The 115,343-nt window shown below is 65.8% G+C and carries 87 protein-coding genes, 1 tRNA gene and 1 pseudogene (1 of these 89 only partly in view); 53 read left to right on the plus strand and 36 right to left on the minus strand.

Annotated elements, in window-relative coordinates; genetic code table 11:
• Positions 1–307, minus strand: the 5' end (the start) of a protein-coding gene (gene ccrA, locus ABEA50_RS27085; protein WP_345498995.1) for a crotonyl-CoA carboxylase/reductase. The gene continues 1,067 nt to the left of window position 1, outside the view; 307 of the gene's 1,374 nt are visible here — the first part of the coding sequence; it begins with the start codon at positions 305–307; the stop codon falls past the left edge of the window.
• Positions 308–527: 220 nt separating this feature from the next.
• Here ccrA and ABEA50_RS27090 point away from each other — a divergent pair, with 220 nt between their 5' ends.
• The 12 genes from ABEA50_RS27090 (at position 528) to ABEA50_RS27145 (ending at position 37,140) form a co-directional block, all read left to right on the plus strand.
• A complete protein-coding gene (locus ABEA50_RS27090) occupies positions 528–9,131 on the plus strand; it encodes a type I polyketide synthase (RefSeq protein WP_345498996.1) in 8,604 nt (2,867 codons plus the stop codon).
• Positions 9,128–14,161: a type I polyketide synthase gene (locus ABEA50_RS27095; RefSeq protein ID WP_345498998.1), complete on the plus strand. Its 5,034-nt coding sequence runs from the start codon at positions 9,128–9,130 to the stop codon at positions 14,159–14,161. The genes ABEA50_RS27090 and ABEA50_RS27095 overlap by 4 nt, the downstream gene beginning before the upstream one ends.
• Positions 14,162–14,187: 26 nt before the next feature.
• Positions 14,188–23,994, plus strand: a complete 9,807-nt coding sequence (locus ABEA50_RS27100) for a type I polyketide synthase (RefSeq protein ID WP_345498999.1) — start codon at positions 14,188–14,190, stop codon at positions 23,992–23,994.
• A complete protein-coding gene (locus ABEA50_RS27105; protein ID WP_345499000.1) occupies positions 23,991–24,929 on the plus strand; it encodes an LLM class flavin-dependent oxidoreductase in 939 nt (312 codons plus the stop codon). The genes ABEA50_RS27100 and ABEA50_RS27105 overlap by 4 nt, the downstream gene beginning before the upstream one ends.
• A 176-nt stretch (positions 24,930–25,105) precedes the next feature.
• The gene (locus ABEA50_RS27110) at positions 25,106–25,975 is read left to right on the plus strand and encodes an SDR family NAD(P)-dependent oxidoreductase (protein WP_345499002.1); all 870 of its coding nucleotides are present in this window, start codon (positions 25,106–25,108) and stop codon (positions 25,973–25,975) included.
• 118 nt (positions 25,976–26,093) lie between these two features.
• Complete coding sequence (locus ABEA50_RS27115; protein ID WP_345499004.1) at positions 26,094–27,704, plus strand: ABC transporter substrate-binding protein; 1,611 nt, start codon at positions 26,094–26,096, stop codon at positions 27,702–27,704.
• On the plus strand, positions 27,701–28,702 hold the full coding sequence (locus ABEA50_RS27120; protein WP_345499006.1) for an ABC transporter permease: 1,002 nt from the start codon (positions 27,701–27,703) through the stop codon (positions 28,700–28,702). Before ABEA50_RS27115 ends, ABEA50_RS27120 begins: the two co-directional genes overlap by 4 nt.
• A 4-nt stretch (positions 28,703–28,706) precedes the next feature.
• Complete coding sequence (locus ABEA50_RS27125) at positions 28,707–29,594, plus strand: ABC transporter permease (RefSeq protein WP_345499008.1); 888 nt, start codon at positions 28,707–28,709, stop codon at positions 29,592–29,594.
• On the plus strand, positions 29,591–31,468 hold the full coding sequence (locus ABEA50_RS27130; RefSeq protein ID WP_345499010.1) for an ABC transporter ATP-binding protein: 1,878 nt from the start codon (positions 29,591–29,593) through the stop codon (positions 31,466–31,468). Before ABEA50_RS27125 ends, ABEA50_RS27130 begins: the two co-directional genes overlap by 4 nt.
• Positions 31,469–31,483: 15 nt before the next feature.
• The gene (locus tag ABEA50_RS27135; RefSeq protein ID WP_345499011.1) at positions 31,484–33,448 is read left to right on the plus strand and encodes an FAD/NAD(P)-binding protein; all 1,965 of its coding nucleotides are present in this window, start codon (positions 31,484–31,486) and stop codon (positions 33,446–33,448) included.
• Positions 33,449–33,456: 8 nt separating this feature from the next.
• Positions 33,457–33,867 carry a VOC family protein gene (locus ABEA50_RS27140; RefSeq protein ID WP_345499012.1) on the plus strand — a complete coding sequence of 137 codons (411 nt, stop codon included), beginning with the start codon at positions 33,457–33,459 and terminating at the stop codon, positions 33,865–33,867.
• Positions 33,868–34,215: 348 nt separating this feature from the next.
• Positions 34,216–37,140 (plus strand): helix-turn-helix transcriptional regulator, encoded by a 2,925-nt coding sequence (locus tag ABEA50_RS27145; protein ID WP_345499013.1) that lies wholly within the window; start codon positions 34,216–34,218, stop codon positions 37,138–37,140.
• A 358-nt stretch (positions 37,141–37,498) separates the two neighbouring features.
• Here the strand turns inward: ABEA50_RS27145 and ABEA50_RS27150 are convergent, their stop codons facing one another.
• On the minus strand, positions 37,499–38,962 hold the full coding sequence (locus ABEA50_RS27150; protein ID WP_345499014.1) for an MFS transporter: 1,464 nt from the start codon (positions 38,960–38,962) through the stop codon (positions 37,499–37,501).
• A 134-nt stretch (positions 38,963–39,096) separates the two neighbouring features.
• Here ABEA50_RS27150 and ABEA50_RS27155 point away from each other — a divergent pair, with 134 nt between their 5' ends.
• Together ABEA50_RS27155 and ABEA50_RS27160 are read left to right on the plus strand one after the other, a co-directional pair.
• Positions 39,097–40,008 carry a TetR/AcrR family transcriptional regulator gene (locus ABEA50_RS27155; RefSeq protein WP_345499015.1) on the plus strand — a complete coding sequence of 304 codons (912 nt, stop codon included), beginning with the start codon at positions 39,097–39,099 and terminating at the stop codon, positions 40,006–40,008.
• Between the two features lie 553 nt (positions 40,009–40,561).
• Positions 40,562–41,773 (plus strand): cytochrome P450, encoded by a 1,212-nt coding sequence (locus ABEA50_RS27160; RefSeq protein WP_345499017.1) that lies wholly within the window; start codon positions 40,562–40,564, stop codon positions 41,771–41,773.
• Here the strand turns inward: ABEA50_RS27160 and ABEA50_RS27165 are convergent.
• The gene (locus tag ABEA50_RS27165; protein WP_345499019.1) at positions 41,760–43,271 is read right to left on the minus strand and encodes a CoA transferase; all 1,512 of its coding nucleotides are present in this window, start codon (positions 43,269–43,271) and stop codon (positions 41,760–41,762) included. The two genes, ABEA50_RS27160 and ABEA50_RS27165, sit on opposite strands and share 14 nt — an antisense overlap.
• Before the next feature lie 100 nt (positions 43,272–43,371).
• Between ABEA50_RS27165 and ABEA50_RS27170 the strand changes: the two genes are divergently transcribed.
• Entirely contained in the window at positions 43,372–44,325 is a 954-nt protein-coding gene (locus ABEA50_RS27170; protein WP_345499199.1) for a LysR family transcriptional regulator, read from the plus strand.
• 498 nt (positions 44,326–44,823) lie between these two features.
• Here the strand turns inward: ABEA50_RS27170 and ABEA50_RS27175 are convergent, their stop codons facing one another.
• The 3 genes from ABEA50_RS27175 to ABEA50_RS27185 all read right to left on the minus strand — a co-directional run bounded on the left by ABEA50_RS27175 (position 44,824) and on the right by ABEA50_RS27185 (position 54,523).
• Positions 44,824–50,292, minus strand: coding sequence for an ATP-binding protein (locus tag ABEA50_RS27175; RefSeq protein ID WP_345499020.1), 5,469 nt, complete (start codon positions 50,290–50,292; stop codon positions 44,824–44,826).
• Between the two features lie 725 nt (positions 50,293–51,017).
• The gene (locus ABEA50_RS27180; protein ID WP_345499022.1) at positions 51,018–52,733 is read right to left on the minus strand and encodes an ABC transporter ATP-binding protein; all 1,716 of its coding nucleotides are present in this window, start codon (positions 52,731–52,733) and stop codon (positions 51,018–51,020) included.
• Entirely contained in the window at positions 52,730–54,523 is a 1,794-nt protein-coding gene (locus tag ABEA50_RS27185) for an ABC transporter ATP-binding protein (protein WP_345499023.1), read from the minus strand. The genes ABEA50_RS27180 and ABEA50_RS27185 overlap by 4 nt, the downstream gene beginning before the upstream one ends.
• A 110-nt stretch (positions 54,524–54,633) precedes the next feature.
• Here ABEA50_RS27185 and ABEA50_RS27190 point away from each other — a divergent pair, with 110 nt between their 5' ends.
• Positions 54,634–55,383 (plus strand): TetR/AcrR family transcriptional regulator, encoded by a 750-nt coding sequence (locus ABEA50_RS27190; protein WP_345499025.1) that lies wholly within the window; start codon positions 54,634–54,636, stop codon positions 55,381–55,383.
• A gap of 92 nt (positions 55,384–55,475) precedes the next feature.
• Here the strand turns inward: ABEA50_RS27190 and ABEA50_RS27195 are convergent, their stop codons facing one another.
• Positions 55,476–56,291 carry a DUF3159 domain-containing protein gene (locus ABEA50_RS27195; RefSeq protein WP_345499027.1) on the minus strand — a complete coding sequence of 272 codons (816 nt, stop codon included), beginning with the start codon at positions 56,289–56,291 and terminating at the stop codon, positions 55,476–55,478.
• A 199-nt stretch (positions 56,292–56,490) separates the two neighbouring features.
• On the opposite strand from ABEA50_RS27195, the gene ABEA50_RS27200 reads away from it, so the two are divergent.
• Entirely contained in the window at positions 56,491–56,682 is a 192-nt protein-coding gene (locus tag ABEA50_RS27200) for a DUF4177 domain-containing protein (RefSeq protein WP_345499028.1), read from the plus strand.
• Positions 56,683–56,692: 10 nt separating this feature from the next.
• Here the strand turns inward: ABEA50_RS27200 and ABEA50_RS27205 are convergent, their stop codons facing one another.
• From ABEA50_RS27205 to ABEA50_RS27215, 3 genes are all read right to left on the minus strand, one after another.
• Positions 56,693–58,372 carry an AMP-binding protein gene (locus ABEA50_RS27205; protein WP_345499030.1) on the minus strand — a complete coding sequence of 560 codons (1,680 nt, stop codon included), beginning with the start codon at positions 58,370–58,372 and terminating at the stop codon, positions 56,693–56,695.
• Positions 58,369–58,917 carry a gluconokinase gene (locus ABEA50_RS27210; protein WP_345499031.1) on the minus strand — a complete coding sequence of 183 codons (549 nt, stop codon included), beginning with the start codon at positions 58,915–58,917 and terminating at the stop codon, positions 58,369–58,371. The genes ABEA50_RS27205 and ABEA50_RS27210 overlap by 4 nt, the downstream gene beginning before the upstream one ends.
• Before the next feature lie 326 nt (positions 58,918–59,243).
• Positions 59,244–59,630 (minus strand): SRPBCC family protein, encoded by a 387-nt coding sequence (locus tag ABEA50_RS27215; RefSeq protein ID WP_345499033.1) that lies wholly within the window; start codon positions 59,628–59,630, stop codon positions 59,244–59,246.
• A 241-nt stretch (positions 59,631–59,871) separates the two neighbouring features.
• On the opposite strand from ABEA50_RS27215, the gene ABEA50_RS27220 reads away from it, so the two are divergent.
• Positions 59,872–60,570, plus strand: a complete 699-nt coding sequence (locus ABEA50_RS27220; protein ID WP_345499034.1) for a helix-turn-helix transcriptional regulator — start codon at positions 59,872–59,874, stop codon at positions 60,568–60,570.
• A gap of 60 nt (positions 60,571–60,630) precedes the next feature.
• On the opposite strand, the gene ABEA50_RS27225 is transcribed toward ABEA50_RS27220, so the two are convergent.
• The 5 genes from ABEA50_RS27225 to ABEA50_RS27245 all read right to left on the minus strand — a co-directional run bounded on the left by ABEA50_RS27225 (position 60,631) and on the right by ABEA50_RS27245 (position 64,417).
• Positions 60,631–61,008: a VOC family protein gene (locus ABEA50_RS27225; RefSeq protein ID WP_345499035.1), complete on the minus strand. Its 378-nt coding sequence runs from the start codon at positions 61,006–61,008 to the stop codon at positions 60,631–60,633.
• Between the two features lie 274 nt (positions 61,009–61,282).
• Positions 61,283–62,368, minus strand: a complete 1,086-nt coding sequence (locus tag ABEA50_RS27230; protein ID WP_345499036.1) for an NAD(P)H-dependent amine dehydrogenase family protein — start codon at positions 62,366–62,368, stop codon at positions 61,283–61,285.
• A 308-nt stretch (positions 62,369–62,676) separates the two neighbouring features.
• Entirely contained in the window at positions 62,677–63,060 is a 384-nt protein-coding gene (locus ABEA50_RS27235; protein WP_345499037.1) for a VOC family protein, read from the minus strand.
• A gap of 244 nt (positions 63,061–63,304) precedes the next feature.
• Positions 63,305–64,234, minus strand: coding sequence for a helix-turn-helix domain-containing protein (locus ABEA50_RS27240; protein ID WP_345499039.1), 930 nt, complete (start codon positions 64,232–64,234; stop codon positions 63,305–63,307).
• A 36-nt stretch (positions 64,235–64,270) separates the two neighbouring features.
• Positions 64,271–64,417, minus strand: coding sequence for a hypothetical protein (locus ABEA50_RS27245; protein ID WP_345499040.1), 147 nt, complete (start codon positions 64,415–64,417; stop codon positions 64,271–64,273).
• A gap of 41 nt (positions 64,418–64,458) precedes the next feature.
• Between ABEA50_RS27245 and ABEA50_RS27250 the strand changes: the two genes are divergently transcribed.
• From ABEA50_RS27250 to ABEA50_RS27275, 6 genes and pseudogenes are all read left to right on the plus strand, one after another.
• Complete coding sequence (locus tag ABEA50_RS27250) at positions 64,459–65,664, plus strand: transcriptional regulator (protein ID WP_345499041.1); 1,206 nt, start codon at positions 64,459–64,461, stop codon at positions 65,662–65,664.
• 106 nt (positions 65,665–65,770) lie between these two features.
• Positions 65,771–67,288, plus strand: coding sequence for an aldehyde dehydrogenase (adh, locus tag ABEA50_RS27255; protein ID WP_345499043.1), 1,518 nt, complete (start codon positions 65,771–65,773; stop codon positions 67,286–67,288).
• Positions 67,288–67,680 carry a DUF779 domain-containing protein gene (locus ABEA50_RS27260; protein ID WP_345499044.1) on the plus strand — a complete coding sequence of 131 codons (393 nt, stop codon included), beginning with the start codon at positions 67,288–67,290 and terminating at the stop codon, positions 67,678–67,680. Before adh ends, ABEA50_RS27260 begins: the two co-directional genes overlap by 1 nt.
• 111 nt (positions 67,681–67,791) lie before the next feature.
• Positions 67,792–68,046 carry a type II toxin-antitoxin system Phd/YefM family antitoxin gene (locus ABEA50_RS27265; RefSeq protein WP_345499045.1) on the plus strand — a complete coding sequence of 85 codons (255 nt, stop codon included), beginning with the start codon at positions 67,792–67,794 and terminating at the stop codon, positions 68,044–68,046.
• A complete protein-coding gene (locus ABEA50_RS27270; protein WP_345499046.1) occupies positions 68,039–68,455 on the plus strand; it encodes a PIN domain-containing protein in 417 nt (138 codons plus the stop codon). Before ABEA50_RS27265 ends, ABEA50_RS27270 begins: the two co-directional genes overlap by 8 nt.
• Before the next feature lie 87 nt (positions 68,456–68,542).
• A pseudogene (locus tag ABEA50_RS27275) lies at positions 68,543–68,728 on the plus strand (alpha/beta fold hydrolase); the annotation flags it as partial.
• 73 nt (positions 68,729–68,801) lie between these two features.
• Here the strand turns inward: ABEA50_RS27275 and ABEA50_RS27280 are convergent.
• Entirely contained in the window at positions 68,802–70,010 is a 1,209-nt protein-coding gene (locus ABEA50_RS27280; protein ID WP_345499047.1) for a cytochrome P450, read from the minus strand.
• Between the two features lie 202 nt (positions 70,011–70,212).
• Between ABEA50_RS27280 and ABEA50_RS27285 the strand changes: the two genes are divergently transcribed.
• Complete coding sequence (locus tag ABEA50_RS27285) at positions 70,213–70,761, plus strand: TetR/AcrR family transcriptional regulator (RefSeq protein WP_345499049.1); 549 nt, start codon at positions 70,213–70,215, stop codon at positions 70,759–70,761.
• 81 nt (positions 70,762–70,842) lie between these two features.
• Positions 70,843–72,183: a carotenoid oxygenase family protein gene (locus tag ABEA50_RS27290; protein ID WP_345499050.1), complete on the plus strand. Its 1,341-nt coding sequence runs from the start codon at positions 70,843–70,845 to the stop codon at positions 72,181–72,183.
• A gap of 30 nt (positions 72,184–72,213) precedes the next feature.
• Here the strand turns inward: ABEA50_RS27290 and ABEA50_RS27295 are convergent, their stop codons facing one another.
• The 3 genes from ABEA50_RS27295 to ABEA50_RS27305 form a co-directional block, all read right to left on the minus strand.
• Positions 72,214–72,960, minus strand: coding sequence for a DsbA family protein (locus ABEA50_RS27295; protein ID WP_345499051.1), 747 nt, complete (start codon positions 72,958–72,960; stop codon positions 72,214–72,216).
• A gap of 154 nt (positions 72,961–73,114) precedes the next feature.
• Positions 73,115–73,519, minus strand: a complete 405-nt coding sequence (locus ABEA50_RS27300) for a type II toxin-antitoxin system VapC family toxin (protein WP_345499053.1) — start codon at positions 73,517–73,519, stop codon at positions 73,115–73,117.
• 8 nt (positions 73,520–73,527) lie between these two features.
• Positions 73,528–73,761, minus strand: a complete 234-nt coding sequence (locus ABEA50_RS27305) for a ribbon-helix-helix domain-containing protein (protein WP_345499055.1) — start codon at positions 73,759–73,761, stop codon at positions 73,528–73,530.
• A 125-nt stretch (positions 73,762–73,886) separates the two neighbouring features.
• Between ABEA50_RS27305 and ABEA50_RS27310 the strand changes: the two genes are divergently transcribed.
• Positions 73,887–74,357: a flavodoxin family protein gene (locus ABEA50_RS27310; protein ID WP_345499056.1), complete on the plus strand. Its 471-nt coding sequence runs from the start codon at positions 73,887–73,889 to the stop codon at positions 74,355–74,357.
• Positions 74,358–74,441: 84 nt separating this feature from the next.
• Here ABEA50_RS27310 and ABEA50_RS27315 read toward each other — a convergent pair whose 3' ends face one another.
• The gene (locus ABEA50_RS27315) at positions 74,442–75,098 is read right to left on the minus strand and encodes a peroxiredoxin-like family protein (RefSeq protein WP_345499057.1); all 657 of its coding nucleotides are present in this window, start codon (positions 75,096–75,098) and stop codon (positions 74,442–74,444) included.
• A 106-nt stretch (positions 75,099–75,204) separates the two neighbouring features.
• Between ABEA50_RS27315 and ABEA50_RS27320 the strand changes: the two genes are divergently transcribed.
• Positions 75,205–75,813, plus strand: coding sequence for a TetR/AcrR family transcriptional regulator (locus ABEA50_RS27320; protein WP_345499058.1), 609 nt, complete (start codon positions 75,205–75,207; stop codon positions 75,811–75,813).
• 299 nt (positions 75,814–76,112) lie between these two features.
• Here the strand turns inward: ABEA50_RS27320 and ABEA50_RS27325 are convergent, their stop codons facing one another.
• On the minus strand, positions 76,113–76,412 hold the full coding sequence (locus ABEA50_RS27325; RefSeq protein ID WP_345499060.1) for an MTH1187 family thiamine-binding protein: 300 nt from the start codon (positions 76,410–76,412) through the stop codon (positions 76,113–76,115).
• Between the two features lie 31 nt (positions 76,413–76,443).
• A complete protein-coding gene (locus ABEA50_RS27330) occupies positions 76,444–77,892 on the minus strand; it encodes a tetratricopeptide repeat protein (protein ID WP_345499061.1) in 1,449 nt (482 codons plus the stop codon).
• Between the two features lie 234 nt (positions 77,893–78,126).
• Between ABEA50_RS27330 and ABEA50_RS27335 the strand changes: the two genes are divergently transcribed.
• From ABEA50_RS27335 to ABEA50_RS27350, 4 genes are all read left to right on the plus strand, one after another.
• On the plus strand, positions 78,127–78,390 hold the full coding sequence (locus ABEA50_RS27335) for a hypothetical protein (RefSeq protein WP_345499062.1): 264 nt from the start codon (positions 78,127–78,129) through the stop codon (positions 78,388–78,390).
• Positions 78,391–78,407: 17 nt separating this feature from the next.
• The gene (locus tag ABEA50_RS27340; RefSeq protein WP_345499063.1) at positions 78,408–78,545 is read left to right on the plus strand and encodes a hypothetical protein; all 138 of its coding nucleotides are present in this window, start codon (positions 78,408–78,410) and stop codon (positions 78,543–78,545) included.
• A gap of 71 nt (positions 78,546–78,616) precedes the next feature.
• Positions 78,617–79,042, plus strand: a complete 426-nt coding sequence (locus ABEA50_RS27345; RefSeq protein WP_345499064.1) for a hypothetical protein — start codon at positions 78,617–78,619, stop codon at positions 79,040–79,042.
• A 91-nt stretch (positions 79,043–79,133) separates the two neighbouring features.
• Positions 79,134–79,709: a dihydrofolate reductase family protein gene (locus tag ABEA50_RS27350; protein WP_345499065.1), complete on the plus strand. Its 576-nt coding sequence runs from the start codon at positions 79,134–79,136 to the stop codon at positions 79,707–79,709.
• Between the two features lie 138 nt (positions 79,710–79,847).
• Here the strand turns inward: ABEA50_RS27350 and ABEA50_RS27355 are convergent, their stop codons facing one another.
• Positions 79,848–79,991, minus strand: coding sequence for a PIN domain-containing protein (locus ABEA50_RS27355; RefSeq protein ID WP_345499067.1), 144 nt, complete (start codon positions 79,989–79,991; stop codon positions 79,848–79,850).
• A 174-nt stretch (positions 79,992–80,165) separates the two neighbouring features.
• On the opposite strand from ABEA50_RS27355, the gene ABEA50_RS27360 reads away from it, so the two are divergent.
• From ABEA50_RS27360 to ABEA50_RS27390, 7 genes are all read left to right on the plus strand, one after another.
• Positions 80,166–82,061, plus strand: coding sequence for an alkyl/aryl-sulfatase (locus tag ABEA50_RS27360; RefSeq protein ID WP_345499068.1), 1,896 nt, complete (start codon positions 80,166–80,168; stop codon positions 82,059–82,061).
• A gap of 196 nt (positions 82,062–82,257) precedes the next feature.
• Entirely contained in the window at positions 82,258–82,638 is a 381-nt protein-coding gene (locus tag ABEA50_RS27365) for a YidH family protein (protein WP_345499070.1), read from the plus strand.
• Complete coding sequence (locus tag ABEA50_RS27370; protein WP_345499071.1) at positions 82,635–82,940, plus strand: DUF202 domain-containing protein; 306 nt, start codon at positions 82,635–82,637, stop codon at positions 82,938–82,940. The genes ABEA50_RS27365 and ABEA50_RS27370 overlap by 4 nt, the downstream gene beginning before the upstream one ends.
• Positions 82,941–84,200: 1,260 nt before the next feature.
• Positions 84,201–84,569 carry a hypothetical protein gene (locus tag ABEA50_RS27375; RefSeq protein ID WP_345499072.1) on the plus strand — a complete coding sequence of 123 codons (369 nt, stop codon included), beginning with the start codon at positions 84,201–84,203 and terminating at the stop codon, positions 84,567–84,569.
• Between the two features lie 209 nt (positions 84,570–84,778).
• Complete coding sequence (locus tag ABEA50_RS27380) at positions 84,779–85,174, plus strand: hypothetical protein (protein ID WP_345499074.1); 396 nt, start codon at positions 84,779–84,781, stop codon at positions 85,172–85,174.
• A gap of 52 nt (positions 85,175–85,226) precedes the next feature.
• Positions 85,227–85,889 carry a TetR/AcrR family transcriptional regulator gene (locus ABEA50_RS27385; RefSeq protein WP_345499076.1) on the plus strand — a complete coding sequence of 221 codons (663 nt, stop codon included), beginning with the start codon at positions 85,227–85,229 and terminating at the stop codon, positions 85,887–85,889.
• A gap of 588 nt (positions 85,890–86,477) precedes the next feature.
• Positions 86,478–86,852 (plus strand): DUF4345 domain-containing protein, encoded by a 375-nt coding sequence (locus ABEA50_RS27390; RefSeq protein WP_345499078.1) that lies wholly within the window; start codon positions 86,478–86,480, stop codon positions 86,850–86,852.
• Positions 86,853–86,922: 70 nt separating this feature from the next.
• On the opposite strand, the gene ABEA50_RS27395 is transcribed toward ABEA50_RS27390, so the two are convergent.
• The 4 genes from ABEA50_RS27395 to ABEA50_RS27410 all read right to left on the minus strand — a co-directional run bounded on the left by ABEA50_RS27395 (position 86,923) and on the right by ABEA50_RS27410 (position 90,229).
• Positions 86,923–87,993, minus strand: a complete 1,071-nt coding sequence (locus ABEA50_RS27395) for an IS110 family RNA-guided transposase (RefSeq protein WP_345499080.1) — start codon at positions 87,991–87,993, stop codon at positions 86,923–86,925.
• A 449-nt stretch (positions 87,994–88,442) separates the two neighbouring features.
• Entirely contained in the window at positions 88,443–88,724 is a 282-nt protein-coding gene (locus ABEA50_RS27400) for a type II toxin-antitoxin system RelE family toxin (RefSeq protein ID WP_345499081.1), read from the minus strand.
• On the minus strand, positions 88,721–89,005 hold the full coding sequence (locus ABEA50_RS27405) for a type II toxin-antitoxin system Phd/YefM family antitoxin (RefSeq protein ID WP_345499083.1): 285 nt from the start codon (positions 89,003–89,005) through the stop codon (positions 88,721–88,723). The genes ABEA50_RS27400 and ABEA50_RS27405 overlap by 4 nt, the downstream gene beginning before the upstream one ends.
• 210 nt (positions 89,006–89,215) lie before the next feature.
• A complete protein-coding gene (locus ABEA50_RS27410; RefSeq protein WP_345499085.1) occupies positions 89,216–90,229 on the minus strand; it encodes an NADPH:quinone reductase in 1,014 nt (337 codons plus the stop codon).
• Between the two features lie 376 nt (positions 90,230–90,605).
• Between ABEA50_RS27410 and ABEA50_RS31065 the strand changes: the two genes are divergently transcribed.
• Entirely contained in the window at positions 90,606–91,229 is a 624-nt protein-coding gene (locus tag ABEA50_RS31065) for a TetR/AcrR family transcriptional regulator (RefSeq protein WP_425577728.1), read from the plus strand.
• 167 nt (positions 91,230–91,396) lie between these two features.
• Here the strand turns inward: ABEA50_RS31065 and ABEA50_RS27420 are convergent, their stop codons facing one another.
• A complete protein-coding gene (locus ABEA50_RS27420; protein WP_345499087.1) occupies positions 91,397–92,044 on the minus strand; it encodes a TetR/AcrR family transcriptional regulator in 648 nt (215 codons plus the stop codon).
• 163 nt (positions 92,045–92,207) lie between these two features.
• On the opposite strand from ABEA50_RS27420, the gene ABEA50_RS27425 reads away from it, so the two are divergent.
• A complete protein-coding gene (locus ABEA50_RS27425) occupies positions 92,208–93,797 on the plus strand; it encodes an FAD-dependent monooxygenase (RefSeq protein WP_345499089.1) in 1,590 nt (529 codons plus the stop codon).
• Between the two features lie 44 nt (positions 93,798–93,841).
• Positions 93,842–95,407, plus strand: coding sequence for an ArnT family glycosyltransferase (locus ABEA50_RS27430; RefSeq protein ID WP_345499090.1), 1,566 nt, complete (start codon positions 93,842–93,844; stop codon positions 95,405–95,407).
• Positions 95,408–95,703: 296 nt separating this feature from the next.
• Here ABEA50_RS27430 and ABEA50_RS27435 read toward each other — a convergent pair whose 3' ends face one another.
• Positions 95,704–96,786 carry a cytochrome c oxidase assembly protein gene (locus tag ABEA50_RS27435; RefSeq protein ID WP_345499201.1) on the minus strand — a complete coding sequence of 361 codons (1,083 nt, stop codon included), beginning with the start codon at positions 96,784–96,786 and terminating at the stop codon, positions 95,704–95,706.
• Positions 96,787–96,870: 84 nt separating this feature from the next.
• Here ABEA50_RS27435 and ABEA50_RS27440 point away from each other — a divergent pair, with 84 nt between their 5' ends.
• Positions 96,871–98,682 (plus strand): chloride channel protein, encoded by a 1,812-nt coding sequence (locus ABEA50_RS27440; RefSeq protein ID WP_345499092.1) that lies wholly within the window; start codon positions 96,871–96,873, stop codon positions 98,680–98,682.
• An 11-nt stretch (positions 98,683–98,693) separates the two neighbouring features.
• On the opposite strand, the gene ABEA50_RS27445 is transcribed toward ABEA50_RS27440, so the two are convergent.
• Positions 98,694–99,182: a MarR family winged helix-turn-helix transcriptional regulator gene (locus ABEA50_RS27445; RefSeq protein ID WP_345499094.1), complete on the minus strand. Its 489-nt coding sequence runs from the start codon at positions 99,180–99,182 to the stop codon at positions 98,694–98,696.
• A 573-nt stretch (positions 99,183–99,755) separates the two neighbouring features.
• Between ABEA50_RS27445 and ABEA50_RS27450 the strand changes: the two genes are divergently transcribed.
• Both ABEA50_RS27450 and ABEA50_RS27455 read left to right on the plus strand, forming a co-directional pair.
• A complete protein-coding gene (locus tag ABEA50_RS27450) occupies positions 99,756–99,935 on the plus strand; it encodes a hypothetical protein (protein ID WP_345499096.1) in 180 nt (59 codons plus the stop codon).
• A 263-nt stretch (positions 99,936–100,198) separates the two neighbouring features.
• Positions 100,199–100,537 (plus strand): zinc ribbon domain-containing protein, encoded by a 339-nt coding sequence (locus tag ABEA50_RS27455; RefSeq protein WP_345499097.1) that lies wholly within the window; start codon positions 100,199–100,201, stop codon positions 100,535–100,537.
• Between the two features lie 137 nt (positions 100,538–100,674).
• Here the strand turns inward: ABEA50_RS27455 and ABEA50_RS27460 are convergent, their stop codons facing one another.
• On the minus strand, positions 100,675–100,962 hold the full coding sequence (locus ABEA50_RS27460; RefSeq protein ID WP_345499098.1) for a putative quinol monooxygenase: 288 nt from the start codon (positions 100,960–100,962) through the stop codon (positions 100,675–100,677).
• Positions 100,963–101,437: 475 nt separating this feature from the next.
• On the opposite strand from ABEA50_RS27460, the gene ABEA50_RS27465 reads away from it, so the two are divergent.
• A complete protein-coding gene (locus tag ABEA50_RS27465; protein WP_345499099.1) occupies positions 101,438–101,854 on the plus strand; it encodes a hypothetical protein in 417 nt (138 codons plus the stop codon).
• A gap of 405 nt (positions 101,855–102,259) precedes the next feature.
• Here ABEA50_RS27465 and ABEA50_RS27470 read toward each other — a convergent pair whose 3' ends face one another.
• Together ABEA50_RS27470 and ABEA50_RS27475 are read right to left on the minus strand one after the other, a co-directional pair.
• Positions 102,260–102,397: a hypothetical protein gene (locus ABEA50_RS27470; RefSeq protein ID WP_345499100.1), complete on the minus strand. Its 138-nt coding sequence runs from the start codon at positions 102,395–102,397 to the stop codon at positions 102,260–102,262.
• Positions 102,398–102,404: 7 nt separating this feature from the next.
• Positions 102,405–103,274, minus strand: coding sequence for a tetratricopeptide repeat protein (locus ABEA50_RS27475; RefSeq protein WP_345499101.1), 870 nt, complete (start codon positions 103,272–103,274; stop codon positions 102,405–102,407).
• Positions 103,275–103,782: 508 nt separating this feature from the next.
• Here ABEA50_RS27475 and ABEA50_RS27485 point away from each other — a divergent pair.
• The 7 genes from ABEA50_RS27485 (at position 103,783) to ABEA50_RS27515 (ending at position 111,305) form a co-directional block, all read left to right on the plus strand.
• Positions 103,783–104,046, plus strand: a complete 264-nt coding sequence (locus ABEA50_RS27485) for a hypothetical protein (RefSeq protein ID WP_345499103.1) — start codon at positions 103,783–103,785, stop codon at positions 104,044–104,046.
• Between the two features lie 49 nt (positions 104,047–104,095).
• Positions 104,096–104,506 (plus strand): hypothetical protein, encoded by a 411-nt coding sequence (locus ABEA50_RS27490; protein WP_345499105.1) that lies wholly within the window; start codon positions 104,096–104,098, stop codon positions 104,504–104,506.
• A 118-nt stretch (positions 104,507–104,624) separates the two neighbouring features.
• Complete coding sequence (gene hsdR, locus ABEA50_RS27495) at positions 104,625–107,090, plus strand: EcoAI/FtnUII family type I restriction enzme subunit R (RefSeq protein WP_345499107.1); 2,466 nt, start codon at positions 104,625–104,627, stop codon at positions 107,088–107,090.
• 85 nt (positions 107,091–107,175) lie between these two features.
• Positions 107,176–107,775: a type IV toxin-antitoxin system AbiEi family antitoxin domain-containing protein gene (locus tag ABEA50_RS27500; protein WP_345499109.1), complete on the plus strand. Its 600-nt coding sequence runs from the start codon at positions 107,176–107,178 to the stop codon at positions 107,773–107,775.
• Positions 107,772–108,659 (plus strand): nucleotidyl transferase AbiEii/AbiGii toxin family protein, encoded by an 888-nt coding sequence (locus tag ABEA50_RS27505; RefSeq protein WP_345499110.1) that lies wholly within the window; start codon positions 107,772–107,774, stop codon positions 108,657–108,659. The genes ABEA50_RS27500 and ABEA50_RS27505 overlap by 4 nt, the downstream gene beginning before the upstream one ends.
• Before the next feature lie 28 nt (positions 108,660–108,687).
• Entirely contained in the window at positions 108,688–110,166 is a 1,479-nt protein-coding gene (locus ABEA50_RS27510; RefSeq protein ID WP_345499112.1) for a class I SAM-dependent DNA methyltransferase, read from the plus strand.
• 41 nt (positions 110,167–110,207) lie between these two features.
• A complete protein-coding gene (locus tag ABEA50_RS27515) occupies positions 110,208–111,305 on the plus strand; it encodes a restriction endonuclease subunit S (protein WP_345499114.1) in 1,098 nt (365 codons plus the stop codon).
• 12 nt (positions 111,306–111,317) lie between these two features.
• Here ABEA50_RS27515 and ABEA50_RS27520 read toward each other — a convergent pair whose 3' ends face one another.
• The 3 genes from ABEA50_RS27520 to ABEA50_RS27530 all read right to left on the minus strand — a co-directional run bounded on the left by ABEA50_RS27520 (position 111,318) and on the right by ABEA50_RS27530 (position 114,883).
• The gene (locus tag ABEA50_RS27520; RefSeq protein WP_345499115.1) at positions 111,318–112,988 is read right to left on the minus strand and encodes a DUF262 domain-containing protein; all 1,671 of its coding nucleotides are present in this window, start codon (positions 112,986–112,988) and stop codon (positions 111,318–111,320) included.
• Positions 112,989–113,262: 274 nt separating this feature from the next.
• A tRNA-Arg gene (locus tag ABEA50_RS27525) sits at positions 113,263–113,335 on the minus strand.
• A 75-nt stretch (positions 113,336–113,410) separates the two neighbouring features.
• Positions 113,411–114,883: a flavin-containing monooxygenase gene (locus ABEA50_RS27530; protein WP_345499116.1), complete on the minus strand. Its 1,473-nt coding sequence runs from the start codon at positions 114,881–114,883 to the stop codon at positions 113,411–113,413.
• Positions 114,884–115,343 lie beyond the last annotated feature (460 nt).

Below are 115,343 nucleotides of genomic sequence, written 5' to 3' on the forward strand. Positions count from 1 at the left end.
CGCCGTGGCGGGCGTAGCGGTCGATCATGTCGAAGGTGGAGACTGGTTCGAAGATCGAGGACCATACGGTGTTGAAATTGATCGAGCTTGCCATCACCGCGACCAGTGCTTCGTCGGGGGCCAGCTCGGGCATCGGCACCCGACCCACGTGCACCGACCTGCGCGGATCCTTGTCGGTCTCACCGTCGAAGAGGTGGACGTCTTCCCTGCGCAGGTGTGCGGCCAGATAGTCGTGAGGAACCTCGTGCGACAGCAGCACCTCAGCGGGTGCACCGTCGAGTACCGCTTCGGCCAGATGATCTGTCATGATCGGGTCCCTTCCAACAACGTGGCTCCCGTGCGCGGGTAATCTTCTTCAGCCACAACGCCATTCGTGGAGTCAGGCGTGCGGCGACGGCAGCCTGAACGGCAACGGTATGTCCGGTCGTGTCGGGTTGACAGCCCCTAGTGACCCCCTAATGCACCCGTGGGCGTAGCGGCTCGGGTAGGGGTTTTCGGGATCGGCATTTCCGGCAACGCTGGTCGTTATGTCAGCCGAGCCATACGCCTTCGAGTCGCCTTTCGCGGATTCCGAGCGCGAGGTGGCGGACTCGGCGCACAGTATCGCGATTGTCGGAATGGCGGGTCGATTCCCCGGTGCCGAGGATCTCGCGCAGTTCTGGCGGTTGCTCGCCGAGGGCGGTGCGGCGATCACGCGGACGGATCGTCAGCCCAGGCCCTGCGGATTTCTCCGCGATGTGACCGGGATGGACGCCGGGTTCTTCGCCACCTCCGCGACCGAGGCAGCGGCCATGGACCCGCAGCAGCGGCTGCTGTTGGAGTTGGGCTGGGAGGCGCTGGAGGACAGCAGGATATCGCCGAAAGCGCAGCGTGGCAGGGCTGTCGGGGTGTTCGTCGGTGCGATGCACGGCGACTACGAGGTGCTGTCGAGCGGGTCGGAACCGACTCGCCACACGCTCACTGGAGTCAATCGCGGGATGCTGGCCAACCGGATCTCCCATTTTCTGGGGCTTCGTGGTCCGAGCCTCACCGTCGACGCCGGGCAGGCGTCGTCGTTGGTCGCGGTGCATCTGGCGGTGCAGAGCATTCGGCGAGGCGAGTGCGCGCAGGCGCTGGCGGGTGGCGTCAATCTGCTGCTTGGCGAACACGAGACGCGGGTCGCGGAGAATTTCGGTGCGCTCTCGCCCGACCACCGGTGCTACACCTTCGATGAGCGCGCCAACGGGTACGTCCGTGGTGAAGGCGGCGCGCTGGTCGCGCTGAAACCCCTCGCGGCCGCGCTGGCCGCCGGTGATCGCGTGTACGCGGTGATCGAAGGGTCGTCGGTGAACAACGACGGCGATACCGGCGATTCGCTGACCGCGCCCAGTGTCGACGCGCAGGTCGAGGTCTTGCGGGCTGCGCTCGTCGACGCGGGTTCGCCACCGCAGCTGGTCGACTATGTCGAATTGCACGGCACCGGAACACCGGTCGGCGATCCTATCGAAGCCGCCGCTCTCGGGCGGGTGTACGGCACGGCGCGGGGGCGCCGGGGGGCGCTGCGGGTCGGGTCGGTCAAGACGAATATCGGGCATCTCGAGAGCGCTGCTGGGATCGCGGGATTGGTCAAGGCGGCGTTGGCGTTTCGGCACGCGGAACTGCCGCCGAGTCGGAACTTTCGGACGGCGAATCCGCGAATCCCGTTGGCGGAACTCGGCTTGGAGGTAGTGGGTAACCAGGTGCCCTGGGAGACGACGCCTTCGGTGCTGGCGGGGGTGAGTTCCTTCGGAATGGGAGGTGTGAACTGCCATGTCGTGCTGTCCGGCTCGCCGGAGAGCATGCGGGCCTCGGAATCCGCCGCTTCGGTGGGCGATCCGCGGGCTGTCGCGCCACTCGGGAATGCTCACGCCACGCCGTTCGTATTGTCCGCCGCGAGTCCGGAGGCATTGCGGGCGTTGGCAACTCGCCTGAAGACGGTCCTCGCACCGGACACCGACCTCGGCGCGCTCGCCTACTCGTTGCACGCGACAAGGGCTCGACACGACCACCGGGCCGTCGTCTTCGGCCACGATCGCCAAGATCTCAATAGCGGCCTCACCGCGATCTATTCGAATACCCCTGCATCGCAGGCGATCACGGGCCGTGCAGCACGCTCCGACCGTGGTATCACGGGCAGAATCGCCTTCGTCTTCCCAGGTCAAGGCGCGCAGAAGCCGGGCATGGCGCGAGAGCTGTATCGAACGGTGCCGCGCTTCGCCACGCACCTGGACAAGATCGTCGAGTACTTCACGCCGCACCTGGACGTGGACCTGCTCGACCTGCTGATCGGCGAGCACGAATCCTCGGCATTGCTGGATCAGACGCGATACACCCAGCCCGCGCTGTTCGCGGTGGAGTTCGCCCTCTTCCGGCTGGTCGTCGACCTCGGGGTCGAACCCGACTATCTGATCGGGCACTCGATCGGAGAATTGGTGGCCGCCACCGCATCCGGTGCGCTCGAGCCCGTCGACGCCGCGCGCCTGGTCGCCGAGCGCGGACGGTTGATGCAGTCGGCGGCGGGCGCGGGTGCGATGGTCGCGATCGCGGCCGCCGAGGAACAGGTAACGGCGCACCGAGCGACTACGGGCGCCACGTTCGATATCGCGGCGGTGAATCATTCGGAGGCGACCGTCATCTCCGGCCCCGCCGAGATCGTCGTCGAGGTGGGGGAGCACTTCGCAGCGCAGGGGCACCGAACCTCGAAACTCGCCGTGAGCCACGCGTTCCACTCCGCACAGATGGACGCCGTACTCGACGAGTTCCGAACGGCATTGGTGGGCACTGATATTGGCCCGCTCGCCATTCCCGTGCTGTCCAATCTCACCGGCGAACTGCTGACGGACGCGGAGCTCGCCGATCCCGACTACCTGGGCAAGCAGCTGCGCAATACCGTGCGATTCGGCGCGGGTATCCAGACGCTGCTGGACCGCGACGTGACCACCTTCCTGGAACTCGGGCCGGGTGCCGGACTTTCCAGCATGATCAGGGCGGCCTCGGCCGGCGGGTCGATCGCTACGGTTCCCGCCTTGCGGGACAGCTCCGTAGACGCCGAGGGTTTGGTGCGAGTACTCGGTGAGCTCGAGTGCGCCGGTGTCGGCATCGACTGGACGGGCCTGATCGGCTCGCGGCAACGAATCGACCTGCCTACCTATCCCTTTCAACGCAAGCCGTACTGGCTGGCCGCGGCGAACGACACTGTCATACCCACCGTCCTCACCCCGCCATTCACCGAGCAGGCGTCCGTCTCGACCTCCGCCGCGTTCGACGCGGCCGGTGCGGTGCGCGCGGCACTGGCCGGTGTGCTCGGTCTGACGGCACCCACCCATGACGAATTACGCAGCGATTTCAAGGCATTGGGCATGGACTCGCTGGGGTCGGTGCAGTTCCGCGACGTGCTGGCGGAGGCGTCGGGGCTCACGCTGTCCGCCGCACTGGTCTACGACCATCCCACGCCGCGCGCGGTGACCGCCCATCTCGCCGGTCTGCTGGCGGGTGAACCGCATTCGATCGAACCTGCTGTCGTGGATGCCGTGAATCAGCATGACGCACAGCGGATTACCGGCCGCTCCGAGTACACGGCCCTGTCCGACGACGATGTGGTCATCGTGGCGACGGCGGGCCGTTGGCCAGGTGGCCTCGATACACCCGAGGACTTCTGGGCAGCGCTGGTGGCTGGCAGTGACCACACGGGCGAGTTCCCCCGTGATCGTGACTGGTTCCTCGACCAGGAGCGTGGCGACGGCAAATCCGCTGCACGTCGCGGCGGATTCCTTTACGACGCGGCCGAATTCGACGCCTCGTTCTTCGGCATCGGTCCACGCGAAGCCGAAGCGATGGACCCGCAGCAACGTTTATTGCTCGAATCGACCTGGACCTGCCTGCAACGCGCGGGTCTGGCGCCGAGCTCGTTACGTGGCACCGCCACCGGTGTGTACATCGGGTCGGTGCAGCAGGAGTACGGGCCGAGAATGCACGAGGCCGACGATTCCGCCGCGGGCTACCTGCTCACCGGAACCACCAACAGCGTGATCTCCGGAAGGCTGGCCTACCAATTCGGCTTCGCGGGACCGACGGTGACGATCGATACCGCCTGCTCGTCGTCGCTGGTCGCCCTGCATCTCGCCGTGCGTGCGCTGCGGGCGCGCGAATGTGACCTCGCGGTGGTCGGCGGCGTGTGCGTCATGTCGACTCCCGGCATGTTCACCGAGTTCGACAAGCAGGGTGGTCTCGCCGCCGACGGCCGGTGCAAGCCGTTCGCCGACGAGGCGGACGGCACCGTGTGGGGGGAAGCGGTCGCGACACTGTTGGTCGAGCGCCGCGCCGATGCGATTCGTTCCGGTCATCGGGTGCTCGCCGTGGTTCGTGGAACGGCGATCAATTCCGATGGCGCGAGCAACGGGCTCACCGCGCCGAATGGCTCTGCGCAGCAGCGGGTGATCGCAGCGGCGTTGGCGGACGCGCGGCTCACGCCGGATGCGGTCGACGTGGTCGAGGCGCACGGCACCGGAACCGCGCTCGGCGATCCGATCGAGGCGGAAGCGCTCGGCGCCGTCTACGGTCGTGCGCACACCGCGCGGCAGCCGGTGCTGGTCGGGTCGGCGAAGTCGAATATCGGGCACACGCAGGCGGCGGCGGGTGTGACGGGAGTGATCAAGCTGGTCGAGGCGTTGCGTTCCGGCGTGGTGGCGCCGACGGTGCATGTGGCGACACCGAGTCGGCTGGTCGACTGGGCGGGAGCGCACCTGCACGTTCCCACCGAACCGGTGGACTGGCCGAGCACCGGAGGGCCGAGGATCGCGGCGGTGTCCTCGTTCGGGATCAGTGGCACCAATGCCCACGTCATCCTGCAACAGCCGGGCGAGACCGCCGCGGTGGCCGCTACCTCGGAACTGCCGGTGCCGCTGATTTTTTCGGCGCGCTCCTCGTCTTCGCTGCGTGCGTACGCGTCGGCGTTGCTCGAGGCCGGTGCGCCCGCCGACGACGTGGCGGCCGTGGCGAGCGAATTGCTGCGTGTCGACGAGGGTTTCGCTCACCGTGCGGTGATTCGACCGGTGGCCGAGGAGATTCGCGACGCCTTGACGGCGATCGCGGAGGGTGGTTACCACCCCGGCGCGTTCCTCGCGCAACCGCCCGCGAGCGCCCGCGCTTTCGTGTTCTCCGGGCAGGGCAGTCAACGTATAGGGATGGGCGTGCGCCTCGCGGCGACGGTTCCCGCCTTCGATGCCGAGTTGACCGAAGTGGCCGCGCACCTGGACCCCCACCTTCCGGTGCCGCTGGCCACGGTGCTCGCGGGCGAGGACGGCGATGATCTCCTACACCGCACGCGCTATACCCAGCCCGCGATCTTCGCCTTCGAGGTGGCGCTGGCTCGCTGGCTCGAATCCGTCGGTGTGACACCGGACTTCGTGGCGGGACACTCGATCGGCGAACTGGCCGCAGCGCAGGTGGCCGGGGTACTGGGCCTCGCGGACGCGAGCCGGATGGTCGCGGCGCGCGGCAGGCTGATGGACGAGATCGAAGCCGACGGTGCGATGGCCGCGCTGGAAGCGACCGAAGCGGAGGTCGTCGCGGCTCTCGATTCGGCGACCGGTGTGGATATCGCCGCTGTGAACGGGCCGCGTGCCACCGTGATCTCGGGTGACCGCGGCGCGGTCGAACAGCTCGCCGAGGTGTTTCGCGCCGATGGCCGAAAAGCGCGGCTGCTCAACGTGTCACACGCGTTCCACTCCTCGCACATGGACGCGATCGCCGACGAGTTCCTCCGAGTCGTGCGGACCGTGCGGATCGAGGACCCGAAGATTCCGTTGGTGTCCGGACTGACCGGGCAGATCGTGCGGTCGGCGGCTGAACTCGGTGGTGATTATTGGCTGCGGCACGCACGCCACGCCGTGCGGTTCGCCGACGTCGCACGGACGTTGTCCGAGGCTGGTGTGCGGACCTTCCTCGAGGTCGGTCCTGACGCGGTGTTGCTGCCGATGCTCACGCAGTCGGTGCCGCAGCAGAGCGTGGTGGTGGCGAGCACGACGCGTCGCGCCGATGAGGCGACCTCGGTGGTTCGCGCGCTGGAGACGCTCTACCTCGACGGTGTCGACGTGCGGTGGCGTGCACTGCGCGACACCGAACCCGTCGATGCGGCACCGCTGCCCGGCTACGCCTTCACCCGAACTCGCTACTGGAGCGGGTCTGGAACCCCCGCCGGGCACCCTTTCCTCGGACCGATCGCACGGTCGGCCGAGGCAGGCATTCTGCTCACCGGCGTGGTATCGCTCGATGTCGCACCGTGGCTGGCCGATCACGTGGTCGGCGGTGCGGCGATCTTCCCCGGCACCGGGTTCCTCGACCTGGCGTTGTACGCGGCGGCGGTCTCGGGTGCCGACGAGGTTGTGGAAATCGATCTGACGGTGCCGATGGTGCTCGACGAATCCGCGCGGATGCTGGCCGTGGAACTGCTCTCCGAAGGAGGCAACTCCACCGCATTCAGCATCCAGTCGCGGACCGCCAGCACCGAATGGGTCACCCACGCGACGGGGCTACTCGGTCGCGGAGACGACCGGAGCACCGAAGACCCCGCCGAGGGCGAACTGCGGGTGCCGCACCACGCACCCGAGGACCTGTATCCGCATCTGGCCACCGACGGCTACAAGTACGGACCTGCCTTCCGCAATCTCCGTCGACTCGCCGACGACGACGCTCGCTTGCTGGCGACGCTCGAACTCGACCGCTCGACAACCGATCTCGGCCATCGCGTCCATCCCGCACTTCTCGACGCGGCACTGCATCCGTTGGTCGCGGCGTTGCTGTCCGATGGTTCGGGGCCGGTGGTGCCTGCCCAGTTCCGGGGTGTCCGGGTACGCGCTCGGCCGACGGGGACAGTGCTCGCCGAGTTGACACGCACGGGTGCCCATCGCGCCGGAATCCGCCTCGCGACCCAGGACGGTCGGGCGCTGGTGGAGGTCGATGCCGTCACCTTCCTGCCGACGGCGCCGCCGAAGAGCGAAAACGATGGGGTGCCTGGCCGGTTGGTCTGGGTTCCTGGCGCGCCGATCGCCGCACGATCGCACGGCGATGTCGCGGTGCTCGGCAGCGTGCGAGGTGGTTCGAGCGCGGACACCTTCGAGACGCTTGCCGCGCTACGCAGTGCCGTCGGCGCTGGCCGGGCGGTCCCCGACGCGGTGCTCACCTCGGTCGGCGGATCCGTTCCCGACGATATCGTGACCGCGACACATCACCTTGTCGCTGAACACATCGCGCTGCTGCAAGAGTGGGTGCACGACGAACTGTTCGCGACTGCCGAACTCGTGCTGATCATCGAAAACGAAAGCACCACAAACGATCTCGACTCCATCGCCGTCCTCACCACCGACGGTGACGACAAGCCTGTCCCGTATGCGCTGCTCCCGAGCCAGGTGCTGGCCGGTCTTGTGCGCAGCGCGCAACACGAATGGCCCGGCCGTCTCCGCCTGATTAACGCCGACGCGGGCGCCGACATGCGCCAGATCGCCTCCGCCCTCGTATCCACCACTGACCCGGAATTGACAGTGCGCGAAGGCAACACGCTGCGCATCACGGTCGAACCGGTGGACACCGGTGAATCCCTTGCGGTGAACGCTCCTCCGGTGCGTACCGGTGAAGGTGAGTCGCCCACCGACAGTGGGCCGACTGCCGAAGACAATGGCGCGTCCAGCATGTCCCTTGCCGAATCGGGCAGTGTCGAACTGGCTGCTAATACCGCTGCTGCGCAGCGGATTCAGGCAACGCGGGAAGCGAGCTTGCCCAATGGTGTTACAGGGGCGGGAGTCATCACGGGAACCGTGCTCGTCACCGGGGCCTCGGGGGCGTTGGCACGCCTCGTCTGCCGTCATCTCGTCGTCGAACACGGAGTGCGGCGACTGTTGTTGGTGAGCCGCGGCAGGATTCCCGCGCGCACGATCGAGGAACTCGGCGAACTGGGTGCCGAAATACGAACAGCGGCGGTTGATGTCGCGGACGCCGAGCAGGTCCGCGCGCTGATCGCGGGCATCGATTCGTCGGCACCGCTGACCGCGGTGTTCCACCTCGCGGGCGTCCTCGACGATGCCGCACTGGTGAATGTGGAGCCCGAGCAGATCACCAGGATCCTGCGGCCGAAGGTCGACGGCGCGTGGAATCTGCACGAGCAGACCAAGGATCTCGACGGGCTCGCGGCATTCGTACTCTTCTCCTCGATGGTCGCCACCACCGGCAATCCGGGGCAGACCGCTTACGGCGCGGCGAATTCGTTTCTAGACGGGCTCGCGCGCACACGTCACCGACACGGCTTGCCCGCCACCGCGATCGGCTGGGGTTTCTGGGAGGCGGCTGAGGGGATGGGTGCCACGCTCACCGGGACGGAACTGGCGCGGTTGCGGCGTTCCGGTGTCGGCGCACTGACTCCCGAACAAGGAATGCGCTACCTGGACGCCGCGCTCGTCGCGGGACAACCGCATGTGCTGGCGACACCGACCTGGCCGACGACGATCCGTGCTTGGTCGAGCCGGGTGCCGAAGTCGACAAAACAGTCGAGTCACCCGTCCCACCGCACGAGTGCGCCCGCCGAACGGACCGAGAACCGTTGGGTCGCAATGTCACCCGCCGAGCGCGCGGATGCCGTCAGCACGCTTGTTCGTGACGCGGTCGCGCAGGCGCTCGGCTACGCCTCCGGTTCCGAAATCGATGCTCGGCGTGGCTTTTTGGACATGGGTGTCGACTCGCTCGCGGCGGTCGAATTGCGCAATCAGTTGTCGAGGGCCACCGGGGTGCGGCTCTCGGCGACCGCGCTGATCGACTACCCGTCGGTCGAACAGTTAGGCGCGCACGTTACCGAACTGCTCGCCGACCAAATCAGCCATGCGGCAACGGATTCCGCGGCGTCTTTCGATCCGGAGGCACTGCTGGCCCAGTTGGCGCAGGCCAATCGGGAACCGTCGATCGATCGGAGTCGGCACGATCCCTTGCTCGCCCAGCTGCGTCAGCTCACCGCGAAGCTGACCCGCGATCCGGCGGCGCCCGAACACGATCTGACACCCGCAACCGACGACGAGATCTTCGACCTGATCGACAACGAGCTCGGGTTGAGCAGAGATGAGGCGCTGTGAGCACACCGAACACCTCGAACGAGGCCAAGCTGCGCGACTACCTGAAGCGCGTCACCGTCGAATTGCAGAGCACCAGAAAGCAATTGGCGGAAGCCGAACAGGCCGCGCTGCGCACCGACGAACCCATCGCGATCGTCAGCATGGCCTGCCGTTACCCCGGCGGTGTTCGCTCCCCGGAGGATCTGTGGGATCTCGTCGCCACCGGAACGGACGCGGTCGGCGAATTTCCCGGTAATCGCGGGTGGGCGTCCGACCTCTACGATCCTGACCAGGACGGGCCGGGCACCTCACTGACCAATCAGGGCGGATTCCTCTACGACGCCGACCAATTCGACGCGCCGTTCTTCAATATCGGCAATCGCGAAGCGGTCGCGACCGACCCGCAGCAGCGGCTGGCCTTGGAGCTGAGCTGGGAACTGTTGGAGCGGGCCAATATCGTGCCCGACAGCCTCCGTGGCAGCAATACCGGTGTGTACACCGGCGTGATGTACTACGACTACGGCACGCAGCTGCCCACCGGGTCGCCGCAAGACGGGTACGTGGTGATCGGCAGCGCGGCGAGTGTCGTGTCCGGTCGGGTGGCCTACCACCTGGGGTTGACCGGGCCCGCCGTCACGGTGGATACGGCGTGCTCGTCCTCGCTTGTGGCGATCGCGCAGGCGTGTGCGGCGCTGCGGCGCGGCGATACCGACCTGGCGATGGCCGGTGGTGTGACGGTGATGTCGACGCCGACCACGTTTATCGACTTCAGTCGCCAGCGCGCACTGTCCCCGGATGGTCGGTGCCGGTCGTTCTCCGCGGCGGCCGATGGTACCGGATGGGCCGAGGGGGCGGGACTGCTGCTGTTGGAACGGGTTTCGGATGCGAAGCGCAAGGGTCACCACATCCACGGGCTGATCCGTTCCTGCGCGCTCAATCAGGACGGTGCCAGCAGTCAGCTGACCGCGCCGAACGGTCCCGCACAGGAGCGGGTGATCGTCGCCGCGCTGGAGCAAGCCGGATTGCGACCCGCCGACATCGACGTGATCGAGGCGCACGGCACCGGAACGGTTCTCGGTGATCCCATCGAAATCGGCGCGCTGGCACGCACATACGGCGCTCGACGAGCGGCGGACGATCCGATCTATGTGGGGTCGTTGAAATCCAATATCGGACACAGCCAGGCGGCCGCCGGTGTCGGCGCGGTGATCAAGATGACGATGGCGATGGCGCACAGCAGGTTGCCGAAATCGCTCTACGCGGACAATCCGACCGAACACATCGACTGGGACGATATTCCGTTGCGGTTGCTCGCCGAAGAACGCGAGTGGTCGGGCGGGCGCCGGCCGCGACGTGCGGGTATCTCCTCGTTCGGCATCAGCGGTACCAACGCACACCTGATTCTGGAGCAGCCGGAGCCCAATGGTGCCGCGAGCGCCGAAAAGCATTCCGGGACAGCGGATGACGTCCGAACGACGGGCGCACCCGCCGTCGGCTCCTCGGCGGCGAACCCGCGAACAGCCGATGCGACGGATACGCGGGCCGAGCCGGCCGGCACCCCGCAACTGTGGGTACTTTCGGCGCGCGGCGACCGTGGCCTCGTGACGCAGGCCGAACGCCTTTCGCACCACCTGCGCCGCGCCGAAGTTCCCGAACCGGCTGCCCTCGCACGAACCCTCGCGTTGGGCAGGGCCGCTCTCGAACACCGCGCGGCGATAGTCGGCGACACGGTAGCGGAGCTGTTGTCCGGCCTGGCCGCACTCGGTACCGACACCGAACACCCGCACACCTACCTCGGTCAGGCGCGCAGGTCGACAGTCACCTTCCTGTTCAGTGGACAGGGCAGCCAGTACCGGGGAATGGGACGTGAACTGCGCGAACGATTCCCGGTGTTCGCCGAGGTGTTCGATCGGATCTGCGTCACGTTCGACGAATTGCTCGGTGCCGCAGCGCGATACCCGCTACGCGAGGTGATCTTCGGTGCGGTCGAATCTCAAACCGACGATGCCGATTCAGGGGAGTCGAATCCACTCGACCAGACGCTTTACACCCAAACCGGCTTGTTCGCGGTGGAAGTCGCACTGGCCGCGCTGCTGCGTTCCTGGGATATCGTGCCGACGCGCGTCATCGGCCACTCGATCGGTGAGATCGCCGCCGCGCATGTCGCGGGGGTGTTGTCGGAGGCCGACGCCTGCCGCCTGGTGGCGGTGCGCGCGCGACTGATGCAGCAGGCCGACGCCCACGGCGCGATGGTGGCCGTCGAGGCGAGTGCCGACGAGGTCCGCGCGGCGATCAGCGCGTCCGGCGCGCAGGTCGACCTCGCCGCGGAGAACGGACCCACATCCGTGGTGGTCTCCGGAACTCCCGAGCGGACCGAAGGGTTGGCCGAACAGTTCCGACAGCAAGGCCGAAGGACCAAGCGGCTCAACACCTCGCACGCCTTCCATTCCGCGCAGATGGACGGTCTGCTCACCGAATTCCGGACGGCCGCCGCCGAACTGACCTACCACCCCGCGACGGTGCCGATCATCACGACGCTCACCGGCGCCACCCTGGAACCGGGTTCGATTCTCGACGCCGACTACTGGACCCGGCAGATCCGTGCGACGGTTCGCTTCCAACCAGCCGTCGAGGCGGCCTACGCCTCGGGCGAGAACGTCTTCCTCGAGGTCGGCCCAGGCGGAACGCTCGCCGCGTTGGCCGCCGATACGATCGGCGCGCGGGTGTCTTCCGCCGATTCGACCAGACCGGAGCCGGTGGTGGTGACGACGCTGCGTGCCGATCGCGGCGCCGACGCCTCGATCCTGGCGGCGGTCGGTCAACTCCATGTGGCGGGTCTGACGCCGAAGTGGACCGAGCTGCAACCGGATTCGCCATTGGTCCGGCTGCCGACCTACGCCTTCCAGCGGGAACGGCACTGGCCGCAGGTCGCGGCGGCCCGTGCCGCGGTCGGGGTGGAAGCCACCGCCGACCGGCAGCTGTGGACGGCTGTGGACAACAATGACACCAGCGCCTTGCGCCGCCTGCTCGGCGAGACCGACGAGTCGGCGAACGTCGACGCGTTGGTCGGTTTGCTGTCGTCCTACCGACAGCGCACACGCACCGCGCAGGAGCGCGACCGGTGGAGCTACACCGTGGAATTCGGTGATATCGCGCCACCTTCGGCGCCGGTGGACCCGGGGACCTGGGTGGTGGCGGATCGCGCCGACAGCGACAATGGTCCGCGCTGGTCGGCCGCGCTACACGCGCTGGGTGCTGGCGTGCGTGAGCTTTTCCTCGACTCCGCCGAAGTCGCCGACCCCCAAGCATTGTCGAACGCCTTGCGTGCCGCATTCACCGGATCGACACCGACGGGGGTTGTTTCGCTGCTCTCGGCGGCACCGCCCGAGGACGGCGATCCCGCCGCGGCGATCGACGCCGTCCTGTCGCCGACGGTTACGCTCGCGCAAGCCATCGACGCGCTCGGCGTCCAAACCCGTTTGTGGACAGTGACTTCAGGTGCCGTACCGGCGGTCGCCACGGACACCGTCGCGAGTCCGACACTGGCAATGGTGTGGGGATTCGGTGCCATCGCCGCGGTAGAGCAGCCGCACATCTGGGCGGGTGTGCTCGACCTCGACACCCCCTCCGAGGTCGCGAACATCGAGACGGCCATTGCGGCGATCACCGATCGACGCGGCTTCGAAACCGAGCTCGCGGTGCGCTCGGGTCGGTTGCTCGCGCGCCGACTCGCTCGTCACCATGCGGCATCGGACGCTGCGGCATGGGTGCCGTCGTCCACCGGGACGATACTGGTCACCGGTGGTCTCGGGGCGTTGGGTCGAGCGTTGGCACGCTGGTTGGTCGACAACGGAGCACGGCATCTGCTGCTCACCGGTCGCCGCGGCATCGACACCGAAGGGACGCAAGAGCTCATCGACGAACTCGCCGAACACGGCGCACATGTGCGCGTCGCACGCTGCGATGTGGCGGACGCGGATCGTCTGCGCACCGTCGTGGACTCGATCGCGGTGACGCACCCGCTTGCGGCGGTCTTCCACACCGCGGCCGTCCTCGACGATGCGTCGATCGCCGCGCTCACACCGGAAAAGTTGCGAAACGCACTGGCAGCCAAGGCTATCGGCGCATACAACCTCCATGCGGCCACGCGATCCCACGAGCTGTCCGCCTTCGTGGTCTTCTCCTCGATAGCGGGTCTGTGCGGGGTGGCCGGGCAGGCCAACTACGCGCCGGGCAACGCCTACCTGGACGCGCTCGCGCACCACCGACACGGACAGGGATTACCCGCGACCGCGATCTCCTGGGGTTTGTGGGCGGGCGAAGGCATCATCGAGGGTGCCGAGGCGCGCAGGTCGGCCGCCAACGGATTTCTTCCGATGGAGCCGGGGCGGGCGCTGGCGGTGCTGCCGTACGCGATCGCCGGTTCCCTCGGTCATCTCGTGGTGGCCGACGTGGACTGGGCGCGGCTGGCGGCGAAGCAGCGCAATGCGATCACCGGCGCGCTGGTCGAACCCGCCTCGCAGGCCACGGAACCCGACGACACCCACGACCAGCTCTGGAACGAACTGTCCGCGCTGCCCGGCGATGTGCGCCACAGCAGGGTGGTCGGCCTCATCCAGGAACACATCGCGGCTGTGCAGGTGATCGAGTCGCCGACGCGCATCGATCCGCAGCGCAGCTTCAGCGAGCAGGGCTTCGATTCGATCACCGCCGTGGAGCTGCGCAATCGGTTGCGTGCGCGGACCGGGGTCACGCTGTCACCCGCGGTGCTTTTCGACTATCCGACCCCGGTGGCGCTGGCCGAGCACGTGTTGTCACAGCGCTATCTGGAGCAGTCCGACGACGAGATATTCACGCAGATCCAACGATTGGGCGAGGCGGTGGCCGCGGTCGACGGCGAATTGGCCGAGCGGGTGCGTGCCGAGCTGACCTCGGTACTGGCCGTACTCGACGGACCCGATGGCGGTCAGGAACCGTTCGCTGGCCTGGACGACGACGCCACCGACGCCGAACTCGCGGAGTTCATCGAGAAGAACCTCGGCATCTCATGACCCCGCACGACCAGTGAGGTAGAGCAATGCAAGACGATCGAATTCGCGACCTGCTCAAGAAGGTCTCGCTGGAGTTGCAGCAGTCACGGCGAGACCTGGCCGCGGTGCGGCAACAACGGCGAGAGCCGATCGCGATCGTCGGGATCGGCTGCCGTTTTCCCGGCGGAGTCGACGGCCCCGACAGCTTCTGGCGGCTGCTCGACGAGGGTCGCGACGCGATCGGTGACTTCCCCGCCGACCGAGGGTGGGACCTGGAGACGTTGTTCGAGTCCGGCCAGGAGGTGGGCACCTCGGCGACCAGGCAGGGCGGATTCCTCGACGACATCGCCGGTTTCGACGCTGGACTGTTCGGCTTGTCACCGCGCGAAGCGCTGGCGTCGGACCCGCAACATCGCGTTCTGCTCGAAACGACGTGGCAGGCCTTCGAACACGCGGGCATCGATCCCGCCGGGTTGCGCGGACACCGGACCGGCGTGTTCATCGGAACCAATGGCAACGACTACCCGACCACGCTCGCCGGGTATCCGCCGGAGCTGGAGGGGTATCTCGCGGTAGGTAATGCGGCCAGCGTCGCCTCGGGGCGGATCGCCTATTCCTTCGGGCTGGAAGGCCCCGCGCTCACCATCGATACCGCCTGCTCGTCGGCGCTGGTCGCGGCGCATCTCGCGGTGCGTTCGCTGCGTGAGCGCGAGTGCGACAGCGCCGTGATCGGCGGCGTCACCCTGATGAGTTCGCCGACCTTGTTCGTGGAGTTCTCCCGACAGCACGGCCTGTCCACCGACGGACGCTGCAAGGCATTCGGTGCGGGTGCCGACGGCACCGGTTGGGCCGAGGGCGTCGGAGTGCTTGTCGCCGAGCGACTCTCGGACGCCGTGGCGAAGGGGCGTCGGGTGCTCGCGGTGATCAGCGGCTCCGCGGTGAACCAGGACGGCGCCTCCAACGGGCTCACCGCACCCAACGGTCCCGCCCAGCAACGCGTGATCGAGGACGCGCTGGCCTCGGCGGGACTGCGGGCCGGTGAGATCGACGCCGTCGAAGCGCACGGCACCGGCACCGTTCTCGGTGACCCGATCGAAGCACACGCCCTGATGGCCACCTACGGCCAACGGCGCGAGGGTGATCCGCTGTGGCTGGGGTCGGTGAAGTCCAATATCGGCCACACCCAAGCCGCCGCGGGCATCGCCGGATTGATCAAGATGGTGCTCGCGCTGGGTAATGAGCTGTTGCCGCGCACACTGCACGCGCAGCACCCGTCGTCGCACATCGATTGGGACAGCGGCAATGTGCGCGTGCTGGATACCGCGCTGGCATGGCCGCGCCGCGAATCCGCACGCCGCGCGGGTATTTCGGCGTTCGGTGTCAGCGGCACCAACGCCCACCTCATCATCGAGGAGTCGCCGCAGGACGACGCCGAGGTCGCCCCGACGAGCGCCCGTCCAGGCGGCAGCGAGGCGACCGCGTGGTTGATTTCCGCCAATTCGCCTGCGGCACTGCGTACTCAGGCCGAACAGCTGAACGCGGCGACCCTCGGCCTTGACCCGGCGGCGATCGACGACGTCACGAAAGCACTTCGTGGTCGCGCGCTGTTGAACTATCGGGCGGTCGTGGTCGCCGACGGTGATACCGGCAGGCTCGGCGGTAGTAGTGACGCGCGTGGAGTTGATGGCGTCGTTACTGTTGGCAGCGCGGCACCCGCCCGCGAGGCAGGCGGCGCCGAAAACCCCGATGGTGCCGACGGTCTCGGCGGCAGTAGCGGCGCGCGCGGAGTCGATGACGTCGTTGTTGTTGGCGGCGCGGTACCCGCTCGCGATGCAGGTGGTACCGACGACTCCGGTGGTGTCGATGGTTTCGGTGGTAGTAGCGGCGCGCGCGGAGTCGATGACGTCGTTGCTGTTGGCAGCGTGGCAACCACCCGTGAGGCAAGCGGCGCCGAAAACTCCGGTGGTGTCGACGTTCCTGCTGGCGCAAGTGATTCGAGGAGTGCGGGAGCACCCGACGATCACGGTGCGGTGGGGCCTGCGCGCGGTGGTGGAAATCTCGGCAACGCCCTCGAGTCGCTGCGCCTCGGGCTGGCCGCCGCGGCCGCCGAGGAGGTCGCCGACAATCTCGTCCTCGGGGTGGCCACCACCGGGCGCAGAACCGTCTTCGTCTTCCCCGGCCAGGGCTCGCAGTGGCCGGGGATGGCCGAGTCGTTGCTAGAGACCAGCCCGGAGTTCGCCACCTACCTGGACGAATGCGAAGCAGCGCTCGCACCTTTCGTGGACTGGTCGCTGCGTGAGGTGCTCACCGGCGCGCCGGGTGCCCCCGACCTCGACCGCGTCGATGTGGTGCAGCCGGTGCTGTGGGCGATGATGGTGTCGCTGGCGAAGCTGTGGATTCATCTCGGGGTGCGGCCCGACGCCGTGATCGGCCACTCGCAAGGCGAGATCGCGGCGGCGCATATCGCGGGGGTGCTGAGCCTTGCGGATTCCGCGCGCGTGGTCGCACTGCGTAGCAAGGCTATTACCGCACTGTCCGGGCGCGGCGCGATGCTGTCGCTCTCGCTCACCGAGAGTGACGCGCGTGCTCGGTTGGCCGGGTGGACCGGCAAGCTCGCGGTCGCCGCGGTCAATGGACCCACCGCGGTACTGGTCTCCGGTGACAGCGCCGCCGTCGACGAGTTCGCCGCAGAACTGGAGCGCGACGGCGTCTGGAATCGGCGGGTGAACGTCGACTACGCCTCGCACTCACACCATGTCGACGCCATCGAAACGACTGTGCGCGAACAGCTTGCGCCGATCATCGCGCGGCCAGCCACCCTCGCGGTCGTCTCCACCGTCACCGGTGCGCCGATCGACACCACGGTGCTGGGCGCCGACTACTGGTACACGAACCTGCGCTCGCCGGTGCTCTTCGATACCGCGCTGCGCCACCTGCTCGCCGAGGGCTACGACACCGCGATCGAGGTCAGCGCACATCCCGTGCTGCGTCACAATATCGACGCGATCGCCGACGACGTCGAGAGCGCCTCGGGCGAGGACAGCGCTTTCGTGTCCACCGGCACCCTGCGCCGCGACCGCTCCGGTCGCCATGAACTGCTGCTCGCTGCCGCTCGGCTGTACGTGCGCGGTATCGAGGTGGAGTGGTCGAAGCTGTTGTCGTCCGGACCCGCGCGGTGGATCGACCTTCCGACCTACGCGTTCGACCGGCAAAGGTTCTGGGGTGCCGACGATTCCGTCGCGGGGATCGCGGACGCCCGCCGCTTGGGTGTGCGACCGGCCGAACATCCGCTGCTCGGTGGCGTGGTGGAGATTTCCGCGTCCGGGGCCACGCTCTTCGTCGGACAGCTGACTTTGGCGGAGCATCCGTGGTTGGCCGATCACCGGGTCGGCGACACGGTGATCGTGCCGGGGGCGGCGTGTGTCGATATCGCGCTGTGGATCGGCGCCGAACTCGGCTGGCCGGTTCTGGCAGAGCTGGTGAACGAGCGTCCGATCGTCGTACCGGCATCCGGCAGGGTGCGGGTGCAGGTCTACTTGGCTCCGGAAGAGGACGGCCGTCGTCGCGTCACGTTCTTCACCGGCGAACAGAGCGGTGACCTCGGTGGCGACTGGCAGCAGTGCGCCAGCGGTGTAGTCGCGGTCGCCGACCCGGTTGCCGCGCCGAGTCTCGACTCCGTGCCGTCGCTGCCGCCGGGCGATCCCACGACGATCTACCGCGAGCTCGGCGAGCTGGGTTTGAACTATGGTCCAGCGTTCCAGGGTTTGCGAGCGGTGAGCGGCACAGACGATGTCATCCGTGCCACCGCGGTACTCGCCGAATCATTCAGCGCCCGTGCGTCGTTCAGTATCCACCCCGCGCTGTTGGACGCCGCGCTGCATGCGATTCCCTACCGTGGCGGCGAACTCGCATTGCCGTTCAGCTGGTCGGGAGTGCGGTTGTGGGCGAGCGACGCGCGTGAGCTGGCGGTCGAGGTGACGCGCATCGGCGAGCACGCTTACCGCGTCGTCGGCGTCGACTCCCGAGGTGGTCCGGTGCTGAGCATCGACTCGGTGACCTTGCGGCCCACCGAGACCGCGCACGTCGGCACCATCGAGGCGCGGCCGTATCGGGTGGGATGGCAACGGTTGCCGATCGCCGAGCACACGGACTCGGTGTCCGCGGTCCTGTGGACCGAAGCCCCGGAGCGGTATTCGGGGTCCAACGAAGTGCCGTTGACAGCCGACCTCTCCGAACTGTCGGGCGAATGCGGTCTCGTACTGCTGAATACTAGCGAATTTGCTTCGAGCGCAACACATTCCAACCTGCCCGATGACGTGCATGCCATCACCGAACGCACCTTGGACCGGTTGCGCACCTGGCTTGCCGACGGTCCCGACACCGCCCTCCTCGTGGTCCTCACTCGAGAAGCACAGGTCGTGGGCGAGGACGATCGCCCCGATCTGCGCTTCGGTGCGATCGCCGGTCTCGTCCGGTCCGCGCAGGCGGAGAATCCAGGACGCTTCGTCCTGCTGGACCACGACGGAACGACCGACCGCGCGGCGATCGCGATGGTTGCGGCAACGATCATCGACGCGGACGAGTCCGAGGCGGCTGTCCGTGCCGGGCAGCTGATTTCGGTGCCACGTCTGGCGCCGAGCTCGGGCGGTGCGCATGAGCTGAGTCCAGCCGATCGCCCTGTGCGCGGCACCGCCGTTGTCATCGGCGGGCTCGGCCTGCTGGGTCGATTGACGGCGCGCAAGCTGGTGGAGCTTGGCGAGGCGTCCTCGGTCGTTCTGGTGTCGCGCCGAGGCACCGCAGACGAACAAGCGGGGCAGGCGCGTGCGGAACTCGAATCCGTCGGTGCCGCTGTGCGGATCGTCGCGTGCGACGCGACCGATCGCGCGCAGCTCGCCGCCGTGCTCGACGCGATACCGGCCGATCAGCCCCTGACCACCGTGGTGCACGCCGCGGGAAGTCTGGCCGACCAGCCGGTGCACGCGTTGACCCCGGAAGCGCTCCACGAGGTGCTGCGCGCGAAAGTGGATATCGCGTGGAATCTGCACGAGTTGACCGTGGATGCCGACCTGCGTTCGTTCCTCCTGTTCTCCTCGGCCGCGGGAACACTCGGCATCGCGGGACAGTCGAACTATGCCTCGGGCAACACCTTCCTGGACGCATTGGCCGGGTTGCGCCGTCGTCAAGGATCGGCGGCGTCCTCGCTGGCGTGGGGTCTGTGGGAAACCACAAGCGCGATGACCGGTCACCTCCGTGCCGCCGACCATCAGCGATTGGCTCGGCAAGGGGTGCGTCCCTTGACCCTCGCCAAAGGCGAAGCGCTGCTGGATTACAGCCTGCGCGCCGGTGCGGTCGATCTGGTTCCGGTCGAGCTGGTCACGACGCCGTGGCAGGAGACCATGTCGCCACTGCTGCGCGGCGCACTGCGCTACCGGCCTCGGCTGCGGCAGGCCGCGACGGGCGGCGAGGTGGACAGCAGGGGACTGCGTGCGCTGTCGGACCGCGATCGCGTCGCGGCCGTGCAGAAGATCGTGCGCGAGCAGGCGGCCGCGGTCCTCGGCTACGACGACATCGCGACGATCGCGGCGACCGGAACCTTCAAAGAACTGGGGATGGATTCGCTCACCGCGGTCGATCTCCGCAACCGGCTCACCCGTGCGGTGGGTGTTCGCCTCGCGGCGACCATCGTCTTCGACCACCCCACACCCGCCGCGCTCGCCGCGAAGATCAGTGTGGAACTCGCGGGCACCGGTGCCGCACAGTCGACGCCACCGCGCGCCGAGCCCAAAGCCGTTGCGGACGAGCCGATCGCGATAGTCGGCATGGGATGCCGATATCCGGGTGGGGTTCGCTCGGCCGAGGATCTGTGGAAGTTGGTGTCCGAGGGCGTCGACGCGATCGGGCCATGGCCCACCGATCGAGGGTGGGACATCGAAGATCCGGAGGACGGCTCATACGTCCGTGCGGGTGGGTTCGTTTCGGGGATGGCGGATTTCGATGCTGGCCTGTTCGGGATGTCGCCGAGGGAGGCGTTGGCGACCGATCCGCAGCAGCGTCAGCTGCTCGAGGTGACCTGGGAGACATTGGAGAACGCCGGTATCGACCCACAGACGTTGCGCGGCAGCAACACCGGCGTTTACACCGGCATCATGTACAACGACTACGCGACCAGGCTGGCGAGCACGCCGGAGGACCTGGAGGCCTATCTGGTGAACGGCAGCGCCGCCAGCGTGGCGTCCGGCCGGGTGGCCTACACGTTCGGCCTGGAGGGTCCCGCGGTGTCGGTGGATACCGCGTGTTCGTCGTCGTTGGTGTCGATGCACTTGGCGGTCTCGGCATTGCGCGGCGGGGAATGCGACCTGGCGCTGGCCGGTGGCGTCACCCTGCTCTCGTCACCGGCGAGCATCGTGGGTGCGGCGCGCATGGGGGCGTTGTCCGCGGATGGTCGGTGTCGTTCGTTTGGTGCGGGTGCGGATGGTACGGGGTGGGCTGAGGGTGTGGGTGTGGTGTTGTTGGAGCGGTTGTCGGATGCGGTGGCTGGGGGTCGTGTGGTGTTGGGGGTGGTGCGGGGTTCTGCGGTGAATCAGGATGGTGGTTCGAATGGTTTGACGGCGCCGAGTGGGGTGGCGCAGCAGCGGGTGATTCGTCGTGCGTTGGGGTCGGGGGGTTTGGGTGTTGGTGATGTGGATGTGGTGGAGGGTCATGGGACGGGGACGTCGTTGGGTGATCCGATCGAGGCGAACGCGCTGTTGGAAACCTACGGGCGCCGCGAGAGCGCGGAACCGCTCTACGTCGGGTCGTTGAAATCGAATATCGGTCACAGTCAGGCTGCCGCCGGTGTCGGTGGTGTGATCAAGATGGTGCAGGCGCTGCGGCACGGTGTGCTGCCCGCGTCATTGCACGCGGATGAGCCGAGTGGGCATGTGGATTGGTCGTCGGGTGGGGTGCGGGTGTTGTCGCGGGCGCGTGCGTGGCCGGAGACGGGTCGTGCTCGGCGGGCTGGGGTTTCGGCGTTCGGTGTGAGCGGAACAAATGCGCACATCATCCTCGAACAAGCACCGAGTGCACCGGCGGATTCGACGGATACTCGGGTAGGAACCCAATCGAAAGCCGAAAGCGACTCCCGTGCCGCCGATCCGATCGGCAAGTCGCCGACCAACGCTGCACCTACCGCGATCCCCGCGACGGATCGTCAGCAGACGACCGCGTGGGTGATCTCGGGGCATACCGAAGCGGCATTGCGGCGGCAGGCGGGAAACCTTGCCGAACACCTGGTGCGCGAACCGCACGCGGAGCCTGCCGCCGTTGCGCGCAGCCTGCTCACCAGTCGCGCTCAGCTGACGCATCGAGCGGTCGTAATCGGCGACACCGTACGGGATTTCGAGACCCGGCTGCGTGCGTTCGGCGGCGGCGAGGACGGGGATACCGTGCATGGTGTGGCCAAACGCGGTGCCGTACTCGGGGTCCTGTTCACCGGTCAGGGAAGTCAACGCGCGGGCATGGGAAGTGAACTTGCGCAGCGGTTTCCGGTGTTCGCGGAGTCGTATGAACGCATACTCACGGTCCTCGACCAGCGTTTGTCCGCGCGTATCTCGGGGGATCGCGCTCTGGATGATCGAGTCACCGGCTCCTTTCTCGAAGCCGTCCGCGCGCAACCCGATGCGGCATCTCCCGCGCGCAGCACCCTCGATCAGACGGTGTTCACCCAACCAGCGCTGTTCGCCTTCGAGGTCGCCCTGTTCGAGTTGCTCGAATCCTGGGGTGTGCGACCGGATTACGTGTGCGGTCACTCGATCGGCGAGATCGCCGCGGCCCACGTGGCCGGAGTGCTGACCCTGGATGCCTCGGTCGAATTGGTCATTCATCGCGCCACCGGGATGCAAGCTCTCCCTCCGGTCGGTGCCATGCTCGCGGCGGAGATCTCCGCCGACGAACTCGACGCGGTGGCACCGACGTGGCGTGCCGAGCTCGACCTCGCCGCCGTGAACAGTCCGGGATCGATCGTCCTCTCCGGCGAGGAGGTCGCGATCGAGCGGTTGTGCGAGGCTATTCGCGCGCAGGGCCGCCGGGTCCGCAAACTCGACGTGAGTCACGCCTTCCACTCCCGCTGCCTCGACCCCATGCTTGCCGAATTCGAGAAGTCCATCGCGGCACTGTCTTTCGAGGCACCACGAATTCCCCTGGTGTCCACGGTGACAGGTAAGCTCGCCGACCGGGAGATTCGTACCCCCGAATACTGGGTGCGCCAAGTGCGCAGCCCGGTGCTGTTCGCCGACACGGTGGGCGAACTCGCCCGACTCGGTGTGACGGACTTCGTGGAACTGGGCCCGGACGCGCACCTGACCCCGCAAGTGGTGGCCACGCTGGCGAATGGGACCAAAACCGGTGCCACGCCGACAGTGACCGCAACCGTGCGCCGGGATCGTGCGGAACCGGAGACGGTCCTCGCCGCTGCGGGCAGGCTGGAAATAGCCGGTGCGCGCATCGACTGGGGACACATCGTCGGAGTCGGCGGCACCCGGACAAAGCTGCCGACCTACTCCTTCGAACGCGACAGGTATTGGCTACCTCCGGGACCCGCATTGCTCGGGAAACGCCAGCGGGGAGCCACCTCCGAGGCGCCCCCATCGAACATCGCCGGTCCTGTCGGAAATACCGGTGCTACCGCAATATTCGGCCAGCCCGAAGTATCCGAGAATGCTCGCGCCGAACCCAAGGATGACGCACACCCTTCGGTACTCACCGCGGAAGTACTGCTCGACACCGTCGTTCGCGCCGTCGCGGAAGTGCTCGGTCTCGCGGGCGGGACTTCTCTCGATCCCACAGCGCAATTCGCCGAACTCGGCATGACATCGATGGCGGCGGTCGAACTCACCGAGAAACTGCGGGTGCGCACCGGTGTCGCCCTTCCGCCGAGCGCCCCGATCGAATTCCCCACGGCGTCCACGCTCGCCGAGCATCTGCTCGCAAGCTCGACTTCGGACCCCGTCGATGCCGCCGCCGCCTCGCTGTCGGGTCTCTATCTCCAGCTCAACCGATCCGGCCGAATCCCAGAAGCCGCCGCCCTGATCATCGCGGCTTCGCACACCAGGCGAAGCTTCGATTCCGCCGAGCATCGCGAGGCGACACCACCTCCGATCCAGCTGGCCACCGGTACCGAGGACCTTCCGTTGGTGGTGTGCTTTCCCGCGCTCACGGCGATGTCGGGACCGCACGAGTTCGCCGGTTTCGCCAAGGCCATCGGCGCGGACTTCCCGGTCTACGCGATGGAGGCGCCCGGCTACCGACCCGACTCCGCGTTACCGAAAGACCTTCGGGCATACCTGGATTCACAGACAGCGGCGGTCGCGGAGCTGGTCGGGGACCGGGACTTCGTGGTGGTCGGGCGATCGCTCGGCGGCAGTGTCGCGCACGCGATCGCGGCCGAGTTGAGCACTCGTCATCGATCTCCGCTCGGCCTGGCCCTGATCGACAGCTATCCGATGGACACCCCCACCCTGCCGGACAGACAATGGTGGATGCCCGCCCTGATCGAGGGCATGCTGCGCAGGATCGACGACCTGCATCTGGACCTGTCGCCGAATCGACTCACCACGATGGGTGCCTACCTGCGAATCACCAACGATCTGGTGCCCGAGCCGATTACGCCGCCCACGCTGCTGGTTCGGGCACTCGACCGCTTACCCGGCATGCCGACCGGCGCCGACGAACCATGGCAGGCCGACTGGCCGTTCGCCGAGCAGCACGTCGATGTGGCCGGTGACCACTATTCGGTACTGGAGGACGGTTCCGCCGCGACCGCCGAGGCGGTCGCGGCCTGGATTCGCACACTGGAAAGGACGGGCCGACCGAGATGACCGCGCAAACCTTCGTCCTGCTGCGCGCGGGCGGGTGGCATCCCGGCTCGGTGGTCGGGGCGAGTCGTTCGCCGCAGCAGTGGGTAGACCGGCTGATCGACGAGGCCGGGACGCTGCACAGCGGCACGCACGCACCGGATTTCGTCGGCATCGACAGCGCCGCGCACGCCCACGACGCCGACGGCGAATGGCGCCTGGTCGCGGTAGACGCGTTGACCACGGCCCGGCGCCTGACCAGCCGCACCGACCTGCGATTCACGGTGGTACCCACGGTGACCGTCGCCGATCTCGACCCCGCGACGGCGTTGGACATCCTCGAACGCGACGGCCAACGGCTGGATCTGCAAGTACGGGTGACCAACCGCTACGTCGGCGCGGGACCGATGGTGGCGCCGACACCACCGTTTCTCGATCTGACCGACCCCGAGGTCCTGCGTGGAATGGACGCCAGATTCACCAAGGCGGCCGACGACCTCCTCGACGTCCGCGCGGTGTGGGCGAAGCAACCCGATCGCCGACACCCCGCGATCTGGGCGCTGGCGCACCTGACGATTCCGTACCGACTGGCCGTGCGCGTGGGCGACTACGTGGCACTCACTCCACTCGATGCCGAACACGCGCAGTCGATCCTGCGCGAAGTACGCGCACTGGAAGCCGAACGCGCACGGCCACTGCGCAAATTCGCCGATGTCACGGTATGCGTGGCCGACACCGCCGACGCGGCGGCCGACCGGATGGCCGACCTCGACCTGCGGGCGGGCCGGCCATTGCGGTCGGACGCTGCGGTTTTCGTCGGCGCCGTCGATGATCTGCTCGCGCAATGCCGCGAGTGGTGCACCGAGGGATTCGACGGGGTGCGGTTTCGACCGTGTGGTAATGCCGACGTCGAAACGCTCGCCGAGGCGGTGCTGCCACGACTGTCCGCCGATCGATGAGGGATCGGCGACCTCGTGAAAGCGTTGCCCCGCGCTGCTTTTCGCCCTCGCGGCCGAACACAGACGGCCGCATCGGGTCAAGGGCACCGCACCCCTATCCGGTGCCCGAAATATCGGTATTCCGAAGCGCTGCTTAGGGGTGACCTGCGGTCGGCGTGATTGCTAGCGTCCAAAACATGACCGACACCGCGGCCTCCGCGCCGAAAACCGTACTGATCACCGGCACCTCCTCCGGCGTCGGCCGCGCAGCAGCGGTCGCGGCCGCGCAGGCCGGATTCACGACCATCGCCACCGTTCGCGACCTCGAACGCACCGAGCAGCTGCGCGAGGCGGCGAAAGACGCGGGTGTGGAACTGGAGATCCGCCGCCTGGACGTCACCGAACCGGACACCATCGAGCAGACCATCTCCGGCGTGCTCGACACCTACGGAAAACTGGACGCGGTGGTGAACAACGCGGGTGTCGGCAGCATCGGCACCCTCGAACTACTTCCGTTGGAACAGATCCGCTACAGCATGGAAGTGAACTTCTTCGGCGTGCTCGCCGTCAGCAAGGCCGCGTTGCCGCACTTGCGGGCCAGCGGTGGCCGACTGATCACCGTCGGCAGCGCCTATGGTTCGGTCGGCCAGCCGTTCAACGAGGCCTACTGCGCGGCCAAGGCCGCAACAGAGATCTACATGGAGGGCCTTGCCGCCGTCGCCGCCGAAGTAGGGGTGCGGGTGTCGGTGATTCAGCCGGGACCGATCGCCTCGTCGTTCGGTGAGAACATGCCCGTCGACCGCGTGGCACTGCGTGCGGCCGCCGAAGCGGGGCAGTACAAGTCGGCCTACGCCAACTACCTCACCTACCTGCCGACCATGGTCGCGAGCGCCATCCAGTCCTCCGAGCAGGTCGCCGAGTCGGTGCTGCACACACTCACCGATCCCGCGCCCGCCTTCCGCATCCAAACCTCGGACTTCGCCAAGGGTTTCGTCGCCGACAAACTCGCGGACGTCGACGGCTCCGCGATCCAAGCGATCACCCGCGAGTGGCTGCGCGCAGGGTGAGGGCAGGGGTGTCAACCCCTACCTTCCGCTGAATATCTCGTCGCCGTTTCTGGGGTAACTGGCCGTCATTATTGTTGTTAGTGTCCGATGTGTGTGCTCGCCCTCGCCGTTGCGGCTATTGGTTCTAACCATTGTTTCCGCATTTTCCCTCGCCGCCTGTGCGGGCAGCACGACATCGGACCATTCGTCCTCGACCCCGGTTCCCGGCGGCACACTGACCTATGGAATCAACGACTCACCGAGTTGTTTCGATATTCACGCCAACTCCAAGGACATCACCGCGGAGATTCAACGCAATGTCTTCGACTCGTTGGTATCCCAGGACGACCAGCATCAATTCCATCCGTGGCTGGCCGAGGGGTGGACCATCGCCGACGACCAGAAAAGCTACACGTTCACCCTTCGCCGGGATGTGGTGTTCACCGACGGAACACCATTCACGGCACATGCGGTGAAGGCGAATTTGGATCATATCGTCGCGCCCGCAACCAAATCGGAGTACGCGGTAAATCTGCTCGGCCCCTACACCGGAACGGATATTATCGACGACTACACCGTGCGCATCAATTTCTCCGCACCGTTCGCCTCGTTCCTGCAAGCCGCGAGTACCACCTATTTGGGGATCTATTCGCCGAGGACATTGGCCGAGAACGCGGACAAATTGTGCGCCGGTGGTTCCGTCGACGTCGGATCCGGTCCTTTCGTGTTCAGCAGCTACACCAAGGGTCAGAGCGCGGTGATGACCCGCAACCCCGCCTACCACTGGGCGCCGGCCAACGCCGCGCACAACGGCCCCGCCTACCTCGACTCCTTGGTGTTCCGGATCCTGCCAGAAGACGCCACCAGGGTCGGTGCGCTCACCAGCGGTCAGATCGATATGGCGCGCGCGATCCCACCCATTCAGGTGCCCACTGTCGAAGCGGCCAAAGGCCTTTCGCTCATGCGGACCGATCAACCGGGACTGACCTACAGCATCTTCCTGAACTCGGCGTCGGCGCCGCTGGACGACCAGCGGGTGCGATCGGCCATCCAGCAGGGCATCGACGTCGCCGAGGACGTCAAGGCCGTCTACTTCGGCCAATACCACCGGTCCTGGGGTCCGCTGTCGCCGACCACGCCGTCCTACGACCCTTCCGTCGCCGAATCGTGGCACTACGACCCCGACAAGGCGGGCAAGTTACTCGACGAAGCGGGCTGGACCGGACGCGACGGCGAGGGCTTCCGCACCAAGAACGGCAAGCGGCTCAGCCTGTTCTGGCCTGGCTTGCCCTCGGCCGGTGTGCGCGACCAACGCGATCTCCTGGAGCAGGTCGCGCAGGCCGATCTCGCGAAAATCGGTGTCGAGGTGACACATCCGCGTTTGACAGCGGGTGACTACAACGCGCGCGTCGCCGACGGCGGCTTCCACTTGTTCTCGGTGAGCTGGGCACGTCCCGAACCGGATCTGTTGCGACTGTTCTTCCACAGCGCGAACATTCCGCCGCACGGACAGAACGTCGCACACCTGCGCGACCCCCAGGTCGACCAGTGGACCGCGACCGGATCGGCGACCACCGACGAGCGCACCCGCGACGACGTCTACGCCCGAACCCAACGCGAGGTGCTGGACAACGGCTCGGTGGTGCCGCTCTATGTGTTGGCCGCGATCGCCGGATTCGATGACGACGTGCACGGCCACGCGTTCGACGCGAGCGGCTGGATGACGTTCTACGACGCGTGGAAGGCATGACCGTGGCAACACCGACACTGTCCGCGCCGAATCTCGCACACGCTGTAAGCGCCGATGTCTTGCGCCGAGCGGCATTTGCTGTAGGCAAACGTCTGTTCGCCGCGGTAGCAGTGGTTTTCGGCGCCGCGACACTGGGATTTCTCGCACTGCAACTACTTCCGGGCGACCCGGTGGACTGGCTACTCGGCCCGAGCATGACGGCTTCGCCGACCCTGCGCGCACAGGTGCGTGCCGACTACGGCTTCGACCGTCCGGTCTTCGAGCAATACCTCTCGTATCTGAATCAACTCCTGCACGGCCACCTCGGCAGTTCCTACCAATTGCAGCAGCCGGTCGCGACGCTGATCCTCGACCAGCTCGCGCCCACCGCCGAACTCGCCGTCGCCGCACTGTTGCTCGCGTTGTTCATCGCCGTCGCTGTCGCGGTCAGCACGGCGGGTCGGCGCCCGCGACTGCGTGCGGGCGCCTCGACCGCGGAACTGGTGATCACCTCCGCGCCGCAGTACTGGGTGGGAATCCTGCTGCTGACCGCTTTTTCGTTCCAGCTCCAGATATTTCCGGTAGCGGGCGCGCAAACACCGGCGGCACTGGTACTCCCGGCGATCACCCTCGCGCTGTCCATCGCGGGTGTGCTCTCGCAGGTGTTGCGCGAAGGGCTGGAAGCGGCGTTGACCCAGCCGTTCATCGTCACCGCGCGCGCGAGGGGCTCGAGCCTGTCGGCGGTCCGGCTGCGGCATGCGTTGCGCCACGCGGGTGCGCCGATGCTCACGCTCACCGGCTGGTTGACCGGCAGCCTGCTCGGCGGGGTCGTCCCGGTGGAATCGGTCTTCGGTCGACCGGGTATCGGCGCGCTCGTCCTCCAGGCGGTGACCAGCAGGGACATGCCGATCGTGATGGGCGTCATCCTGCTGTCGGCGGTGGTGTTCGTGGTCATCTCGACGCTCGTCGACCTGTTGCACCTGGCTCTGGATCCTCGCATCCGCACGAACGGAGACTGACCCGTTGACCGCCCCGAATGTCACCGCGCCGCCGTCGGCACCCGACGTAACGGCCTCGCGCCCAACGGCTTCGCGCCGATTCGTGCTCCGCTGGCCCGGTGTACTGGTCGCCGCGCTCGTGCTCGGCGTGATCGCGCTGATAGCCATCGATCCCGGCCTGTTCACCGACGGCTCGCCGACCGCTACGAATGTGAAACAGGCACTCCAGGCGCCGGGCAGCGCGCACTGGTTCGGCACCGATCAGCTCGGCCGCGACGTATTCACCAGGGTGCTCTATGGCACCAGGCCCGCGCTGTTGCTCGGCTGCATGGCCACCCTGCTCGCGGTCGTCGCGGGCACCCTCGTGGGATTGCTCGCCGCGCTCGGCGGTCGCGTCGCCGACCAGCTGCTCATGCGCGGCGCGGATGTGTTGCTCGCCCTGCCGCCACTGTTGCTCGCCTTGCTTGTCATCGCGGTGCTCGGTGCGGGAACGGTCAATGTCGCTGTCGCGGTGGCCATCGCGTTCCTGCCGCTGTATGCCCGGCTCGTCCGGTCGGAGGCCCTGCTGGTGCGTCGATCCGGCTACGTGGAATCGGCAACCACACTCGGGCTGCCCCGCATCGTTGTGATCGTCCGGCACGTAGTACCGAACGCGCTCGGGCCGCTACTTGTCATGGCGCCCTTGGGATTCGGCACCTCGCTGTTGTATTCCTCGGCGCTGAGCTTCCTCGGTCTCGGTTTACAGCCGCCCACGCCGGAATGGGGGGCGATGCTCGCCGAAGGCAAGGACATTCTCGCCGCGGCATGGTGGGTCGGCGTCTTTCCTGGCGCCGCGGTCACCGTCACCGTGATCGCGGTCAATGTCGTGGGCCGATCCGTGCGCACGCGCTTCACCGGACGGGGTACGGCATGACAACCACGCGAAACGATTCCCGCACTACCGATTCCGCGAAGGACACCGGATCAGGTGCGCACCTGATCGTCGAAGGACTCGACGTCGACTTCGGTACCGGGCCCGACCGCGTCCGCGCGGTCCGCGACGTGTCCTTCGACGTCGGGCCCGGCGAATGCCTGGCCATCATCGGCGAATCCGGTTCGGGCAAGAGCGTCACCGCGCGCACCCTGATGGGCTTGACCGGCGAGCACGCGACGGTCACCGCGCGCCGACTCAGCTTCGACGGCACCGACCTGCGCGACCTCGACGAATCGGGTTGGCGCACGTTGCGCGGTCGACGAATCGCCCTGGTGTTGCAAGACGCCATGGCCGCGCTGGATCCGCTGCGCCGCACGGGCGCGGAGATCGCGGAAACGCTACGGGCACACACTGATACCGGTCGCCGCGCGGTCAACGATGTCGTGGTCTCCTTGCTCGAAGACGTCGGTGTGCCCGAACCACAGCGTCGTGCCAGGCAATACCCGCACGAACTCTCCGGCGGACTGCGCCAGCGCGCGCTCATCGCCTCGGCCATCGCCGCGGGTCCCGACCTGCTGCTGGCCGACGAGCCGACCACCGCACTGGACGCGACCGTGCAAGCGCAGGTGCTCGACCTGTTGCGTACGTTGCGCGCCGATGGCATGTCCATCCTGTTGATCAGCCACGACCTCACCGTGGTGTCCCGGCTCGCGGATCGGGTGGCGGTGATGTTCGGTGGACGCATCGTCGAACGCGGTGGCGCCGAACAGATCCTGCGTCACCCCGAGCACCCCTACACGCGGGCGCTGCTCGCGGCGGTGCCCACCGGTGACAGTCGGGGAAGCAAACTCTCGGTGCCCGCACCAGCACGTCCGGCCGCCACCGAGGACGGTTGCCCCTACGCCGCGCGCTGCCCGCTCTCCGACGACCAGTGCGTGCGAGAACTGCCGCCGCCCACCGGTATCGACGGCCACGAATTCCGCTGCTGGCACCCCACCGAAGCGATCAGCGTACGGCCACGGACCCCGATCGTTGCCGAACCCAGCGCGGTCGGGCGCACGCTCATCGAGGTCGACAGCGTCGACAAGCGCTATCGAGGCCCCGGAGGTACCTGGCACGACGCCGTGCGCGAGGTGTCGTTCTCACTGCGTGCCGGTGAGGTGCTCGGCGTCGTCGGCGAATCGGGCTCGGGCAAGACGACAACGGGACGAATCGTGCTCGGACTCACCCAACCCGATTCCGGCAGTGTCCGTTTCGACGGTCGGCCATGGAGTGGAGTGCGTGAGCGCGCGCGTCGACCGCGGCGCCACCGCATTCAGCCGGTGTACCAGGACGCTCTCGGCTCCTTCGACCCACGTCTCACCGTGGCGGGAATCCTCGACCCCGCCATCGCACGGGCCGGGGTCGCGCGCGGAAAGCCGCGCACGGCACAGGCACTCGAACTGCTCGACCAAGTCGGACTGGCTTCGACTGTGCTGCAACGGCGTCCACGTGAACTCTCGGGCGGGCAACGTCAACGGGTCGGCATCGCGCGCGCCCTGGCGCCTCGGCCGGAAGTGCTGGTGTGCGACGAGCCGGTCTCGGCCCTGGATGTGTCGATCCAGGCCCAGATCATCGACCTGCTCACCGCGCTGCAACACGAACTCGGTGTCGCCATGCTGTTCATCTCCCACGACCTCGGCGTCATCCACCACCTCAGCGACCGCATTCTGGTGATGAAGGACGGCCGAATCGTGGAAGAGGGGGAGGCGACCGCACTGTTCGCCGACCCCCGTGATCCCTACACCAGGGAACTGCTCGCGGCGACCGCCGTGCGACCGGACGAGGCCCCTGTGTCCATTCCCGACGCGCGAGTCGTCTCGCTGCCCGGCTGATCGCGCGGAGTTCGCATGTATCCACCTCCTTCTTCGGCGGCCTCGGCCGACTGCTGTACGCGCCCCTCGGCCGACATCGCCATCGTCGGTGCGGGTCCGAAGGGAATCGGTGTGCTGGAGCGGATCTGCGCGAGCGCGCGGGAACTGCTCGGCGACCGCCGCATCGTCGTCCACCTCATCGACCCGTATCCCCCCGGGGCGGGCCGAGTCTGGCGCCACGATCAGTCGCCGCTGTTGATGATGAACTCCAAGGCCGGTGACGTCACGATGTTCACCGACGATTCCGTACAGTGCGAAGGCCCGCCGCGCCATGGCCCCACCCTCGCCGAATGGGCCGAGCAGGTCCGCTGCGGTGGGCTCGCGGTCGAGCTCGACACTTCCCTCGACGACGAATTGCGGCAGGCCACACCCGCCGGTTTCCACACCCGCCGCTTCCACAGCGCCTACCTGCGCTGGTTCTACCGGTGGTTACTCGACACCCGACCGGACACCGTCGAGGTGGTGGTGCACAGTACCGAAGCCGTCGACCTCACTGAGCTGGCCGATGGCCAGCAACTGATCTGGTTGCGCGACGAGCCGCAGCCGTTGCGGGCCGAGGTGGTGGTGCTCACCGTGGGTCATCTCGACGCCGAAGCCGACGATACCGGTCAGCGGCTGGCGCGATTCGCAGATCGACACGGGCGCAAGTACTTTCCGCCCAGCTACACCGCCGACGCCGACCTGTCCTCGATCGAGCCGGGGGAATCGGTACTGGTCCGTGGATTCGGGCTCGCGTTCATCGATCTGATGGCCCTGCTCACCGAGGGCCGTGGTGGACGCTACGAGACCGACTCGCACGGTGTGCTCACCTATCTGCCCTCGGGTGCCGAACCCGTGCTCGCTGTCGGATCGCGCCGAGGTGTTCCGTATCGACCCAAGCCCACCTACCAATTGATCGGCGCCCCAGCGGTATTGCCGCACTTCTTTCGAGCAGAGGAGATCGACGAACTCGTCGCGCGGCAGGGTCCGATCCACTTCTGGACCGATCTGTGGCCGTTGATCGCGAAGGAACTCGGTTGGGGGTACTACACCGAACTGTTCACCGCACACCCCGACCGTGTGCGGATGGAGTTCGCCGAGTTCAGCGAGCGATACGCCGAACTCGAATGGAACAGTGACGAATTACGCAGATTGGTGCACAAAGCTGTCCCCGGGGAACAAGACCGGTTCGATCCCGTCCAGCTGGAGCGACCGCTGGCCGCCGTCACCGAGGACGACGCGAAAGCGTTGGCGGCGCGGGTGCGCGAACACATCACCACCGTGCTCGCACGAGGTGGTGACCGTGCGTGCAGTGCCGATCTCGGTGCCGTCACCGCGATGCTCTCGGTGTTCCGGCAACTACCGCGCGCGGTCGCCAGCGGAAAGCTCGACCCCGCAGCGCAATTGCACGATGTCGACGGCTGGTGGTTCGGCTTCTTCAGTTATATCGGCAGCGGGCCGCCTCGGGTGCGGTTGGAGGAACTGCTGGCGCTGGAGCGCGCGGGGATCGTCTCGTTCGTCGGGCCGGATATGTGGGCCGAGGCCGACGAGGAGCGCGGGTTGTTCGTCGGCGGCAGCGCGAAGGCACCGGGGACGACCACCGCGACGACGTTGATCGAGGCCCGATTGCCGCAGCCGGACGTCACCCGCACGAACAATCCGATCGTGCGTGCCTTGCACGATCGCGGCGCGCTCGGTGAGGAGGCGCTCACCGACGGCGTGACCACGCGGAGCACCGGCCGCATTCACACCTCCGGCGTCGACGGGCAACTGTTCGACGCCGAGGGTGCGGTCCATCCGCGACGTTTCGCCATGGGCCCGCACACCAGCCTCCGCATCGCGGGAGCGTTCAGCCGGCCGCGCACGAACGCGCTCGGCTTCCGGGAAAACGACAGTGTCGCCAGACAGGTGCTGCGGCTGATCGCCGCCGCTTCGCCGCAGCCTTCCTCCGAGAACACCTAGGGAGACCCATGACTCACCAGATCCGCAAGACCTACGCCCGCGTCTTGACCACCGATCTCGACGGCACCCTGCAAACGCTGCGTGCGCTGGTCGGCGCCGAGGCCGACTTCCGTGTGCACTTCGGTCGGTTCGATCTCGCCTTGATCGGTGAGTTCTGCGTCGTCGCCGGCGCGGAGGAGGCGTTGGCGCGCTATCGCGGCACAGTGGGGCCGGTGATCGTCGCCGATCTCGCCGCCACGTTCTCGTTGGTCGAGGGTACGGGAGCCGAAGTGACCGTGCCGCCGTTCGACGGTCCCGCTGGCCGTGGCTTCCTGGCTCGCCACACCGACGGTGTCGAGTTCGAATACATCGAGTTCTCGTCCGATCTCGCCGAACGACTGCTCGACACCGAGGGGGTCGGCGCGCGAAACGAGGGCTGAGAGTTCAAGCCCCGGGATGAGATCCACGTTCCGGGGCTTCGACAGGAAATTTTCGATCAGCGTGAACGGAATCCATCAAACAGGGATTCCGCTGTGTTCTACCCCTAAAAACGGACAGATGTCTTGTTAGCACCCTGCAAGCGGTCTCGTAGTCGGTTAAGATCACGGGACGGTACTGCTTCGGATTCGACCGTTCGCGCTATTCGTGCTCAGCCCAAATTGGCACGGCCCCAAGCGGAACGGATTCTCGTCTCGGGTCGAATCGAATAGCTTGCCCGAGGCTCCATGCGGGTCTCGTGCGGAACAATGATGTTCTGTGGTCACCTTTGCGCGGTCGCTCCTAGCGAGATGTGGGGGGTATACCCGGTGTTTGTTGAACGTAGATCACAGATCGCCTCGCTCGACAGAATTTTTCAGCAGAGTGTTACGGGCAAGGGGGGAACGTCTCTCATCGTCGGTCCCGTTGCCAGCGGTAAGACCGAACTATTGAAAGTATTCGCCGAGCGGCTATCCGCCGAAGGCGCAACGGTTCTGGAAGCTGTCGGTTCGCCGAGGGAACGCGACCAAGCGTTCGGAATTCTCCAGCAACTATTCGCCGCACTGCCCGATCGCGATGAGCGGACGCGAATTCAACAATTGCTCGCCGACCGTGCGTCCCGATTGATCGAGGCATGCGGCGGCGAAAGCAGCGCCGACTCCGGTGGCGGCGCCCAATTCCTACGCAACCACGCCAACCAAGACCTGTGGACCGAGGTGCAGCGCCTTTCCGATCGCGCACCGGTCGCGATCGTCGTCGACGACCTCCAGCACGCCGACCTCGCCTCGTTGCAATCGCTGCTTTTCTTCAGTGGTCGCCTACGGTCCGCGCGGGTGATCATCGTGGCTACCCAGCTGCATTGCCCGTTGTCGTCCGACCAGGAACGCGCCGTGCTGGTTACCGAGTTGCTGCGCCAGCCTCGATTTCGGCTGGTGCGCACCGGTCCGCTCAGCGCCGACGGCGTGCGCGAAATGCTCGCCGAACACATCGGCGTCGCGGTGGACCAGTCGCGGGCCGAGACCTGGCATCGGATCACCGGCGGTAGCCCGTTCCTACTCAAGGCACTGATCGAGGACAATGAGGTGTCCGGCCGGTCGCAGACCATGGCCACCGACGATCCGGTGGTCGGCGAGGAGTTCGCCAAGGCCGTGCTCGCCTGTTTGCATCGCGCCGGTCGCCGCTTTCTCGCGACCGCACGCTGTGTTGCGGTGCTGTCGGAGTCCGGATCGCTCGGGTTGCTGCCGCAGCTGGTCGGCGAGAGCGAGATCACCACGACCAATATCACCGACGCGATCGCCTCCGCGGGCATTCTCGCCGACCAACAGTTCCGACATCCCGGTGCGCAGCTCGCCGTGCTCAGCGAGCTGTCGTCACCGGAGCGCACTCGACTACACCGCCGTGCGGCGGATCTGTTGCACGACAACGGCGAACCGGCCTGTCGGATCGGCGTCCACCTGGTCGAAGCGGGCCGCGCTGGCGACCCGTGGGCATTGGAGGTGCTGATGAGTTCGGCGCAGGACGCGCTGCACCGCGACGCGCTCGGATTCGCCGCGAAATGTGTGCGCCTCGCCGAAACCATCCCCTCCGGCTCGCGCCAACAGGTCGCGCTCGCCGTGCTGCGCATCCAGGTCGAATTCCGGGGCAACCCGGATAACGCCACCGAGCAGTTGGCCACCGTGCTCGAGGCGGTGCGCGCGGGCCGTCTGGACATCGACCAGATGATCGGCCTGCTGAATCCGCTGCTGCGCCAGGGTCGTGCGGCCGAGGCCGCGCTGATCCTGCAACGGCTCGCGCTCGTGGCCGACGACCTCGACGACCGCTCGGCGGCCGACCTGTCCTCGGTGCGGACCTGGATGCGTTCGACCTGCCCCGGTCTGTTGGTCGAGGCGGGTACGCCCGACGAATTGTCCGGTGGCGCAGAGGTAACCGTCGTCGCGAACCGATCCGTGCGCGGACCGGCCCTGCTGGCCGACGCGATGGAATTCGGGCCGACCGAGCACACCACGCCTACGGCCGAATGGTTGTTGCAGACCACTCCGCTGCACGGCACCTCGCTCGATTCGATCATCGCCGCACTGCTGGCCCTCGTGCACGCCGACAGATCCGACCTCGCCGAACGGTGGTGCGATTCGCTACTGCGCGAGGCGGTTTCGCGAGACGCACGCACCTGGCAAGCCTCGCTCGCCGCCGTGCGCGCCGAAATCGCCCTTCGGCAGGGTGATATGCCGGGTGCACTTCGGATCGGCCTCGCGGCATCGGGGTTGTTGCCGCGTGAGGCGTGGGGTGTGGCGATCGGGGAGGTCACCTCCACGGTGCTCCTCGCGGCTACGGCATTGGGGGACTGGCAGACAGCCGACGGTTGCCTGACCGAGCGGACCGACGCGATGTTCGACACCAGGTACGGCGCGCAATTCCTGTATGCCAGGGGACGCAGGTTGCTCGCCGCGGACCGGTTGCGTGCGGCAATGGACGACCTGCGCACCTGCGGACGGTTGTTGCGGGAATGGGGGATCGATCAGCCGACTTTCCTGCCGTGGCGCGCCGACGCCGTCGCCGTGTTGCTGCGGATGGGAAACCGGCGCCAGGCCGCCGAATTGGCCGCCGAACAGTTGGCCATGACCAGTGCCGAGTTGCCGCGCGCGCGTGGCATCGCGCTGCGCACGGTCGCGGCGACCGAAACGGACTCGAGAGCACGCATGGATCTGCTGCTACGGGCGATCGAATCCTTCGACAACAGTGCTGATCGAGTCGAACTCGCCTATGCCGTAGCCGATCTCGCCGACGTCTATGTCGTGCTCGGGGAACCGCGCAGGGCACGGCAGGCGACCCAACGCGCGACCCGCCTCGCCGAGGAATTGTCGCTGGCACCTCTGCGGCGCCGACTCGACATCGGCTCTCGCCCTGTCGAATCGGTGCCCTTCGCCGCTACCTCCGGTGCGCCCGAACCCGACAACGACGTCCTCAGCGCCGCCGAACGCCGCGTGGTGATGCTCGCCGCGGGCGGTCACACCAACCGAGAAATCGCCGCCGAACTCTTCATCACCGTCAGTACTGTCGAACAGCACCTGACCAGGGTCTACCGAAAGCTACGCGTCAAAGGCCGCGGTGATCTGGCCGCCTACCTCACCAACACCGCACCCCCGCCCCGCTCCGCGGGCACGGCGATCACCACGACCCTCACATCTGTCGAACCCACCGGACTCGGTATCGAACTGGGCCAGCGAGGCGCCGCCTGAGCGGCCCGGGTCAGCGGTGAACCGGCTTCGCGGTGCTTGTCGTTGACGGATCGGTCTGCGTCACCGCGCGACTGTCTGACCAGCGGGATGGACGCGTGATGCTCAACCCCGGCGGCCTCCGGTGCCGAACTGGGCCAGCGAGGCGCCGCCGAGCGGCCTCGGCCAGCAGTGAATCGGCTCCGCGGAGTGCTTTTCGAGGGCGGGCCTCTGGCCCGCGCCGCGCTCACCGCGCGGCCGGGAAACCTGTCTGTGTGCGGCTTATCGCCGACCCGGCAGTCATGGATGTGAGGCTAGCAGGGGAGACACGCAGGCAGCCGCCCCAAAAAATTGGGGCGGCTGTTCTACGTGAGGACTGCGGCTAGGCGGCGACAGCCTCTTTTTTCGGCTCGGTGACCACGAAAACGCTGATCAGCAAGGCCGCTACACCGAAGGCCACGGCGGCGATCACCGCGGTCGACAGACCGTGTGCGAGGACCTCGTGGTTCGAGGCCGCGTTGCCGGTCGACTCCTCGTGGCTGGCGCTGGCGGACTGGTAGATGGTGGTCAGGATGGCGACACCCAGCGAGAGGCCGATCTGTTGGGTGGCCTGGAGCAGGCCGGAGGCGGCGCCCATTTCGCGTGGGGCCAGCCCGCCGAGCACGGTCAGGTTCAGTGCGACGAACGCCAGGCTGAGGCCAGCACCGAGCAGGATGAACGGGCCGAGCACGCCGGTGAAGTAGTTGCTCGACTCGTTGGTGGTGGTCAGCCAGATGGCCTCCAGCAGCATCAGCACCACACCGGCGAGCAGCACCGGCTTGCGGCCGTACTTGGCGATCAGCTTCGGTGCGGACTTCGCGACGAAGAACTGGACCAACGCCATCGGCAGGAACGCGAGACCGGCCACGAGCGGGCTGAATCCGAGTGCGTCCTGGATGTAGAGCGACAGCAGAATGTAGGTTCCCGCCATTACCGCCATCAGCAGGACGAACGTCAAATACGCTCCGGCCCTGAGTCGTTCGGTGAGCAGTCGCAGCGGCATGATCGGCTGTTCGGCGCGGCGTTCGACGAACAGGAACACACCGATGAGCACGACACCGATCAGGAAGGGTACGACGGTGCCCGGCGCGGTCCAGCCGTTGGTGATGTTGGTGAGGCCGTAGACCACCCCGACCATGCCGAGGGTGGACACGATCGCGCCCAGCAGATCGAACTTGCCGGAATGGCGCTCGGTCTCGGTGAGGTAGCGCAGCGCGAGCACGATGGTCAGCAGGCCGATCGGCACATTGATGAAGAAGACCAGGCGCCAGCTCAGGCTGGTGAGTATGCCGCCGAGAATCAGGCCGAGCGTGACGCCGAAACCGGTCACCATGGAGAACACGCTCAGCGCACGGGTGCGTTGTGGGCCTTCGGCGAAGGTGGCCGCGATCATCGAGAGCGCGGCGGGCCCGGCGAAGGCGAAGCCCACGCCTTGTAAGGCGCGCGCGGCGATCAGTAAGCCCTCGTTCGGTGCGACCCCACCGAGGATCGAGGCGCCGACCACCAGGCCGAGACCCCAGACGAACATGCGCCGCCGACCGAGGATGTCGCTGGCACGGCCGCCGAGCAGCAGCAGGCCGCCGTAGGCGAGGGAGTAGGCGCTGAACACCCAGGCCAGCGCCAACCCGGACATGCCGAGTCCGGATTGGATCTCGGGGAGGGCGATATTGACGACGTTGCTGTCCACCGCGACCATCAGCTGGCAGGTGACGATGACGCCCAACGCGATGGCCAGTCGACGGTCCCCGCCGCTGGGCGCGCTCTCGTCGGTGGCTCGGGTGGCGGGCTCGGTATCTCGGCTGGTCATTAACAGTCCGTTCGAAGGGATTCCGGGAAGGGGCGAGCTGCTGCGCGGCGGTGCGCGTCTGCTCTACGCTTGTAGTCAGATCAGCATAGGCACGCTACCCGCCATTCGTCTACAGGTGTTGAGTGAGATTTATGATGACGGTCAACGAACTCGAAGCAGCGGTGCCGCTGCGCCGCACCGGAACTGGCGCCGACCGAGCCGGTGACGGCCCGGTGGGCGCGGCGCGGGTCGACGAGGAGCGCGGCGGCGCGGGCATCTCGGAATCCGCGCAGGTGCCCGCCCCCATCAGCCGCGCGCAGCGCAGGCACCAGACCAAACAGCTGATTCTCGACGCGGCCAGGGACCTGTTCGCGCAGCGCGGCTACCTGGAGACGACGATCAGGGCGATCGCGCAGCGAGCCGATGTCGACCCCGCGCTGGTGATGCAGCATTTCGGTACCAAAAGCGCACTGTTCGACGCGGTTTCGGGCATTCCGGTCACGCTCGACGACGCGTTGGAGGGTCCACCGGAGGAACTCGGCGAGCGTCTGCTGCGGCATGCCCTGGCCGACGTCGACCGCAAGGACGACCGGACGATGCCGGTGCTGCGTTCGATGCTGACCCATCCGGAGGCCGCGCACGCGGTGCGGTGCGCGATCGTCAACCCCGAGACGAGCCCGTGGACGCGCGTGCTGGTCGGCAAGGACGCCGACCTGCGCTCGACCTTGATCGGAACGCTGGTGCTCGGCGTGCTGGTCGCGCGCTACATGGTGCACATTCCCGGCATCGCCGACGCGCAGGCGGAACGTCTGGTCGAACTGATCGGTCCGTGCTTGCGACCGCTGGTGATGGCCGAGCTTCCTCCTGAGCGCCCTGAACCATGTTCGGCGCTGGCGAAACTGGCCGAAGCCGATGCCGCGCGCAGGTCGGCGGCGCAGCGGGTGGACGAGTGCGCCCGTGCTGCGCTCGCCGCCGGTGCTTCCTATGGTGAGGTGGGTCGCCTGGTCGGCATCAGCAGGCAGGCCGCGCGTAAGCGCTGGCCGCAACCGGAAAATGCTGCGGTGTGACAACTTGGGTTGTCATTTCGGTCGGGTTCTGGCCGTGACCTCCCTGAGGCGCTCGGGGTAGGTCGTAGCGTTCGGCGTCCTGCGTGGGATCGACTGACAACTTTAGTTGTCAGTCGGCGAGTGCGGCGCCCGTTACCCCTGGCCGGGCTACTTCGTCCGCATTGACCCAGGGTGGTCTTGCGTCCACCGAGCCACCGAGTCACGCGCGAGATTACAACGACCGCGGCGCGTACAGCCTCCGGCGCTTCTCCCGAAGACCCTGGTCGGTACCGACAATCACGGCACATCGACGTGCTCGCCCGCCGCACCGGGCGGAGCCGGTAGCGCGCGCCGCCGATCACTATGCCCGCTGCCGCGCCGCGACGCTAACCCCTAAGACGCCCTCGCGCAACACGCACACCGGTAGGGGAGGGGGCGCCTCGGTTAGGGGTGTCGACCGAATACGCCGCGCTCCTAGCCTTATTCCTGCGGAAAGCTGCACTCCCACATCGGTTCTCGACTGCGACGCGTGGGTAGCGAAGACCAGACAGCCGACCATGAAGGAGCCACCCCGTTGACCAGTCTCGATACCATCGACGTCTTCGATCAGGAACGCTATCTGGACGGCCCGCCGTACGAGGACTTCGCCCTCCTGCGCCAACAGGCACCGGTGTTTCACCACACCGACCCCGAAGTGCCCGAGGGACATTGGGCGCTGACCAGGCACCAGGACATCGTCTACGTCGCACGCAATGCCGAGCTGTTCTCGTCCGAACAGAAGGGCTCGCAACCGCAGGAATTCGACGAAGTCGCCATCGATGTGCAACGGCGCATGATGATTCACCAGGATCCGCCGAAACACAGCCGGGTGCGCACCCTGGTCAACCGTGGCTTCACCCCGCGTGCCATCGAACGGCTCCGCCCGCAGATCGCTCTCGAATGCGAGCAGATCGTGGACAACGCGCTCGCCGCAGGCGAATTCGACCTGGTACGCACCGTGGCGGCCGAACTGCCGCTGATCGTGATCGCCGAGCTGATGGGCATCCCGCGTTCGGACCGCCAGCACATCTTCGAGTGGTCGAGGGCGATCGCCGGTCAGACCGACCACGAGGCGGGCGGTGCTGAGGCGACCCGCCAGGCGGTCGTCGACATGTCCGGCTATGCCTCACAACTCGGGTCCGAGCGCCGTCGTTGCCCGCTGGACGACACGGTGACCAAGATGGTCAGCCCCGACGACAAGGGCAACCAACTCACCGACGAGGAGTTCCAGGCCTTCTTCATCCTGATGACGGTGGCGGGCAACGAAACCACCCGTTACTCCATCGCCGGTGGCGTCGAGGCGTTCGCGCAGTTCCCCGACCAGTGGGCGCGCCTCAAGGCCGATACCAGCTTGGCGCGTACCGCCGCCGAGGAGATCGTGCGCTGGGTCTCGCCGACCAAGGTGTTCCGCCGCACCGCCGTCACCGACACCGAGGTGGGCGGTCAGCTGATCGGCGCCGGTGACAAGATCATGGCGCACCTGGTGTCGGCCAACCGTGACGAGGCGGTGTTCACCGACCCGAACAGCTTCGACATCGGCCGAAATCCCAACCCGCACCTCGGTTTCGGTGGCGGTGGTCCCCACTTCTGCATCGGCAAGCACCTGGCCGTGTTGGAGATCGAGTTGATGTTCAAGGCGCTGGCCGAGCGCGTCGAGCGGATCGAGATCACCGGCGCGACACCGCGTTTGCGCTCCTACCAGTTCACCGGAATCGTGGAGATGCCCGTCCGCGTCATTCCGGCCTGACCAACCACTCGGGCCGTGCCGATCCGCGAGGTATCAGCACGGTCCGGTAGCGGCCTGGGGTGCGCGACATGCGCACCTGATCGGTGATGCCCCGGTAGTGGCCGAGCGGGGTCCGCGCGGTGAAGCTTTCCGGCGGCACGCTCGTGTGCGGCGCGGTGGAGCCCGCGGTCGCACGGGCGTAGTCCTTGTCGAAGCACCGCATGCCGAGAATCCACAGTGCCGCACGAGTCAGTGAGATGTGCACGCGGTAGCTGCCGCCCTCGGTGGCGCGTCGGGTCAGCGCCTCGACGATGCCCGCCGTCAGCAGCCAGGCGACGATGTAGTCGTTAACCACCGTGATCGGAGACAGCGCCGGTGCGTCCGGTTCGCCTTCGCGCAGCATCATGCCGGTCAAGCAACCCGCCGTCTGATCGAATCCCGCACGGTCGGACCATGGTCCGTGTTCGCCGTTGAGCGAGATGGTGGCGTGCACGACGCCAGGACGGATCCGTGCGACGTCCTCGGCCGAAAGGCCGACCCGGTCGAGGTAGCCGTTGCGCCGATTGGCGAAGAAGACATCCGAGTCCGCGAGCAATGTCCGCACGATCCGCGCACCGTCGGCATCGAACGGATCGATGGTGCTCGACCTGATACCGGTGTTCGCGGTCAGGTAGGTGACGTCGTGCTCGAACTCGTTGGGGCGCCACAGATTCAGCACATCGGCGCCGTGCAGCGCCAGCGCACGTCCGGTACCGGCCCCCGCGATCACGTGACCCATGCCGAGTGCGCGCACGCTGTCCAGTGGCTGACCGTCGGTCGTGGTGGGCAGGAACGGTTCCGGATCGCTTTCGGCGATCTTGGTGATCTCGATCAGCGGAAGGTCGGCGAGCACGTCCCGGTATTGCGTTTCGACAAGCAACTCCTCGGTGCTGCGCAACATCGGCAGCACCACCCCCGCCTCGACGGCAGCCTCCTCCAGTTCCCTGCCGCGCCAGCGCGCGATCGCCGCGCCGACCGCGGTGACGTCGTCGGGTACCCCGAGCAGCCGCTGCGCCGCGACCTTGATCTTCGGATACGGATTGAGCGGCATCACCCAGCGATCGTCGGCGGTCCGATAGAACTCGAAACCGAAAGCGGGGGAGGCGTTGGCGGGCGCACCCGCCGGGTATCCGTTCAGCTTCTCCCACCGGCCCTCGTGAAATGGGCACAGCCGGTGGATCGCCGTCCTGAGGTCGACGGAGATGTCCTGCCCGGCGCCGCCGCGCACGCGCGACAGCTTCGCGATCGCGGCCGACTTGGTGGCAAGGCCGATCGCGGACGCGGCACCGAGGCGCAGCGTGCTGGGAACGATGGGGTCGGCACCGGCGAACTCGACGGTGCCCCCGGTGTCTTCGGGACGCATCCCGATTCCGGCGAGTACCTCGGCGAATTCGGCGTGCGGGTCGAAACGGTCGTCGGTGGCCGGACTTGCCACAGTGTGGCGCAGCCGGTCGGTCAGCGAAGCTTCCAGTGACACCATGTGATCGACGGTAGGCATCGCTCTCGTGGCTCGCCATGACCGGTGCGCGAAGGTGAACATGACGGTCGCGGACAGATCACCGTAGTGTGAGTGGGTGGAGATGCTGCACCTGCGCTACTTCATCGCCGTTGCCGAGGAGTTGAATTTCACCCGCGCGGCGACTCGTCTGCGTCTGTCGCCGCCACCGCTGAGTCAGCGGATCAAGGACCTCGAACGCCAGCTCGGTCGCGAGTTGTTCATCCGCAGCCACCATCGGGTGGAGCTGACCGACGCGGGCCAGACCCTGTTGCCCGTGGCGCGCGAGATCATCCAACGCTTCGACGCGGTATCGGCTCTCGTGCACGAGTCCACCGGGACTCGTTCGCACACCGTGGTTCTCGGCATCGCGCCGGAGGTTTCGGTGCAGCTGCGCACGACGGTGCTCGGCGCGCTGGCGGCGCATCCCGATATCGCGGTGCGGTTGCATCCCGCGGAGGGCGGGCGGCTGTTGCGTTCGCTGCACGCGGGGGAACTCGACCTCGCGTTGGTCACGGAACCGGCCGCGGTACACGGCATCGGCAGTGTCCGGTTGGAATGCCAGCCGGTCGGTGTGGTGGTCGCCAGCGGCATCGGCTTCGACGGGCGGGCCTGCGTTCGACTCGAGGAGCTCGCGCATCTGCCCTACGCCCCCATGGGTTTCGACGCGGGACCGATGCTGCTGAAGTCCGTGGAATACACCTTGCGCAGCATCGGCGCTCAGCGTTGCTCGATGATCGACGCGAGCAGCCCCGGCGGCGTTGCCCACGTGGTGGCCACCGGTCAGGCCTTCACCATTGTCGGCCGCTGCTCGGGCAGCAAGAAGGTCTTCGCCGACGAACAGGTGCTCGTCCTGCCCCTGGAAGGTATCGACGCCACCGTCACCACCGTCGCGGCGTGGCGCGAAGACAGGGTGCGCGACGGCGGTCCCCTCGTCGGTCCCGTGCGCACACTGCGAAGCCTTGCCGCGCACCGGGTTCCGCCGGAGTCGGTCGACCAGAACGAGCCGTCGCGCGCCGTGAGCAAGGGCAGCGGGTAGCCGACTCGGGTTGGCCAACTCGACACCACCCGCGCCGACTCGCGCGGCGCAACCCCAAGGCGCGCGTGTCGGCCATCCCGGCAGCCCAGTCAGAAGCACCCGACTGGACGACTGGCCCGCCCCGACAGTTATGGCGCATGGGCCGACGACGAGGGCTCCGTCACCGGGCTCATGGGGGCACTCGACCGGTGGTACCGAAAGCACCGCGCCTACCGCGGTCGTTTCCCTATGCCACGCGCTCGAGGCTGGGCGCACCGGTGCCTATTGCGCCTTCGACCGTGAACACGAGGTCGCGCCGGTATCGACGGCGGAAACGTCGTGCCACAGCAGTGTGGCCTTGGACGGTGAGAGCGCCTGTCCAGCAATGTCTTTCGTGACCGAGGGCCTCGGCGGAGTGCTGACGGTGGTGGCAGTGCGCGGTCACCGTGAGAGCGAAAAACCGCGCGGTGGTGACGAACTCGTATCGTCACCACCGCGCGGTTTGTCCGTGATTCAGCGTCAGCCGTTCAACCGGCCCTCGATGGCCTCGATGATGCGTGGACGCAGTTCGGCGGCGCTGACCACCGCGTCGACCGAACCGACCTCGACGGCGCGTTGGATATTGTGCACCCGGTCGAATTCCGCGGCCACCTGGTTGAGCTTCTCGGTGCGGACCGACGAGCGGGTCTCGTCGAGTTCGGCGGCCAGGGTCGCCCGCTCGGGGCCCGCGGCATTGGCGGTACGCGCTTCCAGGTCGCGCACCCTGTCGTCGGCGGCGGTACGCGTGCTCACCTCACCGGCGAACACCACGGCGGCGGCGGGAGCGCCACCGAGCACCGAGGCGAACGAGCCCTCGAGCGCGAGCACCGTCATGTTCGGGTTCAGTGCCTTCGAGAACACCACGAACGCACCACCGTGATACCGCGAGATCACGCAGAACACGATCGGCCCTTGGAAGTTCACGATCGCGCGACCGATCTCGGCGCCGTACTCCAACTGCAGCTTGCGCAGCGACTCCGGGGAGCCGTCGAAGCCCGACAGGTTCGCCAACACCACCAGCGGCCGGTTGCCGCTGGCCGCGTTGATCGCCCGCGCCGCCTTCTTCGACGACCGGGGGAACAACGTGCCCGCGGTGTAGGCGTCGGGGCCGTCGGTGGGCGGGAACCCACGGCGCACCACATTGCGCGACTCGATCCCGAGCAGGCTCACCGGAATACCGTTGAGGTGCACGTCTTGCACCACCGCGGTCTCGGCGTCGACCATGCCAGCCCAGCGCTCCAACACCGGATGGTCCTGATCGGACACCGCGCGCATCACGGTCCGAATATCGAAGGGCTTCTTGCGGTCCGGGTTGAACTCGGCCGAGAAGATCTGTCCGACGGTCGTGAATTCGCTGTCGGCCACCGTGTGCGGGAACTCCCGCACATCGCGGTCGGCGGGGTCGGTGGTCGGTACCCGACGCGGCCCCTGCTCACCCGGCGCGACGTAGGTGTGGTCGTAGTGCGACATCAGCACGGCGCGTGCGGCATGCAGGTTCGGCGCCCAGTACTGCGCCTGGCCGTTCGGACCCATCACCCGGTCGTAGCCGCCGATACCGAAGTTGTCTTCGGCCGAAACACCACCGGAGAAGTCCAGTGCCTGCTTGCCGGTGAGCACCATCGCCGACTCCGGCGTCATGATCAACACACCCTTGGTGTGCATGAGCATCGTGGCCTCGGCGTTCCAATACGGCTGCGCGCCGACATTGATGCCGGAGACGACGATATTGATTTCGCCGCCGTCCTGGGTGAACTCGACGATCCGCTTGAGCGCGGCCGCCACCCAGTCCATGTTCTCGGTGCCGGATTCCATCGAGATCCGCGCACCCGAAGACAGCGCGTACCACTCGAGTGGCACCTGCTTGCTTTCGGCGAGATCGAGGGCGGCGATGATCCTGCGGCACTCCGGTTCCGACAGCGCGCCGAGCGATTTCGTCGGATCGCCGAGCAGCACCACCCTGGTGATTCCCTCGGGGTGCTGCGCGGTCGGGGTGGTGACCACACCGGCGACCATCGCCGCCTTGTTGCGTCCCTTCGGCCGGTCGACCGGCACCAAGGTGTACTCGTCGGACAGGTCGTGTTCGGTGAAATCGCCGAGCAGGCTGGTCAACTCGTAGGGGTAGACCGTGTTGCGGCTGCTGGCGCGCAACACCTTCTGGCGGTACTCGTCGAGCGGTTCGACCGGCTCGTCGGAGGGCTCGCCGATAATGACGTCGGTCCCGCCGGTGGCGTCGAAGGTGATCCGCACCGAAACCTTGCGCAGGTCGCCGGACTCCTCGCGCTGACGCCCGATGAGCTCGATCTCCTCCAACCCGGTGCCCGCGGTCTTCGACACCATGCGCCCGACGATCGACTGCAGCTCATCGCGGGTGAGGTCGCTCGGCGGCCAGATGTAGACCACGATGCGGTTGGTGTTGAACCGCTTCTTCGACGGCCGCCGCGACTGCGCGCGCCGAATCGAATCCAGGCAGGTCGCCACCGTGTTCTCGGCCGTCGGCAGCGCCACCAGGCGGCCGTCCTGCTCGCGCAAGGCGGTCAGGTCGCGGACCTGCGCGAACGCGACGAGCCGGTCGTCGTTGGGGTTCGACGGTGCGACACAACGGAACAGGTAGATCTCGTCGTCGTCCGAGGACGGCAGGCGCGTGAGATCGAACTTGCTCAGCCGCTCGATCTGCATCCGCTGCGCGATGTAGGGGTGCAGGCCACGGATGAGGCGTTCCTCGGTCATACCGGTCGCCGAGGGGCGGAAGGTGAAGTGGTGGTGCATCACCGAGGCGCCGCTGCCCGCCACGGTGGCGGTGATCCTGCGAACCCGTTCCGGCAAGGGGTGCGCGCGGATCACCTCGTGCAGTGCCGCCGCGATCGAGTCGAAGTCGGCGGGCTGGTTTTCCCAGCTCAGGTAGATGTCGGCGTCGACGGTGTCGGCGCCTTCGGCGGATTCGGTGAGCCCACGCAACGCGAGGTCGAGGGCGTCGAAACTCACCGCAGCGGAGATCAGGCTGGATTCACCGCGCCCCGCGATGACGAACGTCTGCCCGTTCACGTCGTGGGTGCGGATACCGGTCAGGCCCTTGTTGCCGTAGTAACGCCTGGTCAGTACCTCGAGAATGACAGTGTTGTCGGACTTGCCGCGCACCAGGCGCTGTCCGAGCAGCCGCACCAAAGGTTCTGTGCTGCGCACCAATTGGGCGACGCGCTCGCCGCGATCCGCCGAATCCGGGTGTGCGTCCAAATGACTCAGGTGCTTGCGCGCGTTGGTGTAGACGCGGGCACGGTTGCGCCGCAGCAGCGGCTGGCCGTACCAGGCATAGACCAGACCGCGTGCGAGGTCGGCGATCACCGGGAAACGCACCTGGGTGGCGCCGACCAGTCGCTCCAGTGCCAAACCGGCCGGCTCACGCAGCGCGCGGTCGGGCAGCGGTTCGCGCAGCCACTCCTGCAACAGCGTGGTGATCACGGTGACGGTGGCCGAGGGACGCTGCTGAGCGAGGAAGATGCGGAAGACCGCGGCCTCCAACTCCGGTGTGCGCTCCAATTCGCTGATGCCGTAGTGCCCGAGCGCCTTGGCGAGCTTCGCCTGGAACGACTCCGGCAACCCGGCCCGCTCGACGTCGAGGCTCTGCAAGTAGGTGTGGAAGTACTCGCGGGCGCTGTGCACGTGGCCGTGGCTGCCGTCCTCACCCGAAGGCCGGTTGAGGCTGAGTTCGGCGAGGTCGATGAACGCCTCGATCAGTTCGAGTTCTTCGCCGAGCGGTCGGCGATCGTCGGCGATCGCGGTCCTGCGCGCGGCGAGGTAATCGTCGAGCACGCGCCGATCGTCGTGCGGGTCGACGTCGAAGCCGAGCAGCAGGCTGCGCAGATCCTCTTGGCCGCGTGCGGTCCGCTCGAAGGCGTGGATCTCGGTCGGCCGCGCGGGCAGGTCCAGTTCGACGGACTCGGCGGCTTCGGTCTGCGCGTCGGCCGCGTCTTCGTCGTCGGCGATCGGCTCCAGCCGCAACAGCGGCGCACCGGTCTCGACCTGGCTACCGACGGTGACGACGGATTCCTTCAACCGCGCCTTGAACGGTGCGCGCAGCACCGTCTCCATCTTCATGCTCTCCAGGACAAGCACGGGGGCGCCCGCCTCGACCTCGGCACCGACCTGCAACGGCGTCGCGACCACGAGTGCGGGCGCGGGGGAGCGTACGACACCGCCTTCGTCGCGGCTGACCCGGTGCATCACACCGTCGACGTCGACGAGGTGCACCGGACCGTGGGTGCCGGTGGTGAGCTTGTATCGGGTGCCGTTGACGACGACCTGTCCGGTGTGCCGGTCGAAGCGCTCGAGGTCGACGTCGGCGGTGTGGATGTCCTCGCCCGCTTCGATGCCGATCCGGAATCGGTGCGCGCCGATACGTGCCACGCGCAGGCGGTATTTCGCGCCGCGCAATTCGAAATCGAGGGGTTGTCCGCTCTCGTGCTGCACCTGTGGTCGTCCACCGGAGGCCGAGGAGAGCAACCGCTGCCGTTCGCCCTGTTCGGCGTCCTCGTAGGCGTCGATCGCCGCGGCCGCGAGGGCGACGGCGGAGTGCCGGTGCGAGACCAGCCTGCCCTCGCCGCGCACCCGGTCGATCCAGCCGGTGTCGGCGCTGGCGTCGATCACCTCGGGCTGGCTGAGCAGATCGAGCACGAAGCTCTTGTTGGTGGCGCCGCCCTCGATGATCACCCTGGTTTCGGCCATCGCGCGCCGCAGCCGGCCGAGCGCTTCGTCACGGTCGCTGCCGTAGGCGATGATCTTGGCGATCATGGAGTCGAAGTCGGCGGGGATGGTGTCGCCTTCGCTGACTCCGGTGTCGACTCGGATGCCGGGTCCCGCAGGCAGATCCAGGCGGGCGATGCGGCCGGGGGCCGGTGCGAAGTCGCGGTCGGGGTCTTCGGCGTTGAGCCTTGCCTCGATGGCGTGACCGCGTTCGGCGGGCTGCTCGCCGTCGAGCGTGTTGCCCGATGCCACCCACAATTGGGCCTTGACGAGGTCGAATCCGGTGGTGGACTCGGTGATCGGGTGCTCGACCTGTAGCCGGGTGTTGACCTCGAGGAAGGCGAACAGCTGATCGCCGGGGTGGTAGAGGAATTCGACGGTCGCCGCGCCGCGGTAGCCGACCGCGAGCGCCAGGCGCTCGGCCGAACCCTTCAGGTCGGCGGCCTGCTCCGCGCTGAGCACCGGCGAAGCCGATTCCTCGATGACCTTCTGGTTGCGCCGCTGCACCGAGCAGTCGCGAACACCGAGCGCCCACGCGGTGCCTTGACCGTCGGCGATCACCTGGACCTCGACGTGGCGCGCGCCGGTGACCAGGCGTTCCAGGAAGACGACGCCGCTGCCGAAGGAGCGGGCGGCCTCTTGCCTGGTGCGTTCGTAGGCGTCGACGAGTTCGGCTTCGTTGGTGATGACGCGGATGCCGCGCCCACCGCCGCCCGCGGTCGCCTTCAACATGAGGGGGTAGCCGATTCGCTCGGCGGCTTCCTTGGCGGCCTCGACGGATTCCACCTCGCCGCGGCTCCACGGTGCGACCGGGACGCCGACTTCTTCGGCGATCAACTTCGCGCCGATCTTGTCGCCCAGCTTGCGCATGGCCTCCGGGCTCGGACCGACGAAGGTGATGCCGATCTGTTCGCACAGTTCCGCGAATGCCGGGTCTTCCGCGACGAATCCCCAGCCGACCCACGCGGCGTCGGCGCCGGTGGCGACCAGCGCTTGCTCGAGCTTCTTGAGGTCGAGGTAGGGGCGTGCGGCGGCGGGGCCGAGGTCGTAGGCGATGTCGGCTTCGCGCACGAAGGTCGCGCTCCGGTCGACATCGGTGTGTAGAGCGACGGTTTCAATCGCTTGCCCGGTCTCCGCGGCCAAGTCTCGGACAGCGTGGATAAGCCGCATGGCGGCCTCTCCGCGGTTCACGATGGCGATGCGCCTGAACACTCGCCGACTCCTTCCTCTTCGTCTGCATTGGCCCGGTCGGTGGGCGGCGGCCCACGGTGGCGTGTAAGCGTTTGCGGGCGTGGACCTTTTACTACACGTAAGCGGGTGTGATCGGGGTAATACTGGCTCTATCGTGGCAAGTTCCCAGATGATTACCGTCAGTGGTCAGCACTGTTCACCACGCGGAGGCTAGAACCGTGCTCTTTCACCGTCAACCGTATGGGTAGGTACCCGTCGGTATTTGTGAAATTTCGGTGTGCGCTGGTCCGATCGGGATTGGCTATGCCCGCTGCACTGGGGAAGGGTTTCGGCGAGTATCTGTGCGACATTGCCGCCGCGAAGACGGCTCGGACGTCGCGCACCTGCTGGCGCGACGTCCGGCGTTCTCGGGAATCTCGCTGTCGTGCGGTCGCTCGACGGGCGAGTGTGGCTACCGGCGGGGTACGTCGTGCTCGACGGGGTGTGCCGGGGTTACGGGGGTAATCGATGCGGGCGGCGGCGGGTGGCGTGAGTTCTCGGTCGCGGTGCGGGGTGTCGGGCCGCACCCGGTTCGATCCGCGCGTCGCGGTGAAATCGCTGCGCGCCCGGTTCGGTCTGCTCACGCACCTGCCGCGGGTGAGTGGCGGCGGGTGGCGTGAGCTCTCGGTCGCGGTGCGGGGTGTCGGGCCGCACCCGGTTCGATCCGCGCGTCGCGGCGAAATCGCCGCGCACCCGGTTCAGTCCGCTCACGCACCTGCCGCGGGTGCCAGTGCGACGTTCCAGAACTGCGCGTAGCGTCCGCCGTGGCGCAGTAGTTCCTCGTGTGTGCCCTGCTCGACGATGCGGCCGTTGTCCAGGAAGACGATGTGGTCGGCGTAGCGGACGGTGTGCAGGCGGTGGGCGATCATGAGCACGGTGCGCCCCGCCATCAGGCGTTCGATTCCGGCGTGCACGGCTGCCTCGTTCACCGGGTCCAGCGCGGAAGTCACTTCGTCCAACAGCACGATCGGTGCGTCGTGGAGCAGCGCGCGTGCGATCGAAACCCGTTGGCGCTCACCACCGGACAGTGCTGCGCCCGCTTCGCCGACCTTGGTGTCCCAGCCGTCGGGCAGGCGCGCGATCACCTCGTCCAATTGTGCCGCCGTCGCGGCGGCTCGCACCTCGGCGGCGTCGGCGTCGGGGCGGCCGAGGCGCACGTTCTCCTCGATGGTGCCGTCGAACAGGTACACGTCCTGGAAAACGATGGCGAGCTGACGCATCAGCGTTTCCGTGTCGATCGACCGCACATCGACCCCGCCCACTCGCACGACTCCGCGGTCGACGTCGTAGAACCTGGCGAGCAGTTGCAGCAGCGTGGTCTTACCGGCACCCGAGGTGCCGACCACGGCGACGCGCGCACCGCTCGGCACCGACAGCGAGACGTTGTCGATCACGGTGCGTCCACCGTGGCTCAGCACCACGGAGTCGAATTCGACGCCACCGTCGGTAGGTGTGCTCGGTGTGTGTGGCTGCGGCAGGGGTGCGGTGGCGAACAGGACGTCGAGCCGGTCGAGTTCGGTGCGCGCGGCGCGCAGTTTGCCCGCGATGTCGGTCAGCGAGAGCAAAGGGTCCGCGCAGCGCGCGGCGAGCACCAGGATCGCGAGAAGCTCTGCCGCACCGATGTTTCCACCGATCACCAGATAGGCGCCGAGAGCGAGGAGCGCGGTGAACATCGCCTGCACGGTAAGGGTGAGCGCGACGATGCCTGGCAACGCCGACACCGAGGAGCGCCGCGCCGCGCGCCGAATGCCGGACAGGGCGTCATCGAGCATGCCGAAGCGTTCGGTGCTTCGTCCACCCGCGCGCAGCACCGGTTGAGCCTGGAGGAATTCGATGACCCGCCCGCTGGCCTCGTCCGCCCGTTCGCTGCGTTCGGCGTCGGCGGCGGTCATCGAGTGTGCGGACACCCGCTGGACGACGGCGACGATCGGCGCCGCGACCAGCGCCGCCGCACCCATTCGCCAATCGAAGGCGAGCATGACGCCCACGATGGTCAGCGGTGTCAGGCAGGCGGAGGTGAACGGCCCGAGCAGGTGCGCGATCACGCTCATCGCACCCAATACGCCCTCGCTGCCGAGCGTCGACACCTCGCCGGTGCGCCGCGCGGTGAACCAGCCGAGTGGTAGCCGGACGAGGTGGTCGCCGAATCGATGAAACACGCTGTGCAGCAGGGTTGCCGCCACGCGAAACCCGGAAAGGTCGCTGAGGTAACGCAATACCGCGTAACCGGCCACCGTCGCACCGAACGCGATCAACCACGGCCAAGCATCGGCGGGGGTGTTGCCGAACAGTGCTCGCAGGATGGGGACCAGCAGTGCGTAGGACAAGCCTTCGACGATCGCGGTCGTCGTCATCAGTGCGAGGGTGCTGCGTACCGGTCGCGCGTGCTGTTCGCCGAGGATACGCAGTAGCGTCCTGATCATCGGGCCTGTTCTCCTTGCCTCGTGTCCACGTTCGCGGACTGTTGCGCGCGCAAGAACTCCGCGAATCTTCCGTTGCGGGCGCGTAGTTCGGCGGGCGGGCCTTGCTCGACGATCCGCCCGTCCTCGAGTACGACGACGGTGTCCGCATCGGCGACGGTCTCCAGTCGGTGCGCGATCACCAGGGTGGTGCGTTCGCCGCCGAGACCGGCCAGCGCACCGCGCACCGCGTGCTCGGTCTGCGGGTCGGCGAACGAGGTCGCCTCGTCCAGCACCAGCACCGGGGTATCGGCGAGCAACGCGCGGGCGATCGAAATCCGTTGCGCTTCACCGCCGGAGAGCTTGACCTCGTCGCCGATCACCGTTTCGTAGCCGTGCGGCAGTTCGAGTATTCGGTCGTGGATGTTCGCCAGCTTCGCCACCCGTGCTACCTCGTCGCGATCGGCGTGCGGCACGGCGAGTGCGATGTTGTCGGCGATCGAGGCGCGCAGCAATCGGACGTCCTGGAAGACGAACGACACCCACCGGTACAGCTCGCTCGCACCGATGTCGCGCAGGTCCACTTCGCCGAGCAGCACCGAACCGTCGGCCGGGTCGAAGAATCGCGGCAACAGTTGCACCAGTGTGGATTTGCCGCTGCCGGAGGGGCCGACGAGGGCGGTGGTGGTGCCGGGTTCGAGGGTGAGGTCGATGCCGCGCAGCACCTCGTGTTCGTCGTCGTAGCCGAAGCGCACTCCGCGCAACCGCACCCGATGCCCGTGCGGGGCGGTCGGGTGCTCCGGTTCGGGCAGTGGTGCCACCGCGAGTACGTCGCGAATTCGGTCGACCGCCCGACGCGCGGCCTGGATGTCGTCGAAACCGTGGCCGAGTGCCGCGACCGGCGCGGTCAAACCCAATCCGAGCAGCAGGAACGGCAGGAGGTCGGCCGGGGTCATCGATCCGGTCGTGATCAGCGATGTGCCACCGAGCAGCACCACCACCAGGACGAACGGTGGCGAAAGGGCCAACTGCATCCCGGCGGCGATACCGGCGATGCCGCGCACCCACCGCACGAAGGTGTCGGTGAATTCGTCTGCGGCGGTGGCGAATCTGCTGTGTGCGCGCTCACCGCCACCGAACGCCTTCACTACCGCGATGCCCTGTGTGAACTCGATCACCGAGCTCGCGATCCGTGCTATCCCCGCGTCGAAATCCCGCTGTTCACGCAGCCGGCCCGAGGTCATCATCAGCGGCACGAGCGCCACCGCGAGCGCGACCGGGATCAAGGTGATCAGCGTCAGGCGCCAGTCCACGGTGCACAGGTAGATCAACGACACGGCGGGGACGACGAACGCGGACACCAGTTCGCCCGGTGTGTGCGCGATCAGCGGGTGCACCGCGCTCACGTCATTGCCGACGACTTTCGCCAACTCGCCGGTCTTGCGGCGGGCGAACCAGCCGATCGGCACCCGTCCCAGCCGCGCGGCCAATTGTCGCCGAAACGACAGCTCCACCTCGGCGTCGAGCAGATGACCAACGCCGGAGGATGCCGCGGTGAACAGCAGCCGCACGAACAGCCCGATCGCGCCCGCGGCGACCACGAACCAGACGTTGCCGTGGTCGATCGGGTCGGGCGACAACAGCGTTCGTCCGAGTTCGACTACGGCCAGCAGTGGTGCCATCCCCGCCACGGCGCCGATGACTTGCGCGACCACCACCGTCGCGAAGCTCGGCAGGTAAGGACGCAGCAGGGTGGCCAGGCTCGGTGCGGCGGTGGGCGGTGGGGGTGCCGCACCGATGTCGGTCGTTGTCATAACTCTCCCGTAGTTTTAGTACGCGTATAATAATATTAGCGCGCACGTCCAACGATGGGAAGGTTCCGGTCGAAGGCGCGCTTCAACAACGGTTACGAGAAGATGGGTCGATGCCCGAAGACTCCGAAGATCCAGCGCCCAAGGCGGAAGGTTCAGTGCCCAGGGCTGAAGATCCGGCGCCCAAGGCTGAAGATCCGGCGCCCAAGGCGAAGGTCGGCCGCCCCGCGCGACTTTCACGCGAGTCGATCGTCACGGCCGCCGACCGACTGCTACGCACAGCGGGCCCCGAGTCGCTGTCCATGCGGCGTCTGGCCAAGGAGCTCGGCAGCACCCCGATGGCGCTGTACCACCACGTGCGCGACAAGGACGAGCTGCTGTTGCTGCTGATGGAGGCGCACGCCGAGCAGATTCCCCCGCTGGAATTCTCCGACGATCCCCGGCAGCGATTGCTCGAAGTGGCGTGCATGCTCTACGAACAGCTCGCCGCACGACCATGGATCGTCGAGGTGCTCGCCGGTGACGCACTCATCGTCCCCTCGGCCATGCCGCTGGTGGAAACCATCATGGCCGCCGCCGTCGACTGCGGCGCCACCCCCGAACAATCCGTCGACGTCTACCGCACCCTCTGGTACTACATCGTCGGCGCACTCATCCTGCGCACCAGCCGGGAACGCCGAAAGTCCCGCCCCGACAGCCCCTTCGACCGCGACGAAGCGCTCACCCACCTCACGGCCGACGGCGATCTGCCCACCCTCGCCGCCGTCGCCGACCGCTGGGACGAGCTGACCGCCCGCGACACCCACCGCGCGGGCATCACCGCTTTGGTCAACGGACTCCTCCCACCGAAGTCTGTGCGCTGACGGTCCCGCCGCGTCATGCTCGAATACGTCCGGCCCGGCGGTAAACGATGCCGTTTACCGCCGGGCCGGTGCCGGGGAATGGTGTCTCGTGTTCAGTTGTCGGCCTTGATCAGTCGCTTGGTGCTGCGGCGGAATGCCCAGACGATCACCAGGGCGGCGAGGACCGTCAGCGGCGTGCCGGTCGCGATCTTCGCGACACCCAACCAGCCCGTCGCGTCGGACACATACAGCCATTGCATCACCGCGAAGCGTGCGGCGAACACGGCCAGCGCCGCGCCGGTGGCGACGTCGTGGGCGCGCAGCGTCGGTCGATCCGCGCGCCACTCGTGCTTACCGCCGTGCACGGCGTTCCAGATGACGCCGGTCAGTGGTCGGCGGGCCAGTAGCGAGCCGAGCGTAACGAGGGCTCCTGCCGCCGAGGCCCAGATGCCGATCAGGAAGAAGCCACTGGCCGAGCCGGTCCACAAGGAAACGGCGCTCGCGGCGACAACGCCGAACAGTCCGCCCGAGGCCGACATGAGCGCTTCTCCGCGCAGTCGACGCCACAGGGTGAGCGCGGCGGCGGCGGCGATCGAGATCCCGATCGTGATCGGCAATGGGAGGAAGGCGTTGGCCGTCACGAAGATGATGACCGGCAGGGCCGAGTACACCATGCCCTTCGTGCCGCCCATTCCATCCAGCATGGCCTGTTGCAGGTTGGCGGGCTCGGCCGAATCGGCATCGTTCACGTCGGTATCGGCGGTGTGGGCGACCTCGAGGGTGGTCATGTCGTTCTCCCGGTGGTTGAGTGCGGAAGCGGCTGGCTTCTCAGCTGCGAGGTAAGGGGTGACGGCAATGTCGGTGCGCGGCATGTGGTGTTCGTCGCCGACTGCGTCGAGGCTCTCGCCGTGGGGGCGGTGCTTTGCCATGTCGTCCCTCTCGTTTCGATTGCGCTGAAACCAGCTAAAGCCGTGCCGTAGCGGCATACTCAACCCCAAAACAGAGTGATCCACTTCACATTTTCTACTGCCTGCCGCTCCGAACCTGCCGACTCGCGGCCCGCTGTTTGACTGTGCCGCAGCGGCACGATGTCCAATACACCCCATCCACCAGCGAAAGGACCTCCACATGGCCGCCGAATGGGAACACAAGGTGCTCACCTACAAGCTGAAGCTGAAGGGCTTCGACTACAGGCAAATCGAAACCGACCTCAACGAACTCGGCCGCGACGGCTGGGAAACAGTCAGTACCGTAGCCCCCAGCTTCGGCTCAGGTCAGGCCATCGAGATCGGCATCATCCTGAAACGCTTGCGCGGCTAGGAGTGTGCCCTCACCGAGGTGCGCGTCCGTAGCGGGTGAACTCGGCGGTGAGTTCGACGATGTCCTGTTCGTTGAGGCTGCGATAGCTCGGTGACTCGGTTCTTCGGAGATAGATCGGGTCATCGACCAACCATGCGGCGCGGCGCAGGGTGGTTTTGTCGATCTTGCGGGTGGCGGTGACCGGCATCTGGTCGATGAGGCGGAGGTAGCGGGGTGCCCATTTGGTACCGAGATCTGTTTGACGGGAGAGGAATTCGCCGAAGGCTTGCGGATCGAATCGACTGCCGGGGACGAGTTCGACGGTTGCCATGACCTGGTCCCCGGTGCGCGCGTCAGGGACCGCGTACACGGCCACCAGTGCTATGCAGGGAAATCGCGCCAGGATGCGTTCTACCGGTGCCGCGGAGAAGTTTTCGCTGTCGACCCGGATTCGATCATTGGCTCGGCCCGCGAAATAGAAGAATCCCGAATCGTCGCGGTATCCGAGGTCTCCGGTGCGAAACACCGTGCCGTGTAATCGTTCTCGGGTCGCGGCGGCGTTCCTGTAGTAGCCCTCGAACATCGCGGCGCCGGCGGTGTTGACGATCTCGCCGATGGCCTCCGACGCATTGAGTAGTTTACCTTCGGCATCGAAATGCGCTCTTGGGCACTGGTTTCCGCTGGTGTCGTGAATTTCGACCCGCATAGACTCGGGTGGTAGCCCCAGCGAGTTCGGTGGCGAATCCTGGCTCACTCGGATGACCACCCCGCCTTCGCTCGAGCCATAGCTTTCCGTCGGCCGCACGCCGAATCGACGTTCGAACTCGGCACGGTCACGCGGCGCCGCCTCGGTACCGAAGACCAGGCGCAGCGCGGTATCCGACTCGAGCGGCGATTCCGGTGCCGACAAGAGATAGGCGAGTGAGCGGCCGACATAGTTGAAGTAGGTGGCGCCGAATCGCCGAATATCGGGCAAGAATCCGGAGACCGAGAATTTGCGGCGCATGGTGAACGTCGCGCCCGCACGCACCGACGGTGCCCAACACGCCATGATCGCGTTGCCGTGGAACAGTGGCATGGCGTTGTAGGTGACGTCCGCACGGGTGATCCCGAACGGATTGGACGTGGCGAGCCTGACCAGCCTTCCGGTCGAGCAGATCACCGCCTTGGGTGCTGCGGTCGATCCCGAGGTGAAGGTGAGCAGCAATCGGGTGGTCGGTTCGCGTGCCGCGGGCGTCACTCGTGCGGGTTGTCGGCGTCCCGCCGCGACCAGATCCGACCATGTCGTGGAGTCGATTTCGAACACGCGGTCCGCGTCGACACCGGTGTCGAGTCCGGCGAGCAGGGGGAGTTGTCCGCTGTCGGTGACGATCAGATCGCAGTCGGTGCCGCGAATGTCGGCGGCGAGTTCGGTGCCGCGTCGCGTGGGATTGATGCCGACCAGCGTCGCGCCGGACAGGGCTGCCGCGCCGAGCAGAAAGATGTACTCCGGTTCGTTCTCCAACAGCACGCCGACGTGGAACATTCGCTCGGGTCGGCGAAGTCGGGTCAGAACGGCTGCGCGAGTGAAACATTCGTCCACCACCTGCCGCCAGGTCCACCGCGAGTCCTCGAAGAGCAGGCCGGGGTGGTCGTCGTCGGCGCGCGCGAGCAGCAGGTCGGCGAAGACGGAGGGTTGTGCGGCTTCCAGCCGGGACTCGGAGTTCGTCATGCGGATTCACCGCCTGGGGTGCGAGGCGCGAGATCGATCCCGGCCGCGAGGGTGAATTCGCCTACCGCCGTCACGATTTCGGCCGGTGTGTCCTGGGCGTCGAGCACGATTCCGAGTTCGTCGGGTTCCAGCGACTCCAGCGAAGCGAACTGTGAATCGAGCAGAGCGGTCGGCATGAAATGGCCGCTGCGTGTCGAAAGCCGGGCCGTGATCACGGCGGGCGAACCGCGCAGATGGACGAACGCCACCGTTTCGGCGGCCTCCCGCAACACGTCGCGATACTGCCGCCGCAGTGCTGAACACGCCACCACGCAACCCCCTGCCCGCGCACGCATTTCCTCGCGCACAGCCGCCAGCCACGGCCTCCGGTCCGCGTCGGTGAGCGCGATCCCCTCGGCCATCTTCGCGATGTTCGCCCGAGGATGCAGGTCGTCGGCATCCAGGAACTCGGCACCGGCCGACGCGGCGAAATGCCCCGCGATGGTCGTCTTTCCGCAGCCGGACACCCCCATCACCACCAGGTGCGCTCGATGCTCGCTGGCCATGGAAATCCTATTCGCCGTGCATGGATCTGTTCCTCGACCTTGCCCCACTCGCAGGGGTACCGGCAACCGTCGAAGGGTTTCGGCGATCTGTTTCATGCCGAGTCGTGGTCGACGTCTGTGATACGGCGGTGCGGGCCGGGTGCAGCTACGTGCGGGCGACCGTGGCGGGTCGGCTTCGAACACCGCATCGAGAGCCGCTGGTGCCGGGGTCGCGGGGACCGACATCGCCGGGTGCTGGCAGGACCACACGCGCCGAATCACCTGGCCGCCGAACAACGCCGCGCATGGCCGCACTCGGCGTCTACGGCGAGTAGGGCGCCGGTGCTTCATCCACGTCGTTCGGCGATCTCGCAGAGTCTGGTCAGGGATTCGGCATTGCGCGGATGCAGGATCAGCGCCTGCGCGAAGCTCGGTGTGCGGCGAGCGGGACCTTCGATGACGTGTTCGGTCATCCGAACCTCGGTGCGGTGGGCGTGCGTCTCGAGCAGGTCGAACCGTATCCCGGCCGCGCCGAACGGCCACAACCGCGCGGTCAACTCGAGCAGATACGGCCGCTCGCACGCCACCACGGTGGTCGCGTCTTCGACCGTGAACGGCCACACCCCCATGCAGTAATGAATCCGAGCCCCCGGCGCGGGCCACCCGGCGTCGACCGCACGAATATGCGAAGCCCCCACCACCCAGTTGGTATACGACCACCCATCGGCAAGCACCGCGAACACCGCCTCAGCCGAGGCTGAAACACTCCGCCGCACCACCTGCACCCACCTCCTCTTGCCCGGACCATTGCGGATTTACCGCAGGCGGGGACCGTAAACAGGTATCAGTGAGGCGCGGGCGCGTAGGCGCGAAGGAAGGTGTCTACCGCGCCTCGGCGAGCCTCGCTCTGCCCGCAGCACCGCGACCGGTGAGCACGCGCGCCTTCCTGTCGGACCTCGCGGATACGGTGTCCTGGTGAATCGCACCGACCGCCTGTATGCCCTGGTCGAGGAGATGCGGGCGGTGGCTCCTCGGCCGAGGAGTGCGCGCTGGTTGGCCGATCGTTTCGAGGTCAGCGTCCGTACGGTCGAGCGCGACATCAGCGCACTCCAGCAGTCCGGGGTGCCGATCTATGCCGAAACCGGTCGCCGAGGTGGGTACTGCCTGGACAAGGCGCGCACCTTGCCGCCGGTCAATCTCACCCCGACCGAGGCGGTTGCGATGGCGGTGGCGTTGCGACAGCTCGAGGGCACACCGTTTCGGGAGAGCGCGGGCACGGCACTACGCAAACTGGTCGCGGCCATGCAGCACGACGACGCGCTGGCCGCCGACGATATGGCAAGCCGCACGTACCTTCTCGGGGAAGAGACGGTCACTCCGTCGATTCCCCGCGCGCTCGCCGACGCGGTGGCCGCACGCCGCGTGCTGCGTATCGGATACGGCGACCGCGCGAGCGCGTCGACGGTGCGCGAGATCGAACCGCTGGGTTATGTCGGAACGCCGAGCCACTGGTACCTGGTGGGGTGGTGCCGATTACGTGACGCCTTGCGTGTGTTTCGCACCGACCGGATCACCGCGGTCTCGGTGACCGCCGAAATCCCGCGACACCGTGTGCTGCGCCGCGAGGACCTGGACATCCCGTACGGAAAGGTGCGCCAACTCAGCGTGCGCTGAGGAGCCGGTCCGCACCGTTCGGCAGTTCCGATTCGAGGACTGCCGAACGGTCGGCACGCATCATGTCGTGGGAGTCGTGAAGACCGAGAAGTGGTTTCCCGAGGGGTCGAGGATGTGCGCGAACCGCACGCCGACCGGATTCGTCTGTGGCGCGACCAAAATCTTGCCGCCCGCCGCTTCGGTCCTGTCGCACGCGAGGTTGACATCGTCGACAAGCACCGAGAAAATCGCGTGGTTGGGCGCGGTGCCCTTGTTGTCGAACAGAGCGCCCCGCAACCCTTCTCGGTCGCCAGTGGTGAAGATTTGGTACGCGGGATCAGGACTCTTCGTCTCATCCTGCGCGACCGTCCACCCGAACACGTCGCCGTAGAACTTCTTCGCCGCCGCAGGGTTGTCGGTGCCGATCTCGAACCACCCGATGCCATTGATGCCGGTCATGTCGTCCCTTTCGTAGCGCGCCGGGTAACTCCCGACTCGATCTACTGTGGGCGGCACGGGCGACAACCCGCTGTCGGTGTTTACGTCCCGTTTCCGAGACCGCGACCGCACCGCCCGGAGGTTCGCGATAGCGAGGGATAGCATCAGTCGCTATCCTGGTCACGGCGCGGCTGTCGCCGGGGTCGGGGTAGAGGTTGTCCTGCCGGTCCGGTCCGGCAACGAAGGTGGTCGGCACAGACCTCGGCGAGTTGCCGAGGAGGTCCGTGGGGCGTAGTTACCGGATCGGGTCGGCTGCGGGCACACGCGATTCGGCCGAACGCCGCTGTGTCAACCAGGTTCCCGCTGGTGCGCACGGCAAACCGACGTCCTTGAGCGTCAAAATGCCGGCGGGCGCGGCGGCGACGTCGAGGGCGGCGCTGACGGCTGGCATGGCGGTCATCGTGTCCCATTCGTGGTTGCCCCAGCTCTCCGGCGGGACGAAACGGATGCGGGTGTGCACTTCGGGTTCCCCCTCGATGACGACGTGGTAGTGATCGTCGTCGAATTCCCAGTTCCCGTTGAGCTTCTCGGTGAGGTACCAGGCGACGTTCGTCTGAACGACGGCCTTGCCGTGTACCTTCCCGTTCCATCCGCCGCGCAGGGCGGCGATGGTGTCCTTGCGCAGGCTCAGCCAGCCGAGATCGACGTCCTCCGAGGCGGTTTGGTGCTCGATGAAGAACTCCAGGTCATCGAGCTCGTAATCCAAGGCCACCGCCATGCGCTGGACGGAATCACGAAACGTGCTGAGCCACAGCTTCGCCATCTCGATCACCTCGGGCGTCGCTTCCGCCAGCGAAAAGCCCAGTGCCTGCCAGGTTTCGGCCGACTCGTAGACCGAGACGTCCGCCGACTCGGAGATGGACACCCGCTGGATGTCGCGACAGACCGCCGTCATCGCCGTCACCATCGTATTGATCCAGCCGGGATTGATACCCGTGATGTAGAGGGAGCTGTTGCCGCGTTCGCAGGCCGCTGCGAGCGCCTCCCGAGTCGCACCCTGAATGCCGCCGACATTGAGAAAGAGATTCGTGCTGATGACGTCGAGTCCGCTGTCGAGCAAGCGCACGACGTGGTCGAGGTCGGCCATGAACGGGTTGTAGAAGACGGTGTCGGCGTCCAGTGCGACGAGTGCGTCGATGTCGGAAGTGGCGAGCAGTCCGGTATCGGGACGCCCACACAGCGCACCCGCGTCCGTCCCTGCCTTGTCGGCCGAATAGGCATACACGCCAACGAGTTCGAGCCGAGGGTCATCGAGCACCCCCCGCAGGCTGAGCTTTCCGACCTTGCCGGTGGTCCACTGGATGACGCGTAACTTGTTCATCGGTTCCTCGGGTCGTGCGCCGGTCAACTGGTCGGATCACCGATGTCGGGCGGCAGCGCCCCTCTCGAGAGAATGACCCATCGGAACTAGGGTAATGTAATTCTCTCTATTGGGTAGGAATCTTCTGAGTTCGGTACTCGGAGGGTGTCACCGGGCGTGCCGTCCAGGCCGCGCCGCACTCCTCGTCGACCCGTGCCAGCGATCGCCGTCTCCCGCGGCGGGATCGATCGCCCCTACCTACCGTTGCGCCGAAACTCCCTGCGGCGTGGTCTCATTTGGTCGATCAAGACCGCCCTGGCCAGCCGCTTTCAATGGCCCACGGGATCGACTCGACGTCGCAGCAGGCAGAATTCGTTCCCCTCGGGATCGGCGAGCACGTGCCACGAATCCGCCGCGGTCTGGCCGACGTCGATCTTGCGCGCACCCGCCGCGAGCAGCCGCTCCAGCTCGGCGTCCTGATCGCGATCGGTCGAGTTCACGTCGAAGTGCATCGGTAGCTTCGCGCGCTTGGGCTCGGCGTCGGGGATGAACACGAGCGTCGGCTGTAGCCCACCGAAACCCCCTGGCGGCCCGATCTCCACCGCGCCCCGATCCCAGTCGAGCACGACATACCCGAGTACCTCGCACCAGAAGTCCGCAAGCCGCTTCGGGTCGGTGCAGTCGATGATGAGTTCGGTAATCCTGCAAGCCATGCGCGTGACGCTACGTGTGCGAGATTCGGCGTGCGAGTTCTTTTGGCGGACGACTGAGTCATCGACGCTATCGACGATGTGCGTGGCCGTGGGGCAGTTGACGTGAGCACGGTGGGGGCGGCATCCAAGGATGAATCGCGGTTGCGCGCTCGTCGCACACAACGAGAAGCCGCGATCGTGCTGAATCATGGTGACGGCAGGTTGGTCGGTGCGGTCTTCGAGTCGCAACCCAGTGGCGCGGGGGCTACCCGTCCGCACTCATGTCCGGGTCGACACGACGCAGGGCTGAGGCGAGCCATTCTGTTCGGCGGTGTTCGGTGGGCATCGCGGTCAGGCCGTATGTTGCTTCCGTGATTCCGTCGGCGGTGTTGCCGAGTAGCGCCAGGACTCCGCCGCGTTGCACGGCCGCGAATCCCGTGCTCCACCAGTACATCGACGCGGGTGGGCTGATGCTGTCGGCCGCTGCTGTTGCCTCGTCGGCCCGCACGAGCGCGCGCTGGGCCGCAGTCGGTTCTCTGTGCGTGGCTAGGAGCTCGGCTCGCCGCATTCGACCGTAGGCCGTGACCACGGGGTGTGCGTCCCGCACCGCCAGCGCGGCATCCGACAGTCCGATGACGGCGTCGTAATTTCCGGCACTCACCGTCACGTAGCCGAGGAAGCCCAGGCTGTGCGCCAGTCGGTCCGGTTCGCGGGATTCCTTCGCCAAACCGACCGCCGTCGCGACGGTCCGTCGAGCGGCGGTATCGGCGCCGATCGCGTGCTCGAGCCACCCGCGATACTGCATGATCTCCGAAGCCAGTGCCGCTGCCGCGTCGCGTTCTGCCTTTGCCTCGCTGGCGAAAGTCTCCGCCATTTCGGCCATGCCTCGGACCGCGGGTAGCACGGTCAAAGCCCCGGCCGCGTCCTCGATTCGGCGCGTGGCCGCCAGGATCGTGGCCACATCCGACAGCGCGGCCGCATCCACCCGCGCGGGGGTTCGCGCGACCGTCGTCAGCCGTTCCACACCGGTGCCGAGCACCCGCTCGTAGGCGGCGACGACTCCTGCGGGTACCGGTCGCCGCCCGGTTTCGATCAGCGACAGATATGCCTTGCTGTAGTAGCTGCGTTCGGCCATGGCGCGCAATGAGATACCCGCCGCTTCCCGGGCGGCGCGCATGAGCGCTCCGGGTTCCATAAATCCAGCCTAACGCGGCTGCTCACCTGTGAACGGTCAAGCGGCGCGGGTCTGCTCGGCCTGTAAACGGCTGTGGACGCGGAATTGCGCGTCGGTGCTCGCCTGTGTCCGCAGCGCGACGGTCGGCAACCGGTCGGCCTCGTATCGGTCGAAGCGGCTCTCGGGCAGCGCCGTAAGAGGCATGATGGAAGTCCTCGAAAAATTGGTGAGGAAGACACCGCGACATGGCAGACAGTAGTTCACTGCGGCGGCGACGGGCTGCGCTGGAGCAGGAATGGTCCCGTCGGGTACCTGGTTCGTCGGCGGAGGCGAGCGACGCGGACTTGCGCCATGAAGTGGCGCAGTCGTGGATGCGTTCGTTGCAGACGGTCGACCCGGCATGTGACAGCGCGCCGAGCAGCGAATCCGAGGATGTCGGGCCGCGCTGGAAGCGTTCACCGTTGCGCGGTCCGGTGACCGAGCTGGCCGATCAGCTGCACGGAATCGCCTACGACGCAGGCTATGTCGCCGCGATCACCGACGAGGACGGCACGATCCTCTGGTCCTATGGCGGTCCGGTGATGCGGCGGCGTGCGGAGCGGGTGAACTTCGCGCCGGGTGGACGCTGGGACGAGGCGCACATGGGGACGAACGCGCTGTCGCTCGCCCTGCGGACCGGTGAGCCGAGCACCGTGTTCTCGGCCGAACATTTGGTGGCGGCCCTGCACGGGTGGGTCTGTTACTGCGCGCCGATCCGTGCGTCCGACGGTCGTCAGCTCGGCGTCCTGGATCTGTCCACCACCTGGGATCGATCCCACCCGCTGGCCATGTCGACGGTGCGGACACTGGTCAGTGCGCTGGAGAGCAGGCTGCCCATCGAGGCGCCTGCCGGTGTGCAGCTCCGCTGCCTCGGCGCGTCGGCGATGACGCGAGACGGCGCACCGGTTCGGTTGCGGCGCAGGCAGATCGAGATCCTCACACTGCTCGCGCTCGAACCCGACGGCTACACCCCCGACCGCCTGCACTACGCCATCTACGGTGATCGCCCCAGCGTCTCGAGCACCCTGAAAGCCGATGTCTCGCATCTGCGTCGAGCCACCGGCGGTGAGATCGCCAATCGCGTGTACCGGTTGACCGCGCCGCTGTCCTGCGACGCCGTCGATCTGCTCGCCGCGCTCGCGGCCGGTGATCTCGCTGCCGCGATCCGGCTCTACCGCGGTCCTCTGCTGCCGGGGTCGGATACGCCCGGAGTCGTGTATTGGCGCGAATATCTCGAGGTCGCGATCCGCACGGCCGTCTTGTCCAGCGACAATGCCGAGCACGCGCTGCGCTACGGCGAGCGCGCACCCGACGACATCGAGGTGCACGAGCACGCGCTGCGATTACTCCCGGATCGCGATTCCCGTCGAGCGGTCGCCGCCGCTCGTTTGCACGCCACCTCGCGAAGCTGAGCGTCGCCGCTTGAGTCAACGTTGTGCCAACCCTCCGGATGCATAGTGATCCACAGCACAACGGATGGCCGGTGTGCCATCGAACGCTCAGTGAGGAGTTCCGGACATGACTTACGCGAAGCCCGGCGCGGACGGCAGCATCGTCAGCTATGCCGCTCGGTACGACAACTTCATCGGCGGCGAATGGAAGGCCCCGGTCGATGGCCGCTATTTCCAGAATCCGTCACCGGTCGATGGTGCGGTCTTCTGCGAGGTCGCACGCTCGTCGGCGGCCGACATCGAGCTTGCCCTGGACGCAGCGCATCGCGCCGCCGACGCATGGGGCGCCACCTCTGTCGCCGACCGTGCCAATATCCTCAACAAGATCGCCGACCGGATCGAGGCGAATCTCGAGCCGCTCGCGGTCGCCGAGTCCTGGGACAACGGCAAACCGGTGCGTGAGACCAAGGCCGCGGATCTTCCGTTGGCCATTGACCATTTCCGCTACTTCGGCGGTGCGATCCGCGCGCAAGAGGGCGGGGTCAGCGAGATCGACGCCGACACCGTCGCTTACCACTTCCATGAGCCGCTCGGCGTTGTCGCCCAGATCATTCCGTGGAACTTCCCGATCCTGATGGCGACCTGGAAGCTCGCGCCCGCGTTGGCGGCTGGCAACTGTGTGGTGCTCAAGCCCGCGGAGCAGACGCCGGCCTCGATCCTCAAAGTGGTCGAACTGATCGCGGATCTGCTGCCGCCGGGTGTGCTCAATGTGGTGAACGGGTTCGGCGTCGAGGCGGGTAAACCGTTGGCGTCGAGCCCACGCGTGGCGAAGGTCGCGTTCACGGGTGAGACCACCACCGGTCGACTGATCATGCAGTACGCCAGCGAGAACATCATCCCGGTGACGCTGGAACTCGGCGGCAAGAGCCCGAACATCTTCCTGCCCGACGTGACGGCCGCCGATGACGACTTCCTGGACAAGGCCGTCGAAGGTTTCGTGATGTTCGCGCTGAATCAGGGCGAGGTCTGCACCTGTCCGTCGCGCGCGCTGATCCACTCCTCGATCTACGACGAGTTCATCGAGCGGTGCGTCGCGCGGACGAAGGCCATCGTCAGCGGTGATCCGCTCGATGACGCGACCATGATCGGTGCGCAGGCCAGCAATGATCAGCACGAGAAGATCCTGTCCTACTTCGACATCGGCCGTCAGGAAGGCGCGGAGTTGCTGACCGGCGGCGGCACGCGCAAGGTCGAGAAGTACCCGAACGGTTTCTACATCGAGCCGACGATCTTCAAGGGCCGCAACGATATGCGCATCTTCCAGGAGGAGATCTTCGGTCCTGTCGTGTCGGTGACGACCTTCGACACCACCGAAGAGGCGCTGAGCCTCGCCAACGATTCCCTCTACGGTCTCGGCGCCGGTGTCTGGACCCGTGACGGCAACACCGCCTACCGTCTCGGCCGCGGCATCAAGGCGGGCCGGGTGTGGACCAACTGCTACCACGCTTACCCGGCGCATGCGGCGTTCGGCGGATACAAGAAGTCCGGTATCGGTCGCGAAAACCACGCGATGATGCTCGACCACTACCAGCAGACCAAGAACCTGCTGGTGAGCTACGCCGCGCAGAAGCAGGGATTCTTCTGATGGTCACGCCCGTCGATCGAGTCGGGCTGTCCGAACGCGCGGAGACGTTTCTGCGCGACCTCATTCGGCAACATGGCCGGGTCATGTTCCATCAGTCCGGCGGTTGCTGCGACGGTAGCTCACCGATGTGCTACTTGCGCAACGAGTTCCGGGTGGGCGCGGCGGATGTGCTGCTCGGCACCGTCGGTGCGGACACCCCGTTCTGGATGAGCGCGGATCAGTTCGAGTACTGGCGTCACACCCATCTCACCGTCGATGTGGTGGCGGGCCGGGGGAGTGGCTTCTCCCTCGAAGCGCCGGAGGGGGTGCGGTTTCTGATCCGCTCGCGCCTACTCACCGATGCGGAACTGGCAACGCTGGACGCCGCACCGCCGCCGGTGACGGGGGCATAGCGGCATCGGACCCGGAGTGCTCGACCAGGCGGACAACACTCCGCCTGGTCGGGTATTTTCGCCCGTCCCATCGGTATAGCAAGAGATAGCATCGAGCGCTATCATGGGGGTGTGACGAGGACGATTACCCAAGCCGAGCTGCGCAATGGCAGTGCCGGTGTGATGGATGCACTCGAGTCCGGCGACGATTTCATCATCACCCGTAATGGTCGTCCGGTCGGCGAACTACGGCCCGTTCATCAGCCGCGAGACGTGGTGACCTTGAATCTCAAGGCGCGGTTGGCTCGTTTCGTCGGTGCGGGCACCGCCGCCGAAGAGCGAGCCGAAATCGATGACGCGTTCGGGGTGGAACGCCTCGGTGACTGAACCGTCATCTGGGCGGCACCCGATCGGGCTGCTCGATACGTGCGTTCTCCTCGATCTGGTCGAGATCGAGGATGCCCGGCTGCCAGTCCGTGCCCGCATCAGCACGGTGACACTCGCCGAACTCGGCATAGGGATTGCGTTGGCCGCTACGCCGGCGGTACTCGCGCTGCGCACCGAGCGAATGCTGGAGGTGGAACACGCCTTCGACGCACTGCCGTTCTGTGCGGCTGCTGCCCGCCGATTCACCACGATGTCCAAGCTTGTGGTCGCGGCAGGCCGAAGCCCTGAGCCGCGCAAGCTGGATCTGATGATCGCGGCCATCGCTTCGGCCAATGATCTCCCGTTGTACACCGCTAACACTGCGGATTTCCTCGCGCTAGAGCCGGTGTTGACCGTGGTTTCGGTGTGAGCCGCGTCGATGTGTCAGGTGCGATGGGCGGTGAGCACGCCGTCGAGCAGAGTGGCGACGGCCCGTCGCGCCGGTTCCCGTGAGCAGGTGGTGGCGGCGGTAGCCTGTGCACCCTCGGTGCGGAGCGCGATCTGCGGTCCCGGACCCGTCGTCCTGGTGCACGGCTACCCGATGGACGGCCACAGCGGGGACCTGCAATCTCGGGCGCTGCTCGCCGCAGGCTATCGGGTCATCGCCCACGACCGTCGCGGTTTCGGTCAATCGAGCGAGGTTGTCGTAGCCGCGATCGGCGCGCATACCACTGCGATCCACTCGAACCTGTCCCGACTTCGCGACACCTGAGTGACTATTCGGTTGTTACCGAATCATCTAGTCGCACACTGACTTCGAGACGCTCCAACCCGTTCAGCGCGTTGCTGAGCAGGGGAGTGGAATCGATGATGTCGAAGCGTGCGACCCGCTTCGACAGTGCACGCAACAGGGCGTTCATCTCCAGACGTGCGAGCGGCATGCCGACGCAGGCGTGTTCACCGCGACCGAAGGCGAGATGGTCCGACGGACGGCGGGTGACGTCGAAACGCTTGGGGTCGGGGTACTTTCGCTCGTCCCGGTTCGCCGAGCCGAACAGGACCAGCACGCGTGACCCTGCCTCGAGCGGCACACCACCGAGTTCGTGCGTCTCGGTGACTACCCGGCTGAACTGCTGGACCGGGCTCTCGAGCCGGAGTGTCTCGTTGAGTGCATGCGAGATCAGCCCGGGATTGTGCCTGACGAGGTCCCACTGATCGGGGTGCTCGGCGAACAGCCGTACCGCGTTGGTAATACCGTGGATCGTCGTGTCGAGGCTCGGTGTCACGTAGTCCAGGATGAAGAACGGGCATTGGTCGTGACGGATCTCGCCGTTGTCGGCTGCCGTGTAGAGTTGCGCCGCCCAGCCGTCGGGCTCGAGCTTGCCGGGAACCGCTTCGGTCATCGCGAACGAAATGAATTCCTCCACAACGGGTTCCGCGGCTTCGGTCCGTGCGTTGGGTGCGCCCTGTGCTTCCCAGGTGGCCCCTGCCCACCGGCGCATATGCTGCCTACCGTGTTCGCCGAGGCCGACGAGTGTGGAAACGACGGTCATCGGTAGATGCTCGGCCAAGTCGGTGACCGCGTCGAAACTCTCTTGCCCCGTGAGCCGTTCGACGATGGACTCGGCCTCCTGCTCGAGTCGAGGCCGTAGGTTGCGCAGTTCCTCGGCGCGCATGGGTCGGCCGAACAACGCACGGATGGCCGTGTGGTCGGGCGGGTCCGTGCACAGCATGACGCGTTCGGCCAGCTGCTCGTTCAACTGCGGATTCATCATCACGCCTCGCGCGGAGGAATACCTGCCCCAGTCGTCGAGCACCTCGCATGCCTCGGCGTACCGTGGAATCGCGTACACATCATGCTTGCTGAGGTAGACGACCGGCCCGAGCGCACGGAGTCGCTCGTAGAGCGGGTACGGATCCAGTCGCGCCGCGTCGGTGAACAAGTCGAGATCACTGGTGGGGATTTCTCTGGTGGAGACAGTCACGAAATGGCCTTAGGTGGGGGTGGATGGTGAGCGGGCCAGCGGCCGCTGCTATCGATCATGCCCTTCGAGCGACGAAAGTGCTCTCATACCAACAACACTCGATAATTTTCTGGGAAATTCCGCAGCCCGTCGCGCCGGGCGGTGTCGGTGCTTGTCCTGGGCGCGGTTGACAATTCCGAAGAGTGAGTGTTCAGTCACTCATATGGCTAGGGTGCTTTCTACCGCGCAAGAGCGCGCGACGGTCGTGATCGATGCGGCATTGCGGGTGTTCGCGGAAGGCGGGTATCGCGGGACACCGGTGACCGCGGTCGCCGCGGCGGCGGGAATCTCTCCGGCGTATGTCTTTCGACTCTTTCCGACCAAACGTGAGGTCTTCATCGCCGCATTGCACGAATGCTTCGATCGGATCATCGACGCGCTCGGCAAGGCGGTGCGGCAGGGTTCCAGCGAGGAGCCCGCGCAGGTGCTCGAGATGATGGTCGGTGCGTACGCGCGGCTGATCGCCGATCGGCACCTGCTGATGTTGCAGGTGCACGCATTGGCGGCCAGCGACGAGCCGGAGATTCGTGCGGCACTGAAAGCTGAGCAGGATCGCTTGGTGAGCTTCGTCGCCGAGCGTTCACACGCCGATCAGCCAGCGTTGCAAGGCTTTTTCGCGCGCGGCCAGCTGTGCCACATGGTCGCCGTGCTCGGCATCGAGGGTGACCAGGCGCCGTGGGCGCGCATTCTCGCCGACGGACTCACCCACTAGCCGAGAAGTGTCCTGCGCGACAGGACGATCTTGCACGCCTTGTGACTGACCAATCACTCCCTCTTGTCGAGAAGGAACGCGATGACCACTGTCCCGTATCTCTCCGGGCACTACACGCCTGTCCCCGACCAGATCACCGCCGTCGATCTGCCCGTCGAGGGACTCCTGCCGCCGGAACTGCACGGCACCTATATTCGCAACGGCCACAATCCCAAACCTGGGATCACCCCGAGCCATTGGTTCACCGGCAGCGGCATGCTGCACGGCGTACGGCTGACCGACGGCAAAGCCGAGTGGTATCGCAACCGCTGGGTGCACACTCCGGCCTTCGAGCGAGACTCCCCGCTGATCCGGGCCGACGGCTCGGTCGACCTGACCGCCTCCGTCGCCGGAACCCACATCATCGAACACGGCGGCCGACTACTTGCCCTGCAAGAAGCCAACCTGCCATTCGAAGTAGGTCGCGATCTGGAAACGCTCGGCCCCTACGATTTTCACGGAAAACTCGACAAGGCGATGACCGCACACCCGAAGGTCGATCCCGACACGGGTGAGTTGCACTTCTTCAGCTACTCGCCGAGGGCACCGCACGTGACGTATCTGATCGCGTCCGAGGACGGCGTCATCACGCACAGTCGAGTCATCGAGGGCGCGGGTCCCAGCCTGATGCACGACTTCGCCATCACTGCCACCAAGTCGGTATTCCTGGACCTGTCAGTGGTTTTCGACCGCACCGAGCAGTCCGGGATCCCGTACCGATGGCACGACGACTATCCCAGCCGGTTCGGCGTCCTCGACCGCGCCACCGGCGAGATCGTCTGGATACCGGTCGACCCCACGGCGGTCCTGCACGTCACCAACGCCTACGACCGCTCCGACGGCACCGTGGTGCTCGAAGGGCCGCGCTACGACCGGGCCGCGTGGGAGACCTCGTGGAAATGGTGGGTCGGCACACCGGGATTCCCGATCGCCCCCGTGACCGGCGCGGTGGCGACCCGCTGGATCCTCGACCCGAAATCAGCCACCGTGAGCGAATCCATCCTCGACGACCTGAGCACCGACTTTCCCACGATCAACGACGAATTTACCGGCCGCCCAAGCGCATTCAGCTACTCGGTGGCCTTTCCCGGCTCCGGCCTGAACGGATTCGCGCTCGTGAAGAACAACAGCACCACTGGCAACCGCATCCTCTACGAGGCGGGACCTGATCGGCACGCCGGTGAGGCGGTGTTCGTCCCCGCGGCGGGCGCGACCGCCGAAGACGACGGCTACCTGCTCAGCATCGTCAGCGACCTGCGCGCCAATGCCGCACAACTACTCGTCTTGAACGCCGTCGACCTCAGCCCCGTCGCCACCGTGCACCTACCTCGTCGCGTGCCCTCGGGGATACACGGTTCGTGGATTCCCGACGCGCACCGCTGAATCAGCGGGATTATCTGGCAACGACCGGGCCTATCCTGCCGCCGCGAGCGCGGGGGCGAGGCCGTTCGGGGTGAACAGGGCATTGGAGTCGGCGAACTCCTCGCCGTTGATGAAGACGCTGGGTGTGCTCTTGACTCCGGAGGAGAGCACTTCTTGGGTCTTGGTGCGCAGGTAGGTGTCGTACTCGTGGGTGGTAATGCAATCGGCCACAGCGGAATCGGTGTACCCGGCGGACGCGGCGATGTCGACCAACGTGCTGTCGGGTAACCCGTCGCCACCCTCTTCGGGTTGCCGAGTGAACATCTCCGACAACCATTTCTGATAGTTGTCCACACCGCTGTCGGCGACGCAGAACGACGCGTTGCCCGCTCGGGAGGAGTACCGCGTGGTGGAGGCGCGGTCCAGGAAGGAGATGACGCTGTATTCGACGGCTGCGGTCCCGTTGCGCACCGCGTCTTCCAATACCTTGCCGTTGGCCTGCTCGAACGCTTGGCACGCGGGGCACTGGAGGTCCATCACCACCCGAACGGTAACTGCCGCATCCGGCTCCCCAACCCGCACCGACCCATTCGTGGCAACGTTCTGAATGGTGACACCGCCGCCCACCGCGGTGGGAACACCGGCGATCTGCTCCGACAGCGCATTCCGTGCCAGCAACCCGACGCCGATGGCGATGACGATCACCACCACCAACACCACGGCCGACGCGACGAGCAGCCGACGACTCGACCCCGAGTTCCGCGAAGGAGGCGGCCACCCGCCCTGATTGGTGCTCACTCACAAACCTCCCCTGCGCCGGACAATCCTTCCTCAGCCTAATGCGCGGCGGCGGTGGGATGTTGGTGGATACCCTTGCCTGCGTTGGTCTTGGGTCCGCCGTTACCGCGAACGAAACTTCTTCCGGTCATGAAACCTCCGCAGCGTCGAGTGCCTACGGCAGCAAGGTCAGGCTGGGAGCATGGTTCGGCACGATCGCCGAGAAATGTCGACGATCAGTGGTCGCGACCGTGGTGAGTCCCCGCCGCTCAGCCACTGCTATCACCGAGGCGTCGGCGGTCCCCAGGGGGAAGTCGCGATATTTGGCCACGAGCTCGGCGATGCGCAGCCAATCGGCGGGATGCACCGGCTCCACGGTGAACAGGCCCTCGGCGAAGTCGCCGAGAAAGCGCACCTCCGCTTCGGGGCCGAGTCGACTGGCGATCAAGTAGGCGGCCTCAGTGATGACCAGTGTGGGGACGACCAAGGGTCCGCGGTGGGTCTGAAGTAAGTGCAGGCACTCTGCATGGTGAGCGTCGTCGGCGTCGACGTAGGCATACAGCGGGCCCGCGTCGACCACGAGCGCGCCTATTTCCCCCACTCCTGACCGAGGATCTCGTCGATCCGAGCCGAAGTATCGGATCGACCACTTCGCCCCGCCGCTGCCGCGCCGAACTGACGCCGACCGTCACCAGCGGGAACTGCCAGATATCGCGCGATCGCCTCGCGAGTCAATTCGGAAACCGTGGTCTGTCGCCGCGCGGCTTCATGGCGAAGGCGCGCGTCTAGATCATCGGGAAGCTTGATCGTCGTACGCTTCATGGTATGCCAGCATACCTTGAGGTCGCTGGTGACCGAAGAGTCCCTGCAGGTTCTGTCGATATGCTCTGTGCGGAGCTGAGGCGAGAGCCTGTGGGCGTATGTCGAGTAGTTGGGGAGAAACGCGGATGAAGACCATCATCGTGTGCAAGTCGGTGTCTCATGGGAACACTCGGAAGGTCGCCGAGGTCATCGGTGGGATATTGGAATCGCGCGTTGTCGATCCAGCGGAGATCGATGCGGACGAACTCGCTGCCTACGACGTCGTGGGGTTCGGTTCGGGGGTGCGCAATATGAACCTCTACCCGGAGTTGCGACAATTCGTTCGAGCGTTGTCCGATGAACGGCGAGGCAAGGCATTTGTCTTCAATACCAGCGGTTTTCCGGAACCGCCGTTCGCGCGCTACCGGCGCAACTTCGCTCGACTGGTTGAGAAAAAGGGCTTCGATGTGGTCGGTTCCTTTTCTTGCTACGGATACGACACCTTTTGGCCGTTGCTTGTCGTCGGCGGTGTGCGAAAGGGGCGGCCGAATGCCGCCGACCTGGACGGGGCGCGTGCGTTCGCCGAACAGCTGCGAACGGTGATCGAGGCAGGGTAGCCGGGGGCGACGATGCGCACCCGCACGATATAGGTCTACTCGCGAACAGGTCGCCCGGACATCCGGGCGACCTGTTCGCGGTGGTTAAGCGTCGCGTGGGAGTGCGGCGACGATGTCGGCGACCTCCGTGCGAGCGGTGTAGTCGGGTTGGATGTCGATGAAGCGCACGCTGCGGTCGCGGTCGACGATGAGCACGGTAGGGCGCGGAAGGTAGGTCGCGCCTTCGGCATTCACCTTAGTGAGGTCCAGACCCAGGGTGCGCTGTGCGTCGAGGACCTCGTCGGATTGCTGAAACGCGATCCCGAGTTGTCGGGCCACCCGGCTTCCCGGATCGGAAAGCACGGTGAACTCGAGCTCGGCTTTCTCCGAGGTCGAGAGTGATTCGTCGGGGGTCTGCGGGCTGATGGCCACCAGTCGTGCACCGGAGGCTTTGAGCTGCGGTAACAGTTCCTGCTGGTAGGTGCGCAGTGCGACATTGCAGTAGGGACACCAGCCGCCGCGGTAGAAGACGATCACGGCCGGGCCGGATGCGACCAGGTCGTCCAGGCTCACCGGTGTTCCGGTGGCGTCGTCGAGGGTGAAAGGCGCCAATTCCTGTCCGGTTCGGACCGCGTCGGTGGGGATTCCCGCTGCCAGGAAATCGTGGATGCCGCGGTCGAATGTGGCGACCACTTCGGCGGGCAATTGTTCGGCGGCGGCTGCCTTCAACTGGTCGGACTGCTCGCGAATGCTGGGCGACATCGGATCTCCAAGGTGTCTCGGCGGCGTGAATGGACTATGCAGTCCAGTTATGAGCCAAGCACGCAATAATTGGACTGTCAAGTCCATTCTGTGCATACTGGTGTTCATGGGAGCGCTACCTACCACCGCGAAAGGACGACTCACGCGCCAGCGCATCGTGACCGCCGCACTTCAAGTAGTGGCCGAAAACGGTGCCAGCGGAGCGAGTTTGGACGAGGTAGGCGCCCGTGCTCCCGCCTCACGCAGCCAGCTCTATCACTACTTCGACGACAAGAACGACCTACTGCGCGCGGTCGCCGAAGCCACCAACGAGACGGTGCTCGACGCCCAAGAAGAGCTCTTCGCCGGTCTCGGCACCTGGGCCGGGTTCGAGCGCTGGGCCGATGCACTCGTCGAACTCCAACGCCAACGCGGCGGAGTGGGCGGCTGCCCGATTGCCAACCTCCTCGGCCAAATCGGCGAACGTGACGACGACATCCGTGGAGTGCTCGGCTCCGGCTTCGACCGCTGGGAGTCACGCATCCGCGAAGGTCTCACGGCAATGGCGAAATCCGGTGAGCTACAACCGGAAACAGACGTCACTTGGCTGGCGGGCTCCACACTGGCAAGCCTGCAAGGCGGACTGGTCCTCGCGCAGGCGCGCCGCGATCCCGAGGCGCTGCGGCGCGCGCTCGACGGTGCGCTCGCACTCATCGGTGCTTACCGGGTGCGGTAGCGCGGCGCGGAATCGAAAATACCTGCCTAGCCTCTATTCTCGGCGGTGTCAGAGGCGAAATGGTGGTTGAAGGAGGTGTCACTGAGGTGGACGGAGGTGACTCGGAGACGGTGAAGAAAGCTGCGGTGCGTGGGGCGCGACCGGAGTTGGCCGCGATAGTCACCCTTCAATGGGTTGTGGAGGCGGATATACCAGTCCTCGAATACGGGCATCCGGTAACCGCCGATGAGATCGATAGCACTGTGCGAGAAGCGATCATTAACAATCTCTAGGCGTCTGATCGCCACGATTCCTTGGCTCTATTCGCGGCCGGAGAGGTGTCGCTCGACAGATTCGACCTTGCCCTTCATCGCATCGGCGATACCGGGCCGGATATCGCCTTTGAGGACGATGCTGGCCCTTGGTGCTACCACCATGACGGCATCGATGGCCTGCTTGATCACGGCCATCACCTCGTCCCATTCGCCTTCGATCGTGGTGAACAGGGCGTTGGTTTCGTTGGGTAGACCGCTGGCGCGAATAACCCGTACGGCTTCGGCGACCCCCGCACCAACGCTTTCGCCGGTTCCCATCGGCGTGACCGAGAACGCGATAATCACCCGTGACTCCTGATTCGTCGGTACTGCATTTCTATGAGGTGTGGACGAGATCCGCGATGTCGCGCTGAAGTTCACTCGCGCCGGCTACTTGACGCAGGTGAGCATGGTTAATGGCTTGGTGGACGAGCCGCAAGCCGTCGAGGACGCGGGCGGAAGTAGTTCCGGCCGCCGCGCCGAGCGCTTGCCGACCGAGTGCGATGCCTTCGTCGCAGTCACCGTGACGTAGTTGCAGTGCGGACAGTTGCATCACGCTGAGATGTCGAGAGCGAAGATGCTCGTCCGGCAGTGTCAGGGCGAACCGTAATCGGTCGACGGTCTTGTCCACCTCGGCATTTCGGTGATAGGCCAGGTCGAACAGCCCTTGGGCGGTGTCGCCGCGAAGCAGTGCCTCGCTGTAATAGGTACCGAAACCTTCGTGTTCAGTGTCGGGATGGTTTTCGTCCTGCGCTTCGATGAACAGTTGCTCCGCGTGTTCAACTGCCCGTGAGCATTCGACGGCGTTGCCGAGTTGACCGAAAGCACGGGCCTGGACCGCCGCGATATCCGCGCGACGCAACAACGACAGCCGGTCCGGACGAATACCGGCCAGGCCGAGCATTGTCAGCGCGTTGTCCGCATTGCCGAGGTAGATGGCTTGGCGGGCAAGACATGTCAAGACGGTGGCCCGCAACCACCAGGCATCGGACTGTTCGGCGCAATGCAACCCAGCGTGGAAGTTGGCTTTGGCGGCATCGTGGTTGCCGCGATCGTAATGAGCCCAGCCGACGACGCGAAACAGTGTTCCTACCGCTTCGTGCATGCCTTGCCGGATCGGGTGCGGCATGTTCGCGTGCAGGTACTCGGCGGCGGTACGGAGCTGACCGACCATGCCGTCACCGACTGGTAATCCCGCGTCGTCGGCTGACCGGAATATCGATGCCCAAGCCGAAACACGTTCGACGTGATCGACGCCGATATGCGTGGGGAGTTGGTCGAGTGGGCCGGTGGCTGCCGCGATCACGTTGTCGGACAACGTCGTCGTCGACACGGCGATCAGGCCGCGAAGGAAGTCACTACGTCGCATGTCATCCGCCTGATGGGCTCGGGGCCATGTCGATTCATCATAGGTCGGCGGAACGCTTTCGTCGGGAACGGATTGACGACCGGCCTTGTGGCGGGCGCGCCAAACCTGTTCGCCTTCACTCACGATTTGCTCGAACCGTTCCCGATCCGCCTGCGACGTTCGCTGTGCGAGTGTCGTGTCCAGGATGGCTTGCGTCCCTGATCGGGGCGTGACCGAACCGAGTCCACTGCGCCAGTTCGAGATCGTCGTTGTCTCCACGCCGAGCAACGCCGCGAAATCACGAACCGACCGTCTCATGGCCTCCTGTAATGCCGCTGCTTCAAAGCCAGTCCATTCCCGCCCTCGCACCATCGCCCTCTGCCCGCCTTTTCGGTCTTGACCTGGGCAAACCCCTACGAAATGCCCACGATACCCCAACGGAGGGCCAGTCCGTCCCGAACCGCCTGTGAGCCAATGTCATAGGCGGTACCCGGTGCCGGGTCGACGCCGAAATCCCTTGCGCGGCGCACTGGCTCGTCAGAGTGGCAGGCCGGTGGCGAGAGCCCTCGGTGCCGGGTACCACCTTCCGCTTGTGGCGGAAGCGATGCGACCAACCGCGAAACGAAAGGGGATGCGATGCGGCCGCGCGCCTTTGGGTGGATCGATTATGAAATGAGTTCCGCACCTGACTGGGATGTCGTACGGGTGTTACGGCTCGGGCACAGGCTCGGGTATCGAGTGGTGTGGCCGGAGGGGCGGTCGGTGTTGTCGGTGGTGGATCAGGTGCGTAATGCGTGTGTGGACGTTGTAATCCTGCCCAGCCCAGATCATCTCGGTCCGTTGGAGTTGAACCGGGTGATGGGGGTCGCCGATGTGGAGACGGTGCTACCTCGGTTGTCGTTCGCGCGGTGGGCGGTGTTCGGTCTCGGGCAGTGATCGTGGTCGGATGGGTGGTGGTGATCGGTCTGCCGCTGGCGGTGATTGTCGGTGCGATCCTTTGGCCGCAAGGTGTTTCGGCGCAACGTTCGGAGGATGGTGTTCGCGAGCGGATCGCTGAGGAAGATCGGCAGCGACTCGATGACGCGTGGTGATCGGGCAAGCGGTGTGGCAGCATTTCATACGCCTGAATTCGATCCGCCGAGAAACCCTGAGAGGAACGACAATGAACATTCGTATCCGCCGATCCGGCTCACTCGCGATGCTCGGTGTGGGGGTCTGGGTGACGATGATGGTCGCGCCGAGTGCGAACGCCGCGATTACCGGGGTGAGTGTGGAGCAACCAGCCGACGGGTTACGCACCGGATGCAGCTACACCGTTACCGCGACGGTCGACGCACCGGTTTCCGAGGCGGGCGAGGTGACGATCGGTGTCACCGGGGTGCCGACCAACGGGGAAGAGCGCTGGGTCGCCGAGTATCACCCGGAGAGCGGCACCGCGACCATCTCGTGGACACCGACGCACACCGGGCGGCAGAACGTCTTCGCGCAACAGTTCAAGCCGGGGCAGTACACCTCAGCGGACTACACCACGGTCGATGTCGTGGGCAACGGTGTGAATACCGGTAGTTCCTGCCTGCCGCTGCCGTGAGGCTTCGCAGATAAAGCCTCCGCGGCGATGAGTTCCGACGCGGTTTCTCGTCTGCATTGATATTCGGCAAATTACCTGCGAGGAGAGCATCATGACCGCGACCTACACCTTCGACGTCTTCTCCAGTCTCGACGGCTACGGCACTGCCGCTGCCGGCGACTGGGGTGGCTACTGGGGTAAGCAAGGTCCCGAACTACTCGAGCACCGCCTCTCGGTGTATTCGGCCCCGCAGCGAATGGTCCTCGGGGCCAACACCTATCGGGCATTCGTCGAGGTTCTGGCCGCGGGCGCCGATGAATCGCGTGACGCGTGGGTGACGCGGCTGTTGAACCTGCCCGCGACGGTGGTGTCGACCACGTTGACCGAACCCCTCGATTGGCCGGATGCGACCGTCGTGCGCGGTGACGCCGTCGACGTCGTCGCCCGACTCAAGGAAGAGTCCGAGGTGCCCTTGCGCTCGCACGGCAGCCTGTCGATGAACAGGGCGCTGATGGCGGCGGGTCTGGTAGACCGTGTCCAGCTGACGATCTTCCCCGTGATCACCGGGCTGACCGGTGACTCCCCACTCTTCCGAGGCGCCGCCGATTTCGACCTCGAACTGCTCGAGAGTCGAACGCTGGACGGCGACATCCAGGAACTCACCTACCGGCCGACCCTGCACGCCTGATTCGACGGCGGTCTGCGCGACGAGGCGGCCCGTGGCCTCGTCGCCGCCCCGCACCGCGAAGGCGGCCAAGCCCAGTTCGTCCCCGCCCCCCGTCCCGATAGCCGGTGCGGCGTCGCTGTCCGCGCCTGCGCGGGGCTGCTAGGTATCGGCGGGCAAGATTCGGAACGCGCGGAAACTGGGCGTCAGTGGCTCGATGGCGCGGAAGTCGCGTTGGTCGAGGGTGAAGATGCGGTCCGTCTTGTATCTGTCGGCGAGCGCGACGCCGACGGTATAGGGTACCACCCGTTTACCTGATCCCGCGCTCGGAGATCCCCGCGTTGTGCCGCGCTGCAGCGGCAACTCGGACCGTGCTGGGCGAGCTGCGGGGTCCGGCGGTTGAGCAAGCGTTTCACCTGGTCCGCGCGTGGTACCCGAGCGCAGAGGTAGGACCCAACACGGCAGATCGGGGTGCGTGCGATGAGTGGTCTTGATCGAGTGTCCGCGAGTGTGCGGTCGCAGAACGAGGAGACATCGCGGTCCCTGCCATTCCAGGACGACCGGGACTTCGCCGACGCCCAACGCGGCTTCATCGCCGCATTGCGGCCGGGCGTGATCGAGAACGCGGCCGGGGACGTGGTGTGGGACAGCGACGCGTTTTCCTTCCTCGACGGGGACTGTCCCGCGACGGTGCATCCGAGTCTGTGGCGTCAATCGAAACTGTGCGCCATGCAGGGCCTGTTCGAGGTCACCGAGGGGATCTATCAAATTCGCGGTCTCGACCTGTCGAACATGACCCTGGTAGAAGGCGATTCCGGCGTTGTCGTGATCGACCCGCTGATTTCCCAGGAGACCGCCGCCGCTGGGCTGGCGCTGTATCGCACGCATCGCGGTGCGCGCCCGGTAACCGGCGTGATCTTCTCGCATTCGCACATCGATCATTTCGGCGGTGTCAGGGGCGTCACGACGGATGACGATGTGACGGCGGGGCGCTGCCCGATCCTCGCGCCCTCGGGGTTCGTGGAACACGCCGTCGAGGAGAACGTGTACGCCGGGATGGCGATGGCACGACGATCGGCCTACATGTATGGCGCCGCGCTGCCACGCGGCCCACAGGGTGCGGTGGGAGCCGGGTTGGGGCCGACGAACTCGACCGGCACCCCGACGCTGATCTCTCCTACGGTCGATATCAGCCGTACCGGCCAGACCGAGGTCGTCGACGGTGTTCGGATCGAGTTCCAGCTCACGCCGGGAACCGAGGCGCCCTCGGAGATGAACTTCTACTTCCCCGATCATCGCGCCCTGTGCATGGCCGAGAATGCCACGCACACCCTGCACAATCTGCTGACCTTGCGCGGCGCGCTCGTGCGCGACCCGCACGTGTGGTCGAAATATCTCACCGAGTCGATCAACCGGTACGCCGCCGCGACCGACGTCTTGTTCGCCTCACATCATTGGCCCACCTGGGGTACCGCGCGGCTCACCGAATTCCTTGGGCTGCAACGTGATCTGTACGGATATCTGCACGATCAGACGTTGCGGGCGCTGAACAAGGGTGCCACGGGAATCGAGATCGCCGAGACAATCGAACTGCCCCCGGCGCTCGCGCGGACCTGGCACACCCACGGCTATTACGGCTCGGTCAGTCATAATGTGAAGGCGATCTATCAGCGCTACATGGGATGGTTCGATGGCAACCCCGCAACGCTGTGGCAGCACCCACCCGACGAATCCGCCGCCCGCCATCTCGAATACATGGGCGGCTCCGATGCGGTCTTGCGTAAAGCGCGTGCGTCCTACGAGGCCGGTGACTTCCGTTGGGTCGCACAGGTTGTCAACTACGTGATCTTCGCCGAACCGGATAATCAGCGCGCCCGAGCTCTACAAGCAGACGCCCTGGAACAACTCGGGTACGGCGCGGAAAACGGCACCTGGCGCAACTTCTTCCTGATGGGTGCCTACGAACTGCGCAACGGGTCGGTAGGCACCCCGATCGTCACCGCCTCGGCCGACATCGCAGCCGCGCTCAGCATCGAACAACTCTTCGACGCGATCGCCCTGCGTGTCGACGGACCGAGGGCCTGGTCGGCAGCGATCACGCTCGATTGGCACGTTCACGACCAGAACATCGTGCATCGCTCAGAACTCCGCAATGGCCTGCTGGTGCACTTCGACCGTACCGGTGAAATGCCCCCTCCTGATGCGACATTCGTACTGACCAGTGCGGATCTGCACGCTGCGCTACTGGGCAATTCGGATCTGAAACAGATGATTGCCGACGGTGCGATCACCGTAGACGGCGACGCGTCGAAGTTGACCGAACTGCTCGGGTATCTGGATTCCCCGGATCCGGATTTCGCCATCGTCACGCCATAGTCCTGCCCATACGACAGTAAGGATGGCTGATCGTTGAATTGTTCGGTGATAACCGTGATCGAACGCGGGCGGTGACAGTGGCGGTCGACAATCAGCCCCGATCGGCAGTGCCCGAGGTGTGGAGCAAGCCGGTATCGGCGACTGTCCGGCTAGGCGTTCGTAGTTCGCCGTCGAGGCCCGAGCCCAGCGCGGTCCTATGACGACGCGTGACGATGGCTCGCAACCCGACGACAGCTCGCAGCCCGACGACGGCCCGCAGGTCGATTACCGGTTCACTCTCGCCAATGAACGCACCTTCCTGGCCTGGATCCGGACAGCGCTGGGCCTCCTGGCCGGAGGCGTCGCGGTGCACACACTGGCCGAGCCGTTCCAGCACGCCGGCGTGCGTGGCACGCTGGCCATGTCCTGCATCGTCCTCGCGATCGTCCTCGCGGTGGGTGCCTACCTGCGCTGGCGCGATGTCCAGGCACGGATGAGTCGTGGTGCGCAGCTGCGCAATACCGTGATGGTCCCGGTCTTGGCGGTAGGCATCGCCATCATCTCGGCGGTAGCCGCGGTGGCGGTGTTGTCTCGGTGACCGCCCCGACGTTGGCTGCCGAGCGAACCGCTCTGGCGTGGCGGCGCACGGCGGTGGCCGCGATGGGCAACGCGGCGCTGTTGGTCAACCATGCGGTCAGCGACGGTTGGCGCGGTGCCTCGACCGTGCCGCTGGCCGCCGCAGCCCTATTGCTGGTCCTCGCGGGCATGTGCTCGGCCCGCAACCATTCGCTGCGGCGCGGTCATTGGGGGCGGGGTCAACCGGTGGTCGCACTGACCACCGTCGCGATCGTCGTCATCGCGCTGGCCGCGGCCTTCAGTGGGCTCGCGGGCATGCCGTGATCACCATGCCGTAGGTAGTGCCGACCGCACCCGCGTCTGTCCTGTTCACCTCGGACCAAGAGCGCGATCGACTCGGTTCTCGCTTCGGGCTTCGTGAACAGGGCTGGTGGTGTCGGCCTTTGACAGCGGCGACGGTGCTGCCAAAGGCCGACGGTCAGCGGCCCGTCGCGGCTGTGTGGCAGACCCTCGAGTGTGGAATCGGTGATCTGTGAGACAGGGCAGCGGCGGCTGTCGAGGTTCTGAGGCACAATACGGGCGTGGGCGACTCATCGACTCCCGGCAGACACCGGAGGCTCGACCCGACGGAACGGTCAGACGAGCAGCCGGAGAATCCGCAGACCGCGACCGGTCGCGACGAGGTGGAAAGCGGCAAGTCGAAACTCCTCCGGCTGCCCCGTCCTCGGCGCATGGCGGACAGCGGCAGCGAGAGTTCGCACCAGGCTCGGCATGCGGCTGCGTCTGGCCTCGATCTCACTCCGACCAGGCCCGTGCTGCGCTCCGAGCTGCAATGCGACACAGGTTCGAGCCCGGTCGACATCGGTCCAGCATGGGAATCCACTCCGAACGACTGTCCACGCGAGCACGGACATACAGGAACGGTTACCGATCTCGCCGCCTCACGACGTAAACGCGCAGACGGAGCTCCAGCTGCGGGCATCCGGCGCAGGGCCAAGCCCCGGAGGATCGAACCCGACCTTCCTTAGGAGCGGGTGAGCTGCTCTGCTCATCGACCGCACCCGCGCAGCGTGATCGGTAGTGCGTATCCGCCCCGTGCGACCGTGGGCCGCCCCCGCCGCCTCCATGACCTGCTCCTCGCCGTGGAACTCGCGGCACCGGCCGTCATGGAAGTTCTGGGCAGACTGGACCTTGCGCTGAACGAATCCCCGCAGCGCTACTCCGGCTCGGTCAGGTGAGCGTTTCCTCCAGGCTGGTGGCAGTCAGCACCCGCGCCGTCCGGACTTTGACCTGTTCGGGATCGGCGGACCGAACTTCGCGGATCGTTGCGGATCGTTTCTGCGGGTTGCGCACCGAATTCGACCGCGTCGCGCGGGTTGGATCGCTGCTCCGTCATGGCGGCACACCGTACGCTGCGGCTGTGACAGTCCTTGACTGCCAACATATTCCGTTGACGGGGTCGGGCAGGTAGTGCGGGGTTGGCTGCGCGTGGATCGGAAGGCATTGGCGTAGGCGACTATTTTGGTTAGACTCATAGTTAGTTCATTTGACTTGCAGTAAATCTAAATATGGAACGGGAACAGGATGTCGACACCGCGAGGTAGTCAGGGCTGGCGGGTGCTGGGCTTCGGCAAGCACCCGGAGATCGCCGAGGCGATCAATGAGCGTTTCAGGGAGGCCGGTCAAGCGGGTGGCTCGATCGTCGTGACCGACGACGAAGCCGGTGATGCCCGGCTGATCCAGGAGTTGTGCGCCACCGAATACGACGGCGTGGCGATCGGTAGTTTCGTCAGCGGCCAGAACCCCGAGGACCCGCCGACCGCAGAGACGACGGCCTGGTTCAACAGGGTCTTGAACATCATTCACAGCGAAGCGCCCATGGCCAAGATGATTCTGGTCCGTGATCCCGGCGACGTGCTGCCAGCGATCGGCCGCGTGCTCGGTGAACGATGAAACTCGGCCCAGGAATTCCCCATCGCGTCATCGTGAACGTGAGAGCCGATAACTCGGCTGGGTGGGATGCGATTTCGTAGCGGGAAAGTCATCGAAAAACCCACTGCCCCAGCAACTTCGCACGCAAACGATAGTGCCGTGCGAACCGTCGGCGCAGTCTCGCGCTGAGCGGAATTCATTTCGTTCGTTCGGATCGGAGTTGACAAGTAATGAATCACCGACTGGCCAAAGCCATGGTCATCGCCACCTTCGGCATCGCAGCCACGGGACTGTTCGTTCCCCAGGCTGTCGCCCAGTCAGCGCCCAACCTCGCACCGGGTCTCGATTGCGAAGGGCTGCAATGCACCAATGACTCCGACGACACCTACATCGTCGAATTCGACGCAGTCTGTCTCACTGTCGGAGCCGACGAGTCAACGTCACTGGTCAAGGATTTCGACGAGATAGCCCCGCACCAGCAAAAGACGTTGGACAAGCACTGTCCAGCCCACTACCTTCCGGGTAAGGAGCATGGCGAGCTCGTGAACGGCGACGTCATCGATGCGTATTACACGGGTGCCTCGGTGGCGCCGCAACCTCGACCGGGAACCGGCTCGGCTGGCTGATCCCGCAGGATCGCCCAGGCAGACTCCTCGCACAGAAGGCGTAACTAGATCGATGGCTGGCGCCAGAGGTAATCAGCGTACGTATCGCTCGCCGCTGCGCGAGGAGGCTGCTCGCCGCACCCGCGAGACCGTGGTGGCTGCCGCGGCGGAAGTATTCTGCGCTGAGGGTTACACAGGTGCGACGATCGAGCAGATCACCGCCAGGGCAGGCGTGTCCCGCCCGACCGTCTTCGGAGTCGGCACCAAGGCCCAACTGTTCGCGCTCGCCCGTCAACGGGCGGCAACGGGCGGTCGCCTCGCCGCCAACGACGAGCACTTCCGACAACTCATGGCGATTCCCGATGCGCACCGGCTGCTCACGGAATTCGCCGCTTTCACCGCCGGCATCTCGCAGCGACTCGGACCGCTGCAACTCGCGCTCGAACAAGCCGCCGGTACCGAACCCGAACTGGCGCAACTGCTGGAGTCCAGCCAGCAGGAACTGGTCGAATGCGCGCGCGGAATCGTCACCGCGGCCGCGGCGACGGGATCGCTGCGATCCGACATCACGCAAGAAACAGCCACCGACGTATTGTGGCTGCAAATCCAGCCGGCCAACTACCGGCGCCTGGTGCACGAACGCGGCTGGAGCCACCGCGCATTCGAGGACTGGCACGCCGCCACCATGATCAACGCCCTGCTCGGGCCCCGAACGACCGCAGGGAAACCCGCCTGATTGCATCCTGGAAACTCTTGCTGGCCGCTGCTCGTCGCCATCGGTGTCCGGTTGGTACAACGACGAACGCGTTGAGCGCTTCGTCGTACCGGGCGCGACAGGTCGTCGTTCGGCGGTGATGATCGAGTGCGTCACAACAAATCGCGTTTCGCGATCTTGACCGGACCCGACGGGGCGGATTGGTGTGCGCCCTCGAAACCCTGACGCTGGCAACGAGTTCGGGCATCCACAGCGTGATCCTGGACGAGGCGGCGGTAGGAGTCTTCCGAGCCGGGGCGATGCTGGTGCGCCCGGATAATGACATCGCCTGGCGCACAGCAGAATCCGCCGGCGCCGCGTTACTCGCCGACATAATCGCGGCAGTCACGGTGGTGCCGGCGTCCGCTCTACGGTGAACCGAGGCGTTATCCGTTGGTTGCCAGGGTTGACGCCGGTGCCGAATCGTCATCCAGCCCCGGCTTCGTCGACGACACCACCTCGTCGCCCTCCGCTGCGATGTCGCCGCTGTTGACAGGTCGGGCCCGTATCGAGGCAAATATCATGGCCTGAATGCCGCACCTGCCTTCCTCCTGATGCCAGAATGGCGACATGTCGAAGCTCGCAGTTCTGGGACGGGTCGCCGGTTGGTCGTGTGTGGCGATCGGAGCGGTTCAACTGGTCGGTGGCGCGCGCACGGAGCCGGGAATGCACGCCGACCCGACAGTCGACTCGCACGTCCGGTTCATGGGCTCCGCCTTCGTCGGTTACGGCCTCGGCTGGGTCGAGGCCGCAGCATCTCCGACCCCGAACCTCCCGCGTCTGCGGTTCCTGGCGGGCCTGATGGCCCTCGGCGGAGCGAGCCGCCTCATCACGCGCGCAACCGTAGGCCGCCCCCACCGCTTCCACGATCTACTCCTCGGCGTGGAACTGGCGGCACCGGTTGCCGTGGAAGTTCTCGGACGGTTGGAGCGTCCGGCTCGCTGAACCGGGTGTGCGCGCGTGCTCCTCGGTATCGACATGCGCAAGGAAGTGGACCGGGACGCTCCTATAGATGTCAAGCCGCCGGTTTCAGTGCTCGAAGGTCGGAGCGCAGTGCCTGGAAGACCTCGCGGGCAAGATATCGCTTGAGGCAGCGGATGATCTCGGGTTTGGTCTTGCCATCGGTGGTGCGGCGGGCGACGTAGTCCTTGGTGCGCTGGTCGTAGCGCATGCGCACGATGACAGCGACATGCAGGGCCTGGTTGGCTTGCCGATCGCCGCCGCGGTGCAGTCGGTGGCGAACGGTCTTTCCGGAGGAAGCCGGTATCGGAGCGACGCCGCAGAGGTGGGCGAATGCGGCCTCTCCGCTTAACCGGTCAGGGTTGTCACCAAGCGAAATCACCAATGCCGCAGCAGTATCCGGTCCGAGCGCGAACACACCGATGGTGTTCGGGGCGATCTGCTCGAGCAGCTGCTGCAGGTGTCGTTTGAGTTCGTCAGCATGAGCTTGCAGTTCGTGCACCTGGGTGGCGAGTGACCGCAGCGCGAGCTTGGTGGCCTGGATCGGATCGGTGCAGCGGGTCGGGTCGGGCCGGAAGGCGGCGCAGGTAGCTACGAGTTTCGCGCGCGACAGGCCGCGCAACTGGCTGCGTAGCGCTTCGGGGCTGGTGGTGATCAGACCGCGCAGCGCGTTGATTGCGGCGATGTTCGCCTTGACCGCGTTGTGGCGTGCCACGCGCAGCGCGCGGACTGCTTCGACGGCACCGTTGCGGAGTTTCGGCGCGGTCGCGCCGGATCCGTCGAGGAGTCGGCGCGCGGCGGCGTAGGCGTCGATGGTGTCGGTCTTGCCCTGCGCGCGGCGCAGGCGCCGGTTCGGCCGGGGAACTTCGGCAACGTCATGGCCGCGTGCGTGCAGGTGGCGGGCCAGTTCGGCACCGTAGGATCCGGTGCCCTCGATGCCGATCCGCGCGACATGACCGAGAGAGGTGATCCATTGGCCTATTGCCATGTAACCGGTTGCGGTGGTGGGGAACTCGCGGTCGGCGATCTTCTTGCCGTGTTCACTGACGACCGCGACGTGATGGGTGTCGGCGTGGGTATCGACTCCGGCGTAGACCAGCGGTGAATGATCGGTAGGACTTGCCATCGAGCAGGTACTGCCTTTCTGTGCGGGGCAGGTTCTGCTGCTTGCCACCGGGGCCGGTGGTGTGGGACGGACAGGCCAGTCACGGGACGGCGCAAGCGCGGCAGGCTCCTATCAGGTCACGACCCACGCTGCGCAGAACCCTGGGGTGGACTGTGCATGGTGGGCTCACCACACCGGACCGAACCCGGGCCGACAGGTCCCGAGAAAGGACACCCCAGTCGAGGGTCGGGAAACTTCCGGGTCACGTCCGAGCTCGGTCGGTGCGGTGAGCACGCCCACCGCACCGATCGAAATCGTGGGCCGACGGGTCCTTTGAAGGACACCCGCTGGGGGTCAGGAAAATTCCGGGTCACACCCGTGGTTCCGGGCGGTGTGGTGAGCAGATTCCATCATGACTGGAAACTTCTGAACCCGGACCGACGTCGGAGATCGCCTCGCCTGTCAGTCGATTACGCGCGGTAGGCGTCCCGTCTGTGTCGAACCGAATGGATCTCTACCGTGTGCTTGTCTTCGTTGATGCGGTAGACGATTCGATAGGTGCCGCGTCTGGCGGAATAGAAGCCGTCGAAGGGTTCGTCCAGCGGCTTGCCCGCTCGCCGTGGATTGGTGGCGATCGGCCCGGTGATGGTCTCCATGGCCGCGAATGCGACATCGGCGGGGAGGTTTTCGAGGATGTTGCGCCGCGCTCGAGCCGATATTACGACGGCGTAGGGCTGGGCGGCGTCGGTCATGCCGCCCCGCGACGACGCTTCTCCAACTCGGCTCGAACCTCATGAGCATCAAAGGTTTCCCCGGAAGTGAAGTCCTCCTGGGATTGGCGCAGGTCGGCCATAGTGTCGCCGTCGCTCAGGATCTCCAGTGTCTCCTGCATGGATTCGTACTCGGCGACGGAGATCAGCATCACGTCGGCACGTCCGTTGCGCGTGATGGTGAAGTGATCGTGCTCGCGCGCCACCCGGTCGGCCAGTTCAGCGATCCGCGTCTTGGCCTCGGTGATGGGGATGATCTCCATCCCACCAGGCTACCAGTCGGTCATAATTAAGATCAGTACTCTGGCCTGCTGGCGGGCCGCGCACCTGGTGGCACGGGCGAACGATCCGTCCCCCAGAAGGGAGACGACCTTTGTGAGAGTTGCCGCAGGCTGACCGTCAGGAGGTCATGATGCCGAAATCGTATCCGCAGTCTGTGCGCCGGCAGGTGTGTGCGACTGTCAGCGTCGCAATCATGTCTCCGCGATGTCCAAAAGAACTTTGCCGATAGCTCCTTTTTCGACCGCGTCCTGCGCGGCCGCAGCTTCTGCGAGGGGGAAATGGTGGATCGGGAGTCCGGAGTCCGCGCCGATGCGGAAGCCACCGGAGGCGATGGCTGACGTTACGTCGCTCGTTGCTCGCGACAGCGCCTCGGCGTGCAGGGAGTACAGGACGAGGTACTGATATCGGAGGTTCTTGAAATAGGTTTCCAAAATGGGTACCGAGTATTCGTCGCCTCCGTTCTTGGCATAGATCGATATGGTTCCGCCGGTTTTCGCCACGGCGAGGTCCAGGGCGTTGTTCTGGGCTGGAGCGACTTCCACCACCAAGTCCACGCCGTCGGGTGCGGCCGCGCGGACCGCGCTCTCGGTGTCACCTTGCCGATAGTTGATCACATGGTGGGCGCCAGCGGCCTTTGCCAGTAGTTCCTTCCTCGCGGAACTTACCGTTGTGACGACGGTTGCGCCCGACCAGCGCGCCAACTGGACTGCGGCATTGCCGACTGCGCCCGCACCGCCCTGTACCAGAACCGTCAGGCCGGTCATCGTGCCTGGCCCCAGATGTGCGGGGCCGTGATCGTGCACTGTCAGCGCACGATGTGCAGTCAGGGCTGGGACCCCGATGGCGGCGCCGATATCGAAACTCACTCCATCGGGTAGAGGAGCGACGCGGCTGATCGGTTGCACCACATACTCCGCTGCTGTGCCGAAGGGCTTTTCATGTTGGGCGAGAATTAGCCAGACGCGATCGCCAGCCGCGAAATCGGTCACCTCCGGCCCCACCGCGTCGATCACCCCGGCACCGTCTTGACCCGGCGTCACTTCATCGAACGACAGCGGCCGGATCCGGAATCGCCAATCGGTGGGATTGACTCCGGAACGGATCAGGCGGACCCGAACTTCGCCAGGGCCGGGCGCGGGTATGTCGCGCTCGGTCAGAGACAGAACGTCGGAGGCGCCGGGGCGGTCGTAGACAATGGCTCGCAAGTCGAGACTCCTGACTGGAGATTGAGGTTAGGTTTGCCGTTACTGCCTCGATAGTGAAGAGCGTCTTCAGTTTTCTCGAGTATCGAATTTCGGTGTTCACGCAGGTCGAGTCGAGTGGCAACAGCATCGGTAGTCGAAACTCGCTGTCGCCCTTGGATAGCGCTCGATGGGGTGGGCCGCACGTCGCGTAGCCGGCGCGGGCACCACTGGAGGTCCGCACCGCCGAGCCCGGAACACATCCGCATCGATCGGTCGCCTATGTGGAAGAAACAGTTCCACCTTTTGCTCACCGTACTGCAACTCGGGAGAAGATGGAAGCAATACTTCCAGATGCTACTTTCGGGGTATGGGTGTGAAACCGCTGCGACAAGATGCGATGGCGAGTCGTGCTCGGATTATCAGCGGTGCGCGAGTGGTTTTCGCCGAGCATGGTTGTGAGGTGCCACTGTCCGAGGTCGCCGGTGCCGCCGGGGTCGGCGTGGCAACGCTTTCGCGCCACTTCACCCGCGCGCAGCTCGTCCAAGCCGTCATCGAACAGCGACTGGAAGAGCACGTGAACACCGCTGATGAGGCGCTCGGGTTGGCTCCGGGAGAGGCGATCGTCGCCTACGTGCGGGGCCTGTGCGCTCGCGGGCTCGTCGATCGAAGCCTGATCCGAACGTTCACTCTTCCTCTGCCGGACTCGCAGATCGCGGCTCGCTTGCGTCGCGAGCTCCGACAGCGGCAACTGAAGCTCATCAGGGCCGGGCAGGATGCGGGTGTGCTGAGGGCGGGCGTGGTTCCCGAAGATCTTCTGCTCGTTCTCCTGGCTGTGCAGTGCAGCATGGAGACCACGACTGGAGACGCCGCGTGGCAACGCACGCTGGCAATCCTTCTCGCCGGGCTCTCCGATGCCACCACGGATCGCGAGTTGCCGAGGCCCCCTCGGTTGGACGACCTCATTCAACCTGTCAACGGCCCACGACCGGGGCGACGGCCCAGCGCGCTCTCGAAATCTTGACGCAGAGCCGCGCTGGCCTGGCGTCCGCCTCAACGGCGGGCGGATTGTTGAGCGCGATGGGGTGGTCGCCGACTCCGTTGTCCACCTCGCGGCAGCGGCCAACGAGATGAGAAGGCCAACCCCGTGGGGTTCCGGTGTCGGCTCAGGTCGGAGTGTGGTTTCGGGGTTCACTGATGTCGGTGGGATGGCCGTTTTTCGGCGGCATCGAGTGCGGGGGCCAGTGGTGCGAGTGCGGAACGGAGCAGATCCGGTAACGCGCCGGATGGCACGACGAGTCCGCTGATCGGTGGGGATGTATCGGTGGGCAGCAACCATTGCTGGAGGGCGACGCGTACCGCGGCGGCCACGCTGGCCGCGAGCGCGCGGGCGGTGAGTGGGTCGGTGTCGACGATGCGCTCGGCGATCGCGTCGGCGAGGGGGTGTTCGATCGCGCTGGGGGCGTGCGTGAATGCGGTGCGCAGTGCGGGGTGGGTGGTGATCAGCAGCAGCGCGTCGCGGTCGGATTCGTCTTGGGTGGTGTATTGATCCACGATCGCGTCGATGACGGCGTCGGCGAGGGTGGCGGCGGGTTGGTCGGCCACTGCCGCTGCGACCCGCCTTTCGCGTTCGGAAGTGACAGCGGCGACGATCGCCTGTTCGCGACTCGAGAAGTAGTTGTTGTAGGTCCTCGGTGAGACGCCGGCGGCCGCTGCGATGTCATCGACGCGCACATTGTCCGGTCCGTGTTCGAGCGCCAGTCGAAGTGCCGCCGTGCGCAGCGCCTCCCGGGTGGCTTGCTTCTTCTGCTCACGCAAACCTGTCCGTCGTGTCGTCACCGCCTCAGCATCCCACTTGAACTGCGTGTGCGCAAAGTTGCGCGCACGCAGTTTTTTCTTCTAGTCTGGCGTTCACACCCCGATCGAGGCGGAACCGGGCCGATAAGAGGCGAGGGCATCAGGTGCGGCACCGGCTTTGTCGGCAAAACGCTAGGAGAAAAAGATGACCGTCGATGTGGTGATCAGCGGAGGTGGCCCGAACGGGCTGATGCTGGCTTGCGAGCTGAGCCTGGCCGGGGTCCGTCCGCTCGTGCTGGAGCGGCTGGCTACAGCGGACGAGGAACCGAAAGCGAATGGGCTCCTCGGCCAGGTCGTGCAGCTGGTCGATCGGCGGGGCCTCTATGAGCAGCTCGGTGGTAGTCCGCTACCGCCGCAACCGAACTCCACCTACTTCATGTTCGCCGGGATGGCCCTGGACCTGAGCCTGCTCGACGACAGCCCGATCTACGGTCTGCCCGCCCCGCAGCACCACATCACGACGGTTCTGGAAAAGCGTGCTGTCGAACTGGGCGCCCAGATCCGGCGCGGACACGAGGTGGTCGGCCTGACGCAAGACGACGACACGGTCACCCTGGAAGTCGCGGGCCCGGAGGGAAATTACCGGTTGCGAACCCGCTATCTCGTCGGCGCGGACGGGGCGCACAGCCGCACCCGCAAACTGTCCGGCATCGACTTTCCCGGTGTCAGCTACGACCGCGCGACCAGTCGGGCGGCACACGTCACCGTTGCGTCCGACTGGGTGGACCCGGCGACGGGCGCGCTGATCGTGCCCGGTTACGGGGCCGTCCAGCCGTTCCTGCCGCTGCGCACCGAGCACGGGGGGTTCTCCTACGCACCATTCCCCGGTCATCCGCCGCTGCTCAGCACCATCGAGTGGGACCAGCCCGAGACCGACACTCCGATGAGTCTCGACGAACTCCAAGTCAGCGTCCGGCGCGTGCTCGCCACCGATATGCCACTCGGCCCGCCCGCCGGTCAGGGACCGCATGTGCTGCGGCGACTGAGCGGTGGCCACACTCGAATCGCCGACCGATTCCGAGACCGCCGCGTCTTCCTGGTCGGCGACGCCGCCCACATCTACACCGCGGGAGGCGGTCCCGGCCTCAATCTCGGCCTGCAGGACGCGGCCAATCTCGGCTGGAAACTCGCGGCCGCTCTGCGCGGTAACGCCCCGAGCGGACTGCTGGACACCTACGAAACCGAACGCCGGCAAGCCGCCTCCCGCATGATCACCTACGCCCAAGCGCAATCCGCGCTGATCGCCCCGGGCAGCGACGTCACCGCCTTGCGCGAACTGTTCACCGAACTGCTCCGCGATCAGAGCACTGTGCAGCGTCTCGCCGCCCTCACCGCAGGGACCGATATCCGCTACGACATGGGCGGAACCGACAACCACCCGCTTATCGGTCGGTTCGCCCCGGACATGGAACTGCGCACTCCGGACGGGACCGTCCGGCTGGCCGAACTGACACGGGACGCACGGCCACTACTGCTCGACCTCACCGGCGATGCGGGGTTGACGGAATCGCTGCCCGAATGGCACGACCAACTCGATATCGTCACCGCCCGCCCCCGATCCGGGTCGCCGACCGCACTGCTGCTGCGCCCGGACTGCTACGTCGCGTGGGCGACCGAATCGTCGCACCCGGACACCACCGACCGAGAGGCCCTGCGCGCGGCACTGCGACGCTGGTTCCTGCCGGAAGGGCGGGCGAGCCGGCCGCCGATGTCGGAATCCGCTGACATCGGGTGAGCTCACAGCTCATCATGGGACAACACGGATCGAAAATCGTTGGGGTGAGTGACATCAGCGAGTTGGAGAGGGCCCCGCGTCGCCGTTTTCGTACTGTTTGTGGCGAGTTGTGGCCGCTGATGGTGCTCGCGGCCGCGGTTTTCGGGGTGCTGACGGTGTGCTCCGAGCGGTATGGCTTTCACCGCGACGAGTTCTATATCCGCGAGTCCGGCCGACATCTGGCGTGGGGTTATCCGGATCATCCGCCGCTGAGTCCCTTGCTGGCCCGGATCGCCGACGAGCTGGCGCCGGATTCATTGCTGGCGCTGCGTATTCCCGCGGCGTTGGCGGCTGCGGTCACGATCGTGTTGATCGGTCTCATCGCCAGGGAGTTCGGCGGCGACCGCCGCGCGCAATTCTTCGCCGCGGCGATCGCGGCGAGCTCGGTCCTGGTGTTGGTCTCCGGCCATATCCTGTCGACGGCGACGCTCGATATCGCGTTCGCCACCGCGCTCGTGTTTCTCGTCGCGCGTTTGGTGCGTACCGGTGATCGGCGCTTGTGGGCGGTCGCCGGGATCGTGCTCGGGCTCGGGCTGCTCAACCGGGTGTTTCTGGCCGTGTACGCGGTCATCGTGGTCGCTGCTGTTGTCACGATGGGTCCGCGCGACGTACTACGCGGCCGATGGTTACCGGTCGGGGCTGGGCTGGCGGCGGTGATCGCGGTACCGACGATTGTCTGGCAGGCCCGCAACGGGTGGCCGCAGTGGCAGATGGCCACCGAGATCAGTGCCGACAACAGCCGCTGGGAGCTGGTGGCCTATCAACTCGTGATCGTCGGCCCGCTGCTGCTGCCGGTGTGGATCGCCGGCCTGTGGTGGCTGCTGAAACGGCCCGGGTTGCGCTGTCTCGGTGTCGCTTTCCTCGCTCTGCTGGGACTACTGCTGCTCACCAGCGGTCAGCAGCATTATCTGGTCGATGCGTACCCGCCGTTGCTGGCCGCGGCCGGTGTCGCCGCCTCGCAGTGGGTCGCCGCCGGTGGCCGGCGACTCCGCACACTGACGGTGAGCCTGCTGGTTGTCGTTTCGGCCGCGATCGCCGCGGTGTTCTCGCTGCCGATACTGCCGGTATCGGCGCTCGCGGACACCCCGGTGATCGGTGTGAACGGGGAGATCGGTGAACAGATCGGCTGGCCGGAGATGGGCCGTACGGTCGCCGAGGTCGTTGATCGCCTACCGGCCGAGGTGCGCACCGAAACTGTTGTGGTGGCGGACAATTACGGTCAGGCCGGGGCGATAGCGCAGTTCGGTCCTGACTTCTCCGTCCAGCACACGCGATTTCCGCCCGTCTACAGTGGGCATCAGGCGTATGGCTGGTGGGGACCCCCGCCGGAGCGGTACACAACGGTCGTCGTCATGGGTACCGACGCACCCTCGATGGTCCCGGCGTGGACCGAGCAGGCTTGCGGCCGACTCACCGAGGTTGCCGTAGTGCACAACGATTACGGCATCGAGAGTCAGGAGAACGGCACCCGAGTGTTCCTTTGTCAGGACCTGAGGGCGTCGTGGGCGCAGCTGTGGCCCTCGATTCGTCGCATCGGACCGGCCGATAATCCAGAATCCCTTCCCGGGTAAGGGACAGTCTGGGTTTCGACCCGGTGTCGAACGCCGGCCGGCCCGCACGGTGGGCTGGCTGGGTTCGTGCCAGGTGATCTCGAAATTCTTGCGGCGTAGCGGTCGCTCCTGTGATACCTCGATAGCCGGGCGTCAACGGTTTCCAGGTCAGCCAGTGGGCCTCGCCCGGGCGATCGGAACGGTGTCGCCCGCTCGGGGCGGATCGAGCGAGACCGCGCCGCTGTTCGAATCATGTTGAGCACCAGCAGTCCTCGTGGCGCGGGCCGCCCCGATCGCCCGCTATCGCGGTATGGGTCTCAGCACGGGCCCTCCCGGTCGGCGGGGTAGTTCGTGCGCGCCGGTTCCGGGGCCGCGGTGGGTTCAGGTGCGGCCGGGCGGGCGGCGCCGGTGGGTTTGTGGGCGCGAACGCCGGCGCGCGCCGGTGCGGGCGTGCCGTTGAGTCGTGCGAGCCGCGCGTTGTAGGCGTCGAGTGCCGCGTGCTCGTGGTCGATGTCGGTTTCGGGGGCTGTGGTGCCGAGGAGGGCGCGGTGGCGAATGCCGTCGAGCCAGGGGCCGAGTCCGGTGTCTCGGTCGGCGAGGCGAATCCATTGTCCGACCGCGGCGAGCATGATCAGCATCATCAGGCCGTCGCCGCCGAGCCACATGATGACTCCGGCGAGGCTCTGATCGGCCAGCGGGTCCGGCCCCCAGTGGCGGGTGTCGGCATAGGCCGGTGCGAGCACGGTCCCCGACATCATCAGAGTGACACCGACGAGGGTGTCGGGTCCGACGCAGATGGCGAGAACCACGAGACGCAGCGCGAAGGGCCACTTCGGGTCGATGGTCAGCTCGTCACCGGCCAAGGGCAGCAGTAGCAGATATCCGGTGACCAGGTAGAGCACGAGTTCGCTGTCGTGGATCCACATGTGCGTCGACATCGCCTGTTGGAAGCCGGTGAGGTGGGTGAGCAGCAGGACCGCGCCGTAGAGCGGAACCGTTGATCGGGGCGAGACCAGGATCCGGAAGCCGCGGCTCGCGCGCATGCGATCGATGGTCGCGGCGGTGGTTGGTCCCGTGGCGTCGTGCAACAGGCGGATCGGTTGCGCCCATACCAGCAGGGTCGGAATCACCATGATCAGCAGCAGGTGCACGACCATGTGGACGGAGAACAACGCGTGCGAATACGTCGCCAACGCGCTGTCGACGGCGACGACGGTCAGCGCCAGGGCGAGCAGCCAGCATCCCGTTCGCAGCAGGGGCCAGCGCAGCCCGTGGCGCGTCGCCCGCCGGACCAGCCAGAGATAGCCCGCCGCGGCGATCAGGAGCAGCACATTCACGACGGGCGGCCATGTCCACGTGGTGAGGATCGTGGCCGATGTGGGCGCAGGGACGCCCTCCATGCCGGTCACCGTCGGTCTCCAAAAACAAGCACACTACAATTGTTGCACTGTGCATGATTTCGGTTGTCGGGTGAGGGGGCAGTAATGGGTGCGAGACCCTCCGAGGTGATCGGCCGGTGGTCGCTGGTGCGCACCCCGTGGCAGGAGTGGCTACGCGAAAGTCGCGGCGGTCTGGTGGCGCTGGCGCTGATAATCGGCGCCGGTGCGGGTGGGGGCGCGATCGTATTCCGCTGGCTGATAACGAGTTTCACTCGACTGCTGTCCGGGCATGACGACTACTCGGCCGCAGGGCATGCGCTGAATCCGCACTTCCCGGCGTTGGGTCCGTGGTTCGTCGTGTTGGCTCCGGTCGTGGCCGGGCTGATCTACGGGCCCTTGGTCTATCGGTTCGCGCCGGAGGCGCGCGGTCACGGTGTACCCGAGGTGATGTATGCCGTCGCCGAACGCGGCGGACGGATTCCACCCCAGGTGACCATCGTCAAAGCTCTCGCCTCCGCACTGTGTATCGGAGGCGGGGGATCGGTCGGGCGCGAAGGGCCGATCGTGCAGATCGGTTCGGCATGGGGATCGAGCATCGGGCGGCTGACTCGAATTCCGGAGCGGCGCCTACGGATACTCGTCGCCTGCGGAGCCGCCGCCGGTATCGCGGCCACCTTCAACGCGCCGATCGCGGGGCCCTTCTTCGCGATGGAGCTGATCCTGCGCGACTTCGCCGCCGAATCGTTCGGCGCGGTCGTGCTGTCGAGTGTGACCGCCAGTGTGATCGGCCGTGCCGCACTCGGAAACGAGCCATTTCTGGATCTGCCCTTCTTCAGCCTGCGGTCGGGATGGGAATACGGCGCATTCGCCCTGCTCGGTGTCGTGGTCGGTGCCGCGGGTGTGGCGTTCACCCATGTGCTGTACCGCATCGAGGATCTGTGCGACTGGGCGTGGCGTGGACCGGAATGGCTGCGGCCCGCGGTGGGCGGTCTGCTGCTCGGCGGGGTTCTGCTGGTCCTGCCCCAGATGTACGGTGTCGGCTATCCGGTCCTCGGCGACGCCATCGGCGGCCACTATGTGCTGTGGATGCTGGTCGTGCTCATGGTGGGGAAAATGATCGCGACCAGCCTGACCATCGGAATCGGCGGCTCGGGTGGTGTGTTCGCGCCGTCGTTGTTCATCGGCGCGATGGGCGGCACCGCGTTCGGTGTCGTGGTCCACCACCTGTTCCCGTCCGCGACCGCGGCGCCGGGTCTGTACGGACTCATCGGCATGGGTGCGGCGTTCGCGGGCGCGACCCGCGCGGCGATCACGGCGGTCATCATCCTGTTCGAGCTGACCGGGGAGTATTCGATCATTCTGCCGCTGATGCTGGCCGTGGTCGTGGCCACCGGAATCTCGCGGGTGCTGTCGAAGGAGACGATCTACACCCTCAAGCTGACCCGCCGCGGCGTGGATTTGGATGCGGCACATGCGGGTCCGGCCGGTCGGCTCGATCGCGTCCGCGTCGCGGAGGTGATGGAGCCATGCCCCGAACCGGTCGCCGCCGACACCACGATCGAAGACGCCAGCCGAGCGGTCTGGGCCTCGGCGCACGCCATGGTGGCGATCATCGACGCGGACGGCAGGTATCGCGGGTGTGTCACGGCCGAGGCAGTGGCCGAGTCACTCGCGGACACCGAATCCGCGGACATCACCGTGGCAGATCTGGCGGTGCTGCCGCGTACGGTCACCGAGAATCAGACGCTCGCAACAGCGTTGGATGCCATGGTGGGGGAGTCGGGTACCGGTATCCCGGTCGTCAGCGGTTCCGGTGACATCGTGATCGGCTGGCTCACCCACAGCGCGGTGCTGAAAGCCCTCCGTCCCGCCGAGGCAAAGGACCATGGGGCCATCGAGCGCGTGCGACAGCGATGATGTCGGAGCCGCTACAGCTGATAACCCTCGATATCCTCGCCGGGCGGCGACTCACCACCGGCCGCGGCGAACGCCGTGAGCGCCCGCACCAGCCCCTCCCGGTCGGCCAGCGGCATCCGGGCGGCCACAGCGGCGATCTCGTCACGCCGCCGGGCGGTCGCCGTATCGACCACCTGCCGTCCCCGGCCGGTCAGCGCGACGATCTGTTCGCGGCGTGAATTCGGATTCGTCCGCCGGTCCAGCAGACCGCCCGCGACCAGCCGATCGACCATCCGGGTGGCTGTCGAGGGTTGTACGTTCAGCGATCCCGCCAGCGTCGCGACATTGGCCGGCCCGCGGGAGGACAGAATCACCAGTGTTCGGAACTGCGGAATGGTGATCGTCTCGTCCACCGACGCGATGGACCGGGCCGACAACGCCACCAACAGCCGGGAAGCCGTCAACAGTGCGTCGGTGAGCTGGTCGACGTCGCGCGCATGAGCGGGCTCGACCTTCGACACCGATGCCTCCATCCACTCGCTCCAGAAACCGCTCGCACGGACACGAGCCGACGGCTGAACAACTCGATCATATTGAGAGCAGAAGCGATCCAGAACACCGCATGCTCGGCTGGACACGCCAGTCGATAGACCCGCCCGTTCCTGCCGGGCCCGCGCCGGAGTAAGACCGCGGTGTCACGCCCCGGATCGTACTGGGCATAGTCGATCTGTTGCCCCCGACTTCGGTGTCTACGCGGGCGTGCCCGACGGCTGTGTGCCGGTGTTCTGGGCGTGCGGTGTCACGCCACACCGGCACTGCCGGATCTGGGCTTCGACTTGCGATCACCCACCTCGCGGGGCCATATGCTCGTGCTGGACACCCTGCTCGACGAGACACGGAGCATCTCATGACGCGATACCTCCGTCCTCGACGCGGTCTGCATCGACCACGTCGCCCCACGCCCCGCGTGCGCCACAGAAAGGTATGGCGGGCGCTCACCGCGGTGAGCTGAGGTGCTGCGGCCCTCGTGATCCGTCCGCTCGGACCGTGGCTCGAACATTGCGACCCACGCCGCCAGCGGAGGACACTGGGGTATGGCTGACAGGGAGCAACGCACACCTTTCTATGGAATCGTGCTTATTCTCGCTGCGCTCGGTGCGTCGATGGCCGTCACCTATTACGGACCGGTGTGGTTCCGCGTCACGGTCTACACCCTCACGGTTCTACTCGTCCTGATCGGCGGCGTCATGACCTTCCGGGACTACTCGCACTGACGTAGCGACAACGCACATGCCGCGGCGCCTGGTCGTCGTCGCGCGGATCGACGCGTCCCTGTACTCGGCGAGTTCGGAACTCGGTCACGGATTGGATCCACGTCGCGTCCCGCTTGGCGCAACAGCCGAACTCTGCACTGCTATAGAGACTTTCACGGTTGCGCCGCCCATGCGATCGGAGGGATCGCGTGCTGTTTGATGAGCGGGTACAGTGCCGATTCGCGGGCAAATTACCGCAACACATTGCGAGCCGGGGGTTTCTCATGATCATCTGGGGCTGGCGGAGCCAGATCCAACAGTTGGCGATGCTCACATTGGTCTGCGGGTACTGTCGCAACCCGGCCGCGCACGCGCTGCGCGCGACAATCACCAAGTTCACCTTGTTCTTCATCCCGCTGTTCACCACGAGCACCAGGCACGAGATGCAGTGCACCTGCTGCGGCGCCGTGTCGTACGTCCCGCCGCACCACGTCAACGAGCTGCTCGGGCGCGCGCGCCAGGAAAGCGCGCAGACTGGCCATTACGGCCCCGGCCCCGGCATTCCCAACCCGGCGCCGCCGAATATGGCGCAACCGAATGCGTCCTGGTCGCAACAACGGTAACCGAAACGCCGCCACCCGCCAAGGCAAGTGGCGCCGCCGGAAACCAACGGCCCCAATTTGTTTCGGTGCTCGCTGCGCCGGTGATTCGACGGAAATCGTACGCATCGCGGCTGACCGGTGCCTGCGCGCGAACCTGTTCAGGTCAGCGCGCGAACATCGGCGACATCGTATTCGCAGACCGTGGCAGCGAGTATCGCGGTGCGTTGCTCCTCGCTCGGCCCGCTCCCGCGGAATGACTCGACCGCCGCTTGTGATTCCCAGCGTTCGTAGATGTTGACACGGCCGTCATCCAGTAGATCGGCGGCGATGCTGAAGTCGAGACAGCCAGGCACCGACCGTGCCTGCTCGACTACGTCCACGCAGTCCGCCAGGTAGGACTCGCGGTGTTGCGGGTCTACGACAAGATGTCCGGCGACGATGACCATGTGTTCTCCCAAGCTGGTTTCGGAAGGCTTCCACCTATAGGACCGGTCGTCAGGCCCGAACTCATCGGTGGACACGATTACTGAACCCGCACCCGCACTGGACGCCGCACTCGCACGGGACAAGGCGCGAGCCGAGGACCGCGACACCCGCACTGTGGCGGCGAGCTCGGGCCGCTGCGTACAAAGGTCGGAGCGGCGAATCACACTGCCGCTAAGCGGAACTGGCGGCTGTGCCGCAGCAAGGCGGTACCTGGCCCCGGGTCGGTGCTGGATCGCTATCGTCTTGGGGTGCCACGACTTTGCTCGACAGCCCTTCAACGCTGGAACAGCGATCGCTGTAAGGCGTTGGACAGCCTTGAAGCTGCTCATACCGCCGTTACGGGAGGGCGCCGCGGACGCCAATACGCCACTGAGCATTTGAACCCCGCGCTCTTCGTCAGCCTCGCTGCCGAGTTTCAAGGGGTTCTGCCGCGACTTGCACGATGAAGCCGCAGAGGCCGTAGCGCTGCAAGCAGGAGCGCCTAGTGATCCGGTCGTTGTGCTTTTCCAGAGCGCGCTGATCAGGGCTCGGCAACTGGACAAGGGCAACGCGCAGTCGGGCTCGCTGGGCAACGACTTCTACATCCTCGATATCGCTCTATGGGACGACTTGGGGGTTAAGTACCCCACGCGAAAGAAGCAGTGGCAGGGCACCTTGGACGAACTGAACAAGGCCCGGAACGCGATCGCTCATCGCAACGATGACCAGCTGGCGAAGGTGAAAGCTGGGCAGCCTCTCAATCTTCGAACCTTCAAGAAATGGAGGTCGTCACTGCATGGAGCTGCCTCTGACTTCGACAACGTCGTCGGCGCATACTTGAAGGACTCAGCGGCGATAGGCTGGCAGGCGTAGGAGGTGGACACGATGGCGGGTACGGCTGTGAAGAAAACTCGGGCGCTGAAACCGGGTGATCATGTTCGCGCTCGGGTCGGCCGACGCGAAGTTGAGTGGACCGTGACCGGCGCGAGTGGTGGGCGCGTCCATGTCAGTTTCAAGATGAAGGATGCCGACGAGCCGGTTTCGAGGCTCTACCGCGAGAGCCAGGTTCGTTCGGACTGAAGTTCAACAGCTCAGTAGACACCTGATTCAAACTGTCATCCAGCCGGTATAGCCGCTGCGTGGCAGTCGTTTCTGCATATCCCGAACAGTGCCTGGCACGACATGAGCCGTTCCAGGCTTACCTGCTGCGGTCGATCATGGAGTGTTCGGCACCCGGCCTGGTCAACTGGCCTGCCTGGTTCAGCGTGACGCTGATGGTCATTTTCCTGCGTAGAGCGATTGCATCAGCTCCCGGTGCTCACGCATCAGCGGATGGCTGACGACGCGCCGGGCACGCAGCACGAAGGCTTCGAGCACTGTTGTCGGGGTGCCGTTGCGGCCCTTCCACTTACCCACGGCTCCTTTATCTTTCACTGGCAGCGAGTGTTACCTCTACCTCGGACACGCGCTGTTTCAGCCGCACCGATCCGGCTTCGGCCGCCACCGTGCGCACCTGGTCGAGTGTGAACCGGGCGGCGTCGGCGTTCCCGCTGCGCGCGTACGCCTCGGCCAGCCACGACCGGTACAGAGCAGCCTCGCGCGCCCTCTCGGCTGGATACCGCTCCACCACGGGTGACAGCAGTGTCTCGGCGGTGGCGGCGTCGCCGAGCTGCACCGCACAGCGCGCCCTCATTACGTCGATCTCGTCGCGGTCGAGCCAGTAGGTCCAGTCGGGTTCTTCATCTCCGAGTCGACGGCGGTCGTATTCGTCGTCCACCCCATCCAGCGCGCGCCGGGAGGCGTCCGCGTTGCCGGACTTCGCAGCCGCCCAGGCAACCCGCTCGCCGAGCAGAGCCCGCACCACTGGAACAGCGTCGGGGGCAGCGCCTCGTAGCGCCGAGCGGGCCAGCAGGCAGGCGTCTCGGGGGTCGCCGGTGTTGGTGAGCATGTAGCTCAGGGTCGAGAGCAGTTGCCCGGCCAGCGGTCGGTCTCCGGCCTCGGTCGCCGCGCTCACCCCGTCCAGGTAGACCTTCTGGGCCTGCGGGTAACGCCCGGCGTCGGCGTAGACCCAGCCGCCGAGCTGTGACAGCTCGCCGACCACCCGCAGCAGCCGACACCTGACCTGCGGCGCGTGCGTCGTCTCGTAGACCACGGCCCGCGCGGCTTCCAGATCGCACCGGACCACCGGGTGCAGGGTCGACCCTCCCACCATGTCATCCAGGCGGCGCAGCTCCACCACGCGGCGTTCCATCTCGTCGGCGAGGCTGGAGCTCACCCGCCGCCCGGCCGTCATGTGCTCCGCCGGGGGCGGGTCGGCCAACAGCCATTCGTGCGCGATGCGGAGCGGGTCGTCAGCGGCCGGTGCCAGCGTCCCGGCAGCGGTGCCCAGCGCCGCCGCGTACGCCTCCGCGATCTCGTCGGTGACCGGGGCGTAGGCCGCGTTCGATCTGGCTCAGATACGCAGCGCTCCAGTGTGTTCGGCGAGCGAACTCTCGCAGGCCGATCCGGGCGTCCTCACGGGCTGCGCGCAGCGATGAACCGTCCACGGGTAGTTCGTTCATCGCAACCCCTTCCCGAAGTCGTGACCCGGCATTCACAGATAGCAAACACCGAGCTGACAGCGGCAACCGCTGTAACCGTGCCTGCATCCAAAATACCCGCCTAACGTCCATTTTCGTCCTCGTCGCCGGGTACTGACCCGGCCCGGTACCGGTTCCCCGGCGACGGGGTGCACTCCACGCACCAGTAGTGAGCAGGGGAACGCGATGCGACCGACGGCCTTGGGATGGATTGACTTCGAGGTGAGCACCGCGCCGGAGTGGGATGCCGCGCAGGTGGCGCGGTTGGGGCGACGTCTCGGCTACCACGTGATATGGGCGGATCAGTCCTCGGTGTTGCCGGTGGTCGACCAGGTCCGCAACGCGCGAGTGGAGGCGGTGATCGTGCCTGCCCCGGATCATCTCGGCCCGTTGGCGCTGAACTGGTTGATGGGTGTGACCGATGTCGAGACCGTGCTACCCCGGTTGTCGTTCGCACGGTGGACGGCGGTCGGCGCCGGGCAGTGATCACCGTCGGGTGGTTCGTGGTGGTCGGCCTGCCGGTCGGGGTGATCGTATGGGCGGTGTGGTGGCCGCGCCGCTGACCTACTTGCCGACATCACCCACGAACGCGTCCAGGAAAATGGGTCGCTGCCAGCGCAGCCAAGATCGCGCGGGCTCGGTGCGCAAGAACATGACCGTGCTGAATCAAGTGCTCGCCGAAGCGGTTCGGCGGCGGCGCATCGCTGCGAAGGCGGTTCAGCGGATGCCCGGCCACAGCTCGGCCACGCTGACCTTGGACCGGTACGGGCGCCTGTTCGAGGACGACCACGATGCTGTTGCCGACCGGCTGGAAGCCCACTTCACCGAGGCGTCAGCGGTGGAATGTAGTCGCGAGGCGGTCGCGAAGCTCCGTGGTACATCAACGGTCCGGACATGCCGGCCAGCCGGGTGGATTCGGCCAGCTGTCCAGCGCGCTTGTTCATAGGGGTTGTTGCGCGGCGAATACCCTCGAACCAAGCCAATCATTGTGAAACCGAAGGGATCTGATGTCGTCGTCGCAGCACTGCGATGACAGCCGCAGTGGTCGGGACTACTGTTTAAGGGTGGTTGCTGCGCAGGGGATGACCGAAGATGAGACATGCCGGACACTGGTGATACCAGCCCTCACTGAGTCGGGCTGGGCGAGCGAACAGATTCGCCCACAGTTCCGCATCAACGATGGCCGGTTGACCGCGACACCGAAGCGGCATATCCCCGGCGATCCGCTGGTTGCGGACTACGTTCTGGAGTACGTGCCAGACGTACCTATCGGAGTTGTCGAAGCCAAGCGCTACCGCATCGATGTCAACGACGGCGTGGAGCAGGCTCGCCGATACGCCGCGAAGCTGGGGTTGTCTTTCGCCTACGCCACCAACGGTCGGCAGATCGTCGAGATCGACTACAGCGGTGCGGCCCCGACGATCCGGGAAATCGACCGTTTCCCTGGTCCGGACGAGCTGTGGAACCGGTACCTGGCCGATCAAAAGGCTGACTCCGATATCGGGCGGGAGCTCCTGGCCGCACCCTACGATCACACGTTGCGAAACTCCGACAACACCATCAAGCGTGTTCGTTACTATCAGCGCGTCGCGGTCGCCAGTACCCTCGCGGCCATCGCCAATGAGCAGAAGCGGATCCTTCTCGTGCTTGCCACCGGTACGGGAAAGACGATGGTCGCACTGCAGATTGTCGCCAAACTGCATAGATCGCAATGGGTCTCGGGTCGCAAGCCGAGGGTTCTGTACCTGTCGGACCGTTCGATGCTGGTCGACGATCCCAAAGACAAGTACTTTCTGCCAGTCTTCGGCGCGGACGATGTCCACAAGATCAGCGGTGAGCCCGTTCGGGGCCGGAAGATCTATTTCGCCCTCTACCAGGCGCTGGAAAGGGGAGACGAAGAGGAACTCTTTCGGCGCTACGAGCCCGAGTATTTCGACCTGATCATCGTCGACGAATGCCATCGGGGCAGTGCTCGGGACGATTCGCAATGGCGCCGCGTACTCGAGCACTTCGCGCCCGCGACGCAAATCGGGCTGACCGCGACTCCGATCAGTAGGAGGGAGGCCGACACCGTCGACTATTTCGGTGAGCCGGTCTACACCTACTCCCTTGCTGACGGTATCGAGGATGGTTTTCTCGCGCCATACCGGGTGCGTCGTGTCCGGTTCAACGTCGACATGGAGGGCTATCAGACCGAGCCGGGCCAGCTGGACAAGTACGGGTATGAGATTCCAGAACGGGTGTACGGGCCGCGGGACTTCGAGCGGACGATGGTCATCGAGGAACGTACAGAGGCTGCCGCGCAGTACATTATCGACTATCTCCGCAGTACCGCGGACGAGGGCAAGCATGGCAAGACAATCGTTTTCTGTCAGGACAACGACCATGCCGCGCGAATGCGCAACGCCCTGTTCAACGTGGCCTCGTCGGAAGTACGGACGCACCATGACTACGTCGTGCGGATCACCGACGCCGATGGTCCGCATGGCCGGGCTTCGCTCGATGACTTCCGCAAGGATGATTCCGATGAGCCGGTAATTGCCGTGACGTCGAAGCTGCTCAATACAGGTATCGATCTGCCCGTCGTGCGCAACATCGTGTTGTTCCGGCGGATCCTGTCGATGGCCGAGTTCAAGCAGACCATCGGCCGAGGCACCCGATTGTGCCCGGAGATCGGAAAGGGCTCCTTCGACATCATCGACTTCGTCGAGGCAACGCGGCTCTTCAACGATCCTGGCTTCGACGGTCCTCCGCTAAGGGTGGTGAGAGACATCGCGGATGATCGCGGGCATGTGGTCGATAGCGCCCAGGAGGAGAATTCCGGCGGCGACGTCGATTCGGCGCACATGGCCGAGCCCGAGCCTGTATATGACCGGACGGGCGGCGATGGGTTCGATGAGCCGAGTACCCGGAACAGGGTAGAAGACCCGGATGTGGTGGACCGTATCCGCTCGAGGGGTCGGCGATACGTGGTGAACGGCGTGCATGTCTACAAGTGGGGCGAGCGGCGGTATCAGCTCGACACGGACGGCCGGACAATGCGGCTGGTGACCGTCCAGCAGTGGGTTCGCGACCGCGTCATCGAACTCGAACTGGCGCCGGACAAGCTGCGCTCCCAGTGGGCTGTCGCGAGGAGCCGCCGCGAGCTCGTGAACTTCCTACTCGCTGCCGATGTTGCGGCGGAGGAGCTTCCAGAAGAGTTCGGTAGCCCCGACGTCGATCCGATCGACCTGCTGCTCAATGTCGCCTGGGGACTGCCGCTGGTGAGTCGGGAGGAACGGCTGAATCGGTTCCTGCACGAGCATCGAGACTTCCTGAAGTCGTTCCAGCCGCAGGCCCGAGATGTGCTTGAGGAGATGCTACTGAAGTTTGCCGAGCACGGTTCCGCCCAGCTCAAGCCGGAGACTCTTGGAGTTCGCCCGTTCACCGAGATGGGTTCCGTGGTTGAGCTGACGAGCCACTTCGGGGGAGCCGAGGCCCTGCACGAAGCCATCGACGAGCTGGGCAAGAGACTGCTCGAGGCCTCATAACTAAAACTTAATTGTAGTTTGATGTCAATGGGGCGCGCATAGCTAAAGTTGATTATTAGGTATCCGTCACGGGTAGGGTAAGGCGGTGCTCAGGGACCGAACCGACACCAGGGCCGCCCTCTGGCAGATCGCCAGCGGGCAGCGAGGTTATTTCACAGCCGCACAGGCGCTGGCGGTCGGGTACTCGTATCAGGCTCAGCGTTACCACGCCACCCATGGCAACTGGACCGTGGTTGACCGTGCGATCTACCGTTTCCGTGAGTTCGAATCGCTTCCCGCCGGCGAGAACGACCATCTGGTCCGTTGGTTTTTGTGGAGTAAGCGGCGCGCAGTCGTTTCCCACACTACTGCCCTATCTGTCCACGACCTGGGCACTGCCAACCCCTCGCGGATCCATCTCACCGTTCCCCCTGGCTTCCGCCAGAAAGACGAAGCCGTAATTCTGCACCGTGCCGAAATCACCGACGATGAGATCGAGGTTCGCGACGGCTACCGTGTGACGACGCCAGTGCGGGCCATCATCGAGGCCGCGGCCGCGCAGGTGGACCAAGACGTAGTGGACTCTGCCGTCGCTGACGCTCTGGCGCGTGGCTTGGCCACTCGGCGCCGGCTCCTGCATGGGGCGCAACTATTCGGCGCGCGCGCCGAACTCGGTATCGATCGGGCACTCCGGGAGACGCATTGACCGATCGTTATCGGGACGCAACCGCGCTCCGCCGTGCTCTCGAGGTGCGGCTCAAACAACAGGCAGCCGATACCGCCACTGATCTGGCCCGGCGGCGTCGACTCGTGGTCTTCGACCGAGTCGCAGCTCGGCTTTCCGTCGACCCGGTTGCCGGCTGGGTACTCAAAGGCGGCGCCGTCATGGAATTCCGGCTGTGTGGCCGAGCACGGATGACCAAGGACATGGACCTGGCTGCCCGCCCTGACAATGAACCGGACCTCGACGGCCCGGCAGTACGTGCCCTGCTCATCGATGCACTTGTGGTGGATGGAGACTCGGACGGCTTTGTCTTCCTGGTTTCACCGGCGGTCGATCTGAAGGCTGATTTTGCCGGTCGAGGTGCCTGGCGGTTCTCCGTCGAGGCCCGCCTGGCGGGTAAGCCTTTCGCGACCGTACGTATCGATGTCGTCGCCCGCGGCGCGGAAATCGCCCTGACCGAGCGGCTTCCGCTGCCCAACACACTGGGCTTCGCTGGAACGCCACCCCGCGACATCGAGGCGGTCGATCGTCGCCAGCATTTCGCCGAGAAGTTGCACGCCTTCACTCGCGACTACGGTGATCGACCCAATACGCGGGTCAAGGATCTGGTAGACCTGGTACTCCTCATCGAAAGTGGCTTGACTCCAGACGCTTCCGTTGTCCGGGCGGTGCGCCATGTATTCGCCGTCCGGGCAACACATGAAATCCCGCCACAGCTGCCCGAACCGCCGCCGGCATGGATACATAGCTATCCAGAATTGGCCGTGGGCCTCACTGAAACGCCCGCTCGACTCGATGCAGCGTTCGACGCGGTGGTCGAATTCTGGTGCGAGGCAACCGATAACAAGCACAACGAGAAAGGCTGAGATGGCGTCCCCCAGGAAGAAGTCCGCCGTGGCCACTACGTCACGAGCGCGGCTCGCGTCGGTCATCAAGTCGGCGCGCGATACCATGCGTAAGGACGCGGGCCTCAACGGCGATCTCGACCGCCTCCCGCAGCTGTCCTGGCTGCTGTTCCTCAAGGCATTCGACCAGCGGGTCGAACAGGTGGGTCCGCTGCTCGACCCCGACTACCGCCTGGCGATCGATGCGCCGTACCGGTGGCAGGATTGGGCGGCGAATCCGGATTTCAGCGGAGCGGAGCTGAAAGCATTCGTCAACGACAAGCTGATCCCATATTTGGCTGAGCTGAAGGGGGCTGAGGGCGACGCGGACGATCCCCGCAACGTGCTCTCGACCATCTTCAAGGACGTCACCAATCGAATGCAGTCGGGGACGCTACTGCGGGATCTGGTGAATCTCGTCGACGAGATCCACTTCGACTCATCGGACGACATCCACACGATGGCATTCCTGTACGAGTCGATTCTGAAGGAAATGCGAGATGCCGCAGGCGATTCCGGTGAGTTCTATACTCCGCGCCCGGTGAACCGCTTCATGGTGCAGCAGTCCTTCCTCGAGCTCGGGGAGTCGATCCTCGACCCGGCATGCGGAACCGGCGGCTTCTTGGTTCAGGCTTACGAGGATCTGGTGCAGCGGGTGGAAACCGACACCCAGCGCCGCCGCTTGCACAACGACCTTCGCGGTATCGAAAAGAAGTCACTGCCCTATCTGCTGGCCAGTATGAACCTGCTGCTGCACGGAATTGGCGCACCGCGCTTGGTCCGCGAGAACGCCCTGCTGCAGATGCGGGATGCCACCGCGGCGGATCGGGTTGACGTGGTGTTGACCAATCCGCCGTTCGGCGGTGAGGAAGAACGGTCGGTCGTCGAGCGGTTCCCGAAGGGCTACCAAACCCAGGAGACGTCGTGGTTGTTCCTGCGCGCCATCCTCGATCAGCTGAAGCCAGGCGGCCGCTGCGCCATCGTCCTGCCGAACGGCAGCCTTTTCGCCAACGGTGAGAACAGTATCGGGGCACGTATCAAGAAGAAGCTGATGCAGGACTGCAACCTGCATACCATCGTCCGGCTGCCACAAGGTGTGTTCGCGCCGTATACCCAAATCCCGTCGAATCTTTTGTTCTTCGAGAAGGGACAGTCGACAGAAGAGGTTTGGTTCTACGAGATCGCGCCGCCGGATGGTCGTCGGGGCTATTCCAAGACAAAGCCGATGCAGGTTGAGGAGTTTGAGCCGTGTGTGGAGTGGTGGGGAGGGGTAAAGCGTGAAGGGCGTGTGGATGGCGGGAACGCGTGGATGGTATCAGCGGTCGAGGTTGAGAAGTCCGGATTCAACCTTGACTTCTCGAATCCTCATGATGGAGAAGAACTCGCTCACCGGTCGCCGGATGAAATTGTGACGGAGCTGATAAAAGTAGAGGATGAGATACGAGGCCTCCTGGAGGAAGTTCTTGACCAGTTGAAGGGGCGAGTGTGAGAAGCTATCCCGAATCTCCGCTATCCGATATATTGATCCCAGTGAATAATTCTGTCAGGATTATTGACGAAGAGTGGTACGACATTGCGGGAATCTATAGTTATGCACGCGGTATTTTTCGAAGGCCAAAAATTAGCGGTGCAGAAACTAGATATCAACGGTTTAACACGATTCGCGAAGGCCAGGTTGTGTACAGCAGACTCTTTGGCTGGGAGGGCGCCATTGCTTATGTTACCAGCGAGTTCGATGGCCTGCATGTCTCGCACGAATTTCCAACCTACGACATTGACCCCGGTCATGCCGAGCCTCGCTATATTCGCCATGTAATCACTTGGCCAACCCTCCATCTATCGCTAAGTAGAGGGGCGTCAGGGATGGGTTCGCGTAGGCAACGGGTAAACCCTGAGAGGTTTCTCAGTTCATTAATTCCTTTGCCAGATTTGGATGAACAGCGACGCGTTGCTGACAAACTTGATGTCGCGATGTCTCGGATCGCTCGATACGTGGCTCTGCGGGAACATTCCAGGCTAATCGCCAATCAATACATGGACTCGCTACTTCGGCCGATTGATGTCAAGTCACCACTTTCCGAAGTCTTGTCCATCGCTAGCGATTTCGTGAATGTGGAACCAGATGAGAAATATTATACTGCTGGAATTCTCAACCGTGGCCGTGGTCTGTTTCGTCGTCCGATTATCTCGGGGAACGAGACCAAGTACACTCGATACAATCGATTGCATGCTGGCCAGTTTGTCTACAGTAAGCTTTTTGGCTGGGAAGGCTCGCTCTCTGTTGTTCCTACCGATTTTGAAGGTATTCATGTTTCGCACGAGTTCCCGACATTCGATATCGACGAGTCGTTGGCCGATATTGAATACATGACTCATCTCGCTCGTTGGTCCGGGTTGCATGGTGCACTCAAGGACAAGGGCACCGGCATGGGATCCCGGCGCCAACGTGTCAATGTGGATCGACTGCTGGCCACACCGGTTCCACTGCCCAGCCTCGACGAACAACGGCGTATCGCTAAGCAGCTCACGCTGATTCGACGGGCTACCGAAACCGGAGCAGAACAGGCTGCACAAGTGGCGAAACTGCGCACCGCGCTCCTCGACGCGGCGTTCTCCGGACAGCTGTAGCGACGTTCCCCGTCAGTCCGCAGAATCGCGGTCGACCGGTTCGTCCATGAGCGAATCGGGGTCCGCGTCCTCCGCGGGCACATCGTTGTCGGCCAAGAGCTGCGCAACCCGCGTAGACGCTTGACTGTTTGAGCCGGCCGCTTGGCCGATCAGCTCCATCAACCGTCGGTGCAAGGTCTCCGATCGCACGCGCAGAAAGGTGTCAAAGTCATCCCGCAACGCTGCCTGGTAGGCATCCTCGTCTACCAGGCAGCTGCGCAACCGCGCACGTAGCGATTCCTCGTCTTCGAGGTCGGCCAGGTCTCGCAGATATTGTGATGGTGGTCGGTCGGTCACCCAGATATTGCTGTTGGAGGTGAGCATGACCAGGTTGCCGCACACATTCGTCCTGGTAGCGCTCACCCCGCGAGAGCGCAGAAATGCCTTCGGGAAGAAATGATGGAATTCCTTGTCGTTCTGCCACGACAGCGACCGGCCCACGTCGATGCGCTGCCCGGTGAGCAGATCGCGGGGATCCTCGTAGGAGAGGAGGAGGGCGAGAAGCTTGCTTGGTGCGTTCCGTTTGGAGAAGGCGCTACGCCGCCACAGGGCGCTGCGTGGAAGCGCCGCCCCTGTCTCGAATTCGGTGGTCTCGCCGTTGGCGAACGAGGTGATCGCCTGAAGGTCGGGAACCATCTGGGTGTCACTCCAGCCCTTGAAATACTCGCCGCTCGCGGTCAGCCAGAACCATCGACGCAAAGCGTCGTATTGCCTGGACGAAGGTTTCGGTAGCTGTCGGAATACTTCGACGAGCACCGCGAACTGGTTGTAGTAGGGCAGCGCATTGGCTGTCGGCGTGCGGATTTGGGTGCTGAGGAAGTCCACTGCCCGCGCTGCGGCCTTCGCGGCGTCGTCCACAGCGGCGCGCAATCGATCCTTGTCCAGTTCTCGCAGCCGGTTGATGTCCTTGGCGGAGAACCCGAATCCCGCGGCGACGGCGATCGTTCGCAGCATGGTCTTGGTGTCGACCCGGCCGTAGAGCTTCGCGTCGAGCACCCGCAGGAGTGATTCGATCTCGTCCTTCAGGTCGAAGTCAGGGCTCCACGTTCCTGCCCGTGCCACGTCGACGATGTTCATCGGTGTGCCGGTGCTGTTGATACGCACGAAGACCCGCGACGATTCCTCGGCCGACATGTGCTTCAACGTCACTACTGGGACAAGGTAATTGGCGAACTGCTCATACAGATCGGTGGCGCGGTCGCGAAGTTCAGGCGACAGATCGCCGACCTGCCGGAAGAGGGAGCCTGCCGCGCTCACTTGTCGCATGGAGACTATGTGCGGCCCGGTTGGACCGTCCGGCGTGCGCTGGAAGAAACGTTCCGCTGCCAGGTCATAGGCGATGTCCCACAGGCCGGTCCCGCCATGCAGGGCGCCGATTATGCTCGCGAGTCTCTGCTGGCCGTCGAGGATATACCTGACCGCCTGGTCGGGACGCGGTGGTTCTACGGCCAAACCGGCAACCGTCTGCTCGCTCGCGATTTGCTCCGTGGTCTCCCAGAGCAGCATGCTGCCGATGGGATAGTTGCGCAGAACAGAGTCCAGTAGTTCGAGAATCTGCTGTGGTGTCCAGACGAATGCACGCTGGTACTTGGGCAGCACGATCTCGCCCGTGAGTACGCGGTCCGCGAGCCGGGAGATTGGCACTATCGTCGGCTCTGGACTGGCGAACGGGCGCCTGCGGCCTGTCGAGTTCACTGGCAATCTCCCAGGAATACGGCGATCTTGGACATTGCCGTGAAGTCTAGGGAGCAGTACTGACAGGTTCTCAGTATTCGAGGTCGGCCCCCAGCTGAGGGCGGGTGGGAAGGGGGACTGCTGCACAATCCGGTGACAGCGTGACCTCGCCGTGCAGCAGTCCGGAGGAGGAGGCTCTTGTCCGCTTTACGGCCAAACCTGTGCAAAAGCTCGTACAGGTTTGTGCCCTCGGCAGGATTCGAACCTGCGACACCCGCTTTAGGAGAGCGGTGCTCTATCCCCTGAGCTACGAGGGCTGGCCCGGTTGACCGGTGGTCGTTTGGGGGCTGCGGAGTGAGTCTACCGGGTTGGGGGTGGGGTGGCCGAATCGGTTAGGGGGTGGGGGTGCCGGTGAAAGTTTTCGTGTAGGCGTTCGGGTGGAAAGTTCTTGTCTTCCAACGGTATAGGGCGGTGACGCCGGGCCAGTTGTTGGTGATTCGGCCTGCGGCGTTGCGGTACCAGCTGGAGCAGAAGTTCCAGGGGGTGTCTTTGAGGCGTTTTTGTAGCCAGTCGTCCCATTTTTGGTCGGCGGCGGGGCTGGCGGCCAGGTGGTGGTCGGGGTGGGTGGTGAGGTAGGTGACGATCTGGCGGATATAGCGGGCTTGGGATTCGAGCATGTAGATGATGGAGCCGGAGCCGACGTTGGTGTTGGGGCCGTACATCATGAACAGGTTGGGGAAGTCGGGGACGGAGATGCCCAGGTAGGCGCGTGCGCCTTCGGCGCCCCACACGTCGGCGAGTTTGCGGCCGCCGATGCCGTGAATGTTCATGGGGGCCAGGAATTCCGTGCCTTTGAAGCCGGTCCCGTAGACGATCACGTCGACGTCGTGGTCGACACCGTCGCTGGTGCGCACGCCGGTGGGGGTGATCGCTTCGATCGAGGTGGTCTCCACGGTGACGTTGGGTTGGCCGAGTGCCGGGAAGTAGTCGTTGGAGAACAGTGCGCGCTTGCAGCCGGGCGGATAGTCGGGGGTGAGTTTGCGGCGCAGTTCGGGGTCGGGAACCTGCTTGGCGCGGTAGCGATCGGCCAAGGCGACGGTGGGTGCTTTGAGACCGGGTAGGTCGGTGAGTGCCAGTGCCATGAATTCGAAGAACAACCAGACGCCGAGTCGTTCGGCGAGGCGGCTCGGCGGGTAGTACTTGAACATCGTGTGGTGCAGCTTGCTGTAGGCGATGTCGGGTTTGGGAAGCACCCAGGCCGCCGAGCGTTGGAACAGAGTGAGGTGTGCGGCGTCGGGTTGCAGGCGCGGAATGTATTGGATCGCACTGGCTCCGGTGCCGATGCAGGCGATGCGTTTGCCGGCGAGGTCGACGTCGTGGTTCCACTCGGCGGAATGGAACCAGTCGCCGGTGAAGGTGTCGATGCCTGGCAGGTTCGGCAAGGCGGGGCGGGAGAGTTGGCCGACGGCGGGAATCAGGATGTCGGTGCTCAGGTGCGCGCCATCGGCGGTGCGTAGGTGCCAGGTGCCGCCGGTTTCGTCGAATTCGGCGTCGGTGACCTCGGTGCCGAATCGGATGTGGCGCACCAGATCGTGCTTCTCGGCGACGCCGCGCATGTATTCGTGGATGTCGCGTTGCTCGGAAAACCGTTTGGGCCAATCGGTTTTCGGCGCGAAGGAGAAGGAGTAGAGGGGTGAGGGGACGTCGACGGCGGCGCCGGGGTAGGTGTTTTCCCGCCACACCCCACCGAGGTCGTCGGCGCGTTCGAGGAGGGTGAAGTCCTCGATTCCGGCCCGCTGGAGTTCCAACGCCACGGCGAGCCCGCCGAATCCGGCTCCGATGATGAGAATCGATGGCGTTGTCATGGTTCGAGGGTAGGCGTCGAACGGGCCGCTTCGAAGAGATCCACGGACAGCGAATCGATATTTTCGGTCAGGTGGATGTGGGATTGTGGGCGCTGAACGCTATCGCCGGGGTTGTTCGGGTGCGGCGTGGAATCGTTTGGAAGCGCCGGTTTCCGCGCGCTTCGATAGTCCGCCGAGCTGTGCGGGCGGCGGCGGGCCGTACTTGTTGTCACACAGGCACGCCGACCTTCGGTGATCCCGTGGCGGTTGTGGGGGGCGGTGCGCCCGGTGCCGGGCGCACGTAGCTGCTGGTCGATAACGAGAGTGGTGCCGTTGTCGCGGTGGGCGGCCAGCGGGCCATGCCGAAACGGCGTCTGAAGCGACTCTGCACCCCTATCCACATAAGGCAACCCTATATAAGGTAAGCCTATGCAAATCGGATCGACCGCTGGGTGGCACGGCGGATGCGGCCGCGAATTGT

The organism is Nocardia callitridis, from assembly GCF_039543305.1.
GTDB classification, from domain to species: domain Bacteria; phylum Actinomycetota; class Actinomycetes; order Mycobacteriales; family Mycobacteriaceae; genus Nocardia; species Nocardia callitridis.

Bases quoted from the DNA above. Each gene is read 5' to 3' on its own strand.
- ABEA50_RS27360 (WP_345499068.1), top strand. From the start codon at position 80,166: ATGAGTGGTCTTGATCGAGTGTCCGCGAGTGTGCGGTCGCAGAACGAG.
- ABEA50_RS27435 (WP_345499201.1), bottom strand. From the start codon at position 96,786: ATGGAGGGCGTCCCTGCGCCCACATCGGCCACGATCCTCACCACGTGG.
- ABEA50_RS27390 (WP_345499078.1), top strand. From the start codon at position 86,478: ATGTCGAAGCTCGCAGTTCTGGGACGGGTCGCCGGTTGGTCGTGTGTG.
- ABEA50_RS27225 (WP_345499035.1), bottom strand. From the start codon at position 61,008: ATGACCGGCATCAATGGCATCGGGTGGTTCGAGATCGGCACCGACAAC.
- ABEA50_RS27400 (WP_345499081.1), bottom strand. From the start codon at position 88,724: ATGACCGACGCCGCCCAGCCCTACGCCGTCGTAATATCGGCTCGAGCG.
- ABEA50_RS27130 (WP_345499010.1), top strand. From the start codon at position 29,591: ATGACAACCACGCGAAACGATTCCCGCACTACCGATTCCGCGAAGGAC.
- ABEA50_RS27210 (WP_345499031.1), bottom strand. From the start codon at position 58,917: ATGGCCAGCGAGCATCGAGCGCACCTGGTGGTGATGGGGGTGTCCGGC.
- ABEA50_RS27285 (WP_345499049.1), top strand. From the start codon at position 70,213: ATGGCTAGGGTGCTTTCTACCGCGCAAGAGCGCGCGACGGTCGTGATC.
- ABEA50_RS27405 (WP_345499083.1), bottom strand. From the start codon at position 89,005: ATGGAGATCATCCCCATCACCGAGGCCAAGACGCGGATCGCTGAACTG.
- ABEA50_RS27155 (WP_345499015.1), top strand. From the start codon at position 39,097: ATGACGGTCAACGAACTCGAAGCAGCGGTGCCGCTGCGCCGCACCGGA.
- ABEA50_RS27110 (WP_345499002.1), top strand. From the start codon at position 25,106: ATGACCGACACCGCGGCCTCCGCGCCGAAAACCGTACTGATCACCGGC.
- ABEA50_RS27455 (WP_345499097.1), top strand. From the start codon at position 100,199: ATGATCATCTGGGGCTGGCGGAGCCAGATCCAACAGTTGGCGATGCTC.
- ABEA50_RS27395 (WP_345499080.1), bottom strand. From the start codon at position 87,993: ATGGCAAGTCCTACCGATCATTCACCGCTGGTCTACGCCGGAGTCGAT.
- ABEA50_RS27170 (WP_345499199.1), top strand. From the start codon at position 43,372: ATGCTGCACCTGCGCTACTTCATCGCCGTTGCCGAGGAGTTGAATTTC.
- ABEA50_RS27230 (WP_345499036.1), bottom strand. From the start codon at position 62,368: ATGAACAAGTTACGCGTCATCCAGTGGACCACCGGCAAGGTCGGAAAG.
- ABEA50_RS27350 (WP_345499065.1), top strand. From the start codon at position 79,134: ATGACCGCGACCTACACCTTCGACGTCTTCTCCAGTCTCGACGGCTAC.
- ABEA50_RS27365 (WP_345499070.1), top strand. From the start codon at position 82,258: ATGACGACGCGTGACGATGGCTCGCAACCCGACGACAGCTCGCAGCCC.
- ABEA50_RS27345 (WP_345499064.1), top strand. From the start codon at position 78,617: ATGAACATTCGTATCCGCCGATCCGGCTCACTCGCGATGCTCGGTGTG.
- ABEA50_RS27310 (WP_345499056.1), top strand. From the start codon at position 73,887: ATGAAGACCATCATCGTGTGCAAGTCGGTGTCTCATGGGAACACTCGG.
- ABEA50_RS27090 (WP_345498996.1), top strand. From the start codon at position 528: ATGTCAGCCGAGCCATACGCCTTCGAGTCGCCTTTCGCGGATTCCGAG.
- ABEA50_RS27180 (WP_345499022.1), bottom strand. From the start codon at position 52,733: ATGATCAGGACGCTACTGCGTATCCTCGGCGAACAGCACGCGCGACCG.
- ABEA50_RS27195 (WP_345499027.1), bottom strand. From the start codon at position 56,291: ATGGCAAAGCACCGCCCCCACGGCGAGAGCCTCGACGCAGTCGGCGAC.
- ABEA50_RS31065 (WP_425577728.1), top strand. From the start codon at position 90,606: ATGGCGAGTCGTGCTCGGATTATCAGCGGTGCGCGAGTGGTTTTCGCC.
- ABEA50_RS27190 (WP_345499025.1), top strand. From the start codon at position 54,634: ATGCCCGAAGACTCCGAAGATCCAGCGCCCAAGGCGGAAGGTTCAGTG.
- ABEA50_RS27245 (WP_345499040.1), bottom strand. From the start codon at position 64,417: ATGCCTCTTACGGCGCTGCCCGAGAGCCGCTTCGACCGATACGAGGCC.
- ABEA50_RS27250 (WP_345499041.1), top strand. From the start codon at position 64,459: ATGGCAGACAGTAGTTCACTGCGGCGGCGACGGGCTGCGCTGGAGCAG.
- ABEA50_RS27290 (WP_345499050.1), top strand. From the start codon at position 70,843: ATGACCACTGTCCCGTATCTCTCCGGGCACTACACGCCTGTCCCCGAC.
- ABEA50_RS27105 (WP_345499000.1), top strand. From the start codon at position 23,991: ATGACCGCGCAAACCTTCGTCCTGCTGCGCGCGGGCGGGTGGCATCCC.
- ABEA50_RS27320 (WP_345499058.1), top strand. From the start codon at position 75,205: ATGGGAGCGCTACCTACCACCGCGAAAGGACGACTCACGCGCCAGCGC.
- ABEA50_RS27135 (WP_345499011.1), top strand. From the start codon at position 31,484: ATGTATCCACCTCCTTCTTCGGCGGCCTCGGCCGACTGCTGTACGCGC.
- ABEA50_RS27235 (WP_345499037.1), bottom strand. From the start codon at position 63,060: ATGGCTTGCAGGATTACCGAACTCATCATCGACTGCACCGACCCGAAG.
- ABEA50_RS27205 (WP_345499030.1), bottom strand. From the start codon at position 58,372: ATGACGAACTCCGAGTCCCGGCTGGAAGCCGCACAACCCTCCGTCTTC.
- ABEA50_RS27200 (WP_345499028.1), top strand. From the start codon at position 56,491: ATGGCCGCCGAATGGGAACACAAGGTGCTCACCTACAAGCTGAAGCTG.
- ABEA50_RS27150 (WP_345499014.1), bottom strand. From the start codon at position 38,962: ATGACCAGCCGAGATACCGAGCCCGCCACCCGAGCCACCGACGAGAGC.
- ABEA50_RS27460 (WP_345499098.1), bottom strand. From the start codon at position 100,962: ATGGTCATCGTCGCCGGACATCTTGTCGTAGACCCGCAACACCGCGAG.
- ABEA50_RS27380 (WP_345499074.1), top strand. From the start codon at position 84,779: ATGAATCACCGACTGGCCAAAGCCATGGTCATCGCCACCTTCGGCATC.
- ABEA50_RS27450 (WP_345499096.1), top strand. From the start codon at position 99,756: ATGGCTGACAGGGAGCAACGCACACCTTTCTATGGAATCGTGCTTATT.
- ABEA50_RS27140 (WP_345499012.1), top strand. From the start codon at position 33,457: ATGACTCACCAGATCCGCAAGACCTACGCCCGCGTCTTGACCACCGAT.
- ABEA50_RS27315 (WP_345499057.1), bottom strand. From the start codon at position 75,098: ATGTCGCCCAGCATTCGCGAGCAGTCCGACCAGTTGAAGGCAGCCGCC.
- ABEA50_RS27425 (WP_345499089.1), top strand. From the start codon at position 92,208: ATGACCGTCGATGTGGTGATCAGCGGAGGTGGCCCGAACGGGCTGATG.
- ABEA50_RS27165 (WP_345499019.1), bottom strand. From the start codon at position 43,271: ATGGTGTCACTGGAAGCTTCGCTGACCGACCGGCTGCGCCACACTGTG.
- ABEA50_RS27475 (WP_345499101.1), bottom strand. From the start codon at position 103,274: ATGACGGCCGGGCGGCGGGTGAGCTCCAGCCTCGCCGACGAGATGGAA.
- ABEA50_RS27145 (WP_345499013.1), top strand. From the start codon at position 34,216: ATGTGGGGGGTATACCCGGTGTTTGTTGAACGTAGATCACAGATCGCC.
- adh (WP_345499043.1), top strand. From the start codon at position 65,771: ATGACTTACGCGAAGCCCGGCGCGGACGGCAGCATCGTCAGCTATGCC.
- ABEA50_RS27260 (WP_345499044.1), top strand. From the start codon at position 67,288: ATGGTCACGCCCGTCGATCGAGTCGGGCTGTCCGAACGCGCGGAGACG.
- ABEA50_RS27490 (WP_345499105.1), top strand. From the start codon at position 104,096: ATGGGCGGTGTGGTGGCCGCGCCGCTGACCTACTTGCCGACATCACCC.
- ABEA50_RS27335 (WP_345499062.1), top strand. From the start codon at position 78,127: ATGAGTTCCGCACCTGACTGGGATGTCGTACGGGTGTTACGGCTCGGG.
- ABEA50_RS27100 (WP_345498999.1), top strand. From the start codon at position 14,188: ATGCAAGACGATCGAATTCGCGACCTGCTCAAGAAGGTCTCGCTGGAG.
- ABEA50_RS27440 (WP_345499092.1), top strand. From the start codon at position 96,871: ATGGGTGCGAGACCCTCCGAGGTGATCGGCCGGTGGTCGCTGGTGCGC.
- ABEA50_RS27385 (WP_345499076.1), top strand. From the start codon at position 85,227: ATGGCTGGCGCCAGAGGTAATCAGCGTACGTATCGCTCGCCGCTGCGC.
- ABEA50_RS27120 (WP_345499006.1), top strand. From the start codon at position 27,701: ATGACCGTGGCAACACCGACACTGTCCGCGCCGAATCTCGCACACGCT.
- ABEA50_RS27305 (WP_345499055.1), bottom strand. From the start codon at position 73,761: ATGAAGCGTACGACGATCAAGCTTCCCGATGATCTAGACGCGCGCCTT.
- ABEA50_RS27530 (WP_345499116.1), bottom strand. From the start codon at position 114,883: ATGACAACGCCATCGATTCTCATCATCGGAGCCGGATTCGGCGGGCTC.
- ABEA50_RS27375 (WP_345499072.1), top strand. From the start codon at position 84,201: ATGTCGACACCGCGAGGTAGTCAGGGCTGGCGGGTGCTGGGCTTCGGC.
- ABEA50_RS27240 (WP_345499039.1), bottom strand. From the start codon at position 64,234: ATGGAACCCGGAGCGCTCATGCGCGCCGCCCGGGAAGCGGCGGGTATC.
- ABEA50_RS27185 (WP_345499023.1), bottom strand. From the start codon at position 54,523: ATGACAACGACCGACATCGGTGCGGCACCCCCACCGCCCACCGCCGCA.